At 45.1% G+C, this 95,341-nt stretch carries 80 protein-coding genes and 5 tRNA genes (1 of these 85 only partly in view); 45 read left to right on the top strand and 40 right to left on the bottom strand.

The window, feature by feature from the left end; translation table 11 throughout:
- Positions 1–2 precede the first annotated feature (2 nt).
- The 4 genes from AAEU32_RS01225 (at position 3) to AAEU32_RS01210 (ending at position 3,848) form a co-directional block, all read left to right on the top strand.
- Positions 3–78: transfer RNA gene (locus AAEU32_RS01225), tRNA-Glu, on the top strand.
- Between the two features lie 54 nt (positions 79–132).
- A tRNA-Glu gene (locus AAEU32_RS01220) sits at positions 133–208 on the top strand.
- Between the two features lie 236 nt (positions 209–444).
- Positions 445–1,614, top strand: coding sequence for a sugar ABC transporter substrate-binding protein (locus AAEU32_RS01215; protein ID WP_421968724.1), 1,170 nt, complete (start codon positions 445–447; stop codon positions 1,612–1,614).
- Entirely contained in the window at positions 1,611–3,848 is a 2,238-nt protein-coding gene (locus AAEU32_RS01210) for an ATP-binding protein (RefSeq protein WP_421968723.1), read from the top strand. Before AAEU32_RS01215 ends, AAEU32_RS01210 begins: the two co-directional genes overlap by 4 nt.
- Here AAEU32_RS01210 and gloA read toward each other — a convergent pair.
- Together gloA and AAEU32_RS01200 are read right to left on the bottom strand one after the other, a co-directional pair.
- A complete protein-coding gene (gene gloA / locus AAEU32_RS01205) occupies positions 3,845–4,243 on the bottom strand; it encodes a lactoylglutathione lyase (protein ID WP_421968722.1) in 399 nt (132 codons plus the stop codon). The genes AAEU32_RS01210 and gloA overlap by 4 nt on opposite strands.
- Positions 4,244–4,303: 60 nt before the next feature.
- Positions 4,304–5,035, bottom strand: coding sequence for an alpha/beta fold hydrolase (locus tag AAEU32_RS01200; protein ID WP_421968721.1), 732 nt, complete (start codon positions 5,033–5,035; stop codon positions 4,304–4,306).
- A 164-nt stretch (positions 5,036–5,199) separates the two neighbouring features.
- Here AAEU32_RS01200 and AAEU32_RS01195 point away from each other — a divergent pair, with 164 nt between their 5' ends.
- A complete protein-coding gene (locus tag AAEU32_RS01195; protein ID WP_421968720.1) occupies positions 5,200–6,156 on the top strand; it encodes a glycoside hydrolase family 16 protein in 957 nt (318 codons plus the stop codon).
- A gap of 98 nt (positions 6,157–6,254) precedes the next feature.
- Here AAEU32_RS01195 and AAEU32_RS01190 read toward each other — a convergent pair whose 3' ends face one another.
- Positions 6,255–6,869, bottom strand: coding sequence for a DUF5677 domain-containing protein (locus AAEU32_RS01190; protein WP_421968719.1), 615 nt, complete (start codon positions 6,867–6,869; stop codon positions 6,255–6,257).
- Between the two features lie 492 nt (positions 6,870–7,361).
- Here AAEU32_RS01190 and AAEU32_RS01185 point away from each other — a divergent pair, with 492 nt between their 5' ends.
- The gene (locus tag AAEU32_RS01185) at positions 7,362–8,381 is read left to right on the top strand and encodes a YncE family protein (protein WP_421968718.1); all 1,020 of its coding nucleotides are present in this window, start codon (positions 7,362–7,364) and stop codon (positions 8,379–8,381) included.
- A 94-nt stretch (positions 8,382–8,475) separates the two neighbouring features.
- Here the strand turns inward: AAEU32_RS01185 and nth are convergent, their stop codons facing one another.
- The 8 genes from nth to AAEU32_RS01145 all read right to left on the bottom strand — a co-directional run bounded on the left by nth (position 8,476) and on the right by AAEU32_RS01145 (position 16,244).
- A complete protein-coding gene (nth, locus tag AAEU32_RS01180; protein ID WP_421968717.1) occupies positions 8,476–9,108 on the bottom strand; it encodes an endonuclease III in 633 nt (210 codons plus the stop codon).
- A 41-nt stretch (positions 9,109–9,149) separates the two neighbouring features.
- Complete coding sequence (locus AAEU32_RS01175; protein ID WP_421968716.1) at positions 9,150–9,851, bottom strand: electron transport complex subunit E; 702 nt, start codon at positions 9,849–9,851, stop codon at positions 9,150–9,152.
- Positions 9,848–10,489 carry an electron transport complex subunit RsxG gene (rsxG, locus tag AAEU32_RS01170; RefSeq protein WP_421968715.1) on the bottom strand — a complete coding sequence of 214 codons (642 nt, stop codon included), beginning with the start codon at positions 10,487–10,489 and terminating at the stop codon, positions 9,848–9,850. The genes AAEU32_RS01175 and rsxG overlap by 4 nt, the downstream gene beginning before the upstream one ends.
- Positions 10,486–11,544: an electron transport complex subunit RsxD gene (gene rsxD, locus AAEU32_RS01165; RefSeq protein WP_421968714.1), complete on the bottom strand. Its 1,059-nt coding sequence runs from the start codon at positions 11,542–11,544 to the stop codon at positions 10,486–10,488. The genes rsxG and rsxD overlap by 4 nt, the downstream gene beginning before the upstream one ends.
- A complete protein-coding gene (gene rsxC / locus AAEU32_RS01160) occupies positions 11,541–13,949 on the bottom strand; it encodes an electron transport complex subunit RsxC (protein ID WP_421968713.1) in 2,409 nt (802 codons plus the stop codon). Before rsxC ends, rsxD begins: the two co-directional genes overlap by 4 nt.
- A gap of 10 nt (positions 13,950–13,959) precedes the next feature.
- Positions 13,960–14,514: an electron transport complex subunit RsxB gene (gene rsxB, locus AAEU32_RS01155; RefSeq protein ID WP_421968712.1), complete on the bottom strand. Its 555-nt coding sequence runs from the start codon at positions 14,512–14,514 to the stop codon at positions 13,960–13,962.
- 2 nt (positions 14,515–14,516) lie between these two features.
- Entirely contained in the window at positions 14,517–15,098 is a 582-nt protein-coding gene (gene rsxA / locus AAEU32_RS01150; protein WP_421968711.1) for an electron transport complex subunit RsxA, read from the bottom strand.
- A 117-nt stretch (positions 15,099–15,215) separates the two neighbouring features.
- The gene (locus AAEU32_RS01145) at positions 15,216–16,244 is read right to left on the bottom strand and encodes a LacI family DNA-binding transcriptional regulator (protein ID WP_421968710.1); all 1,029 of its coding nucleotides are present in this window, start codon (positions 16,242–16,244) and stop codon (positions 15,216–15,218) included.
- Between the two features lie 458 nt (positions 16,245–16,702).
- Between AAEU32_RS01145 and pgi the strand changes: the two genes are divergently transcribed.
- The 4 genes from pgi (at position 16,703) to AAEU32_RS01125 (ending at position 23,840) form a co-directional block, all read left to right on the top strand.
- Complete coding sequence (pgi, locus tag AAEU32_RS01140; protein ID WP_421968709.1) at positions 16,703–18,346, top strand: glucose-6-phosphate isomerase; 1,644 nt, start codon at positions 16,703–16,705, stop codon at positions 18,344–18,346.
- A 316-nt stretch (positions 18,347–18,662) separates the two neighbouring features.
- Positions 18,663–20,138, top strand: a complete 1,476-nt coding sequence (gene zwf, locus AAEU32_RS01135) for a glucose-6-phosphate dehydrogenase (protein ID WP_421968708.1) — start codon at positions 18,663–18,665, stop codon at positions 20,136–20,138.
- Positions 20,138–20,848, top strand: coding sequence for a 6-phosphogluconolactonase (pgl, locus tag AAEU32_RS01130; RefSeq protein WP_421968707.1), 711 nt, complete (start codon positions 20,138–20,140; stop codon positions 20,846–20,848). Before zwf ends, pgl begins: the two co-directional genes overlap by 1 nt.
- A 391-nt stretch (positions 20,849–21,239) precedes the next feature.
- Positions 21,240–23,840 (top strand): TonB-dependent receptor, encoded by a 2,601-nt coding sequence (locus AAEU32_RS01125; RefSeq protein ID WP_421968706.1) that lies wholly within the window; start codon positions 21,240–21,242, stop codon positions 23,838–23,840.
- A 127-nt stretch (positions 23,841–23,967) separates the two neighbouring features.
- On the opposite strand, the gene AAEU32_RS01120 is transcribed toward AAEU32_RS01125, so the two are convergent.
- Positions 23,968–25,509: a tryptophan halogenase family protein gene (locus tag AAEU32_RS01120; RefSeq protein ID WP_421968705.1), complete on the bottom strand. Its 1,542-nt coding sequence runs from the start codon at positions 25,507–25,509 to the stop codon at positions 23,968–23,970.
- 411 nt (positions 25,510–25,920) lie between these two features.
- On the opposite strand from AAEU32_RS01120, the gene AAEU32_RS01115 reads away from it, so the two are divergent.
- From AAEU32_RS01115 to hemH, 3 genes are all read left to right on the top strand, one after another.
- Positions 25,921–26,628, top strand: a complete 708-nt coding sequence (locus AAEU32_RS01115) for a SapC family protein (protein WP_421968704.1) — start codon at positions 25,921–25,923, stop codon at positions 26,626–26,628.
- A 186-nt stretch (positions 26,629–26,814) separates the two neighbouring features.
- Positions 26,815–27,459, top strand: coding sequence for an adenylate kinase (gene adk, locus AAEU32_RS01110; RefSeq protein ID WP_421968703.1), 645 nt, complete (start codon positions 26,815–26,817; stop codon positions 27,457–27,459).
- Between the two features lie 267 nt (positions 27,460–27,726).
- The gene (gene hemH, locus AAEU32_RS01105; RefSeq protein WP_421968702.1) at positions 27,727–28,731 is read left to right on the top strand and encodes a ferrochelatase; all 1,005 of its coding nucleotides are present in this window, start codon (positions 27,727–27,729) and stop codon (positions 28,729–28,731) included.
- A gap of 39 nt (positions 28,732–28,770) precedes the next feature.
- Here the strand turns inward: hemH and tpx are convergent, their stop codons facing one another.
- A complete protein-coding gene (gene tpx / locus AAEU32_RS01100) occupies positions 28,771–29,364 on the bottom strand; it encodes a thiol peroxidase (RefSeq protein WP_421968701.1) in 594 nt (197 codons plus the stop codon).
- A gap of 175 nt (positions 29,365–29,539) precedes the next feature.
- On the opposite strand from tpx, the gene AAEU32_RS01095 reads away from it, so the two are divergent.
- Positions 29,540–30,544, top strand: a complete 1,005-nt coding sequence (locus tag AAEU32_RS01095; RefSeq protein WP_421968700.1) for a response regulator — start codon at positions 29,540–29,542, stop codon at positions 30,542–30,544.
- A 3-nt stretch (positions 30,545–30,547) separates the two neighbouring features.
- Positions 30,548–31,510 carry a sensor domain-containing diguanylate cyclase gene (locus AAEU32_RS01090; RefSeq protein WP_421968699.1) on the top strand — a complete coding sequence of 321 codons (963 nt, stop codon included), beginning with the start codon at positions 30,548–30,550 and terminating at the stop codon, positions 31,508–31,510.
- Between the two features lie 50 nt (positions 31,511–31,560).
- On the opposite strand, the gene AAEU32_RS01085 is transcribed toward AAEU32_RS01090, so the two are convergent.
- The 4 genes from AAEU32_RS01085 to AAEU32_RS01070 form a co-directional block, all read right to left on the bottom strand.
- Positions 31,561–33,066, bottom strand: a complete 1,506-nt coding sequence (locus tag AAEU32_RS01085; RefSeq protein ID WP_421968698.1) for a SpoVR family protein — start codon at positions 33,064–33,066, stop codon at positions 31,561–31,563.
- Positions 33,067–33,078: 12 nt separating this feature from the next.
- Positions 33,079–34,365 carry a YeaH/YhbH family protein gene (locus AAEU32_RS01080; protein WP_421968697.1) on the bottom strand — a complete coding sequence of 429 codons (1,287 nt, stop codon included), beginning with the start codon at positions 34,363–34,365 and terminating at the stop codon, positions 33,079–33,081.
- 29 nt (positions 34,366–34,394) lie between these two features.
- Positions 34,395–36,317 carry a PrkA family serine protein kinase gene (locus tag AAEU32_RS01075; protein WP_421968696.1) on the bottom strand — a complete coding sequence of 641 codons (1,923 nt, stop codon included), beginning with the start codon at positions 36,315–36,317 and terminating at the stop codon, positions 34,395–34,397.
- Between the two features lie 219 nt (positions 36,318–36,536).
- The gene (locus tag AAEU32_RS01070; RefSeq protein ID WP_421968695.1) at positions 36,537–37,121 is read right to left on the bottom strand and encodes a superoxide dismutase; all 585 of its coding nucleotides are present in this window, start codon (positions 37,119–37,121) and stop codon (positions 36,537–36,539) included.
- Between the two features lie 382 nt (positions 37,122–37,503).
- Here AAEU32_RS01070 and AAEU32_RS01065 point away from each other — a divergent pair, with 382 nt between their 5' ends.
- The 4 genes from AAEU32_RS01065 to AAEU32_RS01050 all read left to right on the top strand — a co-directional run bounded on the left by AAEU32_RS01065 (position 37,504) and on the right by AAEU32_RS01050 (position 45,161).
- The gene (locus AAEU32_RS01065) at positions 37,504–37,851 is read left to right on the top strand and encodes a Grx4 family monothiol glutaredoxin (protein WP_421968694.1); all 348 of its coding nucleotides are present in this window, start codon (positions 37,504–37,506) and stop codon (positions 37,849–37,851) included.
- Between the two features lie 165 nt (positions 37,852–38,016).
- Positions 38,017–38,934: a substrate-binding periplasmic protein gene (locus AAEU32_RS01060; RefSeq protein WP_421968693.1), complete on the top strand. Its 918-nt coding sequence runs from the start codon at positions 38,017–38,019 to the stop codon at positions 38,932–38,934.
- Positions 38,935–39,279: 345 nt separating this feature from the next.
- Positions 39,280–43,737: a glutamate synthase large subunit gene (gltB, locus tag AAEU32_RS01055; RefSeq protein ID WP_421968692.1), complete on the top strand. Its 4,458-nt coding sequence runs from the start codon at positions 39,280–39,282 to the stop codon at positions 43,735–43,737.
- An 8-nt stretch (positions 43,738–43,745) separates the two neighbouring features.
- Complete coding sequence (locus AAEU32_RS01050) at positions 43,746–45,161, top strand: FAD-dependent oxidoreductase (RefSeq protein ID WP_421968691.1); 1,416 nt, start codon at positions 43,746–43,748, stop codon at positions 45,159–45,161.
- A gap of 48 nt (positions 45,162–45,209) precedes the next feature.
- Here AAEU32_RS01050 and recN read toward each other — a convergent pair whose 3' ends face one another.
- From recN to nadK, 3 genes are all read right to left on the bottom strand, one after another.
- Complete coding sequence (gene recN / locus AAEU32_RS01045) at positions 45,210–46,883, bottom strand: DNA repair protein RecN (protein ID WP_421968690.1); 1,674 nt, start codon at positions 46,881–46,883, stop codon at positions 45,210–45,212.
- A 69-nt stretch (positions 46,884–46,952) separates the two neighbouring features.
- Positions 46,953–47,513: a hypothetical protein gene (locus tag AAEU32_RS01040; protein WP_421968689.1), complete on the bottom strand. Its 561-nt coding sequence runs from the start codon at positions 47,511–47,513 to the stop codon at positions 46,953–46,955.
- Positions 47,514–47,655: 142 nt separating this feature from the next.
- The gene (nadK, locus tag AAEU32_RS01035) at positions 47,656–48,540 is read right to left on the bottom strand and encodes an NAD(+) kinase (protein ID WP_421968688.1); all 885 of its coding nucleotides are present in this window, start codon (positions 48,538–48,540) and stop codon (positions 47,656–47,658) included.
- 88 nt (positions 48,541–48,628) lie between these two features.
- On the opposite strand from nadK, the gene AAEU32_RS01030 reads away from it, so the two are divergent.
- Together AAEU32_RS01030 and grpE are read left to right on the top strand one after the other, a co-directional pair.
- The gene (locus AAEU32_RS01030; protein ID WP_421968687.1) at positions 48,629–49,573 is read left to right on the top strand and encodes an HrcA family transcriptional regulator; all 945 of its coding nucleotides are present in this window, start codon (positions 48,629–48,631) and stop codon (positions 49,571–49,573) included.
- Between the two features lie 59 nt (positions 49,574–49,632).
- Positions 49,633–50,220, top strand: coding sequence for a nucleotide exchange factor GrpE (grpE, locus tag AAEU32_RS01025; protein WP_421968686.1), 588 nt, complete (start codon positions 49,633–49,635; stop codon positions 50,218–50,220).
- Positions 50,221–50,253: 33 nt separating this feature from the next.
- Here grpE and AAEU32_RS01020 read toward each other — a convergent pair whose 3' ends face one another.
- A complete protein-coding gene (locus AAEU32_RS01020) occupies positions 50,254–51,444 on the bottom strand; it encodes a multidrug effflux MFS transporter (RefSeq protein ID WP_421968685.1) in 1,191 nt (396 codons plus the stop codon).
- Positions 51,445–51,673: 229 nt separating this feature from the next.
- Here AAEU32_RS01020 and AAEU32_RS01015 point away from each other — a divergent pair, with 229 nt between their 5' ends.
- Both AAEU32_RS01015 and AAEU32_RS01010 read left to right on the top strand, forming a co-directional pair.
- Complete coding sequence (locus AAEU32_RS01015) at positions 51,674–52,468, top strand: M48 family metallopeptidase (protein WP_421968684.1); 795 nt, start codon at positions 51,674–51,676, stop codon at positions 52,466–52,468.
- Between the two features lie 14 nt (positions 52,469–52,482).
- Entirely contained in the window at positions 52,483–53,025 is a 543-nt protein-coding gene (locus tag AAEU32_RS01010; RefSeq protein ID WP_421968683.1) for a hypothetical protein, read from the top strand.
- 49 nt (positions 53,026–53,074) lie between these two features.
- Here the strand turns inward: AAEU32_RS01010 and efpL are convergent, their stop codons facing one another.
- The 3 genes from efpL to AAEU32_RS00995 all read right to left on the bottom strand — a co-directional run bounded on the left by efpL (position 53,075) and on the right by AAEU32_RS00995 (position 55,887).
- Complete coding sequence (efpL, locus tag AAEU32_RS01005; protein WP_421968682.1) at positions 53,075–53,641, bottom strand: elongation factor P-like protein EfpL; 567 nt, start codon at positions 53,639–53,641, stop codon at positions 53,075–53,077.
- Between the two features lie 42 nt (positions 53,642–53,683).
- On the bottom strand, positions 53,684–54,478 hold the full coding sequence (locus AAEU32_RS01000) for a nucleoside-binding protein (protein ID WP_421968681.1): 795 nt from the start codon (positions 54,476–54,478) through the stop codon (positions 53,684–53,686).
- A gap of 95 nt (positions 54,479–54,573) precedes the next feature.
- Positions 54,574–55,887: a Na+/H+ antiporter NhaC family protein gene (locus AAEU32_RS00995; RefSeq protein WP_421968680.1), complete on the bottom strand. Its 1,314-nt coding sequence runs from the start codon at positions 55,885–55,887 to the stop codon at positions 54,574–54,576.
- Between the two features lie 355 nt (positions 55,888–56,242).
- Between AAEU32_RS00995 and dapB the strand changes: the two genes are divergently transcribed.
- The 4 genes from dapB (at position 56,243) to greA (ending at position 62,154) form a co-directional block, all read left to right on the top strand.
- On the top strand, positions 56,243–57,046 hold the full coding sequence (dapB, locus tag AAEU32_RS00990) for a 4-hydroxy-tetrahydrodipicolinate reductase (protein ID WP_421968679.1): 804 nt from the start codon (positions 56,243–56,245) through the stop codon (positions 57,044–57,046).
- A gap of 208 nt (positions 57,047–57,254) precedes the next feature.
- Positions 57,255–58,391: a glutamine-hydrolyzing carbamoyl-phosphate synthase small subunit gene (carA, locus tag AAEU32_RS00985; RefSeq protein WP_421968678.1), complete on the top strand. Its 1,137-nt coding sequence runs from the start codon at positions 57,255–57,257 to the stop codon at positions 58,389–58,391.
- Positions 58,392–58,409: 18 nt separating this feature from the next.
- Positions 58,410–61,628, top strand: coding sequence for a carbamoyl-phosphate synthase large subunit (carB, locus tag AAEU32_RS00980; protein ID WP_421968677.1), 3,219 nt, complete (start codon positions 58,410–58,412; stop codon positions 61,626–61,628).
- A gap of 49 nt (positions 61,629–61,677) precedes the next feature.
- Complete coding sequence (greA, locus tag AAEU32_RS00975) at positions 61,678–62,154, top strand: transcription elongation factor GreA (RefSeq protein WP_421968676.1); 477 nt, start codon at positions 61,678–61,680, stop codon at positions 62,152–62,154.
- 292 nt (positions 62,155–62,446) lie between these two features.
- Here greA and AAEU32_RS00970 read toward each other — a convergent pair whose 3' ends face one another.
- Together AAEU32_RS00970 and AAEU32_RS00965 are read right to left on the bottom strand one after the other, a co-directional pair.
- A complete protein-coding gene (locus AAEU32_RS00970; protein WP_421968675.1) occupies positions 62,447–65,605 on the bottom strand; it encodes an efflux RND transporter permease subunit in 3,159 nt (1,052 codons plus the stop codon).
- A gap of 2 nt (positions 65,606–65,607) precedes the next feature.
- Entirely contained in the window at positions 65,608–66,780 is a 1,173-nt protein-coding gene (locus AAEU32_RS00965; RefSeq protein WP_421968674.1) for an efflux RND transporter periplasmic adaptor subunit, read from the bottom strand.
- A 128-nt stretch (positions 66,781–66,908) separates the two neighbouring features.
- On the opposite strand from AAEU32_RS00965, the gene AAEU32_RS00960 reads away from it, so the two are divergent.
- Positions 66,909–67,157 carry a YkgJ family cysteine cluster protein gene (locus AAEU32_RS00960; RefSeq protein ID WP_421968673.1) on the top strand — a complete coding sequence of 83 codons (249 nt, stop codon included), beginning with the start codon at positions 66,909–66,911 and terminating at the stop codon, positions 67,155–67,157.
- Between the two features lie 23 nt (positions 67,158–67,180).
- Here AAEU32_RS00960 and AAEU32_RS00955 read toward each other — a convergent pair whose 3' ends face one another.
- The gene (locus AAEU32_RS00955; protein WP_421968672.1) at positions 67,181–67,726 is read right to left on the bottom strand and encodes a DUF4136 domain-containing protein; all 546 of its coding nucleotides are present in this window, start codon (positions 67,724–67,726) and stop codon (positions 67,181–67,183) included.
- A 353-nt stretch (positions 67,727–68,079) separates the two neighbouring features.
- Here AAEU32_RS00955 and AAEU32_RS00950 point away from each other — a divergent pair, with 353 nt between their 5' ends.
- The 3 genes from AAEU32_RS00950 (at position 68,080) to radD (ending at position 70,559) form a co-directional block, all read left to right on the top strand.
- Complete coding sequence (locus AAEU32_RS00950; RefSeq protein WP_421968671.1) at positions 68,080–68,289, top strand: cold-shock protein; 210 nt, start codon at positions 68,080–68,082, stop codon at positions 68,287–68,289.
- A 186-nt stretch (positions 68,290–68,475) separates the two neighbouring features.
- Positions 68,476–68,781: an H-NS family histone-like protein gene (locus AAEU32_RS00945; protein ID WP_421968670.1), complete on the top strand. Its 306-nt coding sequence runs from the start codon at positions 68,476–68,478 to the stop codon at positions 68,779–68,781.
- A gap of 44 nt (positions 68,782–68,825) precedes the next feature.
- Positions 68,826–70,559, top strand: coding sequence for a DNA repair helicase RadD (radD, locus tag AAEU32_RS00940; RefSeq protein ID WP_421968669.1), 1,734 nt, complete (start codon positions 68,826–68,828; stop codon positions 70,557–70,559).
- 48 nt (positions 70,560–70,607) lie between these two features.
- Here the strand turns inward: radD and AAEU32_RS00935 are convergent, their stop codons facing one another.
- Positions 70,608–70,952 (bottom strand): ribonuclease E inhibitor RraB, encoded by a 345-nt coding sequence (locus AAEU32_RS00935; RefSeq protein WP_421968668.1) that lies wholly within the window; start codon positions 70,950–70,952, stop codon positions 70,608–70,610.
- 213 nt (positions 70,953–71,165) lie between these two features.
- Between AAEU32_RS00935 and AAEU32_RS00930 the strand changes: the two genes are divergently transcribed.
- From AAEU32_RS00930 to AAEU32_RS00920, 3 genes are read left to right on the top strand one after another with little or no spacing between them, the layout of a single operon-like run.
- Entirely contained in the window at positions 71,166–72,914 is a 1,749-nt protein-coding gene (locus AAEU32_RS00930; protein ID WP_421968667.1) for an autotransporter assembly complex protein TamA, read from the top strand.
- Positions 72,911–76,618: an autotransporter assembly complex protein TamB gene (gene tamB / locus AAEU32_RS00925; protein ID WP_421968666.1), complete on the top strand. Its 3,708-nt coding sequence runs from the start codon at positions 72,911–72,913 to the stop codon at positions 76,616–76,618. The genes AAEU32_RS00930 and tamB overlap by 4 nt, the downstream gene beginning before the upstream one ends.
- 28 nt (positions 76,619–76,646) lie before the next feature.
- Positions 76,647–77,510 carry a peptidylprolyl isomerase gene (locus AAEU32_RS00920; protein WP_421968665.1) on the top strand — a complete coding sequence of 288 codons (864 nt, stop codon included), beginning with the start codon at positions 76,647–76,649 and terminating at the stop codon, positions 77,508–77,510.
- On the opposite strand, the gene queF is transcribed toward AAEU32_RS00920, so the two are convergent.
- A complete protein-coding gene (queF, locus tag AAEU32_RS00915) occupies positions 77,497–78,345 on the bottom strand; it encodes an NADPH-dependent 7-cyano-7-deazaguanine reductase QueF (protein WP_421968664.1) in 849 nt (282 codons plus the stop codon). The two genes, AAEU32_RS00920 and queF, sit on opposite strands and share 14 nt — an antisense overlap.
- Positions 78,346–78,401: 56 nt before the next feature.
- Between queF and syd the strand changes: the two genes are divergently transcribed.
- Positions 78,402–78,944: a SecY-interacting protein gene (gene syd / locus AAEU32_RS00910; RefSeq protein WP_421968663.1), complete on the top strand. Its 543-nt coding sequence runs from the start codon at positions 78,402–78,404 to the stop codon at positions 78,942–78,944.
- Here the strand turns inward: syd and AAEU32_RS00905 are convergent.
- The 3 genes from AAEU32_RS00905 to AAEU32_RS00895 all read right to left on the bottom strand — a co-directional run bounded on the left by AAEU32_RS00905 (position 78,927) and on the right by AAEU32_RS00895 (position 80,276).
- Entirely contained in the window at positions 78,927–79,700 is a 774-nt protein-coding gene (locus AAEU32_RS00905) for a Zn-ribbon-containing protein (protein ID WP_421968662.1), read from the bottom strand. The genes syd and AAEU32_RS00905 overlap by 18 nt on opposite strands.
- Before the next feature lie 2 nt (positions 79,701–79,702).
- On the bottom strand, positions 79,703–79,966 hold the full coding sequence (locus AAEU32_RS00900) for a hypothetical protein (protein WP_421968661.1): 264 nt from the start codon (positions 79,964–79,966) through the stop codon (positions 79,703–79,705).
- 79 nt (positions 79,967–80,045) lie between these two features.
- A complete protein-coding gene (locus AAEU32_RS00895) occupies positions 80,046–80,276 on the bottom strand; it encodes a DUF2789 domain-containing protein (protein ID WP_421968660.1) in 231 nt (76 codons plus the stop codon).
- A gap of 81 nt (positions 80,277–80,357) precedes the next feature.
- Between AAEU32_RS00895 and AAEU32_RS00890 the strand changes: the two genes are divergently transcribed.
- Positions 80,358–80,996 carry a GNAT family N-acetyltransferase gene (locus AAEU32_RS00890; RefSeq protein WP_421968659.1) on the top strand — a complete coding sequence of 213 codons (639 nt, stop codon included), beginning with the start codon at positions 80,358–80,360 and terminating at the stop codon, positions 80,994–80,996.
- A gap of 535 nt (positions 80,997–81,531) precedes the next feature.
- Here AAEU32_RS00890 and AAEU32_RS00885 read toward each other — a convergent pair.
- Positions 81,532–81,831: a DUF3301 domain-containing protein gene (locus AAEU32_RS00885; protein ID WP_421968658.1), complete on the bottom strand. Its 300-nt coding sequence runs from the start codon at positions 81,829–81,831 to the stop codon at positions 81,532–81,534.
- Positions 81,831–82,862 (bottom strand): DUF3549 family protein, encoded by a 1,032-nt coding sequence (locus AAEU32_RS00880; protein ID WP_421968657.1) that lies wholly within the window; start codon positions 82,860–82,862, stop codon positions 81,831–81,833. The genes AAEU32_RS00885 and AAEU32_RS00880 overlap by 1 nt, the downstream gene beginning before the upstream one ends.
- Before the next feature lie 101 nt (positions 82,863–82,963).
- Between AAEU32_RS00880 and AAEU32_RS00875 the strand changes: the two genes are divergently transcribed.
- The 3 genes from AAEU32_RS00875 to AAEU32_RS00865 are packed head-to-tail and all read left to right on the top strand — an operon-like array spanning position 82,964 to position 84,508.
- The gene (locus AAEU32_RS00875) at positions 82,964–83,278 is read left to right on the top strand and encodes a YqcC family protein (RefSeq protein WP_421968656.1); all 315 of its coding nucleotides are present in this window, start codon (positions 82,964–82,966) and stop codon (positions 83,276–83,278) included.
- Positions 83,271–84,065, top strand: a complete 795-nt coding sequence (truC, locus tag AAEU32_RS00870) for a tRNA pseudouridine(65) synthase TruC (RefSeq protein ID WP_421968655.1) — start codon at positions 83,271–83,273, stop codon at positions 84,063–84,065. The genes AAEU32_RS00875 and truC overlap by 8 nt, the downstream gene beginning before the upstream one ends.
- The gene (locus tag AAEU32_RS00865) at positions 84,065–84,508 is read left to right on the top strand and encodes a flavodoxin domain-containing protein (RefSeq protein ID WP_421968654.1); all 444 of its coding nucleotides are present in this window, start codon (positions 84,065–84,067) and stop codon (positions 84,506–84,508) included. The genes truC and AAEU32_RS00865 overlap by 1 nt, the downstream gene beginning before the upstream one ends.
- A 99-nt stretch (positions 84,509–84,607) precedes the next feature.
- Here AAEU32_RS00865 and AAEU32_RS00860 read toward each other — a convergent pair whose 3' ends face one another.
- Complete coding sequence (locus AAEU32_RS00860; RefSeq protein WP_421968653.1) at positions 84,608–86,170, bottom strand: lytic transglycosylase; 1,563 nt, start codon at positions 86,168–86,170, stop codon at positions 84,608–84,610.
- A gap of 84 nt (positions 86,171–86,254) precedes the next feature.
- Complete coding sequence (gene gloB, locus AAEU32_RS00855) at positions 86,255–87,019, bottom strand: hydroxyacylglutathione hydrolase (RefSeq protein WP_421968652.1); 765 nt, start codon at positions 87,017–87,019, stop codon at positions 86,255–86,257.
- Between the two features lie 52 nt (positions 87,020–87,071).
- Between gloB and AAEU32_RS00850 the strand changes: the two genes are divergently transcribed.
- Positions 87,072–87,839 (top strand): class I SAM-dependent methyltransferase, encoded by a 768-nt coding sequence (locus tag AAEU32_RS00850; protein ID WP_421968651.1) that lies wholly within the window; start codon positions 87,072–87,074, stop codon positions 87,837–87,839.
- Here AAEU32_RS00850 and AAEU32_RS00845 read toward each other — a convergent pair.
- A complete protein-coding gene (locus tag AAEU32_RS00845) occupies positions 87,824–88,621 on the bottom strand; it encodes an MBL fold metallo-hydrolase (protein WP_421968650.1) in 798 nt (265 codons plus the stop codon). The two genes, AAEU32_RS00850 and AAEU32_RS00845, sit on opposite strands and share 16 nt — an antisense overlap.
- Before the next feature lie 111 nt (positions 88,622–88,732).
- Positions 88,733–89,197 carry a ribonuclease HI gene (gene rnhA, locus AAEU32_RS00840; RefSeq protein WP_421968649.1) on the bottom strand — a complete coding sequence of 155 codons (465 nt, stop codon included), beginning with the start codon at positions 89,195–89,197 and terminating at the stop codon, positions 88,733–88,735.
- 66 nt (positions 89,198–89,263) lie between these two features.
- Between rnhA and dnaQ the strand changes: the two genes are divergently transcribed.
- From dnaQ to AAEU32_RS00815, 5 genes are all read left to right on the top strand, one after another.
- A complete protein-coding gene (gene dnaQ, locus AAEU32_RS00835; RefSeq protein ID WP_421968648.1) occupies positions 89,264–89,974 on the top strand; it encodes a DNA polymerase III subunit epsilon in 711 nt (236 codons plus the stop codon).
- Between the two features lie 31 nt (positions 89,975–90,005).
- The gene (locus AAEU32_RS00830; RefSeq protein WP_421968647.1) at positions 90,006–91,358 is read left to right on the top strand and encodes a TIGR03503 family protein; all 1,353 of its coding nucleotides are present in this window, start codon (positions 90,006–90,008) and stop codon (positions 91,356–91,358) included.
- A 100-nt stretch (positions 91,359–91,458) separates the two neighbouring features.
- Positions 91,459–91,535 (top strand) — tRNA-Asp (locus AAEU32_RS00825).
- 35 nt (positions 91,536–91,570) lie between these two features.
- Positions 91,571–91,647 (top strand) — tRNA-Asp (locus AAEU32_RS00820).
- 28 nt (positions 91,648–91,675) lie between these two features.
- A tRNA-Asp gene (locus AAEU32_RS00815) sits at positions 91,676–91,752 on the top strand.
- 139 nt (positions 91,753–91,891) lie between these two features.
- Here the strand turns inward: AAEU32_RS00815 and AAEU32_RS00810 are convergent.
- Positions 91,892–93,823: a S9 family peptidase gene (locus AAEU32_RS00810; protein WP_421968646.1), complete on the bottom strand. Its 1,932-nt coding sequence runs from the start codon at positions 93,821–93,823 to the stop codon at positions 91,892–91,894.
- 169 nt (positions 93,824–93,992) lie between these two features.
- Positions 93,993–95,341 carry the 3' portion of an acyl-CoA dehydrogenase FadE gene (gene fadE / locus AAEU32_RS00805; RefSeq protein ID WP_421968645.1) on the bottom strand. Its footprint extends 1,108 nt past the window's final position, so 1,349 of the gene's 2,457 nt are visible here — the last part of the coding sequence; its start codon lies beyond the right edge, outside the window — the gene reads right to left on this strand; its stop codon occupies positions 93,993–93,995.

The raw sequence follows: 95,341 nt of genomic DNA, 5'->3' as shown, positions 1-95,341 counted from the left end.
TTGTCCCCTTCGTCTAGAGGCCTAGGACACCGCCCTTTCACGGCGGTAACAGGGGTTCGAATCCCCTAGGGGACGCCACTTTAACTCGTATGGTAAGAGTCTAAATAACCAGTCCTAGTGACACACTTTTGTGTCCCCTTCGTCTAGAGGCCTAGGACACCGCCCTTTCACGGCGGTAACAGGGGTTCGAATCCCCTAGGGGACGCCACTTAAGTGTTTATCATCAATTCCTTCATATATATTTTCAAACAATTCAATCACTTCGATTAAAAGAATACATAATATTATCTTTACTATTGCTGTATCTGTGAGCTAACGTAGTTACCTATTTAATTTATTCGTTCTAGTGATGTCATTTCACTATGTGCTAGCGAAGTACCAATCTGGTACATCTGTGCATCTGACATATCCTTAGATATATTGGTCTTGAGTACTCGGTTTGTCGTGATTTTATCTTTGCTTAATGCGTTGTTTTTGTGTTTTATACTACTGGCGTCAGTGCCATCTGCCGCAGCAGTCTCTCTTATTCACTCCATTGACGATCCCCAGTTTAAAAGCATGCTAGATAATGCCGTTAAAGTTCAAGGCCTTGAACTTGAAGCAAACTGGGTGGACCAAAAGCTACTGAAAGTAAGGCTAATTCAAAGTGTGGAATCCGGAGCAAAAGCTGATGCTATTTTAGTGCCTTCAGATTATCTCGGGATGGACGAATTTATCCACTACTCCAAAGTACCCGCGAGCTTAATAACACAACATTTATCACCGTATTTTGAAAAAAGTGGAACAGTCCAAGATGAACAGTTAGGGATCCCAATAGTTGGTGGCAATCATCTTTTGATGTTTTATAACAAGTCGAAAATATCGACTCCTGCAAAAACATGGGAAGAAATCATTCGCGCACAAGAGCAGCAAAAAAGCCCACTGATCGGTTGGAGTTTTATGGAAATGTTTTGGTTTGTGCCGTTCATTCACGCGTTTGATGAAGCTCCTGTCGTCAATGAACAGCCTAACCTCGATACGCAATCCATGCGCAATGCGTTGGCATTTGTATGGCGTCTTGCTCAGAACGGGATTGTCGATGCTCAATGTGACTATGCCTGTAACGACAAGCGATTTTTGGGCGGTGAAACGGCGTACAGTATCAATGGGGTGTGGGCGTATAATCAATATAAGCAAGCGTTAGGAGATAATTTGGGTGTAGCGATTTTACCCACTATCAACGGACGACCCATGGCCCCGTATTCAACGTCTTTTGTGCTTGCGTTTCCCAATAAAGCATTAGAAAAAGATAAACGCCAAGAGCTTGAGCAACTTGCGCGTTTGTTACAAAGCACTCAGTTTCAATCGGCGTTATGGCAACAGCGTATTGGTATACCGGTGCGCAGCGATGTATATAATGACATTATCCAGCATGCAGATTCTGATGCCAAAGTAGTGCTTGAAGCATTAGCGTTTACCAAACCCATGCCAAACTCACGCAACATGATGATTATCTGGGAAGTTCTTCTCAAAGGGTATACGCGCTTTGGGGCAGGAGCACTGGATGCACAGCAAACAAGCCGATTTATGCAAAAGCTAGCAGAGCGCTCCATTGCTACCGAGGAGCTGCAATGAGTGAACGTAAGTTCAGTACCTCTTTGTTCCGCACAATAATGTGGTTGAGCATATTGCCAATGCTTATTGTGATTGTTTTTTTCGCCTCTCAGTTTTACGTGAGTTCATTAGAGCAGGCTCAGCAATCACTCTCTTGGCGTGTTAAAAATGATGCGCTAGCGCTGCGTCAACAATTGTATCAATCAACAATCGATAATGAGCGTCTGGCTAATTCCAAAGCGATAGCACAATTACCTGTGCGTATTCTTTACTCTCAGTTTGCGCTCACTCAAATGCAGGCCTATGTGACGACTCATGTTCACGCTAATGCAGCATTAGTTATTGATAATGAAGGGTTTATTGTTGAAGGCTATCCACTGAATGCGCTTAATATTCCTGTGCCTATTACTACGGGTATTGTCGAGGCCGTGAACCAAACCCAAGACTCCCTCTATTTTGTTATCACAATGGCTGACGTTATTAATAAAACATCTAAGCAAATCAATTATATAGCTATAGCTTCGCCATTAAATTTAGAGCAGGAGTCACTAAGTACGCCATATCGAAACACAGGGGTTTTGTTGAGTATCCAACCGTTATCAGGCTTACTGGGTTCACTTTTTGATATCGACCAGTCTTTTGAAGCATCTGCTGCCAATACATATGAAGCGGTATTAGGAAATGAGATGCATGAAGCACTGGGCGAGGGAGGCATCAAGACGAGTCTAAACGCGCTCAGTCGTATCGTAAGCGTTTTGCATGAAGGTAAAGAACAGCCACTTAATTTACGCATTACCGAACCCACAATGCCGCATTTAGAGGCGCTAAAAAACAGTGTAGTGTTCGCTGGAGCCTTGCTTTTTGTGTTGGCCGTATTGGCTGCATTATTTGCTAAATGGTTGGTAGCAAAATTAAACAAACCACTACAAGACATTACTTATTTGAGTCAACAATATGCTCAGGGTGACTATGACTTTAAAGGTGAGGCGTTTAGTTACAGTGAGTTTGAGCACATAAGCAAAGACTTGCAAAGTATGGCCATGACGATTGAGAAGCAAATCGACTCGTTGCAACAAGAAAAACAAAAAGCACAGGCATCAGAGCGTTCTAAAAGTTTATTTTTAGCGAATATGAGTCATGAAATTCGCACTCCAATGAATGGCATTTTTGGATATGTACAACTGCTCGAAAAAACACAGCTCAAAGCCAATCAAATGGAATTTGCGCGCCAGATCAGGGTGTGTACTCAAATGCTGCTCACGGTTATCAATGATGTTTTAGATTTCTCGAAAATAGAAGCCAATAAGGTGGTGTTGGAGCAGCGCCCTTGCGACCTTACGTTGATGTTAAAAGATGTCATGTCATTGTTCGAGCCAACCTGTGCGGGCAAAGGCATAAAATGCACTATCTGCATTAGCGATGATAAGCCAATCTGCGTACTCACTGACGAAGTGCGCTTAAAGCAGGTGTTGATTAATTTAATCTCAAATGCAGTCAAATTTACCGCTGAGGGTGGTATTGAGTTGGCGTTGGATTACCGCCTCAGTGGCAATCAGTGTGTGTGCCAATTTACCGTCACCGACACAGGGGTAGGCATTGCCAAAGAGAAGCAAAGTCAATTGTTTCAGCCTTTTGTGCAAGCACAAGACAGTACAACTCGAGAATTTGGTGGTACAGGGTTAGGGCTCAGTATTTGTAAGAGGTTAGTCGAGCTTATGGGCGGCGCCATTACACTTCAGAGCGAAGTTAACAAGGGCAGTTCGTTTATAATTAATCTCGACTTCCCAAGGTGTGAAGATATCCCGCTCGAACAGGAAGAGCACCTAGATTTACCCTTGCCCCAACAGTTTTTGGATAGCCGAGTGTTAGTGGCAGAAGACAACCCAATCAACCAGTACGTTATCGAGACATTCTTAGAAGAGCTTGGCGCTGAGGTTTATATTGTTGATAACGGCAAGCTAGCTGTTGAGGCTGTTGCGCAGCAGGGGTTTGATATCATTTTGATGGATGTCCAAATGCCTGTGATGGACGGCTTGTCGGCTGCGCAGGCTATTTGTGCTCAATACCCTTCACATCCGCCGATAATTGCAGTCAGTGCTAATGCCATGAGTCAGGATGTTGAGCAAGCGCGTGCCGCGGGCATGCAAGATCATCTTGCCAAGCCCATTGAGTTTAACGAGCTTGTGAAAATATTGAATAAATGGCTGCAAAAGGGATCAGCGGCGCCAATTGAAAAGCACCGCCTCAGCCATTAAAAGGTCGTGTATTCTTTCTTTTGGATGAGTTCAATGGCGTAACCATCTGGGTCTTTAACGAACGCTATCTCAGTTGTCCCGCCTTTTACTGGACCTGGCTCTCGACTGATCACGCCGCCAGCAGCACGAATGTCATCACAGGCTTTGTAAATATCATCGTATTCGATGGCAATGTGGCCATACGCTGTGCCCAACTCATAACTGTCTTGATCCCAGTTATAGGTCAACTCCAATACGGTATGATCTTTTTCTTCACCATAACCAACAAAAGCGAGGGTATAACGATATTGCTCGTTGTCTGCGCGGCGAAGCTCCTTCATACCCAGTACGTTGGTGTAAAACTCAATGGAACGCTCTAAATTGCCCACACGCAACATGGTGTGTAATAAACGCATAATGCCACCTTAATAAAATGCTAATACAAAACAGCCATGATCCTATCTGCAAGTACCTGGTTATTCAATGCTTGTAATGATCTGCACATAATCATTAGGCATGGCTCTGTGTATATTGTGCTCGGATGGCAGTGTTATCACCGGCCACCCCTTTGCTTTTGCCCGCTCGGCAAAATGGCCAAAGTATGCAACAGGCTCATGGGGCTGTTGTGCTAACACATAAGTACCGGAGATTTTCATAGCCAACGGATTGCTCAGGGTTATTGCTTGCTCGTAAGTGCCTATGGGGTGAGGCACGTCTTTTCCCCAATCTTGCCAAAGCGGGGGGATAGCCCATGGCTGGGTGGTATTATTGGCTGCATGTTGGCGCAGAGCGTTTGCTTCTTCTTTGGACATAGTATCCATAACCGACTCACCATCAACGGGCAATAAGGCGTCAATGTAGAGTAAGTGGTGTATGCGCTCAGGCACACGCTCAGCGACGCCAGTGATGACCATCCCGCCATAACTGTGGCCAACCAAAATAACCTTATTGAGATCTTCAAACTCCAGTACTTGGGTGATATCGCTAATATGGGTATCGAGATTGATATTTGGGTTACTCAAATGATAACGCTCACCCAAGCCAGTAAGGGTAGGGCGATACACCTCATAGCCTTGCGCTTGCAGGAGCGACTGCATGTGTTTGTAATCCCAACCGCCACCCCAAGCACCATGCACAAAAACAACGGTGGGCTTTGCGGCTATCGCGCCAGAAAATAGCATAAAAAGGATAAAAAAGAGTGTACGCATGGGGTTCACTTACTTGTGGGTGTTAATCCTTATCCTCGCACACTAAAGATAAATTACAAATTACTCGCCGAGCATACCAAATCATTTATCGCGAATGCTTTTTTTGTTTCGGATTTATCTTTACAGTAATTAGGCGTCCTCAGAGCCAAAAATGAGTAAAACAGATGAAATACCGCCTTCTAAAGCAAAAAAAGCATACTACTGCGATATCTCTAGCCGCTTTGTTCACCCAAGGCTGTGCCCAAAGTGGTGTGCAACCTACGGCTGATTTACCCAAGGCGTATGCAGGGTATACAGGGCAATACGCTGGCTATTCACTTGTTTTAGATGAGCGTTTTGATGATTTCAATGAAGACATTTGGTCCAAGGGCGACGGTGCGGTTGGCACTGAGGCCGCGTGTCGATTTCAACCTCAAGGCGTGAGTGTAGAAGGAGGGTTGTTGAATTTAAATATCACCCAAGAGCACGTTGCTAGCGGTTGGTCCCAAGACCATCAGGCTCAAAAAAGCGCGTATGAATTTAGTTGCGGTGAAATAAGAACCAATCCCACTAAAAGGGTCAAGTACGGGCGTTTTGAAACCAGAATGAAAGCGCCAAGTCGCACTGTAGCCTCAGGTTACATTTCCTCTTTTTTTACCTACACCCATGAAGGAAAGCCAAAGGAGTGGGAGGAGATAGACGTTGAACTCGAAGGAGGGCGCCCTGATAAGTTTCAAGCGAATCTGATTTATGGTCTTGATGCAGGTAACTGGTGGGGAACGCGCAAATGGGGCGCTTGGGAGGACAAAATTAATATTGCTCCTGCCGATGAGTGGCGCGTGTATGCCATTGAATGGACGCCAAAGGCAATCAAATGGTTTGTTGATGGCAAGTTGTATAAAACACTGTCGCAAGCGGATTTAGATTGTCAGCCACGATGTAAAAATGAACAAAAATTACCAACACCAATCCCAGATAATCTAACCCAATTGATGATGAATTTTTGGATCCCTAACGACAAGATTCAAGACGTGTTTGGAGGCAACAAAGAGCGCAATACCTACCCTATGGTAGCCAGTTATGATTGGGTAAGAATCTACCAGTTAGATGAATACCCACTGCAAGAGTGGCAGCGAGAGTGAGGGCTAACGCCGCCATATGGGGCGCACAAATGCTTGGCTAAAATTAGCGACGAAGGAGCGCAAGCCAAGCGTTTTGCGTCCCATTCATAAAGGCATTGTTAGGCATAATTAGCACTCCCCGCCAGACCTTGAATTTTTATTATTTTATCTAAGGTAACACCAGTATGCTTTAAAAACTGCAAGCCTTCGACTAATGAAGTTGCAGCCAACGTTATGATTTGATTTAAATAAAGCTTTTCTGACGACAAACTTAGTTTATGGCCGATAGATATTTTTTCTTCAATTGAGTGATCACGGATGAGGGTTTCTATATTACCGTGAGCACTTCGACATAAATCAGCATACAAACCATTATAAGTAACCGATTCTTCAGCTAAAGAAAACTTCTCCCAAATTTTCTTTAGCTCTTTCTTCGAATGCTTTTGACCATTAACTTTTAAGTTATAGATTTCAAAAGATTTATTCATTTCTTTGATGTATTCAGGATCTTTGATTAAACACATTAGATCAACGTAGGACTCTAATGCACTTCTCATAATAATTGGGACGGATGCATAACGATTATGCTCAATTAATTCTATGGCGTCATGGCATAGCTCGGTTACACGAGTCATTAATAAAGCAACATATTTCTCTTGAAGTGATTCATGGAATATCGTTGAAAAAGCGTCGTATCTCAATTGATTCAGTTCTTTCCATGTTGCATGACTCAAGTAGAACTCCTTAATGCCTAACAATTTAATATCGAGCGATTGGGTTGTTTTTCTGCCGCAATCTATATCGTTTTTATCCTATGACCATTGATAGCAAATTTAGGAACTACTTACCAGCATGGAAGTTACGTTACATTGCTCTAAATGTGGACACGACAAAAACGACCCGTTGGGTCGTTTTCATGACTATGGAAGAAACTCAATGATTATGGATATATGAACGGTAACTTAGGTGGAAGGGCGAACGTTTGCATTTCGCTCCTCGCTGCCCTTAGCGTATTTATGTTAGCTCGTGGTGGGGCACAAACGAGTTGTGTTTTCCGGCTGTCCGCTTAGTAGAATCTGACAAACTAGTAGTTAAGGTGGCTGTCTTGTTTAGTTTTGTATCGGTAATTTAACTTAGAAAACACCCATATCGACGAATCAAGGGCGCATACAGGTTAATTCTAGGCTAAGTTATTAAATACCTACACAAAAAGGAATCGCGCTTTCATGTTCTCATCTTCGCTTAAAACTGCTTCTTTAAGGGCATGGTTATTTAGTTTTGCCACATGCATTACATTTACTGCGACATCCGTTTTGGCTGAAGATACTAAGTTGTCTGGCACCTTGGTGGTTGTAAATAAAAAAGCGGATACAGTGAGCTTTATTGACCTCCAAAGCAAGAAAATTAAATACACACTGACCACTGATAAAGGTCCTCATGAACTCGCAATGAGGGCTGATGGCCAAGTGGCTGTCGTTACCAATTATGTTGGTGGCAATAGCTTAACGGTTTTCGATGTTCAACAAGCAAAAAAGATAAAGAGCATTGATTTGTCTCGTTATCCAAGACCACACGGTGTGTTGTTTTTGAAAGACCAAAAAAAAGTGGCGGTATCGTCTGAAAACTCGAACAGCGTAGTCATTGCTGATATTGAATCAGGCAAGATAGTTAAAGCGCTCAACACCCAGCAAAAAGGCTCCCACATGGTTGCTTTGCCTGAGTCTAGCGCGCGTGTTTACACCACGAACATGGGATCCAATACGGTGTCTGAATTAGACGTTGAATCTGGAGTGTTGCTTCGCAAAATTGCCACGCCTAACGTGCCAGAAGCAATCACTATTAATAAAGATGGTTCAGAGCTATGGGTGGGCAGTAATGAGGGCGGCTTACTCACTGTTTATGATTTGAAAACCCAAAGTGAGGTTAAGCAATGGCAAGGTTTTAGTTTTCCCTATCGCATACTCCTCACACGTGATGAGCAGTTTGCCGTTGTTCCTGATTATAAAAACGACACTCTGGATGTCATTGATGTAAAAAATAAACAGAAAGTTCATCGCATTGATTTCGCCGAGGGTACAGGGCCAAAAGGCGTGACTTTGCACCCTAATGACCGCACGTTATTTCTATCTGCCTATGGAAAAAATAAGGTCATGGCGATCGATATATTAACGGGCAAAATCGTGTTCGAACTTCCCACAGGGGATGGGCCTGATGGCATCGGTTATTCATCACACATATTGCCATAGTCGTTAGCTTAATTTGATAAGTAAAGGCTTAGGATACGCCTTGGAATCGCTTACTGGGCATGAGTATGAGTACCAAGATCATGCCCAAAGGGTGCTACTCAGTTTTCTCTTTAAACTCACACAAGTCTTCAATTAAACATGAGCCGCAGCGAGGTTTGCGGGCAACACATGTATAACGACCATGCAAGATGAGCCAGTGGTGTACATCCACCTTAAATTCGGCAGGTACGACTTTCTCCAGCTTTTGCTCAACCGCCACCACGTCTTTGCCCATGGCAAATTTGGTGCGGTTTGAAACGCGAAAGATGTGGGTGTCTACCGCAATAGTAGGCCAGCCAAAGGCAGTGTTGAGTACTACATTTGCGGTTTTGCGGCCTACGCCTGGAAGGGCTTCTAGGGCCTCACGGTTTTCAGGGACTTCACCGCCGTGTTGCTCCACCAAAATCTGACACATTTTGTAGACATTATTGGCTTTTGAGTTAAACAGGCCAATGGTTTTTATGGCTTCACGCAGCTCTTCGAGCCCTAAATCGAGAATAGCTTGTGGGGTATTTGCACGGGGAAAGAGCTTGCGTGTGGCTTTGTTCACGCCCACATCAGTGGCTTGTGCCGACAAAGTAACGGCTACCAACAACTCAAAAGCAGAGCTGTATTCAAGCTCTGTTTCAGGGTGTGGGTTCGCGTCGCGTAAACGTTCTAAAATAAGACGTCGTTTATCTTTGTTCATTACGTTGCCTCTGTTGTTTTTATCGTTAGGCGCGCGTTACCTTAATCTAAGCTGGTAACGCGAGCACGAGGGCCTTTTAATGGTGCTGTGTCTGTTGCACGTTGACGTGCTTTGATTTGTGCGTCAATCAGGTTTTTGGCGGCTATGAGTAGCCCTAAACCGATGAATGCACCCGGCGGCAATATGGCCAGTAAGAACTGGTTATCAAAATGGATGATGTCCATTCGCAGCACGTGTGCCCACTGGCCTAATAATAAATCAGCCCCATCAAATAAGGTGCCTTGGCCAATCAATTCGCGCATCGCGCCGAGCACAGCAAGGATGAGAGCGAAACCAAGGCCCATCATTAGTCCGTCCCATGCACTAAGTAAGGCATTGTTTTTTGAAGCAAATGCCTCAGCACGGCCGATAATGGCACAGTTGGTTACAATCAAGGGAATGAAAATCCCCAGAGATTGATACAAACCAAAGGTGTACGCATTCATCAGTAATTGAATAATCGTTACAAATGCGGCAATGATCATCACGAAAACGGGGATACGGATATCTTTAGGTACCCAGTTACGCACAATGGATACCGTAACATTTGAGCCTACAAGAACCAGTAACGTGGCAATGCCCAACCCCAACGCATTGGTCACGGTACTACTGACTGCCAGCAACGGGCACAGGCCTAATAACTGGACTAGGGCAGGGTTATTGGTCCAAACGCCGTCTTTAAATAAGGTTTTGTAATCGCTCATGATGACGCTCCTATAGCACAGCTATTGGTCGCTTGTGCTAGGGTCTTGAAGTTGTCTTGGGCATAGAGCACCGTATTTTTAACCGTGCCAACAACCGCACGCGGCGTTATGGTGGCACCGGTGAATTGATCAAACATGCCACCGTCTTTTTTCACGGCCCAGCGGCTATCGTCAGCGTTTAATACCTGTTCATTAGCAAAAGAGTGGATCCAATCACTGCGTTTGGGTTCCACTTTATCCCCCAAGCCCGGGGTTTCATTGTGCTTAGTGACGCGCACACCTGCCACGGTTCCGTTGGGATAAATGGCACTGAGGATATCGATATTGCCGCTGTAGCCATTAGGCGCTGTACTTTGCATCACCAAGGCAATGACCTCACCTTGCTTACGGGCGCGATATACGGTGTAGCTGTCATTTGGGCCAAGTTCAGGTGCACTGACGTGTGTGCAGTCTAAATACAGCTCGTTGTCGTAGGCTGATTGCGGCAATACTTGGTGTAATAAGCCTTGTAATTGCTTTTTCTCTTGGATGGCAATTTTCTCAGCTGTGAACTGTTGCACAAGTGTCACAGCACCTGTGGTGATCAATGCAAACGCAGTGAGAATAGCGCCATTTTTGGCCATTGATGAAATGATCATGACTTCGCTCCATGTCCGTAGGTGCGCGGTTGCGTGTAATGATCGATCAATGGAACCGCCATATTCATTAGCAGTACCGCAAATGCGACGGCGTCAGGGTAGCCGCCAAAGCTGCGGATCAGGTACACAGTAACGCCAATTAACGCTCCGTAAATCAAGCGACCTCGATTGGTCGTTGACGCCGAAACCGGGTCAGTGGCGATGAAAAACGCGCCCAACATTGTTGCACCACTGAGCATATGAAATGCCAGACCAGGTTGGTTGCCTGAATCAAGAATGTAACCAAGGCTCGCACAGGCCGCCAGTGCGCTTAACATAGCCACGGGGATGTGCCAATTAATAACGCGTTGTTGCAGCAGCACCAAACCGCCAAGCAAGTATGCGGCGTTTACCCATTGCCAACCTAACCCAGCGTGCTCTGTAAATATGGGGTTAGCCATGCTCTCTGTGACTGTTAAACCGTGAGCTACATCTGTTTTAAGTGTATCAAGCGGTGTGGCCATGGTGATGCCATCGACATTGGTTCGCAATTGCTCAAGGCTGAAACCCGCTTGTGTGTAATTAGTAAAAATGACCGACAATTCATCAATTAAGCTCAGGTGTGTAGCCATTAACTCATTAGCAGGTAACCACGCTGTCATTTGCACGGGGAATGAAACAAGTAAGAGCACATAAGCTGCCATAGCTGGGTTGAACAGGTTAAAGCCCAAACCACCATAGAGCTGTTTTACAAAGACAATGGCAAAGAAACAACCAATCACCACAATCCACCAAGGTGCCAAAGGAGGAATGCTAATAGCTAAAAGTAATCCTGTTAACCATGCACTGCCATCTTGCAATGTGGGCCAAACTTTGCGACCGCGTAGCGCTAACATCGCGGCTTCAAACGCACTCACACACGCCAAAGCGAGTGCCAGTTGAATCAATACGCCAGTACCGAAGAAGTAACTTTGTACTGCAATACCAGGTAGGGCAGCAACACCCACCATAACCATCATACGAGTGACTGACTTTTGGCTGTGCTTGTAAGGTGAACTCATCATACTGAGCTTCATGATGGATCCTCTTGGTCAGAATTTTCTTGTGCCTCACGCGCTGCTTTTTTCGCTTTTGCACGGGCAATGGCAGCAGCTACAGCGGCTTTTTTCTTATCCTGTGCTGAGACTTCTTGCGCTTGCTCTTGTGATGGCGCGTCAGCAGGCTCTGCATCGCTGCTTTGCTGGGCATCTTTGGCTGCTTTTTTCGCTTTTGCACGGGCAATGGCAGCAGCTACAGCGGCCTTTTTCTTATCTTGCGTTGAGACATCTTGCGCTTGCTCTTGTGATGGCGCGTCAGTAGACTCTGCATCGCTGCTTTGCTGGGCTTCTTTGGCTGCCTTTTTGGCTTTGGCGCGAGCAATGGCAGCGGCTACAGCGGCTTTTTTATCATCCGCTGGCGTGCTTGGTTCGCTCTCGCAAGTATCTTCGCTTGCTTGTTGAGCTGCCTTTTTGGCTTTGGCGCGAGCAATGGCAGCGGCCACTGCGGCTTTTTTATCATCCGCTGGCGTGCTTGGTTGGCTCTCGCAAGTATCTTCGCTTGCTTGTTGAGCAGCCTTTTTGGCTTTTGCACGGGCAATGGCAGCGGCAACTGCGGCCTTTTTATCATCCGCAGGCGTGCTTTGCTCGTTTGCTGTTGCACTCTCACCCGATTGCTCAGAAGCCTTTTTGGCTTTTGCGCGAGCAATGGCAGCGGCAACTGCGGCCTTTTTATCATCAGGTTTGGCTGATTCGGTCTGTGAGTCTTGTTGCTTTTGCTCTTTGTACAAACGTGCTTGCTCTTTGCGCGCTGCTCGCTCTTGTGCCACTTCGCTATTGTCTGGCTCAACGGTGCCAGTGGCTTTTTTAGCCTTTGCTCGTGCTATCGCTTCGGCCACTTTATCTTTGGCAGAGGTGACACTTGGTGTTTTTGCTTTAACGCGTGCCAGTGCTTGCGCTACTTTTTCTTTGCTTTGTTCATCTTGTTGTTTGGCGCTGCGACTAGGGCGCTTGTGGCGATTACGGCGCTCTTCTTGTTCACGCTCTAAGCGCTCTTTACGTGCTTCAAAGCGTTCTTTTGCACGATCAGACTTCACTTGTTCAATTTTTTGCTCGCGCATTTGCGCTTTGGCAACGCGATAGTATTGCACCAGCGGAATTTCGCTGGGGCACACATATGCACAGGCACCACATTCAATACAGTCAAAGAGCTTGTGCTCTTCTAACTTGTTGTATTCTTTGTTCTTAGCGAACCATTGCAACTGTTGTGGTAGCAATGAGGCTGGGCATGCATCGGCACAAGCACTGCAACGAATACACGCGCGCTCAGGGCCACCTTCAGGCATTTCTTTAGCTGTGGGTGCCAAAATACAGTTGGTTGTTTTTACCACTGGTATACGCACTGTTGGCAAGGTGAATCCCATCATGGGGCCACCCATGATGACGCGTTGCATTGGCTCAGGAGTAAACGCTTGCTGTGCCAGTAAGTGCTTCACTGGCGTTCCGAGGAGTGCCCACACATTACGTTGCTGGCCTAGTGTTTCACCAGTTACTGTGACCACACGCTCAATAAGCGGTTTACCTAATTCAACGGCTTGCTGCACCGCGTACATGGTACCCACGTTTTGCACTAACACACCGATATCGGCAGGAATGCCACCGGCAGGTACTTCCAACGAAGTAAGTATTTGAATAAGTTGCTTTTCACCACCTGATGGATACTTGGTCGGTATGCTGCGAACCTGTATATCATCAATTTCTTGGCAAGCGGCCTGCATTGCTGCGATTGCTTTTGGTTTGTCATCTTCAATGGCAATCAATGTGATTTTTGGCTGCAATAGATGACGTAATACATCGATACCACGGACGATTTCTTCGCTGTGTGCCTGCATCAAAACATCATCAGCGCTTATATACGGCTCACACTCAGCACCATTGATGATCAGGACATCAATATCTTGCTTGGTCGATGCTTTGATGTAAGTTGGAAAGCCAGCACCACCCATCCCAGAGATACCTGAAAAGTGCAAAATATCGATGATGCGCTCAGCGCTCATTTCGCGGTAGTTTGGGTAAGGGACCAGTTGGCACCATGTGTCTTCGCCATCTGGTTCAATAACAATACTGATTTCTGGCAATGCCGAAGGGTGCGCCGATGGCATCGGCGTAATATCTATAATGCGCCCTGAAGTGGGTGCGTGAACAGGCACAGACCAATTCGTTGCAGGTTTGGTGAGGGCTTGTCCCTTTAGCACCTTTTCATCAACGTTCACCAATAATTTGCCCTGCGCACCGATGTGCTGCTTAATGGGTAAAATTATTTTATCTGGCAAAGGCAGTGTGTGGATAGGTAACGAGTTCGACTGGCTTTTACGCACAGGAGGGTGAACCCCTCCAGGGCTTTGCCATAATTCACCGCGACTAATTCGTTCTAATAAAGAGTCCAACTTCCACCTCTTAATCAATGTGCGTCACGGGGATGGCGTCTAACTGCCATTTCCACGTTTGTTTGCTTGGTGCAACAGGCACCATATCGATGCAATCTACAGGACATGGGTCTACGCATAGGTCACAACCAGTACATTCATCAATCAGCACGGTGTGCATTTGTCGTGTAGCACCAACAATGGCATCGACAGGGCAGGCCTGAATACATTTGGTACAGCCAATACATTCATCTTCGCGAATATACGCTACTTTTTTGACTGGCTCTGCTTCTTCACCGCCAGCGAGAGGTTTGGCTTCCACGCCCATTAAATCAGCGAGCTTTTTCACCGTTGCTTCGCCACCCGGTGGGCACTTGTTAACGTCGTCTCCGTTGGCAATGGCCTCAGCGTAAGGGCGACAACCTGGGTAGCCACATTGACCACATTGCGTTTGCGGCAAAATAGAATCTATTTGCTCAACAATTGGGTCACCTTCAACACGAAAACGCACTGCAGCGAAGCCAAGAACAAGGCCAAACACCAGTGCAAGTATGCCCAGAGCAATCAGAGCGTAAAATAAAGTCATAATTAAAACTTAACCAGTCCGCTAAAGCCCATAAACGCCATCGACATCAGTCCTGCGGTGACCATTGCAATGGCCGCACCTTTAAAGGGTATCGGCACATCGGCACCTGCTAAGCGTTCACGCATGGCAGCAAAAAGTACTAATACGAGAGAGAATCCCACCGCTGCACCAAAGCCATAAACTGCCGACTCAACGAAGCTGTGTTGTTCTTTAATGTTCAATAAAGCAACACCCAATACAGCACAGTTAGTGGTGATCAGTGGTAAGAAAATACCCAGTAATCGGTATAACGTTGGCGAGGTTTTTTGCACCACCATCTCGGTAAATTGCACCACAACAGCAATCACCAAAATAAAGCTCATAGTACGTAAGAACGTGAGCTCTAGGGGCAATAAAATATATTGGTTAACCAAATAACTGGTCACGGATGCCAATGTGAGTACAAAGGTAGTTGCCAATGACATACCCACGGCAGTATCAAGCTTGCTTGATACCCCCATAAAAGGACACAGGCCTAAAAACTGTACAAGCACGAAATTGTTAACCAACACGGTACTGACTAGCAGTAATAGATATTCCGTCATGGGCACCCGAATAACTGATAATAACTCGCGTATTATCCTTATTTCTCGTTCATTTCACAACAGTTAGGCGAGTTTTAAACGGGCCAAGGGGCTCTTTTTCCTTGGCCGTGATAGTGACTACGACTGCGCTGCTGAACTGTCGCGTACAACCAATGTAGGGGTAAAGATGCGCGTGATGTCTTTATCTTGATTGCGTGCACCACGGGTTTTACTGAACAATAGGCGCGCGGCATGCTCTGAAATAACATCATTCTCTTGGTGTGCAGTGGTGAGTTTTGGCCACGTTTGTTTCGAGAAAGGCGAGTCCTCAAATCCTGTGATTGCCAATTCGCTCGGAATCGCGATGTTCATCAAGCGTGCGGCGAACAAAGCCCCTGCGGCGATTTCATCGTTACCACCCATAACGGCTGTAACAGCCAGTGCGTTGTTATCTTTGAGCAACTCCTTCGCGCCGTTGACGCCAGACTCGAATGAGTACTCACCACGATAAATAAACTCATCGCGTTGACTAATGCCGTTATCACTGAGCGCCTTTTGATATCCAGCAAGTCGTTCAGAGGTCGATTTGTGCTCTTCATCACCACAAATAAACGCAATATTCTTGTGACCAAGGCCGATAAGGTGCGCGGTAATCTCGTATGAAGCCGCATAGTCGTTCACGTAAATGCACGAGTCATCGTCATTGCTAGAGCCACGGCCAGATAAAATACGCACATAGTGCATGTTCATGCTGTCGAGCTCATCGATGATGTCTTGTTGTTCAGACAAAGGGGGAGTGAGTACCAAACCGGCAATGCGCGAGCGCTGGATCATGGTTTTAAGCTCATCCCGCATCTGACTGTCGGCATAACTGCATGGGTGTATCACCAATTCATACCCTTCTTGGCGGCAGCGCGATAATACCCCGTTTTGCATATCAATAACGTAATAAGCGTTCGGGTTGTCATACACCAAGCCAATGGCAAACGCTGATGAGCCTGCAAGATTACGTGCTGCAAGATTAGGTTGATAATTTAATTCTTTTACCGCTGCCATCACTATGTCATGGGTTTTTTTGCGCACGGAAGGTTCTTTGTTAATTACACGCGAAACCGTTTTCATCGACACACCGGCGAGTTTCGCAACATCATTGATGGTTACTTTCATGATCTTTTCTTATTATCCTTGCGTGGCAGTGATAGCCTTCAAAATTTTCTCATGTTGTTTATGTGCATGTTGCTTTATCATGCCGCCTCCAAATAGCGCTTTTTGCAAAGGCCATACTAAATGTAGGCTTATAAAAGTGACTTTGAGTCAAATTTTTCGTTGAGTGTATCTAAACTTATAACGAAATAGCAGAATAAATTTCATTTTTTCCTAATGATACCGGTGTCAAAGATGAAAATATGCGCTATGATTCTGCAAATAAAATCGAAAATAAGCTATTTGACAGCGTTGTCATTTTAACTTAACGTGGTCAGCGAGATGGTGATAAACAGTATTTTATAAGTTTATTTACGCTCTAAAAATACGCGAAATGTCACAATATTGTGGCTATCTTTAACAATTAATAAAGAATCTTTGCGTTAACTAAATAATCAGTTCAGGAGCTAGGGGTACACGAAATGGTCGCGAGTCGTTCACAATTAACGAGTTGGCAATTGCTTAAAGAACAAGCAGATGTTTTAAAAGATGTGCATTTGCAGCAATTATTTGCCCAAGACGCAAACCGTTTTTCAACTTTTTCAGTAGAAATTCCCGGTGTGCTTTTCGATTATTCAAAGCAGCTGGTGACTGAAAAGGTGCGTGATGCTTTAGTGTCTCTTGCAAACGAGTGTGAACTAACACAGTGGCGAGACAAAATGTTCGCCGGTGAAAAAATTAACATTACTGAAGGGCGAGCGGTCCTGCATACTGCGCTTCGCAACCGTGCGAAAACCCCGATTGTGGTTGACGGTGAAAATGTCACCGAACAAGTTGAAACAGAACTAGCAAAGATTAAAGGTTTTGTAGAAAAGGTGCGCTCAGGTCAGTGGCTTGGCTACACTGGTAAAGCGGTAAAGGATGTTGTCAGTATTGGTGTGGGCGGTTCAAACTTGGGCCCTCAGATGGCTACCGAAGCCTTGGCAAGTTATGTCGATGACACGCTTAATGTGCATTATGTCTCGAATGTCGACGGTGTGCAGATTGCTCATGTACTGAAGAAGGTAAACCCTGAAACAACATTATTCGTAGTGTCGTCGAAAACATTTACCACGTCAGAGACAATGACCAACGCATCAACCGCGGTGAAGTGGTTACGTGCAGCTGCTGGTGATAACAGTGCCATTGCCAAGCACTTTGTTGCTGTGAGTACCAACTTAGAAAAAACAGCAGCCTTTGGTATTGCTGATGAAAACGTATTCACTATGTGGGATTGGGTTGGCGGTCGTTTTTCAATGTGGAGTGCGATAGGCTTACCGATTGCCCTTTATTTAGGTTTTGATGCATTTATAGACATGCTGGAAGGCGCATTCGAGGTGGATACTCACTTCCAGCAAGCACCGTTGAGCGACAATATTCCAGTCTTGATGGGGCTGTTAAGTGTATGGAATGCCAGCTTTTTAGATCATAGAGCGCAGGCTATCTTGCCATATGATCAAGCACTGCACATGTTGCCAGCCTATCTACAGCAAGGCGAGATGGAAAGTAACGGTAAGTCTGTGACATTTGCGGGTAGCGCGGTGAACTACACAACGGTGCCACTTATTTGGGGGATGACGGGTATTAATGGCCAGCACGCCTTTTACCAGTATCTGCATCAAGGCACGACTATTGTACCTGCTGACTTTATTGGCTCGGTGCAATCGCAATGTGAGGTCGACGACCACCACACAATTTTGATGTCTAATTTTTTCGCACAAAGCGAGGCCATGATGAATGGCGTTTCAGCACAACAAGTGCGTGAAGAGCTGGCGGCAAAAGGTGTCAATGAAGAGCAAATTGCACAGCTAGTTGAGCATAAGGTGCATCAAGGTAATCGCCCAACGACCTCTATCTTACTGGACAAGGTAGATGCTAAGGCTTTGGGTCGACTAATTGCCTTGTATGAGCACAAAATTTTTGTCCAAGGGATCATTTTAGAGATTTGCTCTTTTGATCAATGGGGCGTTGAGTTAGGCAAAGGCCTAGCCAAAAATATTGAATCAGAATTACGTGACAATCGTATAGCTGAACATGACAGTTCAACGTCTGGTTTGATGGCGTATTATCAAGCGAAACGCCAGTAATGAATTTGCCGTATAAGCGGCACAAAGAATACCTTTGAACGGGTAGCGCTGGAGTCTTTAGGGCCTGTGTGTTTGTGAGAGGACGTACAGAATCCCTAAGACTCATTTATTCTAAAACTTTGACAGAGAAAATGAATGTCGGGGTTTATCTTTTTCTGATAGGGAAAAGAGTACGGTTGATGAGCACCAAGCTCATGTTATGAAAGTGTATTTAAAGAGCCGTCATGTAGCGATCCACGGGCTCACGAGTTGTAATTATTTGTTTTCCTGAGGCATGAAAAGCAGGGGAACTTAGTAAATAGGTAGAGAGTAAATAATGCTAAATCCTTTTGATATGATCATATTTGGTGGCGGCGGCGATCTTGCACTTCGCAAATTATTGCCTGCTATGTATCGCGCTTATCAGGAAGGCAACTTACCTCAAGGAACCCGTATTTTACCGACAGTGCGAGGCGCAGATAAGCGTGATGAGTATATTGATACCGCTCACGAAGCGCTGAAAGAGCATTTAGGTAAAGGAGAATACAACGCCAAGGATTGGAAGGCATTTGCACAATATTTAGTGCCAGTCGTTGTCAATGTGACCGAAGCAGATTCACTGTGGGACGAACTTAAAACCATTCTAGATGAACACGATGAAGACAAGTCACGTGTGTTCTATTTATCACTCCCACCAGCGGTGTATGGCCAGTGTTGTGAAATTCTGTCAACAAAAGGCTTAATTACTGAATCATCACGCGTTGTAGTAGAAAAGCCAATTGGTTACTGTGGTAAGTCTGCGGAAGAAATTAACGCTAAAATCGCGCAGTATTTCAAAGAAGAACAAGTATTTCGCATCGACCACTACCTAGGTAAAGAAACAGTTCAGAACTTAATGGCATTGCGTTTCTCAAACTCTGTGTTTGAAAACTTATGGGATGCAAAGACCATTGATAATATTCAAATCAGCATTTCAGAGACAGTGGGTCTTGAGAGTCGTGCAGGCTTTTATGATAAAGCGGGTGCACTTCGCGATATGATTCAAAACCACCTGCTACAACTGCTATGTCTTGTGGCGATGGAATCACCGCACAAGCTTACAGCTAATGCAATTCGTACTGAAAAGCTTAAAGTGCTAGAGGCGCTTCGCCCACTTCTGGGTGAGCATGTTGATGAAAATATCGTTCGTGGTCAATATGTACCGGGTGATCTAGACGGCAAACTTGTGCCTGGCTATTTGGAAGAGTTAGGCGAGGGTTCAAGCGCAACAGAAACCTATGTGGCTATCAAAGCGCACATCGATAACTGGCGTTGGGCAGGCGTACCTTTCTACCTTCGCACGGGTAAGCGTATGAAGAAGCGCTGTGCCGAAATCGTGGTTGAATACAAACCAGTGTCGCACAACGTATATGAGCAAAATGTTGGCCCAATTCAGCCAAACCGTTTGGTGATCCGCCTACAGCCAGAAGAAAGCATTAAGCTGACCTTGATGTCTAAGCGTCTTGATAACCTTGAGATGCAATTAGAGCCTGTCACCTTGAACATTGAACTATCTGAGTCTTACTCAAATGGTTTCCATTCAGACGCATACAAGCGTTTGATGTTAGATGCTGCAGCAAATAACCCGTCACTGTTTATCCACCGCGATGAAGTACGTCAAGCGTGGAAATGGATTGATCCAATCATCGAGCGTTGGCAAGAAAAGGGTAAGCCTGCCTTGTACCGCGCTGGAACTTGGGGGCCAGAAGACTCAGATGATTTGCTTGCAGGATCGGGCCACAAATGGTTTAACGCGGCGGGAGAAGGTGCATAATGGCAAACATTACAGAACGTTTTTTTGATTCCAAAGAGCAAATGACACAGGCACTTGCTGCATCACTTGAGCAGCGTATCAGCGCTGCGCTTTCACAAGGTCAACGTGCATCCTTGATGGTCTCTGGCGGGTCATCACCAGCACCAGCATACAAATATCTTTCAGGCCTTGATATTGCTTGGGATCAGGTCGATGTTGCTATGGTTGATGAGCGTTGGGTTGATGCTGATCATGACAAGAGCAACGAGCGCTTTATCAATGAAACTTTGCTGCAAGATAAAGCTGCTGCTGCAAATTTCATTACTATGAAAAATGCTGCTGCAACAGCACAAGAGGGAGTTGCTCAGTGCGAGCAGGCATATCAGCAAATTCAACGCCCGTTTGACGTAACGATTTTAGGCATGGGGCCAGACGGCCACACTGCTTCTTTGTTTCCTCACGCGCAGGGGTTAGAAGCTGGGTTAGAGTCAAGCCAACTGGTGTGCGCTATTAACGCTATCCAAAGCGATGTAACAGGTGCGATCACAGAGCGCATGACGTTAACGCTAAATGCGATTGCGCAATCAAAAGTAGTGAAGCTGTTGATAGGTGGTGAAGAGAAACTTGCAGTTTACAAAGAAGCCGCCGCGGGTGGTGATGTAAAAGACATGCCACTGCGTGCGGTGCTACAGCACCCTGATATTGAGCTAGAAGTGTATTGGGCACCATAATAAACCAATAAGTACCTCAGAAAAACGCGGCTCATGTCGCGTTTTTTTATGCCTACTTATGTGCTGTAATGTCATCACTTAACTGTTAGCGACGTTGCTGTATCGTGCCCCACGTGATGCTCATCGCATCCTTTCCCTGTGGTTATAAAATTGTGCTATATTCCTGCACGTTTGAATACAGAACCATCATCCCACCTTTGTTTAAAGGTAGTAATTTCAACACGTTAAAAATATTTTAGCGTTTTTTTTAAACAGAAACGGCAAAAACATGTAGCGAAATTGTAATTTTGGGTGTATGGTTTGTTACTAGATGACAGCGTTGTCATCATCACTGGGCAGAAGTGATTTGTATATCAACAAAATGATTCGAGAAATATTCAAGGGGAATCCTGTGTTAGCTAAAAATTTTAAGAAAAGCTTATTAGCAGTGAATGTGAGCCTTGCAGTAGGCGCTGGTTTTTCTGGCGTAGCTGTGGCGGCCGATGCACAAACTCAAGCTAAAGAAGATGTGGAAGTAATTGAAGTACGCGGTATTCGTCGCTCATTAGCGGCGGCAATGAATACCAAGCGCTTTGCAAACTCAGTTGTAGACGCAGTATCAGCTGAAGATATCGGTAAGTTTCCTGATAGCGATGTAGGTGAGGCGCTAGGTCGTATTTCTGGTATTTCTGTTAACCGCCAATTTGGTCAAGGTCAACAGGTATCAATCCGTGGTGCATCGGCTCAGCTGACGCGCACGCTTCTTAATGGTCATTCGGTAGCGTCTACAGGTTGGTATGACCAACAAGCTATTGACCGCAGCTTTAACTACACCTTGCTTCCACCTGAACTAGTAGGTGGTATTGAGGTTTCTAAGTCTTCACAAGCTGACACAGTAGAGGGCGGTATCGGTGGTACGGTAAACGTTAAAACCCGCAAGCCTCTTGAACTTGACGCGAACACTATTTTCGGTGGTCTTAAAGCAGACTACGGCACAATCTCAGAAGAAACAGACCCAGATGTGTCAGGTCTGTATTCGTGGAAAAACGATGAAGAAGACTTTGGTTTCCTAATCGCGGGTGCATATTCTGAAACAAATTATCAGCGTAACGGTATTGAGTCTTTGGTAGGGTGGGGTGACATCGTTCCTACTACCTTCCAACAAGAGCGTGAGCGCACAGCGATTAATGCGGCCTTCCAGTATCGTCCAAGTGATAACCTTGAGCTTGGCTTGAACATCATGAGCCTCGAGTTGTCTGCAAACAATGCCAACACATCTTTGTTCGCTATTTTCCCAGATGATAAGGCGGCAGCGTGTGAGCAAACTAATGCATCAGGCACTTGTACTTTCTATCGTCGCAGTGGAGAAGGTGCTAACCCTGGTTGGGCACAAACATGGGCCCGTGCAGGTTCAATGACGTCAGATACTGTTGATTTTGATTTTAAATATGTGGGCGAAAGCTTTGAAGTCACAGGTCGTGTAGGTAATACCCAATCAGACGGTGGTACTGACTTAACTGCAAACTACGGTTTTTGGCTAGGTACAGCTGCTGATTTCGCTGGTACATATGATGCAACAGGCGATGTGATCAAAATTGATGTCGCGAACAAGTCGTTTGATGCGAGTGATTTCGGTGGTGAACTGTCGCCAGCGGGTTGGTCATTGAAAAAACAACCAAACTCGGATGAAGAAACCTATGCGCAGGTTGATTTTACTTTCCCTGTAGATTTTGGTGCAATTTCTGCGATTAAAACGGGTATGCGTTGGGCAGATCATGAAGTTAAACAAGAGTCTTGGTCTGCTATCATGGCCGCGACAGTGCCTGTAAACAGTGCTGATAAATATTACTCTGGTACGGTTTCATCAGGCGCCGGCTTTACCTTACCAGAGCCAAATCTTGATGCCATGATTGCCGATGGTTACGCGGCCATTGCAAGCTTTGATAATACCTCAGATGTGTACAAGTCTGGCTATGGTACGATTCAAGAAGAAAACTTCGCATTGTACGTAATGGCTGATTTTGAAGCTGAAGGTTTACGCGGTAACTTAGGTCTTCGTTATGTGTCTACCGATGCAGAGTCTGATTATTATGCGCTTGATGCAAACGGTAACTATGCAAACGCTCTGAGCACCGATAAAGCAGATTACGATGAAGTGCTGCCAAGTGTGAACATTGCTTTCGATGTATCACAGGACGTTATTGTTCGCTTCTCTGCTGCACAAGTCATGTCGCGTGCTAATTACGCAGACATGTTCTCTGCATCATCATTAGCGGGTTACAACGATGGTACTGAGGGTAACGAAGTTCTGAAAAAAGGTAACATCGGCCTTGAGCCGTTTAAAGCAACACAAGCTGACTTCGGTATTGAGTATTACTTTGATAACGATGCGATGTTCAGCGCAACATACTTCATCAAAGACATTTCAAGCTTCACAAAAACAGACCAATTACTGAATCAGGGTATTGGTATTGTTGACCCTAACACCAACCAAGATAACTGGACTATCGCAACGATGGGCACAGGTAGCGGCGGTGAAATTCAAGGTATTGAGTTACAGTTGCAAGATGGTTTTGATAACGGCTTTGGTTATCAAGTTAACTACACCCTAGTTGACTCATCAGCACCTGTTGAAAACTTCCCAGACCGTGTTTCACAATTCACTGATTCATCTGATCACACTGTAAATCTTGTAGGTTATTACGAGACGGAAGAATTCAACATTCGTCTAGCGTATAACTGGCGTTCAGAGTACATGATCCGTGAATTACCAGGCTTCTATGGCAACCGTGAGCACCAAGACTACGGCACACTTGATTTAAGTGCGAAGTATTCTGTGACTGACAGCCTTGATGTGACTTTTGAAGCGGTGAACTTAACCCAAGAAGACAGCGTGCAGCTAGGTGTTGCAGGCGCAGATGCACAGGTGAAACCAGAACTAAAAGACGGTTATCCAGCATGGTTCTTCGAAGGTGAAGCCCGTTACAAGCTTGGCTTACAATTCCGCTTTTAAGCAAAAATAATAGCCGTGCGCGAAAAAGCCAGAGACTTGTCTCTGGCTTTTTTTAGCTCATCGCTACTTAACTCAATGGGTATTCATGCCTGCCATGAGTGAATGCTGCTCCCTGCATTCGCTCATTTTACACCTTGGACAAGCCATTCATTTGTATCTTTTCAATAAGTTCACGATTTAATTGTAATTGCTTACTAACATGCGAAGCTTTGGCAGCAATAGCACTTTGCAACGCGTGATGATTTTTACTGCAATGATTAAATGGTGAGTCCTTTATCTGTGTAGGGTAATTCATGCCATATAAAACATAGAGATAGTTCTCTAGGCGAAAGGCATCAAAGCCTTTGGCAAAGTCATAATGACTAGGGAGGTGAGTGCGCCAATGAGCGAGGTTATCTTTGAGCTGCACAGGCCAAGTGTCAGGATTGCGGTTGTCGCGCCAAAAATCGCTGTCATCTCTATTTGATATGGCGTAATGCAATTTAATGAAATCAATCACACTTTCCCACATCCCCGTTACATACTGATTAAAACGACGGCTTAATGGATCAAGCTCAGAGGTTGTCGTTGGAAATTGATGCGCGAGCAATTTCGCCGTTGCGTCAAAAACCAGCAATCCGGTCGCTTCAAGCGGCTCCACAAACCCTTGTGCAAGGCCAATGGCAACGCAGTTCTTAAGCCAAAACTTTTCTCTGTAGCCAACAGGCATATCAATTTCGCGGGCATTTACTTCATCTACAGGACGGTTTAGGTAACCCGCCAGTGTGTGAAGGGCATCGTCAACGCTTGTGTATGTGTCGCTAAACACATAGCCAACCCCGAGACGGGTCGGTAGCGCGATATCCCAAATCCACCCTGCTGATTGCGCTGTAGCCTTTGTATAAGAGGGTAAGGGCATGCCCGGCTCACTGTAGGGCACTTGGATAGCTAAGGCCTTATTGACAAATAGCACCTCGCTTTTATCAATAAACGGCACTTTCATGGCTTCACCCAATAACCGACTGGCAAAGCCGGAGCAGTCGATATATAAATCAGCGTGATGTAATGCACCATTGCTATCAACAAGTTGTTTAATAGCCCCTTCCTCGTCTAGCTGCACATCGGTAACATGCACACGTTGGTGTTCAACACCCAACTTTGTTGTTGCATGGTGAGCTAAAAGTGCTGCGAATTTATTAGCGTCAAGGTGATATCCATACGCGGCAAGCCCCTGATATTCTGGGCAGCAAATGGTTTTAGGCGCTAACCCTTGGTCACATAATTGCCCCTGAATTCCGACCTGATTAGCAAAACTGTGTTGGCGCTCTTTGAGCCACGCTGCAAGATTGTTATTGTCTAAAATAGGATAATCGAAAGGGTGATAGTAATAATGTTCTTGTCCTTTGCTCGCCTGCATCCAACTATCAAAGCGAATGCCTTGCTTGAAAGACACATCGCATTCGTTGATAAACTGGGTTTCGCTGATACCAAATTCTTTTAAGGTATGCACCATCAACGGAACCGTGCCTTCGCCAACCCCCACAGTAGGCGTATCTGGAGATTCCAATAAGGTGACTGAAACGCCACCATCAGCGCTGTTTTTGAGTTTGCTTGCGAGGTGATTGGCACTGAGCCAACCAGCGGTTCCACCTCCGAGGATGATGACATGACGAATCGGTTTTTCTTGCATACTAAACTCTAAATGACAGCGCTGTTATTTGTTTATTTTAAACACGATGCCAACGCATTTGCCAATTTAATTGCTTAACATCCACTTTCTCTCGTCTTTTTTAGCTAAAAGCTCCTGCATTACATGAATTGGATGCACACAACCGGCTGATACATAAATTTTGAGATTACATCAGAGAGTTTTTCAGGGCGACTTTTGTTAAAAAAATGTGGGTTGAAGGAAGGCGTTTTGCTACATAAAGCTACATTTAAATTTTCTGAATCCCGCATTTTCAATACCTTGTAGCACCATGTATCGCGGTTTGTACAAAGACTTTAAACTTTCACGGATTTTCACTTCCTTTTTGTTAGCAAAACCGATAGCCTTAGGCCACAACAAGTAACAAATACGTAAATAGTATGGAGCAGTATTATGGCGGAGCAACAAGTGCAGCCTTTGCATAACGAAAAACATGCCAACACTAAAATTAAAAATGGCATGAACTTAAACTTCTTAAAGACGCAACATTTAGTGCCAGTTGTTGCACACGAGTTTGGTCGTGTAGCAAACGAATTCCCTATGGCATTTGTAAAGAACAATGAGTCAGGTAAATTCCAAGCTGTTGCTATTTTTGGCCTTGAGCCAGGTGAAAACCTTTTTGTAGACGGTGACAAATGGGCTGCAGGTTTCGCACCTTTAGCTGTAACGCGTTACCCACTGGGTCTTGTTAAGCACCCTGAAGAAGATCAATACGGCGTAGTGATTGATGAAGCGAGCCCTCTTGTAGGTGACGAAGAAGGTCAAGCACTGTTCGAAAACGGTGAAGAAACTGAATACCTTAAGCGTCGTAAAGAAGCACTTATCTCTTTCATCGAGTTCTCTGGTGTAACTGATGTATTTACTCAGTACCTAGCAGACAAAGAACTTCTAGTAGCACAAACGCTAACTGTTGATATCAAAGGTGAGAAAAAAGACATCACTGGTATCTACATGATTGATGAGAAGAAGTTAAATGAGCTAAGCGATGAAGACTTCCTAGATCTTCGCAAGCGTGGCTACCTAGCACCAATTTATTCATTCCTAACTTCTAGCCACCAGGTTGGCCGCTTAGCTCGCCTAAAAGCAGAGCGTACAGCATAAGTTAGTATGTTGAATGAGAAGAAAACCCAGCCCATGCTGGGTTTTTTTATGTATGATTGCTTACAAATTCGACTTTTAGTCACCTTGGACGAAAGTTTTACCTATTAAACCTTGAGTAACTTTCGCCCTTGTGAAAAAATTTAAGCTTATTTAATAAACCCCAACGCAGACACGAGGAATTCGATTATGCGCATTATTTTATTAGGCGCACCAGGTGCAGGCAAAGGCACACAAGCTCAGTTTTTAATGGACAAGTACAGCATTCCACAGATTTCTACTGGTGATATGCTACGTGCAGCAATTAAAGAAGGCACACCGCTTGGCCTTGAAGCAAAGAAAGTGATGGATGCGGGCCAGCTTGTGTCTGACGATATTATCATCGGTCTAGTAAAAGAGCGCGTTGCCAAAGCTGATTGTGAAAATGGTTTCCTACTTGACGGTTTCCCGCGCACAATTCCACAAGCAGACGCAATGAAAGAAAATGGTATCTCTGTTGACCATGTAATCGAGTTTGATGTTGCTGATGAAGTGATTGTTGAGCGTATGGGTGGTCGTCGTGTGCATCCTGGTTCTGGTCGTGTATATCACGTTGTTTACAACCCACCTAAGGTTGAAGGCAAAGATGATGTTACCGGTGAAGACCTTATCATCCGTGATGACGACACAGAAGAAACAGTGCGTAAGCGTTTAGCTATTTACCATGAGCAAACTAAGCCATTGGTAGATTATTACCAAGCTGAAGCACAGGCAGGTAACACGCAGTACCACAAGCTAGACGGCACACAAGCTGTCGAAGCGGTAAGCCAGCAGCTTGCTGAGTTATTGGGTTAAGCCAGTATCAGTTATAAGAAACCGCCGTATGGCGGTTTTTTTTGATCTAAGCATGCGGTTGATTGGTATAATACCAGCCAAGTTAAATAGCACATCATTTTAGCGGGTTAAATTTCGTGCTCACTGCGTTGTAATTTTTCTATGTAGAATAGCTACATAAGAAAAATTCCGCCTTGTTAGCACATCATTTATCCAGCGCTATATCTGATCCCATATTTAACATGATTGGTATAATCAACTTCATATCAATAAAAGGAATGTAAGTTTATGTCTTTAGCGCTGACGCAGCCCGCGAGTCGATACGGGGTGTTATTGGTTAACCTAGGCACGCCTGATGCGCCTACTGCAAAAGCAGTAAGAGCCTATTTGCGAGAGTTTTTATCGGATACTCGGGTTGTGGAAATCCCGCCAATTGTGTGGCAAGTGATCTTAAATGGCATAATTTTACCTATTCGCTCTCCCAAAGTGGCCAAAGCCTATGCCACTATTTGGGAAGAAGACGACTCACCATTGCGAGCAATTACAGCGCGACAAACAAAAGCACTACGTCATGCGATAGAGTCAACGCTGGGCGAAAATATTCATGTTGATTACGCCATGACCTATGGCAACCCGAGCATTAAAAGTCGTATTGATGATATGACTGCCAGAGGCATAGATAAAATTGCGGTGTTGCCTTTGTATCCTCAGTATTCAGCAACAACAACGGCTGCGGTATTTGATAAGCTCAACAAGCACCTAGCAAAAGTGCGTAACCTGCCAGAAATACGTTTTTTGAAACATTACTATGAACGAGATAGCTACATCAGTGCATTAGCTTCTTCCGTGACAAAATATCGCAGTATTCATGGCGATGCGGATAAATTAATTTTCTCATTTCATGGTATTCCTAAGCGTTGCGTGAACAAAGGCGACCCTTATTACGAGCATTGTAAATACACGGCGAAGCACACCGCCAAGAAATTAGGGCTAGATGACAGCCAATGGATGATGACTTTCCAGTCGCGTTTTGGTGCTGAGGAGTGGTTGCAGCCCTATACTGATAAAACACTTGAGAGCCTACCAAAAGAGGGTGTTAAGTCGATACAGATCATTTGCCCAGCATTTGCCGCGGATTGCCTTGAAACATTAGAGGAAATATCTGAGGAGAATGCTGAAATCTTCAAAGAAGCGGGGGGAGAGCACTTTGGTTATATTCCAGCGCTTAACGATGCGCCAGAGCATATTGACGTGCTAGTAGAGCTCGCTAAATCGCAATTACTTAACTGGTAAACTGATTATAAAAAAGGGCGCCGCAGCGCCCTTTTTTAATTACAGAGCATCAAGCGCTTTAATTGCGCCATCATAATTAGGCTCTTGTGACAACTCGCTGACTAACTGTTTGTATACAATTTTGTGCTCTTTATCTAATACAAATACCGCTCGGCTGAGGATACCCATATCTTTGATCAGCAGCCCGTAATTTTGGGCAAAATCGCGCCATACGGCATCAGAAAGAGTTTCTAACTTATCAATTCCTTCGGCGGCACAGTAGCGCTTTTGTGCGAAGGGTAAATCGGTGCTAATTGTAAGCATCGCCACTTGCGGATAGTTCGCCGCAACCTGCTCATTGAAATGCTTCGTCTGGATGCTGCATACACCTGTGTCGAGACTTGGCACTACGCTCAGAAGAATCGGCTTGTTTTGGTAATCTGTAAGGCTTTTAGCCACAAAGCTGGCATCAACAACGCGGAAATCAGGCGCTGCCTGTCCTACTTCAACCCCATTGCCCAACAACACTACGGGCTTGCCTCGGGCCGTTACTTTACCCGCATCAACGTTGTTGATGGTTTCACTTTGCTGTGCAAGTAAGTTGCAACTGAAAACGGCGAGTGCGACAGAGCTCAAAAATAACTTTTTCATCATGTTTTGCCTTTTTTATGTCTATGTTCCATCTAAAGGAATTTTCTAAACAGTCTATATTTAAATTGAGATCAATTATTTATTTTAATACCATTGTCGTTAGTTAGTATTAAAAAGCTAATAAAAATCATAATTCAAGCTAACTAATCTACGACGTATATTCGAGGTGCAACACGTCATGAAGACACCTGTTTTAATCTGTGATGACTCTACTGTTGCACGCAGACAAATTGCCCGTTCACTTCCCCAAGATTGGGAAATAGACTTAAGCTACGCCACCAATGGGCAACAATGCATTGCCCTTTTAGAGACCGTACAGCCTGAAGTATTATTTCTAGATTTAAATATGCCAGGTATGGACGGCTACCAAGTTCTGCAACAAATTCAAGACCGACAAATTAAAACCGTTGTTATTGTGGTCTCGGGCGATATACAACCAAGTGCCCATGAACGCGTTTTGGCAATGGGCGCTGTGGATTTCATAGCCAAGCCTTGCGATGCAGGAAAGTTGGCGCAAATAATCGATCAATACGGTATCAAAGATAAGGCCATGCGTCAGCGAATTGCGATGCAACTTGGCGAGCAACTAGACCCCGATACGCGAGATATCTACCAAGAGATCACTAATGTTGCTATGGGCCAAGCAGGGGATTTGTTAGCCCGCTTGCTCAATGTGTTTGTCAAACTGCCTATTCCCAATGTTAACGTCTTAGAAGTGAATGAATTAGCGATGGCATTGCGTTCTATCGATCAAAATTCAGCTACCTCAGGTATTTGCCAAGGCTTTATAGGCGGTGGCATTTCAGGTGAGGCTCTGCTGTTGCTTAATGATTCGAGCTTTAAAGAGATAGCATCATTAATGAAATACCAAGGAGAGCTGAACGACAGTGTTGAGCTCGAGCTGTTGATGGATATGAGTAATATCCTCATCGGTGCGGTGCTAACAGGTCTTGCCAAACAGCTTGATGTTAATTTCTCGCAAGGACACCCTGTGGTTCTTGGGCAACACCGCGATGTGGATGAGCTGGTCTCGGCAAATAAACAACGTTGGCAACGTACGCTTGCCATTGAGATAAGCTATGGTATTGAAAATCATGACATTAGTTGTGATTTGATGTTGTTGTTCACTGAAGATTCGCTCCGCACTTTGAAGTACAAAGTTGCTTATTTATTGGAAGACTAAATTATGCCCGCCGCTGATTTTAATATGCATGAAATTCATTGGTTGATGGATATGTTCAATACCGTTGATGTTGGTTTAGTCGTGCTTGATAAGCAATATTGTGTATGTATTTGGAATGGTTTTATGGAAAACCATTCGGGCTTGTTACCCAGTGCGGTTAAGGATAAAGATATCTTCGATTTATTCCCCAGCATTGATGAGCCGTGGTTTCGAAAAAAAACAGAGTCAGCATTTGTACTTAAGAATCGCTCTTTCACTATTTGGGAGCAAAAGCCTTATATTTTCCGCTTTAAAAATTACCGCCCCATTACCGGTAAAGCAGACCATATGTACCAAAATGCCACCTTCTTGCCGTTGACCAGTACAACAGGAGAAGTGACGCACATTTGTATCATCATCTATGATGTGACTGATGAAGCGGTGAATAAGTTAGAGCTCGAAGCTGCAAACAACCAGCTTGAGGTGATCAGCCGCACAGATGAGCTCACAAAGCTGCCAAACCGTCGATTTATTGAGGAGTCGTTGGCTAAGGAACTAAAACGCCTAGAGCGCTCTGCGGGCAATGGAACCTTATTGATACTGGATGTAGATTATTTCAAAAAAATAAATGACACCTATGGACACAGTGCTGGAGATAAGGCTCTGCGGCACGTTGCCAGCGTGCTGCGCTCAACATTGCGTGAAAGCGACATGGTAGGGCGTTATGGTGGTGAAGAGTTTATTATCAGCTTATTTGACACCGATGTTGATGGCGCAAAGATTTTTGCTGAGCGATTAAGGCAAAAAATTGAAGACACAGAGATAGTGGTTGATGGGAAGAATATCACGATGACAATTAGTATCGGCATGGCTCAATATCATTCGAATTACAGTCAATATGAGCAATGGGTTAAAGCAGCCGATGCGGCCTTGTATGAGGCAAAACAAGGCGGCCGCAATCAGGTGGTTATTGCTGGGGCCTGTTGATCTTGGTTGGCTGATTTCAACAAAACTCAAAGCTCAACACGCCCTAATAATTAATCCGCTTCTTGCGGTTCAGGGCACTGACTTAGATTAATAATACTGCCATCGGCATTTTCTTGTTCAAGCTTGACCGTAAAACCCCATAATCGGTGTAAATGCTTAAGCACTTCGATTTTTGAATCAGCAAGCGGTATCCCTTTATGAGGAATATACCTCAGAGTTAGGGAGCGATCGCCTCGTATATCAACATCATATACTTGAATGTTTGGCTCATGGTTACTCAAGTTATATTGCGCCGATAATGCTTGGCGAACTTTCTGATATCCCCCTTCATCGTGAATAGCTGCAACTTCGAGATGAGGTTGAGCGCTGTCGTCGACGATTGAGAATAGCTTAAAGTCTCTGATCAATTTGGGTGACAAAAATTGGCTAATGAAGCTTTCGTCTTTGAAGTTTTGCATGGCAAAGTGCAGTGTTTCAAGCCAATCACTTCCTGCATATTCAGGAAACCACTGCCGGTCTTCATCACTTGGGTCTTCGCAGATACGGCGAATATCGGTCATCATATTAAAGCCCAGCGCGTAGGGGTTAATCCCCGAATAATAATTACTATTATAAGGCGGCTGGTAGACCACGTTGGTATGGCTTTGCAGTACTTCAAGCATGAAGCCATCGGTTAATTTACCTTCGTCATAAAGGTGGTTGAGGATGGTGTAATGCCAAAAGGTCGCCCAGCCTTCATTCATTACTTGGGTTTGCTTTTGTGGATAAAAATATTGCGAGATTTTACGCACAATACGCACAATTTCCCGCTGCCATGGCTCAAGCAATGGTGCGTTCTTCTCGATAAAATAGAGAATATTTTCTTGTGGTTCTAACGGAAAACGCTGGCGTTTTTGTTTCTTCGCTTGCTCACTATTAGGGATAGTGCGCCATAGCTCATTAACTTGAGATTGGAGGTAATCAGCTCGTTCTTTTTGACGCTTTTGCTCTTCATACAAGGAGATTTGTTGAGGCCGTTTGTAGCGGTCAACGCCATAATTCATTAAGGCATGGCATGAGTCGAGAATGTCTTCTACTTCATCTATACCATACTTCTGTTCGCACTGAGCAATGTAGTTCTTGGCAAACAGCAAATAATCAATAATGGAGCCTGCGTCCGTCCACGTCTTAAACAGGTAATTACCTTTGAAAAATGAATTATGACCATAACACGCATGGGCCATAACCAAAGCTTGCATGGTTATGGTGTTTTCTTCCATTAAATAGGCAATACAGGGGTTGGAATTAATAACAATTTCATAGGCAAGGCCCATTTGCCCACGACGATAATTTTGCTCAGTTTGAATAAACTTTTTACCGAAAGACCAGTGATTGTAGCCAATGGGCATACCAACACTGGAATAGGCGTCCATCATTTGTTCCGCTGTGATCACCTCTATTTGATTCGGGTAGGTATCTAATTTGTAGTGCTCGGCAACGCGTTCAATCTCATCGCGATATTGCTCAAGTAGCTCGAAGGTCCAATCTGGTCCGTCACTCAATGGCTTTCGTTTCATACTCACCCCCATTTAAGCGCTTTGCGCCGATTTGTGTGCGCTTTTCTTAAATAGTTCGCGGAATATAGGGTAAATGTCGTCCACTGAGGTAATGTGCTCAATGGCGAAATTACCGTACTGCGCGGCCAATTGTTCATATTCGCGCCATAAGCTCTGATGGGCGCGATTGGTGATCTCCACGTAAGCGTAATAGCGCACCATGGGCAGAATCTTTGCGCTTAACAACTCAGAACACTGCGGTGAATCATCAGCCCAGTTATCGCCGTCAGATGCTTGGGCAGCATAGATATTCCATTCACTTGAAGAGTAACGATCAGCAATAATTTGATGCATTAATTTCAGTGCACTGGACACTATGGTTCCGCCTGTTTCTTGAGAATAGAAAAACTCCTGCTCGTCCACCTCTTTGGCTTGGGTGTGGTGACGAATGTAGACGACTTCAATGTCTTTATAGGTTCGAGTTAAGAACAGATACAACAAGATATAAAATCGTTTTGCCATGTCTTTGGTGGCTTGGTCCATGGAGCCTGATACATCCATTAAGCAAAACATGACCGCTTTTGACGTTGGGTGAGGGCGCTTTTCGTAATTTCGAAAGCGCAAATCGTAGTTGTCGATAAACGGCACCGCCGAGATTTTACGCTCCAGCGCCTCAATGTCTTCGAGTAGCTTATTGATTTTGGTTTGCTCGGGGACGGGCTGTTGCTCAAGCTCTATGAGTTGCGCTTTGAGTTCAGCCAATTCGCGTTTTTTACCTGCGGTCATGGCGACTCTTCGAGCCAGTGAGCCCTGTAACGAGCGCACAACGTCGATATTGCTTGGCATGCCGTCATTACAAAAGCCTGCGCGATGAGTTTTCATCTGCACCAGCTTATCGAGGCTGTTTTCTTGCAAATTGGGTAGCTCTAAGTCTTCGAATAGCAAATCTAGGTATTCATCTTTGGAAATAGAGAACACAAAGTCATCATTGCCTTCGCCTTGATCGCTAGCCTCACCTTCGCCGGCACCACCGCCTTGTCCCCCTTGTGGGCGTTTTATTTTATCGCCGGTGTTAAATTGATCATTGCCAGGGTGCACCTGTTCACGATGGCCGCCTTTTCCCTGATGAAAAAACGGCTCGGTGATGTCTTTGGCGGGAATAGAAATACTCTCGCCACTGGACACATCGGTGACACTGCGTTTGTTTATGGCGTCCGAAACGGCTTCTTTTATCTGCTTTTTATAGCGACGAATAAAGCGTTGGCGATTAAGCGTGCTTTTATTCTTGCCGTTTAGGCGCCTATCAATAAAGTGCGCCATACAATTCCCCTCAACTTACTTCAAAGGCGTTATTGCGACTTGCGAACACGCAAGTACCATTCAGATAACAACCTTACTTGTTTCTGGGTGTAGCCTTTATCAACCATGCGGTTAACGAAGTCTTCGTGTTTCTTCTGATCCTCAGCAGATGTTTTGGCATTAAATGAGATCACTGGCAGTAAATCTTCTGTGTTTGAGAACATTTTCTTCTCAATCACAGTACGCAGCTTCTCATAACTGGTCCACAGTGGGTTTTTGCCGTTATTGTGCGCCCGCGCCCGCAGCACGAAATTGACGATTTCGTTGCGGAAGTCTTTAGGGTTTGAAATACCCGCAGGTTTCTCAATTTTCTCCAGTTCAGCATTGAGCGCTGCTCGGTCAAACAGTTGGCCGGTATCGGGGTCTCGGTATTCCTGATCTTGAATCCAAAAGTCTGCGTAAGTGACATAGCGATCAAAGATGTTTTGTCCGTACTCGGAATAAGACTCAAGATACGCGGTTTGAAGCTCTTTACCGATAAATTCAACATATTGAGGGATTAAGTAGCCTTTAAGATGTGACAAGTACCTCTCTTGCACCTCTGCACTGAATTGTTCACGCTCAATTTGCTGCTCTAGCACGTAGAATAGATGCACTGGGTTTGCTGCCACTTCACTGTGGTCAAAATTGAACACGCGCGACAAAATCTTAAATGCAAAACGCGTTGATAGACCAGTCATGCCTTCATCTACTCCCGCATAATCACGGTACTCTTGATATGATTTGGCTTTAGGGTCTGTGTCTTTGAGGCTTTCGCCATCGTATACCCGCATTTTTGAGTAGATACTTGAGTTTTCGGGCTCTTTAATGCGTGATAGTACTGAGAATTTAGCCAATGTTTCCAAGGTTCCCGGAGCACATGGCGCCTCGTTAAGTTCGCTATTTTCAAGCAACTTATTGTAAATTTTGATTTCTTCGGACGCTCTTAAACAATAAGGCACTTTTACGATGTAAACCCTATCTAAAAAGGCCTCATTGTTTTTGTTGTTTTTAAAGGTTTGCCACTCTGATTCGTTTGAGTGGGCTAAAATGATGCCACTAAAGGGCAGAGCCGATATTCCTTCTGTACCGTTGTAGTTGCCTTCTTGGGTTGCGGTAAGCAATGGGTGTAACACCTTAATAGGTGCTTTGAACATCTCAACAAATTCCATCAAACCTTGGTTTGCTAGGCACAATGCACCTGAGTAGGCGTAAGCGTCTGGGTCGTTTTGTGCGAAGTGCTCTAGCTTACGAATGTCAACTTTACCAACTAATGCTGAAATATCTTGGTTGTTCTCATCCCCAGGCTCAGTTTTGGCAATCGCGACTTGATTCAAAATAGATGGGTAACGTTTAACCACCTTAAATTGGCTGATATCACCGTTGTACTCTTTTAAACGCTTAGCCGCCCATGGCGACATAATGGTGCGTAAATAACGTTTTTTAATGCCGTATTCTTTCTCTAATAACTCACCATCTTCAACAGCACTGAATAGACTCAGAGGGTGATCGTTTACTGGCGAGCCTTTAATGCTGTATATGGGCACTTGCTGCATGAGGTACTTGAGCTTTTCAGCGATGGATGACTTACCACCCCCAACAGGGCCAAGTAAGTACAGAACCTGTTTACACTCTTCTAGCCCTTGCGCGGCGTGTTTTAAGTAGGAAACTATCTGCTCAATGGCTTCTTCCATACCATAAAACTCTCTAAAGGCCGGATAACGTGCTATCACCCGATTAGAGAACAGTCGGCTTAGGACGGCATCTTGTGACGTATCAACCATTTCTGGCTCACCAATTGCGGTCAGCAATCGCTCAGCGGCTGTTGCGTAGGCCGTTTTATCTGACTTACACAGTTCTAAGAATTCATTAACGGTATATTCTTCTTCTTGGGACGCTTCAAACCGTGATTGATAGTGCTCGAAAATTGTCATAACGACCTCCAAGTAACTCAAGGATAAGATGAAAGGGTAAAGATGCCACTCGGTACTTAAAGCTTAGACAGTGTTATAAAATTTTGCGAAATATATTAGTTATTTAACGTGTACCTTTTTCAGTTGTAAGGAATAAAAAAAGCCGTGTTAGAACAGTGCTAACACGGCTTTTTGAGACAGTAAATGAGTGAAAATTTCACTCACATGTCGAAAAGGAAATTACGCTGCGAAATTTTGGTTCGCGAAGTCCCAGTTAACAAGTGCCCAGAAACCTTTCAGGTAATCAGGACGCACGTTACGGTAATCGATGTAGTAAGCGTGTTCCCATAGGTCAACTGTTAGTAGTGGAGTAACGCCAGCTTCAGTTAGTGGAGTTGCAGCATTTGACGTGTTAACGATATCTAGTGAACCGTCGGCAGTTTTTACTAACCATGTCCAGCTTGAACCGAAGTTGTTAACTGCTTTGTCGTTGAACGCTTCTTGGAACGCTTCGAAAGAACCCCATTTAGCGTTGATTGCGTCAGCAACAGCACCTGTTGCTACGCCGCCACCGTTTGGAGATAGGCTGTGCCAGTAGAATGTGTGGTTCCAGATTTGCGCAGCATTGTTGAATACACCGCCTTCTGATGAACATACGATTTCTTCTAGTGTTTTGCCTTCGAAATCAGTACCTTCAATTAAGCCGTTTAGTTTTACTACGTAAGTGTTGTGGTGCTTACCGTGGTGAAACTCAAGCGTTTCTTGAGAAATGTGCGGCTCTAGTGCGTTGATTTCATACGGTAGTGACGGTAGTTCAAATGCCATGTTTTTCTCCATCTATCTTTATTTGAAAAAGGGCTCACAGGGCTGCCAACGCAGCGTTTTATATACTGAAAGCCATTATAGTGTTACTATAATTCCTGAGTATTTTACTCAAGTTTAAGCAAACAGCAACGCCTAACGGCGCTATCTCAGTGCCATAGGTCAGCATATTGCCCGTTTTAGTACGTTAATAGGCTAATAAGCATAGGCGTTTTTAAGCGCAATGCGTGATAGTTTCCAGTACTCATGTTACACATGAATTATTTCTATGCTGGCTATCAAGGTGATGCTGTTTGCTTTAAAATGACACGTATTCCTAGACATTGTGGTCACAGTGGTGATTTTCAACAGCAATCATCACCTTAAACATAAATTGAGGTTGTTCATGGAAACAATTGATAAGATCAAACAGCAAATTGCTGAGAACCCAATTATCCTTTACATGAAGGGTTCACCTAAACTTCCTAGCTGCGGTTTTTCATCTCAGGCTGCACAAGCGATGATGTCATGCGGTGAGCAGTTTGCTTATGTAGACATTCTACAAAACCCAGATATTCGTGCAGAGTTACCTAAATATGCAAATTGGCCAACTTTCCCACAGCTTTGGGTTGAAGGCGAGCTAATTGGCGGTTGTGACATTATTATCGAAATGTTCCAGCGCGGTGAACTTCAGCCTCTTATTCAAGAGACAGCGGCGAAATACAAAGACGCCGAAGAGCAAGCGAGCGAGTAAGCGCGCGGCTTCTACTTAGAAGCACACTCGGTTTGCGCGAAATATGCAAACACACAGAAAAGCCAGCTAAGCTGGCTTTTTTAATTTTACCTATATTCATACATAAAAGCTCAACACGTCCAAGTATCTACTACACTGTGTAGAAACGTTTGTGGAGAAAAAGTCGTGTTTCTATTACAGCGTTATTTTGCATTTGTTATCTTTACATCACTATTGAGTGTCTTTTGCACACATGCAAAGGACACGCTCAGTCCCACCAATGAATTCCACCTTCAATATCAAGTAGGCTCAGTGCAACGCAACTACACAGGTGAGTGGCGAGTACAATCGTTATTTATTGACGCGGGTAAGCCCAGTACAGTGATCGTGGCGACATTAAATTGGCCGCCTTATATCGGGCGTCAGCAGTGCAAAAATGGTTGGCTCACCCATTATATGGCCGCGGTACTCATTGAGTCAGGTTACAACCCCGAGTTTAGATTTTTGCCATGGGTACGCGCTGTGCGTATGGTTGAACTGGGTCATGCCGATATTCTTGCGCCCGAGTATGAAATCGAACCGAGCTCTCCATCAGATGTTGTTGCCGGAGATACGCGACTGCAACATTTAGCCATGTCGGTGCCCTTTGCTAATACGCCTGTCAATTATCTTGCGTTGGCCAAAAGTAATATAAAAGAGGCACCAAGCCTGACTGAGCTGCCTAATTATTCACTGGGGGTTGTAAGGGGGTACCAAAACTCGCCAGATGTCGATGCGTTAATCGACAGTGGTAAACTAGTAACAGCCCTAGCAGTGGACGACGCGCAAAACCTTTCCTTGTTACTGCGAGCGAGAGTAAACCTTATCATCGGCGATCCAACTGTGATTGATACCCTAGCAAACAGGGCGGGCATAGACACACGTGCATACCGAGTGCTACAGCCCGCTATTACTGAGCAATCTTTATATTTTGCGTTGTCTAAATCTAAACCTCGGTGGCAAACATTATTGCAGCATATCAATACAACCATAGAGCAATTCAAAGCGGCAAATATGGACGTTGAATTTGCCCTGCAAATTGGCAATGAATGCAGCCAGCAATAAAAAAGCAAAGTAAATCAATATTCACATCAGTGAATAATTATTCACCAAGCCCGGCAGTTTACGTTAACGTAAACCTGTTTCTATTAAACGTAAATTGTCAACTTTTTAAAAATGACACTGGTGTCATGTTAAAAATAACGAAAATAACGTGGCTAAATGATGCAAGTTGTTTACATTGTCGTGGTGTTTACAAATAATGAAAAAAATTCAATGATGTGAATATGTATTCATTATTTCGTTGACACCCTGTAGACAAAGAGTTAGCGTTTACAGTCCGTCGTGTCAGCATTACATCCAGGTTAATGAGCAGCCGACGTGCAGTAGCAATGGGGATGGGGGTCCAACATGTTATATGACTCAAATTTAGAAAAAGATAATTGCGGGTTTGGTTTAATCGCTCAGGTTAACGGCCAAGCTAGCCATAAGTTAATTCGCACAGCGATCACAGGTCTGGCTCGTATGGAGCACCGCGGCGGCATCTCAGCCGACGGTAAAACGGGTGATGGCTGTGGTTTGCTGATGCAAAAACCAGATAGTTTCTTTCGTGCAATAGCGAAGGAAAACGAATGGTTGTTGGGCAAGAACTATGCTGTGGGCATGATTTTTCTTAGCCAAGATCCAATCAAGGCACAAACAGCTAAAAAGGTAATCAACAAAGAGTTAGAGCAAGAGACCCTGACGCTTGTTGGCTGGCGTGATGTGCCGACTAATACAGAGTGTCTAGGTGAAATAGCGCTCAAGCAACTGCCTCAATTTGTACAGGTATTTGTAAGTGCCCCAGAAGGGTGGCGACCCAAAGATTTAGAGCGCCGTTTATATATCGCGCGACGTCGCATTGAAAAGCAACTCGTTGATGACAGCGATTTTTATATCGCTAGCTTGTCTGGTCTAGTCACAGTGTATAAAGGCCTGATGATGCCTGATGACTTGCCAAATTTTTATCTCGATTTGGCCGATATGCGCATGACATCGGCAATTTGTGTATTCCACCAACGTTTTTCAACCAACACACAACCGCGCTGGCCACTCGCCCAACCATTTCGGTATTTGGCCCATAATGGTGAAATTAATACGATCACTGGTAACCGCCAATGGGCACGAGCGCGTGCCTACAAGTTTGCTTCACCGTTATTGCCGGACTTACAAACAGCGGCGCCTTTTGTAAATGAAAGCGGCTCAGACTCCTCGAGTCTAGATAATATGCTTGAGTTATTCCTTGCTGGTGGCATGGATTTGTTCCGTGCTATGCGCATGCTTGTGCCGCCGGCATGGCAAAAAAACCGTGCGATGGATGATGACCTGCGTGCCTTTTACGACTTTAACTCTATGCACATGGAACCTTGGGATGGTCCAGCGGGTATTGTTATGTCTGATGGTCGCTTTGCGGCGTGTAATCTTGATAGAAATGGCCTGCGCCCAGCGCGTTATGTGGTCACCCAAGATGGTTTTATTACGCTCGCGTCAGAGGTGGGGATCTGGGATTATGCTGCAGATGAAGTGGTAGAAAAAGGGCGTGTTGGTCCAGGCGAACTGATGGTTGTAGATACCTTGCATGGCAAGGTGTGGCACTCAGACGAAATTGACCAAGATTTAAAGTCGCGCCACCCATACAAGCAATGGATGGAGCAAAACGTCAAACAGCTTACTCCATTTGAGCAGCTCAGTGATAAAGAGGCGGGGAACCGTTCTTTTGATGATGATACTCTGCTGATCTATCAAAAAATGTTCGGTTACACTAACGAAGAGCTGGATCAAGTTATTCGCGTAATGGGCGAAAATGGTCAAGAAGCCACGGGTTCGATGGGAGATGACACGCCGTTTGCAGTGTTGTCTCAAGGACATCGCTCACTGTATGACTATTTCCGTCAAAAGTTTGCTCAGGTGACCAATCCACCTATCGATCCGCTGCGTGAGAATCACGTTATGTCGTTGGCGACCTGTATTGGTAGTGAGCAAAACGTATTTAATGAAACGACAGGGCATGCAAAGCGTTTGCAGTTCGACTCACCGGTATTGATGTACTCAGACATGGTGCAGTTGCGCAGTGCCAGTGATGAGTACTACTCACACAGCCAAGTTGATTTGAACTACACCAGCGAAGAAACGCTTGCACAAGCGATTGACCGAGTGTGTGATGAAGCACAGCGCAAAGCACAAGCTGGCACCGTGATGCTGATCCTAAGCGATCGTCAAATCACGCAAGATAGTCTGCCCATTCCCGCTGCTATGGCAGTAGGTGCAGTGCATCAGCGCCTAGTTAACAACAACTTACGTTGTGACACTAACATCATCATTGAAACGGGCAGCGCCCGTGATCCACATCATTTTGCTGTGTTACTCGGGTTTGGTGCGACCGCTATCTACCCGTATTTGGCTTATGAATCATTAGTGGCAATGAGTGATGATAAAACCATTGATAAGTCATACCGCGAGGTGACCTTGTCATATCGCAATGCTATCAACAAAGGCCTATTCAAAATCATGTCGAAGATGGGCATCAGTACGGTAGCATCGTATCGTTGCTCAATGTTGTTTGAGGCAGTGGGTCTGTCAGACGACGTGGTAGAGAAATGCTTTAACGGTGTTGCCAACCGTATCAGTGGTGCTAATTTCGACGACTTTGAACACGATCAAACGAGTTTGCGTAAGCTGGCGTTTAGTCCGCGTAAATTGTTAAGCCACGGTGGTTTGTTGAAGTTTGTTCACGGTGGCGAGTATCACGCATATAACCCAGATGTAATTCAGTCTCTGCAAAAAGCGGTTCGCTCCGGTGATTACAGCGACTATAACGTGTATGCGGATCTTGTGAATAAGCGTCCTGTAACGAACTTGCGTGACATGTTGGCGTTAAAAGCGAACTGCACGGCTGTTGATATCGATGACGTAGAGCCGGCAACGGATTTATATAAACGCTTTGACTCGGCGGCCATGAGTATTGGTGCGTTGTCACCTGAAGCACACGAAGCGCTGGCGATCGCCATGAACCGCTTAGGAGGCTGTTCTAACTCTGGTGAAGGCGGTGAAGATAAACTGCGTTACGGCACTGAGAAAAACTCACGTATTAAACAAGTGGCGTCTGGTCGCTTTGGCGTCACTCCACATTACTTGCGTAGTGCCGATGTGATTCAAATTAAGGTGGCGCAGGGCGCTAAACCGGGTGAAGGCGGTCAATTGCCGGGTGAAAAGGTCACACCGTACATCGCCAAATTGAGATATTCGGTGCCGGGTGTGACGCTGATTTCACCACCACCACATCACGATATTTACTCGATTGAAGATTTAGCACAGCTGATTTTCGATTTAAAACAGGTGAACCCTGATGCCATGATTTCGGTCAAGCTGGTATCTGAGCCTGGCGTAGGCACGATTGCTACAGGTGTTGCTAAAGCCTATGCCGATTTAATCACCATTGCTGGCTATGACGGTGGTACTGGCGCAAGCCCGTTAACCTCAGTTAAATATGCTGGCAGCCCATGGGAACTCGGCCTTGCTGAAACGCAGCAGGCGTTGGTCGAAAACGGCTTACGTCATCGTATTCGTTTACAAACCGATGGTGGTTTGAAAACAGGCTTGGATATCATAAAAGCGGCCATCTTGGGTGCTGAAAGCTTTGGTTTTGGTACTGGCCCTATGGTTGCTCTTGGCTGTAAGTATCTTCGCATTTGCCACTTGAATAACTGCGCAACGGGCGTAGCAACACAAGATGAGACCCTACGTGCTAAGCACTATCACGGTTTACCAGAAATGGCGATGAACTACTTTAAATTCATCGCTCAAGAAGCCCGCGAAATTATGGCTTCACTTGGCGTAACGCGCCTTGTGGACTTGATCGGGCGTACTGATTTGTTAGAAGTCATAGAAGGCAATACACCGAAACAGCAAAAACTGGATTTATCGCATTTGCTGGCGCAGCCAAAGAATATCAGTGGCCAGTCTTTGTATTGCTCAGCACCGAATACGTCGCACTATATTGGGACGTTGAATGAGGAGCTGCTAGCTAAAGCGAAAACAGCGATTGATAGTAAATCGGGTACCGCGTTAGTGACACGCGTATGTAATACCGACCGTTCAGTCGGTGGCATGTTGTCGGGCTATATTGCTTCTAAGCACGGTAACCAAGGTATGGCCGCAGACGCGGTGCGCATTGAATTGCATGGCACCGCAGGGCAATCATTTGGTGTGTTTAACGCTGGTGGTTTGGACATGACCTTGATTGGTGATGCTAATGACTATGTCGGCAAGGGCATGGCTGGTGGCCGCTTGGTAGTGCGCCCGCCTGTGGGCTCTTGTTTCCAATCACATCAAGCATCCATTATTGGTAACACCTGTTTGTATGGTGCAACAGGCGGTAAGTTGTTTGCAGCGGGCTGTGCGGGTGAGCGCTTTGCAGTGCGCAACTCGGGCGTTACAGCTGTCATTGAAGGGCTTGGCGATAACGGCTGTGAATATATGACAGGCGGTGTAGTGTGCGTATTAGGCAAAGTGGGCATTAACTTCGGTGCAGGCATGACGGGCGGTTTCGCTTACGTGCTTGATGAAGGTAAAGATTTTGATAAGCGCATCAACCCTGAGCTGGTTGAGATTGTGGCCCTTGATAACTTGGCTACACACCAAGAGCATTTACGTGGCTTGATAGCAGAACATCTTGATTTAACAGGTTCGGCGCGAGCAGAAGCAATATTAGCGAGCTTTGATTTGTACTTGCCTCTGTTTAAGCTGATTAAGCCTAAATCAAGTGATGTGAATAGTTTATTGGGCCACCGTGCCCGCAGTAGCGCAGAATTGCGTGTGCAGGCACAGTAGGAGGAAGTATGAGCCAAAATGTTTATCAATTTATTGATGTGCAGCGTGTTGATCCGCGTAAAAAGCCCATCTCAACCCGTAAGCAGCAGTTTGTTGAAATATACGAGCCGTTTTCACAAAACCAAGTCGACTCTCAAGCTGACCGTTGTTTGGATTGCGGTAACCCTTATTGTGAGTGGAAGTGCCCAGTTCACAACTACATCCCACAGTGGCTAAAGCTTATTCGCACTGGTCGTATTCTTGAAGCTGCAGAGCTGTCGCACCGCACTAATAGTTTACCTGAGGTGTGTGGTCGTGTGTGTCCACAAGACCGTTTGTGTGAGGGCGCGTGTACGCTTAATGAAGAGTTCGGTGCGGTGACCATAGGTAATATTGAAAAGTATATTACTGACACTGCGTTTGCGATGGGTTGGAAGCCTGATATGAGACACGTTGTCTGGAGCGACAAGAAAGTGGCTATTATTGGCGCTGGCCCAGCGGGACTCGGATGTGCAGATGTGTTGGTGCGTAATGGCGTCAAGCCTGTGGTGTTTGACCGTCATCCAGAAATTGGTGGCCTGCTAACCTTTGGTATTCCGTCCTTTAAGCTTGAAAAAGAAGTGATGCAGCGTCGTCGTGAAATTTTTGAAGAAATGGGTGTAGAGTTCAGACTTAACACAGAAGTAGGTCAAGATATTGAGTTACAAACCATTATTGATCAATATGATGCGGTGTTTTTAGGGGTTGGTACTTATCAGAGTATGCGCGGTAACCTAGAGAATGAAGACGCACACGGAGTGCATGACGCACTACCTTTCTTAATTGGTAACACTAATCGTGTGATGGGCTATGATGAGCATAACGACCCGTACATTGATATGCAGGGTAAACGCGTTGTTGTCTTAGGCGGTGGTGATACTGCGATGGACTGTGTGCGTACATCAGTTCGCCAACAAGCTGAACATGTCATTTGTGCATATCGTCGTGACGAAGAGAACATGCCAGGCTCAAAACGTGAAGTAAAAAATGCCAAAGAAGAGGGCGTTGAATTTATCTTCAACGTTCAGCCAAAGGGCATTGAAGTCAATGAACAAGGGCAGGTGACTGGTGTTCGCATGGTGAAAACGCAACTGGGGGCACCAGATGAAAATGGTCGTCAACGTGCGCAAGAAGTTGCAGGCTCAGAGCATGTGGTTGCAGCAGATGCCGTGCTCATGGCATTTGGCTTCAAACCACACAAAATGGATTGGCTTGAACCTTTTGGGGTTGAAATCAATGCTTGGGGTGGTATTACTGCCCCTGAGCAAGGTGACTATACGCATCAGACCACTAACCCGAAAATCTTCGCAGGTGGTGATGCAGTGCGTGGTTCAGACCTTGTGGTTACGGCAATATTTGAAGGCCGTAACGCAGCCGAAGGGATCATGGATTACTTAGAAGTGTGAATTCACTTCTCTAATGATTAGAAGGCGGGCACTGGCCCGCCTTTTTTGTTATCCGTAGGCGGCAATAAGCTCTTTGGCATTGGCCAAGGTTGTTGCGCTGATATTATCGCCACCCAATAAGCGTGCAATTTCATCAACTCGGCCCTGGCTACTCAGCGCTTTCATTTGCGTGTAGGTTTCATCATTAGCCACCTCTTTGGCGACGAAGAACTGATTCATGGCACTGCAGGCGACCTGAGGCAAGTGGGTAACACAGATCACTTGTGTTGACTCTCCTAATCGACGCAGCAATTTACCTACCGCTGACGCTGTAGGCCCAGAAATTCCCACGTCAACCTCATCAAAAATAAGGGTAGGGGTGGTCACGCGTTGGGCGATGATGACCTGAATAGCCAAGCTGATCCGAGACAACTCACCGCCAGAGGCCACTTTAGAAAGCGGCTGCATAGGTTGCCCTGGGTTGGTGCTGACCAAAAATTCAATGCGATCTTGCCCCAAACGCGACGGTGCACGTACAGAGTCATTGTCTAATTCAATGGCAAAACGGCCATTTTCCATCGACAACTCGTGCATACTTGTACCAATAAGCTCACTTAGGGCTGTAGCAGCATCTTGTCGGCTCTTCGATAACTCTTCACTGTGTTGTTGATATAAGGCAAGGGCATCATTTATCTCCGTGTCTAGTTGCGCTAGGCGCTCATCATCAACGCATATCGCCTCAAGACTAGCTTTAATTTCTTGGTGATGAGTAACCAGCTCTTTGGGATTGACCATGTGCTTGCGTGCTAGGCTGATTGCACTGGCCAAACGCTGATCTAGCTGCGAGAGACGCTCAGGGTCTAACTCCGTATTGTCACAATAGCCGCGCAGCTCTCTACTTGCTTCTTCTACCTGAACGCAGGCTTCGTTAAGCATGTTTGCAATACCTTCAAGCGCAGGGTCAATGGCTGCAAGTTCTACCATCGCATTGGCACTGTGTTGCAGTGCACCACTGATGGTTTGTTCATCACCCTCATACAAGGCATATAGCTGCTTTTGCGAGCCTTCAAGTAAGTGTTGAGCATGGCTTAATGTGTTGTGCTCAATTTCAATTTGCTCAAATTCGTCTTCTTCCAACGCGAATTCGTCGAGTTCTGCTACTTGATACTCCAGTAGTTGTTTTTGCGCCTGTTGCTGAGCGTGTTTGGCTTCAAGCGCTTTTAGTTCACGCTGGAGAGTTTGATAGTGGTCAAAGGCACTGGCTGTGTTATCCAAAAGTGTTTTGTGACCAGCATATTCATCAAGTAAGTGCAATTGATGGTCATTTTTCAGCAGTAACTGGTGAGCGTGTTGACCATGGATAGACAAAAGATACTGCCCCAGTTCTTTTAGTTGTGCCGCAGTTACCGCTGCACCATTAATGTAGCTTTTACTGCGCCCATTTTTGGCAATAACGCGTCGCAAAAGGCACTCGTTATCGTCACTCTCAAGCATATGTTCTTGCAGATACTGCTGTGCTTTTGGTAGATGTGTGATGTCGAAGCGAGCGCTGATATCTGCTTGTTTAGCGCCCGGTCTGACCGCGCCTGCATCGGCTCGTTCGCCTAAGCATAGAGAGAGGGCATCGATAGCAATAGACTTACCAGCACCGGTTTCACCTGTGATAGCGGTCATGCCCGCATGCCATTGGGTTTCAAGCTCGCTGACAATAGCAAAATTAGAAATTGTAAGTCCCGAAAGCATACTGTTTATCCATCCAGTTATATTTAACTGTTAATTTATACAGTGTTTTCGGTTTTTGCAAATTAATTTTTAAGCAAATTCGGCTGGTTCTTTCTGCTCAGTAGCATCGCTTGTTTGTGCGTCTTGCTCTGTCTTTTGGGCAAGCGCTTTTTCTTCGATGCTGAGTTCAGGTGTTGTCAAAGACGTAAGCAAACTAGGCAGAATTTCTTGGTAGAAGGTTTGATTAAATTCAATACCGCGATGGGGAATATCTTGCACAAATCGCTGCATACGCTGAGTCAGCCCTTCAATGTCTTGGCGCGCATCAGCTTTGGTAAATTCGCTTTGTAATGTGTTGATCACGCGATCGGTGATGTACTCGAGATACTCGAGTTTTTCGGGCGTTTTGTTTTGCACTACAAAGAAATTTGAGCAAATTGCGTTGATAGTTGTGGTGTTTTTCGGACGCAGAATTCTCGCGCTTGCATAGTCGCTGATCACCGCAGAAAAACGTTGTTGGATCGCTTTTACGCGATTGTTAAATGCTCGGCGCTGCGCTTCACGTGCTTTTTCTCTGTTGCGCTCAACAATAATGTACAGGCCAAGTAAGGCTATAAGAAGGATCAGAGTGAGAATTACTACCAAAGCCATAACCAATACTGCGTTTCACCGTGACTATTTAATAGCGCTATTTTTATGTAATTGGCACATTATTGCAATTAATAAAATAGGTGTTTTTCACACTCACGTCTAAGGTGCTGTTTATATTTGTAGTTTGCTTTTGCATCAGAGCTCAGTACAGTCGAGAGCCCCAATTTAGCTTTTGTCTCAATACGTTATAGTAAGAATAATCTGTTGGGTGAATGAGCCTTAGCGGTTTTTCAGCCTTTTTTATGACCACTTCGTCGCCAGGTAAAGTTGCCAATACCACATGACTGTCGCAGCTTACTTGAAGGCTATCAGTATTCTCTAAAGACAGCTGTAAACGAATAATACTGTCACTGTCTACCACAAGAGGGCGGCTAGACAGGGTATGGGGAAACATTGGCACTAGCGCCATGGCATTGAGGCCAGGGGTGAGAATAGGACCACCACCGGAGAGCGAATAGGCGGTTGACCCTGTTGGCGTCGATACGATTAAACCGTCAGATTTTTGTGAAAACACAAAGTCATCATTGATAAAGCATTCGAACTCTATCATGTGAGCAACCTTGTCAGCGTGAAGCACGGCTTCATTCATCGCTGAGTTAGCACTTTTAAGTTCTGCATGGCGAAATACTTCCACTTCCAATAAGAAGCGCTTTTCTTCAATGTACTTACCGCTGAGCACTTGTTCGAGTGCTGCTTCGAACCCATCTGGATTTAAGTCTGTTAAAAAACCTAAGTTGCCGCGGTTTACACCAATTACACCAACATTAAAGCGCGCTAGCACCCGCGCAGCGCCAAGCATATTCCCATCACCGCCAACCACAATCGCTAAATCAGCTTTTTCGCCAAGCTCGACGAGGTCTACTAGCGTTGCCTCTTCAGGGTTCGCCAACTGACCACCGTAATGGCGCTCAACAAGCACGTCATAACCTAAAGCTTGCAAAAAGGCGTAAAGGCGTTGTAATGTCAGCGCCGCGCCTTCGTGATTTGCTTTACCGATTAAGCCAATTGTTTTAAATGGAGCGCTCATATCTGTGCCATGTGTAATCTAACTCTCTATAGATTAACGCAAAAATGGTGGGGTTGAAACTGAGGCAAAGAGCCTAAATTATAACAATATGAAATTATCTCCACGTGATGAGCAGATTTTCTCTGCTGTAATGAGTTTATACTGTGACGGCCAAGGGCTACCGGTCGCTTCGTCGCGCATTGCCAAACAAAAAGGGATGGCAGTGTGCAGTGCCACAGTGCGCAACGCGATGGCGCGCCTAGAAAAACTCGGTTTACTCTACTCGCCGCACACTTCTGCCGGGCGGATCCCAACTCAAGCAGGGTTCAATCTGTGGTTTGAGTCCTATTTTCAACTCCAGCAACTTGGGCAATACTGGCAGCCACCGCAAGCCAAGTTAGTTGAGTTTGCTCATCATTTGGCACAGCGTTATAAGGTGTGCTGTTGCGTGGGGCTGCCGCAAGTGAGTTCACAAGTAGTGTTTAGGGTTGAAGTACTTGATTTTGACCGTGAACATTGGTTGGTGTTACTCCTCGATCGCCAAGGTCAGGGACACAATATTCTGATCACCAAACCCTTAGAGGCAAATGATGAAATTCGTTATCAGTTTGCCACCTGGTTAAACTCAGTGTTTGCACAGCAGAACCTCATTGAGGGTATGCATAGAATGAAAGCGATGAGTCGAACAGCCCCGTATTTTTGCCATGGTTCACTGGCACAATGGACGCGCGAATTAGCGAGTAAGTTAGGTAGTGACAACAGTATTGTCGTGGGTGAAAACAACCTGTATACCTACGCCCAACCTGAGCAAGAATTTAATATTGGTGTGCGCTTTTTGCACATGATTGAGGACAAGTTAGCGTTTCGCAACGGCGTGTCTGTACTCTTTGGCGACGAGTTATCACATCAAGGGTACGAACCTTTTTTAGTCTTTAGTTTGGCCTATTTCGCAAATCACGAATATCAGAGTCGATTTTGCGTAATTTTGCCAAAGTCAGCGCCAATTGAGGCAATCATTCAAGAATTTGCACAAATCGGTGATGTAGACTCTTGAATCGAGAAAATCCACCCCCATAATGATTCGCAGTTACGCAGTTTTTGGAGAATAGAATTATGTCTGAGCAACAACAGACTAACGAACACGAGCAAGAAACAGTAGAAGCGCAAGCTGAGCAGGTGCAAGAAGAACAAACACCTGAGCAAGAACAAGAGCAAAGTGTTGAAGCAGAACTAGCCGCTCTGCACGCTGAGTTAGAAGCTGCTAAGCAAACTATTGAAGACCAGAAAGACAGTGTTGTACGTGCAGCTGCAGAAGTTGAAAACATTCGTCGCCGTGCAGCACAAGACGTTGAAAAAGCACATAAGTTTGCACTTGAGAAGTTTGCGAACGAGCTACTCCCTGTCATTGATAACCTTGAACGCGCTATCGAATTTGCCGACAAAGAAAACGACGCAATTGCTCCTGTAATTGAAGGCATTGAAATGACAGCGAAAAGCTTTGTTGATGCTGTAGCCAAGTTCAATGTTGAAGTTGTAAACCCGCAAGGTGAAGCTTTCAATCCTGAGCTACATCAAGCGATGAGTATGCAACCGAGCGAAGACGTTGCACCTAACACTGTTTTAGCAGTGATGCAAAAAGGCTACACGTTAAACGGCCGTCTACTTCGTCCAGCGATGGTCATGGTGTCTAAGGCTCCATAATCAGCTATTTGTGATTAAATGAGAAATGCCCACTTACGAGTGGGCATTTTTTTTGTGATGCCACAGTTGTGCTACGACTGTGAGAATGACTGCGCTGAACATCATAGTGGAGAAGGTTATGGCATTTTCAGGATGAACGAGCGCTAAAATCGGCCCTACAAATGCACCACTACCGAATCTTAGTGTACCAATCACCGCTGTTGCGGTGCCTGAATTACGTTCGAATTCCATTAAAATAAGCGCATCTGCGTTTGAGGCGATGATCCCCAAACTCATCATCAACGGTGCGATACTCCATACAATGTAATACAACGACATTTCCAAGGTACTCACTAGCATCAAGGCGCTGGCACTCACTATCGCTAATGTGAGCCCGTAAAACAGCATTTTTCGTGAGCCCACTTTGGGCACGACACGGGTATTAATAAAATTACCCAACATGAGCGCTATCACGTTAAACGCGAAAAGCACGCCAAATAACTGTTCAGAGACTGAAAAATAGTCCAGATATATGAAGGGCACGGAGGTTAAAAAGCAAAAGAATGCAAACGACACCAACATTGAGCTAAGAATGTCTGCTCGTGCTTTAGGCTCGCTTAAAATGACCCCATAGCTCTCAAAAAACAGTTTCAAGCCGCGTTTTTCACTGCGGTAAATCGGGATATCTATGAGGTGCTTTTGCACCCAAGCTAAAATAAATAGCGCGTAGAATCCCAACACCAAGAAGATCACCTGCCACTGTGCCAAGCCCATAATGAGTGAGCCGATACTAGGTGCCGCCAGCGGTGCGACCATCATGATCATTGATACATAGCTCATGCCTTTGGCAGTGTTTTGTTGGTATATATGGCGAATTATGCCGGGTACGACTACTGTAGCAGCAGCCCCGGTGAATGCTTGGAGTGCCCTTAGCCCCCAAAACAGATAGATATCTTGGCAAAATGCCAATGCAATTGAGCACAGAGCAAATAACCCAAGACCAATGCGCGCTAACCGGCGTCGACCCATTTGATCGGCGATGGGGCCGAAGAACAGCATTCCCAGTGCATATCCAGCAAGATATACGCTCAATGAGATCTGCACCTGGGGCATGGTTGCGCCCAAGTCATTAGCAATTTGCACCATGGCAGGTAAATACATATCAACAGCTAGCGGCGTAATCGCGACTATGCTTGCCAGCAGGGGCAACAGTAAACGCCGACTGGGCGTTCTTCTTTCTTCCATGGACATAGACAAATAATCTTCTAAATTTGATGAAGTGCAGAGTCTAAGCGAGCGCACAGATGAGTGTGAAAAGTGTATTCAGGCTTAGATAATCACTATAGCATCAGTTTAAAATGCACAGTAGCGATATGAGATTAACTTTATGTTAATTATCAAGCTTTAACATCTGCTAGGCGAGGAAAGCTTGGTTTGTTATCCTAGACAAAACAGAAGCAAATTGGGAACAAAAATGAAAAAAGTAGTGTTAGCGTTAGCGGCCGCCGCCGTGATTGCAGGATGTAAAACGTCACCAACAGGGCGCACGCAAGTCACCTTGTACTCCGATAGTCAAATGAGTCAGTTGGGTGCGGCTAGTTTTGCAGATATGAAACAAAAGCAAAAAATTAATACTAATAGTGCTACCAACGCATACGTTCAATGTATTGCAGATGCAGTGATCTCAGTGTTGCCACAAAAATATGCACAACAGCAATGGGAAGTTGTGGTGTTTGAAGAAGATTCCGCCAATGCCTTTGCCTTACCAGGTGGTTACATAGGCGTGCACACAGGGCTGTTAAAAATTGCTAAAAATCAGGACCAATTAGCAAGTGTCATTGGTCACGAAGTAGGCCATGTGATCGCAGAACATTCAAATGAACGAGCATCACAAAGTCAGATGTTGCAAACCGGTATGCAGCTAGGCGCTGTGGCAATGGATATGGGTGAGATTGGCTATCGCAATGAAATTATGGCGGCATTGGGCTTAGGCGCACAGTATGGCGTGGTGTTGCCATTTAGCCGTACTCATGAAAGTGAGGCGGACGAAGTGGGGTTAGAGCTCATGGCAAAAGCTGGCTTTGAGCCTCAGCAATCAGTGGCACTTTGGCAAAATATGGCGCAAAGCGGGGGCGCGACGCCACCCGAATTTTTGTCTACCCACCCATCACCTTCGAGTCGAATTAATGACTTACAAAAACGCATGGCTAGTGCCAATGCACTCTATCAAGACGCCTACAATAAGGGTAATCGACCTCAGTGTCGCTAATGTAGGAGATAACAGTGCTCAGACGATGGGTCATCACTGCGCTGCTCTTAGGAGCAGCGTTCACCTTAGATAGCTTATTGGCGGTACCGGTGTTTGGTGTGCAATGGTATAGCCCTGAGTTTATGGCGAGTATCATACCGACATTTAACCTCATTAAGTTATTAGTGATGGCCATCATTACTGGGTTTTTATGGTGGGCAGTACCAAAACTGAACTGCACGCCCTTTGCGACTATGGCCATGCAGTTTGTTGCTTTGATGTGTGCTGTGCATGTGCTGTTGTTGTTCGCTGGGCGACAAAGTGTGATAGACACGCGAGTAAACTATCAATCTGTTGGTCAATTTACGGTAATGACCTCGCAAGAACAGCAAATAAAAACACACACTGTTTATTTACTGTGTAAAGAAACACTGGGCTTCTATTCACTTATTGAATTAATGCGCCGTCCATATTTTGAAGGGGCGTATGTGGCAAAGAAGGGTGAGCAATGGTACTTTTTTTCAAGCGAACCCTATGCTTTGGCAGATGCCAGTAATGTGCAGTTAGCGTGTAAATAAAAAAGGTGAGCACTTGCTCACCTTTTTTGTTCTGTGTAACACAGGTGTATTAAGCTCGGCTAATGAACTTGCTCTCAGCGGTGTTAATTTTGATTTTGTCGCCACTTGAGATGTGCTCAGGCACTTGTACAACTAAACCCGTTGTAAGTGTTGCAGGCTTGGTACGCGCACTGGCTGATGCACCTTTGATAGACGGAGATGTGTCTGCAATTACCAACTCAACACTTGACGGTAAATCTACAGAAACAGGACGCCCTTCAACAAGCACAGCTTGAACACCTTTGGTTGACTCATCAATGAACAATAGTTGCTCAGCGATGCTGTCTTTGTTTAGGTGGTAAGGTGTATAGTCTTCTTCGTCCATAAAAATGTATTCATCACCATCTACGTATGAAAACATCACCGGACGGCGTTGCAGATCCGCCAAGTTTAAGTTGTCTTCAGCTTTGAAGGTTTCGTCAACCTTCCCGCCGTCTACGACATCGTACATACGCATACGGTATAAGCTGCCACCTGCGCGACCTTGAGGCACAGAGCGCTCAATATCACGGACAATCATTACACGACCGTTATAATCAATCGCAGCATGTTTTTTAATTTCGCTAGCCTTAGGCATAGTCTTACTTCCTTTAAATTTTGTCGGCCTTAACTTACCTGATCAAAAGGTCCAAGCCAAGTGGATTTGCGGCACAGATTCAGTTGTGTTGGTACCCAGTTTGTTATGCCAATATTGCCACTCGACACCTAGCATTAAGGTTTGCTCTGGCATATCAAATGCGTGACCCATGTCCCACTCAAGGATTGGCTGCGCCAAAATCCAGCTTTTCACTTTGCCACCAAGTTCGTTTTCACGCTCATCGATGTACTCAACGTGGCCAGTAAAGTAGAACTTTTGTTCACCAAGGCTAAATGGCGCGCCCCATGCGAGGTCTATCATCCAGCTATCGGTTTCTCTCGGCGCACCGCCTGAGCTAATACCATCGTTATCATCAATATACGCAGTCACAAGGGTTGAGACGAAATCAAAGCCTTCTACTTGCCAGTCGAATTTGATACCAGGAAGGTATTTCATCACATTGGCATCGCCAGCAGCATTAAAGCCCATGACGAAACCAACATCTTTAATAGGGCCTAGTTGCGCTTTGTTGCCACTGATTTTGCTGTAGCTAAAGTTGGTGTACCACTCACCATAGAAATCGCTGTCTTGATAGCCATCTTCAACATCATCATTAAGAATATCGATGAAGAAAAAGTTATCGCCTAGGCTGTATGCTGAAGCGTGTTGCAACGAAAAGTTGCTGGTGTTGGCTTCAGCTTTAGTGAATGGGTTTTTAAACTCACCGTAATTAACGTGCAGTTGAGTTTTACTCCAGGTTGCAGCCTGAGCGCTGCCCACAAGTGCGCTTGCAGCAATTGATGCCGCAGCAAATACAGATGATTTATTGAATGTCATATCAAGATTTTAAATATAAGGAAAGTCGGTACGAATTATAGCAGATGGCGACTTGGCGCCGCCACTGCTCAAAAGAATTCAATGAATTTGGAGTGTTAGACTTTATGGCGACGTAAAATGATGATCGCCACCGCAGTAACAGCCAAGATGAAGCAATAAAATGCAGAGGTTGATACTTCCCACGGACTAATACTAAATGTTGCGCCCAACAGCAGTGCTTGCGCGCCATAAGGTAGAGCACCTTGCATCACACACGCGAAGATGTCGAGTAGACTCGCAGAGCGTTTTGGAGAAATATCACCATCTTCAGCCAGCTTTTTAGCCACAGGTCCTGCAACAATAATAGACACAGTGTTATTAGCGATGCACAGGTTTGAGGTCATTACTAACAACGCGATACCTATCTGATCAGCGACTTGACGGTTAAATTTGGCAATCAATTTAGTGAATGCTTGAATTTTGCGCGCTAGGAAATCAAGGCCACCGCCACGGCGAATGAATTCAGACAACCCGCCGATAAACATCGATAGCAAAAATATTTCCTGCATATTGGCAAAGCCCGTATACACATCTTTGACAAAGGCAGCTCCTTCGTACGCGCCTGTAAAGCCCATCAATGCAGCAAATAAAATACCACTGAAAAGCACAACAAACACGTTTAAGCCCATGACCGCCAGTACCAAAATGAAGAAGTAAGGCAGTATTAATAGCCAGTCAAAGTCGCTCACTTCAACGGCTTGTGGCTCAGGCGTTAAGTACACAAGTAAGGCAACCGTAAGCGCAGCAGCCGGAAGTGCAATTTTTAAGTTCTCACGGAATTTATCTTTCATCTCACAGCCTTGGGTGCGAGTTGAAGCGATGGTCGTGTCAGAGATAATAGATAAGTTGTCTCCAAACATGGCCCCAGAAACAATGGTGCCTGCCATCAGTGCTGGGTCAATGCCCGTTTTCATCGATACAGCGAGCGCGATTGGCCCAATTGCGCCAATGGTTCCCATAGATGTCCCCATGGCCGTTGACACCACCGCGGCAATTAAAAATAAGCCAGGTAATAAAAAGCTCGGCGGAATAAAGGATAAACCAGCGTTAACAATCGCGTCCACGCCACCCGTTGCTGTGGCAACGGCTGAGAATGCACCTGCGAGTAAATAAATAAGGCACATAGTAATAATGTTGCTGTGACCTGCGCCGCGCACAAACGTTTCTACTGAGTCATTGATGCTTTGCTTACTGACTAAAAACGCGATAAAAATCGCCGGCAAAATCGCTACGGGCGCAGGAAGTTGGTAAAACGCATAATCGACGCCTTGCGCTTGCAAGTACAGACCAGTACCAAGAAAGAGTGCAACGAAAGTAAGTAGTGGGAGGAGCGAGAGTTTCGCTGTTGTAGCGTTAAAGTTAGGCTGCATGAATACCTCAAATAAAATCACCAACAGCCAAAAACTTCTTTTAGCTGCATTTATTACGTAATGACCGCAACACCTCGTCATCACACGCGCCCGCAAGCCAAAGACCAAATCGGCGCCAATTCGGGAAGTTTAAACGTATGGATGGCTAAAGTCTATGGTGATGATGTAATTGTTATAGTTTTTCATTTTGTAGCATAAAAAAGCAGCAACATCTAATGCGCTCACAATACCCCATTGACTAAAGTGAAAAACATTGAGGGTCATGAATTTAATCACAGGTTAGTTGCTCGCGCCCTGCGCTTATCTGCGATAGCATTGGCACTATAAGAATATGAACTAATATTTGAGGATTACTATGAGTGTTGGATTGGGGATACTGGGTGCCAATGGTCGAATGGGGCAGGCGCTATTAGAGGCAGGCAATGCGCAAGAAGATAGCCACTTAGCAGGCGCATTTGTACGCGCGCACTCACCATTAGTTGGGCTACCTGTAAACACTTTAGTTAAAGGCTTAGCAGATCACGCTTTGACGTTTACGAGTTTAACCGACACTAGCTGTGCTGATGTACTCATTGATTTCACCCTGCCAGAGGGGATGTTAAATCATCTGGATATTGCGGTGGCTAATAATATTCCAATGGTCATTGGCACAACAGGGTTGGATGATGCGCAAATGCAGCGTTTGCATGAAGCAGCAAAGCATATCCCAATTGTGTTTTCACGTAACTACAGTGTGGGCATCAATCTATTACTTGATTTGGTGCAAACGGCGGCAACCAAACTTGGGGATGATGTCGATATTGAGATATTTGAGGGTCATCATCGCCATAAAATTGATTCGCCATCTGGGACGGCACTGGCGATTGGTGAAGCAATCGCCCATGCCAAAGGGTGGCAACATGATGACGTGGCAGTTTATGAACGCTCACAAAGTGAGCAGGCTAAAAGCCAAAAGGAAATCGGTTATTCGGTGCTTCGAGGTGGTGATATTGTTGGCGAACACACAGCTTATTTCGCATTAATGGGAGAAAGGCTTGAATTAACACACAAAGCAAGCTCTAGAATGACCTTCGCGCGAGGCGCTGTTAGGGCTGCAAAGTGGGTGCAAAATAAACAAGCTGGCTTTTATACCATGCAAGATGTGCTTGATTTGGGCTAGTAAATGTGCATTTTTGAGAGTTTGGTGCTTTTTTTGAGTTAAAGGTGCTGTTTTTAGCGTTTATTGATTTTTAATTAGATCTTTGACCTACTCTCGTGTAGAATATCGCCAATTTGCCAAAATTTCATATCGCGTTAATTAAAACGCGCTAAACGGGTAGTAAATCTGTCGCAATTTTACTCCCGTTTTTTACTGTTAGGAGGTTAACTTGACTAAATCCGCTCTGTTAGTCCTAGAAGACGGCACAGTGTTTCGCGGTACTGCAATCGGCGCTGACGGCATGTCAGTAGGCGAGGTAGTATTCAATACGTCGATGACTGGTTATCAGGAAATTCTTACTGATCCATCATATGCGGAACAAATCGTAACCCTGACTTACCCGCACATTGGTAACACGGGCACTAACAGCGAAGACGAAGAAGCTGGAAAAATCTGGGCAAAAGGCCTAGTGATCCGCGATTTGCCACTGCTAGCGAGTAATTTCCGTAATGAACAATCATTGAGTGATTACCTTAAGGAACGCAACATTTTAGGTATCGCTGATATCGATACACGTAAGTTGACGCGCATCCTTCGTGATAAAGGTGCTCAAAATGGCTGTATCATTGCTGGTGATGACATTGACGAAAGCAAAGCTTTGGAAGCTGCAAAAGCGTTCCCTGGCTTAAAAGGCATGGATTTAGCCAAAGTAGTTTGTACTGAGTCATCGTTTGAATGGCGTGAAACAAGCTGGACATTAGGCGAAGGTTTCAAAACCCTAGCGCCAGAAGATGAAAAATTCCACGTTGTTGCTTATGACTTCGGTGTGAAGCGCAACATCTTACGCATGTTGGTTGACCGTGGCTGTAAGCTCACAGTAGTTCCAGCGCAAACAAGTGCAGAAGAAGTGCTGGCGCTTAACCCAGACGGTATCTTCCTTTCAAATGGCCCTGGTGACCCAGAACCATGTACTTACGCGATTGAAGCGATTAAAACCTTCCTAGAAAAAGATATTCCAATTTTCGGCATCTGTCTTGGTCACCAGTTATTGGCACTGGCCTCAGGTGCGAAAACAGTAAAAATGAAGTTCGGCCACCACGGTGGTAACCACCCGGTTAAAGACCTTGACCGCAATGTTGTAATGATCACAGCACAAAACCACGGTTTCGCGGCGGACGAAGCAAGCTTGCCTGAGAATCTTCGTGCTACGCACAAGTCTCTGTTTGATGGCACATTGCAAGGTATTCATCGTACCGATAAGCCAGCGTTTAGCTTCCAAGGTCACCCTGAAGCAAGCCCAGGCCCACACGATGCAGCGCCACTGTTCGATCACTTTATCGAACTAATGCAAGCGCAATCTAACTAATTTGAGACCGGAGTAAAAATGCCAAAACGTAATGATATTCAAAGCATTCTTATCTTAGGCGCGGGTCCGATTGTAATCGGTCAGGCCTGTGAGTTTGACTACTCAGGTGCTCAAGCCTGTAAAGCGCTTAAAGAAGAAGGCTATCGTGTTATTCTTGTTAACTCGAACCCTGCGACAATCATGACTGACCCAGAAATGGCAGATGCGACGTACATCGAGCCAATTCACTGGGAAGTTGTTGAAAAAATTATTGAAAAAGAAAAGCCAGATGCAGTGCTACCAACAATGGGTGGTCAAACTGCATTGAACTGTGCGCTTGATTTAGACAAGCACGGTGTGTTGGCAAAACACGGTGTTGAGCTAATCGGTGCAACTGCGGATGCAATCGACAAAGCGGAAAACCGTGAGCGTTTCGACGCGGCAATGAAAAATATCGGCCTAGAGTGTCCGCGTGCTGAAATCGCACACTCAATGGAAGAAGCGCACGACGTGCTTTCACGTATTGGCTTCCCATGTATCATTCGTCCTTCTTTCACCATGGGTGGCACCGGTGGTGGTGTTGCTTACAACATGGAAGAGTTCGAAGAAATCTGTACTCGTGGTCTAGATTTATCACCAACCAATGAGCTTCTTATTGACGAAAGCTTACTCGGTTGGAAAGAGTACGAGATGGAAGTTGTTCGCGACAAAAACGACAACTGTATCATCGTGTGTTCGATTGAAAACTTCGACCCAATGGGCGTACACACAGGTGACTCAATCACTGTAGCACCAGCACAAACCCTAACAGATAAAGAATACCAAATCATGCGTAATGCCTCGATGGCAGTACTGCGTGAAATCGGTGTTGAGACAGGTGGTTCAAACGTTCAGTTTGGTGTGTGTCCAAACACAGGCCGTATGGTTATTATCGAGATGAACCCACGTGTATCTCGCTCATCAGCACTTGCGTCAAAAGCGACGGGTTTCCCAATCGCAAAAATCGCGGCGAAACTTGCTGTAGGTTACACGCTTGACGAGCTACAAAACGATATCACAGGTGGTGCAACGCCTGCATCGTTCGAGCCATCGATCGATTATGTTGTAACTAAGATCCCACGCTTCAACTTTGAGAAATTTGCTGGCGCAAATGACCGTCTAACGACGCAAATGAAGTCAGTGGGTGAGGTGATGGCGATTGGCCGTAACCAGCAAGAATCACTGCACAAAGCACTTCGCGGCCTAGAAGTGGGCGCGACAGGCTTTAACCCAATCTTACCTGTAGGTGAGAAGGGCGCTATTGAGAAGATCACCCGCGAACTTCGAGAGCCAGGCGCTGAGCGTATCTGGTACATTGCTGATGCAATGCGCCACGGTATGAGCGTTGAGGACGTATTCAATTTAACTAAGGTTGACCGTTGGTATCTAGTTCAAATCGAAGACATCATCAAAGATGAGCAACAGATTGAAGAAGTTGGTTTTGCGGGTCTTACTGAAGAATTCTTGCGTCGCTTGAAGCGCAAGGGTTTTGCGGATGCGCGTATTGCAGAGCTTGCAGGTGTGTCTGAAGCAGAAATCCGCAAGAAGCGTCACCAGCTTGAAATCCTGCCTGTATACAAGCGCGTAGACACGTGTGCGGCAGAATTTAGCTCAGATACAGCATACATGTACTCAAGCTATGATGAAGAGTGTGAAGCGGCGCCGTCTGACAAAGAGAAAATCATGGTGATCGGTGGTGGTCCTAACCGTATCGGTCAAGGTATCGAATTTGATTACTGTTGTGTACACGCGGCGCTTGCGATGCGTGAAGATGGCTATGAAACTATCATGGTTAACTGTAACCCTGAGACGGTTTCTACTGACTACGACACATCTGATCGCCTGTTCTTTGAACCAATCACGCTTGAAGACGTACTTGAAATCGTGCGTGTTGAAAAGCCAAAAGGCGTAATCGTGCAGTATGGTGGTCAAACACCACTTAAACTTGCACGTGAACTAGAAGCGAACGGCGTGCCAATAATTGGTACTTCTCCAGATGCAATCGACCGTGCAGAAGACCGTGAGCGTTTCCAGCAAATGGTTGACCGTTTGAACCTACTTCAGCCTGAAAACGCAACAGTAACTTCGCTTGAAGAAGCAGTTGCTAAGTCTAAAGAGATTGGTTTCCCACTGGTTGTGCGTCCTTCTTACGTACTCGGTGGTCGTGCGATGGAAATCGTTTACGATGAAGACGACTTACGTCGCTACATGACAGAAGCGGTATCTGCTTCTAACGAAGCGCCAGTCCTGCTTGACCGCTTCTTAGACGATGCCATTGAAGTGGACGTTGACGCTATCTGTGACGGTACTGACGTTATCATCGGCGGTATTATGGAGCACATCGAGCAAGCAGGTGTTCACTCAGGTGACTCAGCATGTTCACTACCAGCACATAGCCTTAGCCAAGAAATTCAAGACGTTATGCGTGAACAAGTACGCAATATGGCCCTTGAACTTGGTGTAGTAGGTTTGATGAATACTCAGTTCGCTGTAAAAGATGGCAAGGTTTTCCTTATCGAGGTTAACCCTCGTGCTGCGCGTACTGTGCCGTTCGTATCAAAAGCAACCGGTGTTGCGCTGGCTAAAGTAGCGGCACGTTGTATGGCGGGTCAATCATTGGCAAGCCAAGGTGTAACTAAAGAAATCATTCCTCCTTATTACAGCGTAAAAGAAGTGGTACTTCCTTTTGCTAAGTTCCAAGGTGTTGACCCGATCCGTGGCCCTGAAATGCGCTCAACGGGTGAGGTAATGGGTGTGGGTGATACGTTTGCTGAAGCATTCGCTAAAGCCCAGCTTGGTGCAGGTAATGCTTTACCACGTGGTGGTCGCGCGTTACTATCGGTTCGAAATGGTGACAAAGCACGCATCGTTGAGCTTGCTAAGACCATGATCGAATTAGGTTTTGAACTAGACGCAACATCAGGTACCGCTGCGGCACTTGAAGATGCAGGTATCGCAGTTCGTCGCGTAAACAAGGTATTTGAAGGTCGTCCTCATATCCTTGACCGCATCAAGAACGGTGAGTACAGCTACATCGTAAACACCACAGAAGGTCGTCAAGCAATTGAAGACTCAAAAGTGTTACGCCGTGGCGCGCTAATGCATAAGACTAACTACACAACAACACTCAATGCTGCCTTTGCTAACTGTACAGCAAACACAGCAGATGACCGTGGTAGTGTGTCGTCAGTTCAAGAGTTACACCAACGAGTTAACTAAGCGATTGAGCCGCAGCACAGCGCTGCGGCTTGCTGCTAATGGGAAAATTATGCAAAAGATTCCAATGACTACACGTGGTGCAGAGTTACTGCGTGAAGAGTTAAACGAATTAAAAACTGTCACTCGTCCAAAGATCATCGCTGATATTGCTGAAGCGCGTGAACACGGTGACTTAAAAGAAAATGCTGAATACCATGCGGCTCGTGAGCAACAGGGGTTCTGTGAGGGACGTATTCAAGAAATTGAAGCGAAATTGTCTAACGTACAAATCATCGACGTCACCAAAATGCCTAACAATGGTAAGGTTATTTTTGGTGCAACAGTGACGATTGTGAACGTAGATACCGATGCAGAAGTAACGTATCGCATCGTTGGCGATGACGAGGCAGATATTAAGAGCAACTTAATCTCTGTAAACTCGCCTATCGCACGAGGCCTGATTGGTAAAGAAGTAGATGATAGTGTAAACATCGATACCCCAAATGGTACGGTGGAATATGAGATCATCGAAGTAGAGTACATTTAATCTGTATTTGGCTTTATTGAATTTGAAAACCCGCCTAACGGCGGGTTTTTTTTATGGCTTTAGCTTTGAACTACTGAAATTCCTAGCTGTGTAGATAATTACTCCGTCAGATAAATTTTTCTGGGCTATAACTTATTGTGAGTCAGGCTAAAGCCTGAAAATTTTTGTCATGACGTCTATTGCAGGTTAGAGAAAATATGTGCGTATTTCTGCTCGTAACTAATTCACCAAGCACACATAAAAAAGCCTCACTTGCGTAAGGCTTTTTTGGTTGGGATAAATATTTAGGTACTTAACTTTGCTGCTTTGCTTCCGGTATTGCCTCTACTTTCGGCGCTTTACCGAAAAGCTTACGTATACCGCGTTTGGCGTCTTCCAAAGCTACGTACTGGCAAGGAATTAACACGAGTGTAATCACAGTCGCAAACAAGACACCGAATGCCAATGATACAGCCATTGGGATAACGATTTGTGCCTGTAGGCTTGTTTCCATGATAATAGGCACAAGACCGATAAAGGTTGTGGCAGAGGTAAGGATAATCGCCCTAAAGCGTTTACAACCTGCTTCTACTACCGCCTGTTTGATGCTAATACCTTCTGCGCGCGCTTTATTCACATAATCCACCATCACTAGCGAGTCGTTTACAACCACACCTGCTACGGCAATGATACCGAAGAACGATAAGCTACTCATGGTCATACCCATGACTACGTGACCGTAGATTGCACCGACAATACCAAATGGAATGACCGACATAATCAACAGTGGTTGTGAATATGAGCGCAGTGGAATGGCCAATAGTGCGAAGATGATCATCAGTGACAATACTAGATCACGGATTTGCTCAGCGACGCTGTCCATTTCTTCTTGTACTCGTCCTGAGACGCTACTTTGAACGCCAGGGTAGTTTTTAAGTAGTGATGGTAGGTATTCATCGCGTACTTCTTTGGCAATTTCAAAAGGCTGGGCTTGGTTAGTATCAACAGACGCCCAAACATTGATAGTGCGTTTAGAGTTTTCGCGGCGAATACGGTTCACGCCGTCAACAAGGTTCACTGTGGCCACTTCTGCAAGCGGTACTTCTGCACCAGCAGGGGTGATGATACGTACATCATCAATTTCACTGATTGAGTTGCGTTCATTGATAGGGTAGCGGATCATTACTTTCAGTTCTTCACCATCACGCAAGATTCGCTGCGCTTCTAGACCATAGAAGCTAAAGTTTACTTGCGATGCTACATCGGCAAGGGTCAGGCCTAGGCTGTAAGCGATAGGTTTGAGCTCAAGCTGTACTTCGTCCGTAGCACTTTGCATTGAGTCGTTGATATCACCCACACCATTGAGGGTTGATAACTTTTCTTTGAGCTTGTTGGCCACTTCTTTAAGCTGTTTGGCATCAGAACCCTCAAGGCGGAAGCTGATATCACCATCATCACGACCACCACCATTCATGATGCTATCGTTGATTGTCATTGATTTTAGACCTGGTAGTGGCGGCATGTTATCGCGCCACAATGCACTCAATGCAAAGGTGTCCATGGGGCGTAGGTGTGGTTCAACAAGCACCATCATTAATCGCGCATTCGTGCGTCCTTGCATGTTTAAAGAAATATCTTTAACCATTGGCACGCCGTACTGTTGCTCGATTACTTTTTCTACATCCATGACTACTTGCTCAATTTTCTTCGCAGTTTCTAATGTTGCTTGCTCAGAAGAAGCAAGGTTCATTTCAATACGAATGCTTGGGAAGTCATGTGGGATTTTTGGGTTAGCGATAAATTTAATTAGGCCGCCAGCGAATAAACCTGCGCTAACAATCAAAATGCCTATGAAAGTTACAATCACAGTGTAGCGATAGTGAATGCACTTAGTAACCGCAGGGCGGTAAACAGATTCGATAAAGTACTTTAAGCCTGAGTCGAATGTGTTACGTAATCTATGTAGTGGGTTACGCGGATTAGGAGGCGTATTTTTCATTGCTGCTAAGTGAGCAGGCAAAATCAGTTTTGACTCAACCAACGAGAATAATAAGCATAGGATAATAACCCCACCGATGGCCTTTGAGAATGCCGCACCTGGCCCTGTGGCGAGTGCTTGAGGTAAGAATGCAGCAACGGTGGTAAGTACACCAAAGGTAGCAGGAATGGCTACGCGTTTAACACCACGTACTACGTTATCAAGGCTGTGGCCATGCTTTTCAATTTCTGCGTGAGCTGATTCACCAACAACGATTGCATCGTCTACCACAATACCTAATACGAGGATAAAGGCGAACAGAGATGCGAGGTTGATAGTGATATCTAAGAACCCTACGGGCATGAATAAAAAGGCACCAAGGAAAGATACTGGTAATCCCATCATGACCCAAAAAGCCAAACGAATACGTAAGAACAGCGCCAGCATAAGCATAACCAAAATGCCACCCCAAAGCATGTTCTCGATCATCATATCGAGACGACCTTCGAGGTAGTAGGTTAAGTCTACCATTGGCTCAAGTTTAACCCCTTGCGGCAGCTCTGAACGTTTACGCTCAAGGTAGCCGTCCATGACATCAGCAATGTGCGTAATATCTTGATCTTTTGACGCCTTAACCTCAAAAATTAGCGAGTTTTTACCATTGTATTTTGAGTACTGTAGGCCTTCTTCAAAGCCATCGTTAATCGTGGCTACATCGCCCAAGAAAACTTGAGCGCCATCATCTAGTGTAATTAGAGGTAAGCGCTCAAACTCATCGCCACGATACGCTTGTTTCTCAACACGCATTGAGATGTAACCGTTGCTTGAACGAATTTGACCGGCAGACATATTGGCTGAGAAGCTACGCACGGCGCTGGCTATATCACGGAAGGTCAAACCATATTCACGAAGTTTGTCTGGGCTCACTTCAATGCTGATTTCGTAGTCGAGACCCGAATTAAACTCAACGAGGTTTACGTTTGGCAAGGCGCGCATTTCGTCATGGAGCTTGTTACCTAACTCCTTGAGTTCGAAATTACTCATATCCCCGTAAAGTGCGAGAATCATGACCTCTTGCGTAAACTTCTCACGGCGAATATTTGGGCGCTCCATCTCAGCTGGGAAGCTAGAGATTGAGTCGATTTGCATTTTGACTTCATCAAGCACTTCTTGTGCATCATAGTCTTCCTCTACTTCAATCCAGCTTTGTGAGAAGCTACGGTTGGAGTAAGTGATATGACGTTTAATACCTTCAAGACCTTGCAATGACTCTTCAATTTTAATGGTGATGCCTTCTTCCACTTCCTGTGGCGCTGCACCAGGGTATACCGCTTGTACACTCAACCAATTACTTTCAAACTGTGGAAATGCTTGCTTGCGAATTGAAAATGCCGTCAATATCCCGCCTACAAGGATGATCAGCATAAGCAAGTTTGCTGCAACTGGGTTGCGTGCAAACCATGCTATTAAGCCTTTTTCTCTAGTATGGGTCATGCTTAGTCCTCCTTAAGCGCAAGCTGCGTCATTGTCGATTGAGCAGGCTCATCATCAAGGCGTAGTTGCATTCCTTCAGTTGGGTACTCAAGGGCAGAGGTGATAACTTGTTGACCACTTTCTAAGCCCGCAGTGACATAGGCCATACCATCTTGTTCACGAATCACAGCGAGGCTTGAGAACACCAGTTTTGTTTCTTCGTCGATAAGGGCGATGCGGTTATCTTTAATTAAATGACTGGGTACCACAGCTGCATTGGTAATGTGTTGACCGACAATAGTGGCATTGGTGTAGGCACCAAAGCGCAGCGGTTGTACTTGCTCATAAGGGTTTTCAACATAGGCTACGAGATAAGTCATACGTGAGCGCTTATCGACAATACCTTCGTTGCGTACAATCTCACCTTGCCAAGTGTGTGTGCTACCGGCAATTTCACCCGTTAAGGTGACCTTAGCGCCTACGCCACCATCGACGAGGAACTGCATATCTTTGTTAGCAACTGGAAGGCGAACCTTTGCAATGCTAGTGGCATCGATTTGTCCAAGCATGTTACCTGGGTTTACAACACTACCTAGGCTCACTTTCTTTGCAGTGACTAGCGCATCATATGGAGCGCGAATATAGGTGCGCTCTAAGTTGCGGTTTGCGCGCTTTACTTGTGCTTGTGCAGCTTTAAACTTCGCCAGCTTTTCAGCAAGCTGAGGTTTACGTAAATACAACTCAGACGGGATGACTGCATTGGCATTGTCTTTAATACGCTGCCATTCAGTTTTGGCAACATGAGCTTGCGCTTGTTCAATTTCAAGCGCAGATTGTGCTTGTGCAAGACCTGCTTGGGCCTCAATGAGTGCAGCTTCGTAGTCATTAGGGTCGATACGTACTAATACGTCTCCCTCTTTAACAAAGCCACCTTTAACAAACTGTTCGGCAATTTCTACAACTTGGCCGGATACTTGAGCAACCAGTTCGGTTTGCTCTTGCGCCATAACTTCACCATATGAGTGAACCTGCATGGTGATATCAGTTAAATTTACTGGTGTAACCTCTACAAGGGGGGCAACCACTTCTTGTTCTTTTTTAACGGGTGGTTTTTTCATTGATGAAAACCCAGCAGCCAGTGCAATTGCCACTGCTAGAGCGCCTATTGGTAGTAATACTTGTTTTTTGCTAGCCACAATGTAGCTCCCTGTATGAATCGATGACAGCGTAATAGTAGCGATAAGGATGTTTATAGGTATGTGTAATATGTAACAAAGCATGTAATGTGTTAAAATCACGGCCTTTGTTGGCACAGGGGGGCTTTATGGATTGTCGATTAGGATGTGGCGCATGCTGCATTGCGCCTAGTATTAGCAGCCCTATACCGGGAATGCCTGAGGGCAAAAAGGCGGGTGAACGCTGTGTTCAATTAGACACAAATAATTTGTGTAAATTGTTTGGAGACCCATCTAGACCGAAAGTTTGTTTAGAATTTGTTGCAACAGAGGATGTATGTGGTGCAAACAATGCTCAAGCAATGTGGCGAATTACACAATTAGAGGCGCTTACGTAAGCGCCTCTTTTTATTGCACTTGTTTATTGTGCTTGCGGAGGGTAGTGACTGAGGATCTCGGCAACAGATTCTTGCACAGCTGCAGTGCGCTCTTCGGGAGTTTGGTTCTTTTTCAAACGTCCTTCATTTGCTGCTCGCCAAACCAGCTGATTACTGGCTTTGTCGATTACATCAACAACTAAAGTGCCCACTTTGTATTCTCGAGTTGTAGTTTGCACATTGTGACTAATACCCCAGTAATCCCAACGTGCACTGTATCCTGTGGAGAAAGTGTCGACATCAACTTTGCTTTCAACCGAGGCGTGATAATTCACTAAAATATCTGCGTTTGCGGCATCGGTGAAGGTCATTCCTTTTGCGGTTAGCTCATCACTGATTGCTTGGCGAACGCGACGCTCCATCAACTCACTAATTTGATAATTGGTAGCGCCTTTTGCCAATGTGGCGTTTGGGAACCAAGCGAACGTCTTATATTCTGTGAAGTTAACCGATTTGTCATAATCATAATCAGGGCTTGATGCACATGCACTCAAAAGCACAAGCAAGCTTGCGGCTAGTAGTTGTTTCATTGTTTGCTCCTTATAAACTGGGTGCAGAGTCTAATCCTGTTAGTAACATACCATAATGTTTTCAATATTAGATAAAAATGAACATGAATCGACACGTTATAATTTAGAGTAATTAGTCTTATTTTTGAAAACAAAATAAATTAAAGCTAATTACGTTTTAATGTGTTAGTCTGTCCATGCTTTGAGTTATTTCGTTTAATGTGACGGTTTTGTGCGGCTAACGCTGCATGTGCGACTAGTTAGCCAATGTGCCTTTAGTCCTGTACCTGACCCTTGCGGCAGCGACATTGGCTCAGGGAGGATAACGCCTAGTTTTAGGCAATGGTAATTTTGACTTACAGGAACAATTTAGTATGTCACAACAAGTAAGCGGTAAAGTAAAGTTTTTTAACGAATCAAAAGGCTTTGGCTTCATCGAGCAAGAAAACGGTCCTGACGTATTTGTACACTTCAGCGCAATCAATGGCTCAGGTTTTCGCACTCTAAGCGAAGGCCAGCAGGTATCTTTCGGTATCAAGCAAGGCCAAAAAGGACCAGAAGCGGAAAACGTAACTCCGGTTTAATTCCTTGTTTGCTCTTTTGACAAGAGCGAATAATGAGTGAGGCCAGCTAGGCTTCACTCTTACCTCCCCCTCCTGCGATAACATCCCTTAATAATCTTCTTTTTTGATCATTAATATATTCACTTTGATATATTTAATAACATCTATTATTATTTTATCTCCACATTTTATATATAAGAGACCACAGTGAGAGAAATCAGAGCATTTGCCAAATCGGCTTCAATTAATGAGTTAGAAAAAGCAATTAGTATTCTCAACACTGCGCTCGATAATCAGCAACAGCAAGAAAAAGCGAAACAGGAAGTTCTAAAGCTGATGAAGGAGAAAGGGCTCAGTGTGGATGACATCGTTGATGTTAAACAAGATAAACGCGCAAAGGTAGAACCTAAGTATCGCCGTGAATTTGAAGGTAAAGTTGTTGAATGGTCAGGTCGAGGTAAGCGCCCTCGTGCCTTTCAAGACGTTGACCTTACAAAATATCTTGCTAAATAATACAATGGGCCCGTTAATGGGCCCTTTATTTATGGGTGTCAGCTGTGTATACACTCAGAGACTATCAACAACAAGCGGTAGATAATACGCTTTCACATTTTCGCCGAAGCCAACGCTCGGCTGTCATTGTTTTACCTACAGGGGCTGGCAAAAGCTTGGTCATTGCTGAGCTAGCGCGTTTGGCACGTCACCCTATACTGGTACTCACTCATGTTAAAGAACTTGTTGAACAAAATGCCGATAAGTTTAAAAAAATGGGACTAAAACCCGGAATATATTCTGCAGGCCTCAATGAGAAAAATCTTTGTGAGCAAGTTACGTTTGCCAGTATTCAATCACTCGCACGCAGTATAGATAAACTTCAGCGTATATATTCACTGGTGATTATAGATGAGTGCCACCGTGTTAGTAACGACAGTGATAGCCAGTATGCAAAAGTAATCGCTGCGCTAAAAAAGCATAACCCATCGTTAAAGGTTCTTGGGCTTACCGCCACGCCATACAGACTGGAAACAGGGTGGGTATACCATCGTCACTATCATGGTTTTGTAAAGGGTAAAGAAGATGCTCCCTTTAGTGAGTGTATATACGAGTTACCACTTCGTTATTTAATCAACAAAGGTTATTTAACTAAACCTCGTGTTATTGACGCGGCGGTGACACACTATGATTTTTCGTCGTTACTGTTTGGCGGACGTCCTAGTGAGGGCGATGTAAATACTTTGCTTGCCAATTCCACACGGGCGACCAAGGCGATTATGGCCGATGTGATAGCTCAAGCTCAGACACGCCAAGGGGTCATGATATTTGCTGCGACGGTTGCGCATGCCAAAGAAATACTGTCTTACTTGCCAAGTGATGATGCGCGAATCATCGTTGCAGACACTGCAGGTAGTGACCGCGATACTATTATCAATGATTTTAAACAGCGCTCTTTTAAATATTTAGTGAATGTTTCGGTGTTAACCACTGGTTTTGACGCGCCTCATGTTGATTTTATAGCAATCTTGCGACCAACGGAGTCGGTGAGCCTTTATCAACAAATTGTTGGTCGTGGACTGCGTTTATGTGACGGAAAAAGCGAGTGTTTGGTCATTGATTACGCTGGTAATGGTTTTGACTTGCACTATCCAGAGGTGGGAGTTAAGCGACCAGATCCAAATAGTGAGCCAGTGCAAGTTATGTGTCCAGGGTGTGGTTTTGCTAATTTATTCTGGGGTAAAAAAGATGCACAGGGTAATGTGATTGAGCACTACGGTCGTCGTTGCAAAGGCTTACTTAAGGATGATGAGCAATCCCAACAATGTGATTTTCGCTTTAAGTTTAAAGAGTGCCCAGGGTGTTTTGAACAAAACGACATTGCCGCTCGGCAATGTCACAGCTGCGCTCTGCAGCTTGTTGACCCTGATGATAAGCTGCGTAAAGCCCTAAACCTAACCGAAGCACTGGTAATACGCTGTAGTGGCTTAAGCTGCGAGTTAACGGCCACGAAGAAGCTAAAAATAACGTATTATGATGAAGATGGTGCGAGCGTTGATGAACTCTATGACTTATCTAATGCCAAGGTGAAAGCATTATTTAATCGTCAATATGGCTCACGTCATCATGTAAAGGGTCTCACACAGTGGCAAAATGCGCAGCAAGTCATAGAATCACAACACTTACTGGTGTGGCCTGACTTTGTCATAGCAAAAAAATCGAAAAAGTATGGCTGGCAGATAAGCGATAAACTCTTTGACTATCAAGGAAGCTTTCGTAAAGCGAATCAAATGCATTAAAAAAGCCGAGCATAGTGCTCGGCTGATTGCTATCAGGGATTTGATACTTTAGGCGTTATCCGGCGTTGCGTCATCAAGAATGCCCCAACCATCGCCATAACCGTTATGCTTATCCGCGAGGCTTTCTAAATAGGCTTCCATGTTACAAATTAGTTCATACTGCGGCACCATGCTGACGCTAGCTTTTACCTCAAAAACACCTGTGTCAGGGCAGGTCGTTAGTTCGGTGTTTGGATTGACTTCTGCGCTGCTAAGGGCATCAACATACGATTGCGCGTGGGCTTGCTGTTCGAATAACAAAAAGAAATCTACTGTATGAACTTGTGTCAAATCGACACCCTGCGCGTGCATTTCTTGCAGTATTTGACCCGTATCATCGTCAGGAAATTGCATGGTTTTTCTCATTTAATCATTGTTGGCTGAATTGTCTAATATCTTGATACAAATAAAAAGCAGCTGAACATAAAAATTTTACTCAGACAGCTGATTGGGTACACATTACAGTGGTAAACTATGAACGAGACTATATTCAAGATGCTTGTAGAACATAAGGTTAGCAGTACTTTGTGGCAGAGCGAACCGTGGAGCAAATGAACGTTGGCCAAAATGGGACTTAAGGTGTGGCTCTGGCTTTTATTATTTTGCAGTGACTGCGCTGTTGCGGCGTGGGGTAATAGCAATGACAAAACTGGCCAACCAGCGGTAATAGCCTCTGTAGATATTAAGGGTATCGACGGTGAACTGGAGGAAAATGTAAGCCTATATCTTAACCAGCTCATCGGGGAGTATCCTACTCGTCAACTCAAACGTTACGCCACTGAACAAGTAGAATTGAGCTTGCGCGCGCTTGGGTATTACCATGCAATTGTTGATTTAAGTTTAGATAAAAGTGCACCTAAGCCACGTGTCATTGCTAACATCAAACCACTCAAACCCACTAGAATAAAATCTATAACTTATGAGCTAAAAGGCGCAGGTAAGACAGACCCTGAGTTGCTGGGCATATTGGAAACATTACCCTTACATCAAGGGGATATTCTAAATCATGGTCACTATGATGAAGCAAAAGCAAAAATAAGTGCTCAATTACTTGAGCTGGGGTATTTTGATAGCACCTGGGTACAGTCTGATTTTAAGGTCAATATGAGCACTTACAGTGCACAAGTGACCTTGATTGTGCAAACTGGTCAGCGCTATCACTTTGGTCCTTTAAACATTGCAAGCCCCACACCTGCGAGTAATTACATCCACTCTTTAACGCCGTTTGAAACGGGGCATCCTTTCAAAGCGACTTTGGTTTCACAATTTAATTTGGCGCTTTCACAAACACCTTACTTTGCCAGTGTGCGAGTTTTTGCTGATATAGCGAAAAGACAAAATCTAGAAGTGCCTATTCGCGTAGAAGTGTTACATAAACCACAAGACAGTTTTGAGATTGGTGGTGGTTACTCCACTGATCTAGGCCCAAAAGCACGATTTAAATGGTCGCGCCCATGGGTTGGAGACAATGGCCATTACTTAGAGAGCAACTTAAATGTGGCCGAGCGCCAACAAGATATCAGCGCGTCTTATACCATACCTGTAGACGACCCCAACGATGACGTGTGGCGTTTTAGCCTTGGTTACAAACTTGAAGACAATATCGATACTGATATTTTTTCTAGAACTTTGACTGGGCTACTGCAGCGTCAATGGAAAAAGGATGACGATTGGGTGCGCACGTTATTTCTGCGCAGAGAATTTGAAGAATTCCGCATTGGTGATGTGCGCCAGTCCACCCAAATGCTCCTCCCTGGAGTCAGTTATGCCAAACAGCAATCAAAAGGTGGGACTACGCCATTTTGGGGGCGCCAGTGGCTGATCAGTGCGGAGGTCGGTTCCGAGGCCCTCGCGTCTTCGACAGATATCTTTCGAGTGCAAATGCAATATGCATGGCTAAACACTTATTGGCAACGTCATCTGTTTTTCAGTCGTTTAAATATCGGGGCTATGTATGTTGATGATATCAACGATGTACCAGTGTCACTGCGATTCTTCGCAGGGGGTGATCAGAGCGTGCGTGGATATAAGTTTGAGTCAATCTCTCCTGAAGTTGAGGGGGTTAAAATAGGGGGTAAGTATTTGGTTACCGCCACCGCAGAATACAACTATCAATTTGCGCAGAATTGGCGCGGGGCATTATTCGTTGATGCTGGCACGGCAACGAACGATTTTTCTGAGGATGTGTCAGTGGGCGCAGGGTTTGGTGTGCGTTATTTAACACCAGTAGGTCCTGTGCGTATCGACCATGCGTGGGCATTGGCGACCCGTGGCAATACCACCCGCTTAAGTATTACTGTAGGCCCTGAACTATGAAGCGTATAAGTTTACTCATAGTAAAAGTGTTGCTCACATTGCTTGTTAGCCTTGCTCTAGTGTGTGGCTTTAGCGTTTTCACTTCAACGGGAAACCAAATGCTCGCAGGTGTGCTCAACCGCCTAGTGGATGGGCTCACTGTCAATCTTGAGCAAGGGCGTTTGCTCTATAACGACCCGTTTGATGTCATATACCAAAGCGATTCTTTAACACTCAATGCCAGTTCATTGCGCCTTGATTTGGCCCTACTGAATTGCGAGGGTGTGTGTATCAATAACCTCAGTGTAGAGCGCCTAGATGTGGAGCTTAAGCACATACAAGAGTCAGCTACAACAACCGATGCATCATTACCGCACACCAAGCCCTTAGCACTTAATTTACCGCGCATCACGATAAAGCAGATGAGTGCAGATGACATAAATATCATCAACGCGCAGCAAGAAATAAACGTCGATGAGTTTGCAAGCAGTATGATGGCTGAAGGTAATATGGTTATGCTCGGTCATACGTCGCTGGCAAGCTTGAGCGTTGAATTGGGGGCACAACCGGCCACAAGTGATGCGCCATTAGTGCTTGAGGCATTGCCTGATATTGCCCTACCTGTTGATGTGGATATCCAGATGCAAGGGCTTAGCATCGCTCAGATGAAGGTGCAGCAAGGTGGTCAGAAGCACCAATTTATGCAGTTTGCTTCAGCGGCTTCTATTGAAGATAAAACCATAACGGTTGATAGTTTGTCACTGTCATACCTAATCGCCCACGGGCAATCACAATCACCACAGGCGATGGCTCTCTCAATGCGTGGGAAGCTAGAGTTATTTGCTCAGAACAACCTTGATTTGCATGCAAACATTGGCGCATTTGGTGAAAAAGCGCAGGTGAGGGCGAGCGGTAGTCTGAGCGATTTATACCTTGAAGTTATTAATGAAGGGCGCTACCCAGCTCATGCACAAGGGCAAATTGCGATGCGCACTGCCCACTGGCCAATGACACTGAAAGTTGAGCAAAAAGGTTGGAATATAAATCTGCAAAATAACAACTTAGCCTTGCAGTCTGCACATATTCAATTCAATGGTACCAGTAATGACTATCGCATCGATGTTCAGGCCTTATCGCAATTAGGTGCGTATCCTGCATTGGCGAGCTCTATCGTCGCTTCTGGCTCGTTAAGTGACTTGCGTATTGATAAGGCGCAGCTCTTGAGCCGCGATAGTCACGCTCAGCTCACTGGCACAGTGAATTGGCAAAATGGTCTTGATGTTAGTTTTAGAAGTGAACTGTCGAACCTACACGCGCAATACCTAACTGACAAGGTGCGCACTGACCTTAGTGGCGAATTAAGCGGTACCTTTGCGATGGATCCCGCACAAAATTGGCAGCTCGATATTTTACCTTCACGCATTAACGGTCATATCAATGATGTGCCACTGAGCATTCATGCAGACTTTGAGTTAGATAGTACGCTGCAAGCGCAAGTGCGCCAGTTTGATGTTGTACAGGGTAATAACACATTGACTGTCAGTGGGGATGTTACTGAACAATGGCAGCTAGCGGGTAGCCTAACATTGAGTAAAGACACGCCTATCTACCAAGGGGCAAGTGCTCAAGGGGCATCAACATTTACTGTTACCGGTGAGAGAACCTCTCCTAAAGCGTCATTCAATGGGCAAATAAGCCAATTTGAGGGATTTGAGACAACAGTCGGTGAAGGGCGCTTCTCATTTGAGGGCCGATATGCTGAAAAGCCCAGCTATGAGCTCAGTATCGTATTGGATGAAATACTCGCAAAAAATCAACATATTAGGCAATTTACGATTGCTTCTGAGGGCAGTGTCGTAGCGCAGCAGACAACTGCCTTTATAGATGCAGCAATGGGCTCTATTGAGACTGCGTTTTTTAGTGAGTTTGAGCCACAGACTCAGCGTCTCGCATTGCGTCTAGAGCAATTGGATCTTGTTGCACAGCAAGAGCAAGTGACCCTGAGCGATGCGACGAGCATCAACATAGATATGGCACAGCAATCACTTGCCTCAGAGCAACTGTGTTTACAAGGCAAAACCTTGGACATGTGCATTGCACCTGCGCAGCTTAGCGCAGAGCGAGGCTCACTTAATATGCAGCTAAAACATTTTTATTTGCAGACATTAACGCCGCTGCTACCACCCACATTAAAGCTTGACGGCATCACATCTGGTCATGCGTCCGTTATGTGGCAACAAGCCCAACCCTTGCAAATTGATGCACAGATTACGACACAGGAGCTTAAAGGAAAAGTACAGTATGGTGAGCAAGTACTTACCTATCCAATTGAAAATGCGTCGTTGTCAGTATCAAGTAATGTCGACAAAGCGATAGCGAATATGCAACTTGCATCATCTGTATTGGGCAGCGCTGATATGAACATCGAAATGGCTGATGTTCTTGGCGCGCAAGCACTCAGTGGTCAAATTAGACTAGATAAGGTGAACCTCGCTTCCTATCTTGCCTTGGTCCCGCAGTTAAAAATGCTCCAAGGTGAAGTGCGTTCAGACATGACCCTCTCAGGAACACTCAGTAGCCCACATGTATCGGGAGAACTTGTTGCAAAAAATATTGCCGTTGACGGTGACACAATCCCCGTATCTTTGGTTGATTCGTCACTCAGTGCCCAGTTTCAGGGCGAACAAATCCAAGTCCAAGGTGCGCTCATAAACCCTGAAGGTGGTCAACTCAACATACAAGGCCAAGGTCAATGGCTAGGCAGCCAACCTAATTTGATGTTAAAGCTGGCGGGGGATCGTTTTACATTGGTACCGCAGCAGTCTATTACTTTTGCGTTGTCACCGAACATCGATATCAAAATTGATGCTCAAAGCGTGCACGTCGATGGCTCTGTCGTTGTGCCTTATGCCCGAGTAAAAATTAAAGAGCTCCCAAAAGGGGCGGTGCAAGTCAGCGATGATGAGATTATCGTCGATGCCCCTATAGATGAGGCAAAAATGCCATTTGGTTATGATGCTAAGTTGAAAGTTGAGTTGGTGGATGATGTGTACATTGATTCTTTTGGTCTCAAATCCCACATCATTGGTGATCTCGATATAAGCGCCAATAATGAGCAGCCACCTATTGCTGTAGGTGAGTTGAAGTTAGTAGACGGTAAGTATCGTGCATTTGGTCAGGATTTACTCATACGCACCGGGCAAATCGGCTTTAGTGGCTCTTTGTCGCAGCCATATTTAAATGTGCGAGCAATACGCAACCCAGATAACACTGCAAATGGTGTGGTTGCGGGCATCGAATTGACTGGAAGTGCACAGCAACCGCAGTTGCATATATTCTCCGAGCCTGCGATGGATAAATCTCAAGCTTTGTCATATGTACTTAATGGCCAGCCTTTAGGGGACGGCGACAGTAACAACGATGCATTACTCACGCAAATCCTGTTAGCGCAGGGGATGAATCGCTCTGAGAGCATTGTCTCGAGTGTTGGTGAGGCATTTGGACTCAGTGACGTTACCCTAAACTCCAGTGGCAGTGGTGATAATACCAAGGTTGAGATTGCAGGGTACATTGCACCTGGGATTCAAGTTAAATACAGTGTGGGCGTATTCGAGTCCATCAGTGAGGTGGCAGTACGATATCAAGTACTGCAAAAGTTATATATTGAGGCGACCAGCGGCCTCAATCAAACGCTTGATGTGTTATACCGTTTCGACATAGATTAAAGCGCATAATAATAAAAGGAACCTGCTAATGAAAAACCATTGCATAGCAGCGCTTATGATGACACTCGCACTAAGTAGTGTCGCATACGCAGAGCAAGCAACACCGCAATCACCAACAGAGATCATTGACACCGCGCCTGCATCAGATTGGCGAAAAATATCACCACACCACATGTTGATTTTGTCTTTACCTACTGGCGATGTGTACTTTGAACTTAACGAACAATTAGCGCCAAAGCACTATGCGAGAATGAAAGAATTAACGCAAAAAGGCTTTTATAAAGGATTAAGCATGTATCGCTTTGTTGAGGGGTTTGTTGCTCAAGGTGGAGCAGGTGAGCAAGAAACCGAAGTAGCAACGTTAACGCAGGAGTTTGTAAGTCAATCTGCACGCCCTGTCGTTCTGGATATGCTCGTAAATCAAAATGATGGTTATTCAGCGAGAAGCGGCTTTTTGAACGGCTTTGCCGTAGCGCAGAATGAAGACGCAACGCAAACATGGCAAATTCACTGCATAGGAGCGCTCGGCATGGCACGAGGTAACGATGTAAACAGTGCAACCAGTGAGTTTTATGTCGTTATTGGTCATGCACCTCGATACCTAGATAGAAACATCACGGTGTTTGGTCGGGTGATTGCAGGCATGGAGCATTTACAAAAATTACAGCGTCCTGGAGACGCAAACACGCCATTTAATCCAATCACCGATATGCGCTTAGCGAGTCAACTGCCTGAGTATGCTCAACCAAATATAAAGGTAATGCGAACCGATTCAGCCAGTTTTGAAGCCCTTGTTGAGGCCCGTAAAAACAGGCCTGAACAATGGTTTATTACAACTCCTGACTACATCGACACCTGTGCAATGCAGGTGCCAAGCGTTATTGGCGATTGATTCTTACCGCATAAGGAATATGTGCGTTGTCAGTGGCGCGGTAAGGGTTGATATCAAGCCCACCGCGGCGTGTATAACGTGCATATACCTCTAATTTAGACGGCTTTGCTGTGTTCATAATGTCGTTAAAGATACGCTCCACGCATTGCTCATGAAACTCATTATGAGAGCGAAATGACACCAAGTAACGCAGCAAAGATTCATGGCACAGCTGTGGACCTTTATAACTTATCACCACACTCGCCCAATCTGGTTGAGAGGTTATTAAGCAATTGGATTTGAGCAAATGGCTGTAAAGAGTCTCTTCTGTTTCTTGCTGGGGGTCAGCTAACTGCAACAGCGCAGGGTCTAAATCAAAATCAGTGATCTCGATATCTAAATGGTCAATACAGGTGCCGGGCAATTTGGTGGCGGCGAATGAGGCTATATCGTCCGCGCCATATAGCGTTACTTTTACTTGTGCTTGAACCGCCTCACTCAAATCTCTGGTAAGAATATCACGTACAGTGTCTGTGCTCTCAAAGCGAGTTTGATTGAAGCTGTTGAGGTAGAGCTTAAATGACTTTGACTCGATAATGCTCGGGCTTTGGCAAGGAAAGTAAAACTCGGCGACAGCCACCTGTGGCTTGCCTTTAGCGTTGAGCCAAGACAGTTCGTAACCGGTCCACAGGTCTTCTCCTGTGAATGGCAATTGTTGCTCATCAATACCCAAATCATCGCGATTAAGCTTACGCGCAATAGGGTACAACAAGCTCGCGTCATAGCTGTCTTTGTACTGTGTGGTTTTGCCAAGCAAGCTGGCTTTCAACTCTGGAGCGTTACGGTAGTCTGTCATGATGCATTAAATCTAGTTACAATGGCGCTATTATAACTAATTTCCTCAGGGCATGCATGAGTGTTAAAACCCAGCTAAAAGAAGCGCTAGACACCTATATTGATAACTTCAAAGCAACCCATGGTCACAATCCAATGACCTATATTGACCCACAGTCGCCAAGCCCAGCAGCGATTGTGGGAACTGAACAAGACGAACTAGTCCAGTGGCAGGTATTCACTCGCCCTGAAGGCGATTCAATAACTGACTTGGGTAATGCCTTAGAAGTTGATTTTCCCGCACAGTTACACGAGCTCTTTTGTAGTTTCTTCAGTGGTAATTTAATCGCGAAAGTAGACGGACATGATATTGAGTTATTACTTCCTTGGAATGACGATGATTTTGTGCACTTGCAGCAAAATATTACAGGCCATGTGCTGATGAAACGCCGTTTAAAGCAAGCTGATACAGTGTTTATTGGTTTAACTGATCAAGAAGATCTCTTGCTGAGTGTGCGTGTGAGTGATGGTGCAGTCTGCCTTGAGTATGTGGGCAAAGAACCACACCATGTATTGGCGCAAGATATCAGTGAGTTTCTTGGCTTACTGATGATCCCATGAGATGTTCGACACCAGTTCACAGTTGTCACACCTAAAGTCAAATAAGCCAAACCACGGCTCTGTAAGTGCCCATTCACCATGGCAGCTTGGGCATTTACGTTGCTGCTCCTGTTGTAAGCTCTCTCCGCCAACTCGGTATAAATAGTAATAAACTGGCTTTTTAGTCAGGTAACGAATGCGTTTACTCAAGTCTAGTCCGCGCCGTGTTAGTGAACTATCTAGCAAACTCATCTCATCTAATGCAGCAAATTCAGCTTTGGTTGCACCATTTATTTGTAACTGGTCGCAAGCTTGCCAATCTTCTTGCCATTTGATCAGTGTCTTATAGTCACCGTTGGCGATAGCGGGTATACGATAAAGTGGCACGGGGAGAAAGTCATCACCACAATACAAGGGGCTACAGGTATGCAAGTAAGTCGTATAGAGAATGTAGCAGCTGGGCTCATGACACGCATCGGCACTGTTGGCATGGATATCTTGACCAATGACTTTCACCTTTGGTGCCAGCAGGCCTGCCGTATTTAAATGATTAATCGCATGCTTAACAAAAGGACTATTGTGCAATGGATGTAAGGAATCTTCCTCAGGGCACATAACACGGGTAATAAAATAACCATCCTTTAACACCGTAGGAAATTCATCACCGATGATCTGTCCATTAGCACGCAGGGCAACCACCATTTGGTTGATGGCAGCTTCGGCATCACCAAGATGCGTATCTTGGTAACAATCAAAGGTTAAATCGGCAACATACATGATTAATTCTTGGTTTCGAGTAAAGCCAATAGTTTATCAAGTTTTTGTTCAATACGATCGAGTTGCGTCGACTTTTGTTGCGCGTGCGCTTTTGGCTCAATCACTAGCTGGTTAAAGGCATCAGGGTTGTTTTTGTACTGGCTTACAGCGGCAATAATCATAGGCATGGGGACCGGTTCACTGAGCATTGACTTGGTCAGTGCCACAGTAGGGATTTTATTTTGGGCGAGTAAAGCCTTAATTGCCTCAAATACTACAGGGTTCATTCGTAGGTCCTCAAACTGAAAATTCGACTCACAAAAATAAGGCCGCTATTGTACAGTAAAATACTGAACCTATGCTGTCCTAATGCCTGAGTTGGGCGTCTAATATGTCAATCAACTCGCTCCAGTCTGCATCTTGAGCTAAAGACTCTTGAATAAAGTGGCGTTGAGCCACAGACCAAAAGGGCGCATCTGCGATTTGTATGCTGTCACCGAGCTTGTGATTGCTAACAAACTGCTCTATTTGATTGTCACTACTGGGTAAACCTAACTGCTCGAAAAGGGTATTCATTGTGTGTTTGGAGGTATCCATGATGTTTCCAATTTCTGTGATAACAACTATGGTTAAATATAGAACAACAAAGTAGAACAACAATGATAACAAGGAAATACTATGTCTTTGACGGTCGAACACAGTGTTAAATATCTCACCCCTGAAGATCTTAATGTTGCCGCGAGTTTAATTTATCAAGCCTACCACGATGACCCTTTAATGCAGGAATTACTGCACAAAGACAAAGATTCTGAACAGTTTTATGAGAAAAAGCTCCGCGCTCTTATTCGTGAGGAGTTGCATACATTTTGGCAAGCCAAACAACATATCATAGGACTGTTTAGTGAGGGTTCTTTGCAAGCTATCGCACTGGTGTTTACATCTGATGCTGACATGCAAGCGCAGCGTTATTGGCACTGGCGATTGAAACTTAAAATGAGTGCGGGAATCTTAACAACTAATCAGATAATAGAAAAAGAGCAGAAGATCCGAGATGCGTTAAAGGAAAAAGGGCATTACTTTTTTATCGCTTTCATTGCTGTTGCCCCTCGTTCGCAAAGGCATGGCCTCGGGCACTACCTGCTCAACAGTCTTGATTCATTGGTCAAAGAAGATGAAAACGCAACGGGGTTGGCAGTATTTATTAGTCAGCCAGCCCATTTAGAATTTTTCGCAAGTCATGGGTTCGAAGTATTTCAAAGTATTCAATTCAGTAAAGTTAGCGGCGAGCTGCTGTTTAAGCCCAATCCTGCGCTGTAGCTAATGGCTTTTATGGAAATTGGAGTGTAAGAGATATCTCACATTGATGTGGGGGATAGTGGTAATTTTTCACTGATTTTCAAAGTTAATTTAACTAAGCTGCTGTTTTTGAATTAAATATTTTTATTACACGAGTATTACAGCAAATACTGTTTCATTTTGATTGCTGCATTGGATTTGTTTATCACTAATATAGGTGTTGTCAGGAAGACAATGTTGCAGGATGCACATCGCCAAGGAAAGGATGTAGGCGAAATAAACAAGGCAATGTGGGAATTGGCAAAGGAATAGACGGTAAGGGCATGCCGTTAAAGGACTGGAGCACAGGATGTGCAGGGAAGGCTGGGAGCCTAGGAATAGCCAAGATGGCAAGAGGACACTTCAGGATGAAGAGGACATAAAGCATGGATTGCTGTCGGTTAATTAAGGTAATCGAACAAGGATAGTAAAAGGGACGACCATTTTGGTCAGCGACTAGGAAGTCGCAAAGGGAAGGTAAAGATTAGGGCGTGACTTTGTCACGCCTTAGTTTTGTTTATACTCTATGTGGCGGAATTTCTTTGCCCAGTAAACGATCGTTATCCATAAACAGTTTACCTTGATACAAGCTCTCTCCATCACTCGAAAACTCGAACATATATGTACTTCTGATCCCAAGCTTACCGTTTTTTAGGATGGCAGGGGTCCATTTCAAACACGCGACACTGACTAGTTGTACACCCAAGTGCTGACACTGATTTTCAGCGTGTGTGCGTGCAGCTTCCGCTAGTTTGCGACGATACCAGAAGGTACCAAACACACCACTAACAAGAATTAACATCCATAAAGTAAGCACTACGAGAATAAACTCCCTATGGCGCGAGAGAGTTGCTCAGAGCGCTCTTCGCTACGTAACATAGCTAAAACATGGGGGCGTAGTGTATCAATTGCAACTAAGTCCGCGAAGATACTCGCAAATACGGGTTGCTCATCATCTATCGCGGCACTGTTTTCCATAAACTGTGCCAATCGCTCAGGCTTTTCTAATACAGCCCAAAGTCTACCAGCGATAACTTGGCAAAGATCCGCATCACTGGCGAATTGCGATGTTAAAACCGCATCAACAGCCTGTTCAACGAGCCCCGTCGCAGGCGCAAAACTGATGGCGCGTAAGCAATCGATTAATAAAGCTTTGTCTGAATTGGCTAGACTCTGATTCAGGGATTGCAACAACATCTCTGCGCTGTGCGTTGGTACAGGCGTGTTTTCAAGTTGCGCAGCCAGAGGCTGGCGTACAGCTTGTGGAAGATGGTGCCACGCATTGATAAAGGCGCGCTCATTATCACCGTGATCAAATCGCGCTGCAAAATCAGCTAATCCTTGTACAGCAATGCTATGCCACTGATCCCATCCTAACTTGCCGCTCAAATACAGCTGAGTGTGTTCATAATATTGTGATGCGCTTTGACGCAGCTCTACCTTGATTTGTGCATTAAACGCAGCTCGTTTATTGGCATTAGGGGTAAACACATAAGGATTATTGTCTAACTGACCTTGCTGTTCGTCATTGCCTGTTAATTGCGTGCCAATGGCTTCAAGTACCATATTGGCAAAGTGATCGCGGCTTGCTGCAACAAGTTTACTTTGCTCATCTAGGGGCATCTTTAAAAACCACACATAGGGTTCGGCTGACGCTTTGGGATCCCAAAATTGAATCGCCATTAAAGCATGCTGTGCTTGAGGATACGGATAAGGCTTTTGTGTTGACTCAATTTGCGCGAATGTTGCTTTATCTATTTTTTGTACTCGGCGACCAATGTCATAAACACGCCAAGTCGTCCCAGCAGCATCAAGTAGCTGGGCTAACGTTGCAATATTTGCAGTCATGCGCTGCTCCTAAGAATAAATTTCGCAAATTATAGGCAGTTTGCTCTCTCAACCCAAGGGAAATGGTATTATCAGCTTAGGAAATTTGAATTTTAAAGACTATGCAAAACACACTTATTGAATTACTGCAGCGTTTAGAAGTGCAACTTAAAGACAATGACTTATGGCAAACGCAGCCTATAGAGCCGGCTTTACTGCAATCACAGCAGCCTTTTTGTGTTGATACATTGCGCTTTGAGCAGTGGTTGCAGTTCGTGTTTATTGAAAAAATGAACGCTTTATTGGCGCAAGGGCTGCCTTTGCCAAATAACATTGCTATTGCCCCTATGGGAGAAATTGCATGGCAACAAAACTATGCAGATGTCATGGCTACTCTGAGTCAGATTGACGCCTTGTTTGGGGGAGCACATGAGTAGCGATGAGATGAGCGTTGTCGATAATGGTGCTGGTGCCAAGTTACTTGAAATTGTGTACAGAGATGAGCACTTTATTGCGATTAATAAGCCATCAGGTCTGTTGGTCCATCGTTCTTTTTTAGATAAGCATGAAACGCAATTCGCGATGCAGATGTTACGCGATCAAATTGGTCAACATGTGTTTCCTTTGCACCGATTGGACCGTCCTACCTCAGGCGTTTTGCTTTTTGCGCTCAGTAGCGAGGCCGCGCGAGATGCAGCATCATTGTTCAGTGAAAATAAAATTCAAAAACGTTATTTGGCGCTGGTACGCGGTTTTGCACCCGCTGCGCAATTTATTGACAGACCTCTTAAAGAAAAGCTCGATAAAATTGCCGATAAGTTCGCCTCTCAAGATAAACCTGCTCAGCAAGCGCAAACAGACACGTATTGTCTACAACAATCAAGCCTACCAATTCCTTTGGGTAAGTTTCCCTCGGTGCGCTACTCACTCGTAGAGTGTTGGCCGAAAACGGGCCGAAAGCATCAGATCCGCCGTCACTTAAATGGTATAAATCATCCGATCATTAATGACGTAAATCACGGTGATAATACGCAGAACCATTTTTTTGCAGAGCATTTCAATTGTACTCGACTGATGTTATTTGCAACGGATGTGTACTTTGTGCATCCTTATGAAAAACAAACCGTTCACATTCGCGCTCCGTTGGGTGAGCAAGCCTTGGCAACATTTGCACAGTTGGGCTGGCCATCCCAAGAGAGCGCTTACTTTGCTAAGGACCATTGATGGCAACGACCAGTATTTTTTATGGCAGTGTATATGGCGCTGCTGAGCGTTTAGCTGAGGCTGTATGCGATAAAATGAATGACTTAGGCCACGATGCCAAGCTGATAGATAATCCTCAAGTCGAGGATGTGGCTAGGGCAGAGCAGGTGTTAGTGATCACATCAACGACCGGCCAAGGGGATTTGCCCGACAATATTTTGCCCTTGTATTTGGGGCTACAAAGTCAATTTCCGCTACTCGGTGGCAAGGCATGTGCTGTGATAGCTATGGGTGATAGCAGTTATGGTGATACCTTTTGCGGCGGTGGCAAGCAATTTGAGCAGTTACTTGAAGAGTTGCAAGGAAAAATAGTGCTACCGCGTTTAGATATTGATGCTATGGTCGATTTTGACCCAGAGCCCGTAGCACTGCCTTGGATAGAGAAGTTGGTCACGCAATTTTAAAAAAAGCGCTCTTAGAGCGCTTTTTTATTCTGACTCTGTTGAGTATCCAGCTATGGAATTTAGCTCACTGGAGTCTCTGGCGATGTAAGTGAGTTGGTTTTAACCACGTTTTACATCAACGATGAGCTTTAACTTTTGCCCAGGTTGTAAGTATTGTTTTGAGTCCAACTTATTCCACTTCTTAATATCGCTTATCTTCAAACCAAACTGCGAAGCAATACGCGAGAGCGAATCGCCTTTGCGTACTTTGTATGTGATGGTTCTGTTGACGCTTTTAATGGCACCAGAGGCACTTGGTTGGCGAATCTTCAGCTTTTGCCCAAGCTTGAGCACGGTATTGTCTGTTAGGTTATTCCACGCTTTCAATTGCGCTACAGTGACATCGTACTCGCGACTTAAATCCCACAGAGTATCGCCCGATTTAACAATATGGCTCTTAGTCACGCTGGTGGTGTTATTAAGTGCTAATCGAACCCTATCAGGTAGGTGTGATGAGGCATTGTCTGACAATGGGATCATCAGGGTTTGACCTATACGTATGATATTGCTCTGGAGCGTATTTAAACGCGTGATCGCACTCACACTGGTGTTGTGCTTTTTGGCAATAACTGACAACGTGTCACCGGATTGCACAGTATATTGTTGCCAACGTAAGCGGTCTTTTAATTGCGCTTTGGCCAAACGTTCATTGAAACGCTCAACACTGTCCAGCGGTAACAGCAGGTGATGCGGCCCTTCTGGATCGCTTGCCCAACGGTTGAACGCAGGGTTCAATCGATATAACTCTGAGAGTGAAATGCCAGCCATTTGCGCGGCCAGCTCAAGATCAATTTGTGAGCCCGCATCAACACGTTCGATTACTTGCGCATTGACGATTTTGTTCCAGCGTACACCAAACTCTTCATGGCGTTTTAGCAAGTCAGCCAATGCCAGTAATTTAGGCACGTATGCGGTGGTTTCTTTTGGTAAGTCAAGCGACCAAAAGTCCGTAGGTAAGTGTTTCGCACGATTTTTCTTAATCGCACGCATAACTCGACCCTCACCTGAATTATACGCGGCAATGGCGTTTAGCCAATCGCCATCAAGGGTTTTGTGCAGATATGACAAATAATCCAATGCGGCGCGCGTTGATTCGCTAATATCGCGGCGACCGTCGTACCACCAGTTTTGCTTAAGGCCAAAGCGTTTGCCTGTTTGTGGCATAAACTGCCAAATACCGCTAGCGCTGCGATGAGAGTAGCCGTATGGATCAAATGCACTTTCGACTATTGGAAGTAGTGCAATCTCAATTGGCATTTGACGTTTCTCAACTTCCTCTACGATGTAATAGAGGTATGGTTCAGCGCGTTTAGAAATGCGATCTAAATAGCTTTGATGGCGCGCATAGTAGTTACGCTCGGTGACTACCGGGCGATTTTGCGGCACTTTTATAGAGAGTTGATAGCGAATGCGCTCCCACACGTCGTCAAAGACAGGAGGAGCTTCAACTTCCTCAACCTCTTGATAATCGTCTAGCAGGTCGATGGTAAGAGCATTATTGATCTCTTGCACACTTGCGCTATTTGCAGGGATTGTGGCTACTTCGCTTGTGTCATTTTTGGTCGCTTGACACCCTGTTAAAAAGACAAAGAGCAGCGCAGCTGTATACGTTAACTTGTTCATGAAGCGTTAATCTTTAAAAAAACTGCGCGCATACTAGCAAAAAATGACTAGCTTCGACAATTTTTGCGCACTCAAGCACACAATTCAGAAGTCATCTTTCCATAGTCGTAGGGCAGTGAACTTTGCTAATGCATCTTCTGTTTGTGGACGTAAATGAGCGGGGAATGTGTCCATCATTACTGACTGTGGGCGTAAAAACGGATTGATGCGTTTTTCTCGGCCAATGCTACTTGGTAGAGTTATTTTATCTCTGCTACGCAACTGTGAGACCTTGTTAGCGTATGCTGCTATTTCAGTGTCGTTTGGCATGCAGGCAGTAGCAAAGTCTAAATTGGCCTGAGTATATTCATGTGTGCAATAGACCAAGGTTTTGTCATCCATACCAATAAACTTCTGCATGGATTGCCACATTTGTTCGGCAGACCCTTCAAAAAGTCGACCACAGCCAGCGCTAAACAAGGTATCACCACAAAAGATGTACTTATTGGCTTGATAGCAAATATGGTCCAGTGTGTGTCCAGGCGTGGCGATGATATGAAAGTGATGCTCAAGTACTTCAATATCATTGCCATCCACCAGAGCTACATCTATGCCCTCAAAGGGGGAGTTCTTGGGGCCATAGACTTTGACTCGCGGGAAATGCTGCTTTAGTGCAGCCACGCCGGTAGTGTGATCCCAGTGATGGTGAGTGATCAATATAGCGGCTAGCTTTTTACCTGTTCTTTTTAAATAGTCCAGCACGGGTTCTGCTTGTCCCGGGTCGACAACGATAATCTGATTGTCGCGTTTTGAGTGCAGGGCCCAAATGTAATTATCTGAAAAAGCTTTTATAGCCTCTACTTGCGCCATAACGAATTGCTCTATATCGTAAACTTATGAACTAGTATAACGGTCTATTTTTGTGAAACCAGCACTGAGTTTGCAACGACACCCAGCGCCGCACCTTTGGTCGCAGTTTCCGCATGGTGAATATTTACAATATGATATCGAACGCAAGATGCAGCCTTGGCTTGAGCGTATGTTCGGTTATCATCTTTTGAAAATCGGTGACTTGAGTGTGCAACTTGATACTTCTGCAAGTCCGATAAAACATCAAGTAGGTGTGGCAGCAGACGCTTCTATGGCTGGGGTCATTGCAGAGGTAGACGAACTGCCGTTTTATGAAGGCAGTGTAGATGCGTGTATTCTAAGTTTGTGTTTGGAATACAACACTGATCCTCATCATATATTACGTGAAGCCCATCGTACTCTCATTGCAGGGGGATACATTGTTATTACCGGCTTTAATCCGCTGAGTTTTTGTGGCTTGGCGAGCCTTATTCCATTTAGTTCGCAAAAATTACCTTGGAGTGGGCGTTTCTTTACTCCATCGCGGGTAAAAGACTGGTTAGATTTACTTGGTTTTGAGCTAATCGCTGATGAGCGCTTTTTACATGCTTCTTTGGCACGAGGTTCGCGATTATCACGTTTTGCTCGTTGGCGAAGTTTTTGTAAGCAGTATCTAAAGCCTATGGGCAGTGTGTACATGCTGGTTGCGCGTAAACGAGTCACTCCCTTGACCCCGATTAAACCTAAGTGGCATGCTCGTACGAGCTTTAAGCCCGCCATTAAGGGCGTTGAGGTCAGTCGAAGACAACCTCAACGACGCTCAAATCACACTACAGAGTGACCTTGAAGATTAAATGGCACAGCGACATCCATTAATTTGGGTTTGTTTAGCGTAGCGTCTCGTTGCTGTCTTTGCGCCACAAAATCTTCGGCAGATTGCTGCAGGTGTACATTGTTATCGCGTTGCTCAGCCATCGTGCTGTGAAAATCAAGCGCACGGCCGTTTGGCTGATAGTCATGACAAACCCACACCTTGGTTTGTTCAGGCAAGGACAATAATCGAGCGATTGAGTCGTAAAGCTCTTGTGCACTGCCGTTTGGAAAGTCGCAACGGGCGCTGCCTGAGTCAGGCATAAATAGCGTATCACCAATGAATACGTGGCCATCACAATACAGACTGATACCATCTGGCGTGTGTCCAGGCGTGCCAATTACCTTGATTTGCAACTCCCCCAAAGGCAGATATTCACCGTCTTTTACGTGCACATCGAATTGCGAGCCATCCGTTGCACAATCAAGTTCATAAATAGGTTTGAGTGTTTGTTGGACTTTCGTTATGTGCTCACTGACGACTGTTTTTGCACCGAGCTTGTTACGCAAATACGTACTCGCACTGAGATGATCTGCATGGACATGCGTTTCAATGAGCCATTTGGTGTTGAGTTGGTGCTTTTGCACATAGCAAAGCAACACATCTGCGCTGGCGTAGCTTATTTTTTGGCTATTTTGGTCGTAGTCTGCAACAGAGTCTATGATTGCTGCATCTTTGGTTGTTTCACAAAAAAGAATGTAACTCAGGGTGTTGCTTGCATCGTGGAAAAAGGGAATGACCTTGAGTGCCATGTTGGTATCCGTAGTTTTGTTATAATTTATAGCCAAACGTTATATACCATTCAACATAGCGAGTAAAGGCTACTAGGGCGTGTTGACCTTTACTGTTTGTTTTTGCACCAGTTACCCTTGGTAGCCGGTATCATCTAGCAAGTTGTTGCTCATAGCTGCCTCACGTGCCAAGTCATCCACTATTTCGTTCTCATCATGGCCACTATGACCTTTTACCCAACGCCACTTAATTGAATGCGCGGCGCATGCTTCATCTAAGCGTTGCCACAAATCTATATTCTTCACAGGCTGTTTGTTTGCCGTGCGCCAGTTACGTTTCTTCCAGTTAGTAATCCAGCTTTCAATGCCTTGTTTAACATATTGGCTGTCTGTTGTGAGGGTAACGTTGCAAGGGCGTTTAAGTGTTTCTAGTGCAACAATTGCACCAAGTAACTCCATGCGATTGTTTGTGGTGTTTTTATATCCTTGGCTCAATGTTTTTTGGTGTTCACCATAGCGTAAAAGAACGCCATAACCGCCTGGGCCCGGATTACCTAAACATGAGCCATCAGTATAAATTTCTACGCTTTTTTGCACGCTTTACCTTGATATTATGTACAATGAACCTAGCAGCAACGATAGCAAATATGAGCGTAAACTGATATGGCACAACGACAAATAGTCCTCGATACTGAAACCACAGGTATTAACCCCAAAGAGGGCCACCGTATTATTGAGATTGGTTGCGTTGAATTGGTGAACCGTCGTTTAACCGGTAATAACTTTCACGTATACATCAATCCCCAACGTGATATTGAGGAAGAGGCTATTGATGTCCACGGTATAACGCCTGAGTTTTTAAAAGATAAACCGTTATATCATCAAGTTGCTGATGAGTTTTTAGAGTACATCCGTGGTGCTGAGTTGATTATCCACAATGCGCCGTTTGACGTGGGCTTTATGGATCATGAATTTGCCATGCTAAATCGCGGCCTACCGAAAACCGAAGAAGTCTGTCAGGTACTTGACACTTTGGTTATGGCGCGAAATATGCACCCAGGTCAGAAGAACAGTCTTGATGCCTTGTGTCGTCGCTACGATATTGATAACTCAAAGCGAACGCTGCACGGCGCATTACTGGATTCAGAAATATTAGCTGATGTGTATTTGGCTATGACCGGTGGTCAGAAAAAACTGAATTTGAGTCAAAATAGTGAGCAGCAAGACAGCAATAATAGCGGTGGCATTGTTCGATTACCAACTCAGCGAGCGCCGCTTAAAGTGCTCCGCGCGAGTGAGCAAGAATTGGAGGCGCACGAAAGCCGTCTTGATTTAGTTGCCAAAAGCGGCAGCTGCTTGTGGCGTGCTGAGTAACAAAAACTACATGAGAGCGGATAAATAGGGTATGAGAGTATTAGTTGCGATTATCACATTGTGCTTAATGATGTCAGAGCAGGGGCAGGCGAGTGAACAAGACAAGCTTACTTTGATTGATGATAGCAACGAAATCCCACTCCTAGATAACCGTTTTCGCATTGACCACGATATTGAAAAGATTACCCTGCTATTTTTTCGCCGCGAAGGCTCGCCCGCGGTTGTTCTTGTCCGCCCGGATGGCAGTAAACTTTACGCGACTAATACACTCACCGACAAGAACCTAAAGTGGCATGATGAGCTTGCTTATGACTTGATTGTACTCGAAAACCCCATGCCCGGCCCATGGCAGGTAGTCGGGCAGATTAAACCAGAGAGTAAAATTATGGTCATTGGCGATATCAGCCTAGAGGTAGATGCACTTCCGCCGATGTTATTTCGCGGTGAGATCATCAAACTCACAGGGCGAGTTCTCAATGATGGTCAAGAAGTGAAAATCGGTTATTTTCGTGACGTTATCAACATGAAGGTTGATTTTGTCAGTACCAACAATAATGAATTTAGTAATTTCGGTGCTGCGACTGAGCATGTGGCCGATTTTAGAGATGATGGTCGTGGTTTTGATGAACGCCCCGGTGATGCCATCTTTACAGGCGAATTTCGCTTGAGCTTCGCGGCTGGCCAGTGGCGTCCAGAAATTGCCCTCACAACTCCACTGATACAACGTAAAGTGACGCAAGAGCCCGTTATCGTCAAGGAACCGCCATTAAGCTATGAGCTCATCGAAGGGCAAAACGGTGAGGATCATGAATTAGTTATTACCCTCGACGCCCAATTGGTTGACCCAAATTCGGTGTTATTGCAAGGGCGTATCTTTTATCCCAATAATGATGAGCAAGGTTTTTCTATAGCCGCTCAGCAAGGAGCGACACGCTCATTAAAATTGAGCAATTATGACTGGGGAAGATATTCGGTAGAGTTTGATATATTTGGTACCAACACAAATGGTCGCGAGTTTATGGCAACCTTGCCAGCGTATGATTTTTCCATCGCGCGTCCCATTGAAAAGGTCAAAGAGCTGCCAAAAGGGCCTTCGCCCGAAGAGCTGGCTCGGATGCAAGAGGAAGCAGAAAAAGCCAAAGAGATGAGTCCAGCCGTATTTTATACGATTGTGGCCCTTGGAAATCTGCTCATTTTACTCATTGGTTGGGGTGTGATCCGTGTTTTTGTATTAAAAAAACCACTTTTGGGTTCAGTTAATTTACTGTTTTGGCGGAAAAAACAACAACCCGCTGATGAGGCTTCTGAAGTAAAGTCAGACGAAAATGGCTCAAAAAATGGTAAATCAGGTGAAATTTTAAACCTTTCGATGTCAGATGACTAAAAAACCCCTAAAATTTCAAAAAAACTGTTGACTCACCAAGGGGTGATTCGTATCATTCACGCCGCTGTCAGGGCACAGGCCTTGAGAGTTTGGATAACGCGGAGTGGTAGTTCAGTTGGTTAGAATACCGGCCTGTCACGCCGGGGGTCGCGGGTTCGAGTCCCGTCCACTCCGCCATTTAGCCTGATACAATGTACACACATCATTACTGCGGAGTGGTAGTTCAGTTGGTTAGAATACCGGCCTGTCACGCCGGGGGTCGCGGGTTCGAGTCCCGTCCACTCCGCCATTTAATGATGTACAATGCATACCACTGCGGAGTGGTAGTTCAGTTGGTTAGAATACCGGCCTGTCACGCCGGGGGTCGCGGGTTCGAGTCCCGTCCACTCCGCCATTTCAAAGCCTTTCGGGCGTACTTTTCCCAAAAAAATCATACATCGCCTTAATCACACGGCATGTTTGCAATTATTTTCTTAATATTTTTCTGTGCAGGAAAGTAGGCAGCTGGCGCGTACACCAGCCACCTAAGGCATCTACTCTGTGCCTTTGAGGTACTTATCTAGGAATGATACATAGGCATTTGATGCGGTAATACGATTTACACGTTTCGAAAAGCCATGACCTTCATCATCAAACAATACGTATTCAACGGGCACGCCATTGGCTTTGACAGCCGCTACAAGCTCATCACTTTCTACTTGTAATACCCTTGGGTCATTAGCACCTTGAACGACAAGCATAGGCTTTGTGATGTTGTGAGCGTGAAATAACGGAGATATACGACGGTGACGTTCTTCATCTGTCGCCGGATCGCCCATTTCGTCATACAGTGACTTTTTAAAGCTTTCCCACCATGGCGGAATAGAAGCCAAGGTACGTACCCAGTTAGTCACCCCAAAAATATTGATGCCTACTTCAAACTCTTCAGGCTCAAAGGCTAGCGCGGCTGCGGTCATGTAGCCACCGTAGCTGCCGCCCATTATGCCAATTTTGTCGCCATCAACCCAATCCAGTGTTTGTAGGTGTTTTTTACCGTACACAATGTCTTGTAAGTCATCTTCACCATGCTTTTTGTCATCGAGATGGTAGAAGGTTTTTCCATACCCTGAACTACCACGGTTGTTGACTGCAAAGATGGCATAACCATTGTTCACTAAATGTTGTTGCATGGCACTGTAGCCAGTACGACTTTGACCTCCAGGACCACCATGAACCCAGATAAGCGCAGGAACTTTATTGTTAGCAGATGCTTGTTTTGGTTTGTATAACACGCCAGGTATGGTTAAGCCGTCAAAGCTCTTGAAGCGTACAATTTGACTTTCAACTAAGTCGTTTTCATCAATATCTTTGCTTAGCGTATTGGTTAGACGCTGCGCTTTATCTGAACCAATCTCCCATACATAAAGGTTACGAGGGCTGGTGTCTGAGCTCAGATAAAATGACATACTCTTTTCGTCTTTACTGAATTCAACGCCACTTAATGTGCCGTTTGGTACGTTGCTGGGCAGTGATAACTGCACGCCTGTTTGGGTGTCAACAATAGCCACCTTAGTACGCGCATCCGCATTTACACCATTGACTTGATATCGACCAGACTCCGAAAAGCCCATAAAGCTGATATCCCACTCATCTTCGAGTGCCAGGCTATGGTTGCCACTTTGCAGATCATAACGCCATAGTTGACGAAACTCTCCTTTGGCATTGGTTGCGTAGTAAAGCGACATGCCGTCTACGGAGAAGGTCCATGCCGAGTATTGTGCAGGTTCTTCATGGCGACTTAACAGCTCTGGTTTAGCACTGCGCTTGCGGGTATCGAGCAAATAAAAGTCACTGTCGCGGTTACTGTGGGTTTTGTTTAAAGCAACAAAGCGACCATCGGGACTAATGGCACCAACATTGAAGCCAAGCTCATTTTTATACACTAGCTCTTTGGCGAATGTCTTGCTGTCGTATTTATATAAGTCCATATATTTGGGATCACGTTCGTTCGTAAGAACGAACAAGCTGCTGCCATCTTTACTAAACCCAGCGAAACTCGCTCGAGTTTTATCTCCCGGTGTAAGGTCGGTAATTGTGCCATCTATATCGCGAACAAAGAGGTGGTAAAGTTCATTACCGCCATTATCTCGGGTAAACAAGATACGATCGTCGTTAGGGAAGTAGCCAACACTGTAAGTACTATCTTGTGACTGCGTCAATTGTGTGCGTTCACCCGTTTTGGGGTCAACTTCATAGAGATTATAAATACCCGTCTCATCGCTGCTTAAAAGAATTTTGGTACCGGTACTATTAAAGCTGTTACCACTTAGGCTAACAGTGTCAAAAAAGGTCTCTGCACTGTAAGTTTGTAGTGCGTTTTGCACTTCAACTGTCGGTGCACTGACACTTTGAGTGGTTGATTGGCAAGCTCCCAATGATAGTGTAATCGCAATACTCACAGCGGTTATAGTGAGAGGTTTGTGCATTATTCTCATCCTTAACATTATTATTTTTGCGAATACAGTGTTTGTCGGATCTCCAATAATTGCAAGTTATTGAATTAACAATCGCTGTTAAGGGAGTAAGTGAAAATTTCGGCATAAAAAAGCCAGCATAATGCTGGCTTAGTTGGGTAGATTAGCTATGAGACTACTGTTATGCAGCTGATGCCTTTTTAGCAGGTCTTTTGCGTGCGGCTTTACCCGCTACGAGATCTGCAGGATCAAAGTCATCAACATTTATAACATCAAGACGCTGTTGCTCAACATCACGTAATCGTTGGGCCTCATCCTTACTCAAAACACCCGCCTCAAGGCCCATTTCAGCAACCTTGTCTAACTGCATGAACGCCAACTTTTTACCTGTTGCACGGCATACTTTGTCGAACAGAGGTTCTACTGCCAAGATATCACGTAATGCTTTTTCTTGATTACCCAGCAAGCTGTACTTACCTTCTGTAAGGTAAATATGCTGCGATAAGCGTTCACGCGTTTCGTTTGGTGTTTGCAGTAGTTGCGCGATGACATGCTCTTGCTTGTCAGTTGGTTTGCGCACGGGACGCCCCCAAGGGAATAACAATATTTTTAACATGCCGCGCAAGAACGCTAGAGGCATATTGTTGATTAAGTCCGCGAGTGCGCGTTGACAGCGATACAAATACTCTTGGCACGCCCAACGCACGAGAGGCAGATCTTCTTTGCGACGTCCGTCGTCGTTGTAGCGTTTTAGCGTGGCTGACACAAGATATAAATAACTTAACATGTCGCCTAGTCGTGCTGATATACGCTCTTTGCGTTTGAGTGAACCGCCAAATACTGCCATGCAGATGTCTGACATGAGTGCTAAGGACGCGCTAAAGCGAGCAGCATCACGATAAAATTCAGCTGTTTCATCTTTAAATGGTACTGAGGTGAATCGTGCGCCCGTGAATGTGAGCCATTTAGTGCGTACAAGGTTGGAAATGGTATAGCCGATATGACCCATCAACGCGTTGTCGAATACATCCAGCGCTTCTGACTTATCTTCAATTGTGCAGGCATTTAATTCGGTTAACACAAATGGGTGACATCGAATTGCACCTTGTCCGTAGATGATCATGTTACGGGTAAGGATGTTTGCACCCTCAACGGTAATAGCAATAGGCGCACCTTGGTAGCCACGACCCAAATAGTTATTTGGACCAAGACAGATGCCTTTACCGCCGTGTACATCCATTGCGTGCATGGTTGACTCACGCATTTGTTCGGTAAGGTGGTATTTCAAAATAGCGGATACTACTGATGGCTTCTCACCCATATCCACTGCACCGGTAGACATAGACACCGCAGCGTCACTGGCATAAGCGTATCCGCCAAGTTTTGCCATTGCCTCTTCAACACCTTCCATTTTACCGATAGGTAGGCGGAATTGACGGCGAATACGGCTGTATGAGCCCGTTGCAATAGCCAATGATTTAATGCCGCCTGTTGAGTTCGACGGCAGTGTAATAGCACGCCCAACAGATA

The organism is Pseudoalteromonas maris, assembly GCF_049257235.1.
In the GTDB taxonomy this organism is placed as follows: domain Bacteria; phylum Pseudomonadota; class Gammaproteobacteria; order Enterobacterales; family Alteromonadaceae; genus Pseudoalteromonas.
Note: the sequence above shows the minus strand (reverse complement) of the source record. Positions and strands in the feature narration are given on the sequence as shown.

Coding starts and splice junctions, on each gene's coding strand:
- AAEU32_RS01015 (WP_421968684.1), top strand. CDS start 51,674: ATGAAAAAAGTAGTGTTAGCGTTAGCGGCCGCCGCCGTGATTGCAGGA.
- AAEU32_RS00935 (WP_421968668.1), bottom strand. CDS start 70,952: ATGCAATTTCCTGACGATGATACGGGTCAAATACTGCAAGAAATGCAC.
- AAEU32_RS01065 (WP_421968694.1), top strand. CDS start 37,504: ATGGAAACAATTGATAAGATCAAACAGCAAATTGCTGAGAACCCAATT.
- AAEU32_RS01050 (WP_421968691.1), top strand. CDS start 43,746: ATGAGCCAAAATGTTTATCAATTTATTGATGTGCAGCGTGTTGATCCG.
- rsxB (WP_421968712.1), bottom strand. CDS start 14,514: ATGACTTTATTTTACGCTCTGATTGCTCTGGGCATACTTGCACTGGTG.
- AAEU32_RS00880 (WP_421968657.1), bottom strand. CDS start 82,862: ATGACTGCAAATATTGCAACGTTAGCCCAGCTACTTGATGCTGCTGGG.
- AAEU32_RS01070 (WP_421968695.1), bottom strand. CDS start 37,121: ATGGCATTTGAACTACCGTCACTACCGTATGAAATCAACGCACTAGAG.
- AAEU32_RS00920 (WP_421968665.1), top strand. CDS start 76,647: ATGAAAAACCATTGCATAGCAGCGCTTATGATGACACTCGCACTAAGT.
- AAEU32_RS01185 (WP_421968718.1), top strand. CDS start 7,362: ATGTTCTCATCTTCGCTTAAAACTGCTTCTTTAAGGGCATGGTTATTT.
- AAEU32_RS01095 (WP_421968700.1), top strand. CDS start 29,540: ATGAAGACACCTGTTTTAATCTGTGATGACTCTACTGTTGCACGCAGA.
- AAEU32_RS01040 (WP_421968689.1), bottom strand. CDS start 47,513: ATGGCTTTGGTAGTAATTCTCACTCTGATCCTTCTTATAGCCTTACTT.
- AAEU32_RS01195 (WP_421968720.1), top strand. CDS start 5,200: ATGAAATACCGCCTTCTAAAGCAAAAAAAGCATACTACTGCGATATCT.
- AAEU32_RS01020 (WP_421968685.1), bottom strand. CDS start 51,444: ATGGAAGAAAGAAGAACGCCCAGTCGGCGTTTACTGTTGCCCCTGCTG.
- AAEU32_RS00865 (WP_421968654.1), top strand. CDS start 84,065: ATGGCAACGACCAGTATTTTTTATGGCAGTGTATATGGCGCTGCTGAG.
- zwf (WP_421968708.1), top strand. CDS start 18,663: ATGCTAAATCCTTTTGATATGATCATATTTGGTGGCGGCGGCGATCTT.
- AAEU32_RS00970 (WP_421968675.1), bottom strand. CDS start 65,605: ATGACCCATACTAGAGAAAAAGGCTTAATAGCATGGTTTGCACGCAAC.
- nadK (WP_421968688.1), bottom strand. CDS start 48,540: ATGAGCGCTCCATTTAAAACAATTGGCTTAATCGGTAAAGCAAATCAC.
- greA (WP_421968676.1), top strand. CDS start 61,678: ATGCAAAAGATTCCAATGACTACACGTGGTGCAGAGTTACTGCGTGAA.
- rsxG (WP_421968715.1), bottom strand. CDS start 10,489: ATGATCATTTCATCAATGGCCAAAAATGGCGCTATTCTCACTGCGTTT.
- AAEU32_RS00860 (WP_421968653.1), bottom strand. CDS start 86,170: ATGAACAAGTTAACGTATACAGCTGCGCTGCTCTTTGTCTTTTTAACA.
- AAEU32_RS01000 (WP_421968681.1), bottom strand. CDS start 54,478: ATGACATTCAATAAATCATCTGTATTTGCTGCGGCATCAATTGCTGCA.
- nth (WP_421968717.1), bottom strand. CDS start 9,108: ATGAACAAAGATAAACGACGTCTTATTTTAGAACGTTTACGCGACGCG.
- pgl (WP_421968707.1), top strand. CDS start 20,138: ATGGCAAACATTACAGAACGTTTTTTTGATTCCAAAGAGCAAATGACA.
- efpL (WP_421968682.1), bottom strand. CDS start 53,641: ATGCCTAAGGCTAGCGAAATTAAAAAACATGCTGCGATTGATTATAAC.
- gloA (WP_421968722.1), bottom strand. CDS start 4,243: ATGCGTTTATTACACACCATGTTGCGTGTGGGCAATTTAGAGCGTTCC.
- AAEU32_RS00830 (WP_421968647.1), top strand. CDS start 90,006: ATGAGAGTATTAGTTGCGATTATCACATTGTGCTTAATGATGTCAGAG.
- AAEU32_RS00890 (WP_421968659.1), top strand. CDS start 80,358: ATGTCTTTGACGGTCGAACACAGTGTTAAATATCTCACCCCTGAAGAT.
- carB (WP_421968677.1), top strand. CDS start 58,410: ATGCCAAAACGTAATGATATTCAAAGCATTCTTATCTTAGGCGCGGGT.
- AAEU32_RS00930 (WP_421968667.1), top strand. CDS start 71,166: ATGGGACTTAAGGTGTGGCTCTGGCTTTTATTATTTTGCAGTGACTGC.
- AAEU32_RS01030 (WP_421968687.1), top strand. CDS start 48,629: ATGAAATTATCTCCACGTGATGAGCAGATTTTCTCTGCTGTAATGAGT.
- AAEU32_RS01075 (WP_421968696.1), bottom strand. CDS start 36,317: ATGACAATTTTCGAGCACTATCAATCACGGTTTGAAGCGTCCCAAGAA.
- AAEU32_RS01085 (WP_421968698.1), bottom strand. CDS start 33,066: ATGAAACGAAAGCCATTGAGTGACGGACCAGATTGGACCTTCGAGCTA.
- AAEU32_RS00960 (WP_421968673.1), top strand. CDS start 66,909: ATGGATTGTCGATTAGGATGTGGCGCATGCTGCATTGCGCCTAGTATT.
- AAEU32_RS00810 (WP_421968646.1), bottom strand. CDS start 93,823: ATGCACAAACCTCTCACTATAACCGCTGTGAGTATTGCGATTACACTA.
- AAEU32_RS00900 (WP_421968661.1), bottom strand. CDS start 79,966: ATGAACCCTGTAGTATTTGAGGCAATTAAGGCTTTACTCGCCCAAAAT.
- recN (WP_421968690.1), bottom strand. CDS start 46,883: ATGCTTTCGGGACTTACAATTTCTAATTTTGCTATTGTCAGCGAGCTT.
- AAEU32_RS00875 (WP_421968656.1), top strand. CDS start 82,964: ATGCAAAACACACTTATTGAATTACTGCAGCGTTTAGAAGTGCAACTT.
- pgi (WP_421968709.1), top strand. CDS start 16,703: ATGGTCGCGAGTCGTTCACAATTAACGAGTTGGCAATTGCTTAAAGAA.
- truC (WP_421968655.1), top strand. CDS start 83,271: ATGAGTAGCGATGAGATGAGCGTTGTCGATAATGGTGCTGGTGCCAAG.
- AAEU32_RS00995 (WP_421968680.1), bottom strand. CDS start 55,887: ATGCAGCCTAACTTTAACGCTACAACAGCGAAACTCTCGCTCCTCCCA.
- AAEU32_RS01210 (WP_421968723.1), top strand. CDS start 1,611: ATGAGTGAACGTAAGTTCAGTACCTCTTTGTTCCGCACAATAATGTGG.
- syd (WP_421968663.1), top strand. CDS start 78,402: ATGAGTGTTAAAACCCAGCTAAAAGAAGCGCTAGACACCTATATTGAT.
- queF (WP_421968664.1), bottom strand. CDS start 78,345: ATGACAGACTACCGTAACGCTCCAGAGTTGAAAGCCAGCTTGCTTGGC.
- AAEU32_RS01200 (WP_421968721.1), bottom strand. CDS start 5,035: ATGCGTACACTCTTTTTTATCCTTTTTATGCTATTTTCTGGCGCGATA.
- AAEU32_RS01120 (WP_421968705.1), bottom strand. CDS start 25,509: ATGCAAGAAAAACCGATTCGTCATGTCATCATCCTCGGAGGTGGAACC.
- AAEU32_RS01090 (WP_421968699.1), top strand. CDS start 30,548: ATGCCCGCCGCTGATTTTAATATGCATGAAATTCATTGGTTGATGGAT.
- AAEU32_RS01175 (WP_421968716.1), bottom strand. CDS start 9,851: ATGAGCGATTACAAAACCTTATTTAAAGACGGCGTTTGGACCAATAAC.
- hemH (WP_421968702.1), top strand. CDS start 27,727: ATGTCTTTAGCGCTGACGCAGCCCGCGAGTCGATACGGGGTGTTATTG.
- AAEU32_RS01115 (WP_421968704.1), top strand. CDS start 25,921: ATGGCGGAGCAACAAGTGCAGCCTTTGCATAACGAAAAACATGCCAAC.
- rsxA (WP_421968711.1), bottom strand. CDS start 15,098: ATGACGGAATATCTATTACTGCTAGTCAGTACCGTGTTGGTTAACAAT.
- AAEU32_RS01145 (WP_421968710.1), bottom strand. CDS start 16,244: ATGAAAGTAACCATCAATGATGTTGCGAAACTCGCCGGTGTGTCGATG.
- AAEU32_RS01080 (WP_421968697.1), bottom strand. CDS start 34,365: ATGGCGCACTTTATTGATAGGCGCCTAAACGGCAAGAATAAAAGCACG.
- AAEU32_RS00955 (WP_421968672.1), bottom strand. CDS start 67,726: ATGAAACAACTACTAGCCGCAAGCTTGCTTGTGCTTTTGAGTGCATGT.
- AAEU32_RS00950 (WP_421968671.1), top strand. CDS start 68,080: ATGTCACAACAAGTAAGCGGTAAAGTAAAGTTTTTTAACGAATCAAAA.
- tamB (WP_421968666.1), top strand. CDS start 72,911: ATGAAGCGTATAAGTTTACTCATAGTAAAAGTGTTGCTCACATTGCTT.
- rsxD (WP_421968714.1), bottom strand. CDS start 11,544: ATGAAGCTCAGTATGATGAGTTCACCTTACAAGCACAGCCAAAAGTCA.
- grpE (WP_421968686.1), top strand. CDS start 49,633: ATGTCTGAGCAACAACAGACTAACGAACACGAGCAAGAAACAGTAGAA.
- gltB (WP_421968692.1), top strand. CDS start 39,280: ATGTTATATGACTCAAATTTAGAAAAAGATAATTGCGGGTTTGGTTTA.
- AAEU32_RS00895 (WP_421968660.1), bottom strand. CDS start 80,276: ATGGATACCTCCAAACACACAATGAATACCCTTTTCGAGCAGTTAGGT.
- dapB (WP_421968679.1), top strand. CDS start 56,243: ATGAGTGTTGGATTGGGGATACTGGGTGCCAATGGTCGAATGGGGCAG.
- AAEU32_RS00905 (WP_421968662.1), bottom strand. CDS start 79,700: ATGTATGTTGCCGATTTAACCTTTGATTGTTACCAAGATACGCATCTT.
- adk (WP_421968703.1), top strand. CDS start 26,815: ATGCGCATTATTTTATTAGGCGCACCAGGTGCAGGCAAAGGCACACAA.
- AAEU32_RS00845 (WP_421968650.1), bottom strand. CDS start 88,621: ATGGCACTCAAGGTCATTCCCTTTTTCCACGATGCAAGCAACACCCTG.
- tpx (WP_421968701.1), bottom strand. CDS start 29,364: ATGATGAAAAAGTTATTTTTGAGCTCTGTCGCACTCGCCGTTTTCAGT.
- gloB (WP_421968652.1), bottom strand. CDS start 87,019: ATGGCGCAAGTAGAGGCTATAAAAGCTTTTTCAGATAATTACATTTGG.
- dnaQ (WP_421968648.1), top strand. CDS start 89,264: ATGGCACAACGACAAATAGTCCTCGATACTGAAACCACAGGTATTAAC.